The organism is Halobacillus sp. AWH4_228, assembly GCF_056158365.1.
This window is the reverse complement of sequence record NZ_JBSWTE010000001.1, coordinates 337,844-453,186: the sequence shown is the minus strand read 5'-3', so window position 1 is coordinate 453,186 and position 115,343 is coordinate 337,844. Positions and strand designations below refer to the sequence as shown.

The following is a 115,343-nucleotide window of genomic DNA, read 5'->3' as shown; positions in this document are numbered from 1 at the left end:
GTCCAGCCGCTCTTGAAGAAGAAAGCAAGTGCAGCGGTTTCCAGCCGCGTGCAGAATGAAAGTTGATTCAAAGCCCATTCGTTGAGAATGGGCTTTTTCCTTCATGACAGCCGCCCGAATTTCCCATATGCTAGACACAGGAGGTAGCGTTCATGCAGAAGTGGTATCATATTATCCCAAAAAACACAGGACTCAGCATATACGTCTGGATCATCTTTTGTATCCTGCCGTTTTTCTTTATCTTCCGGGCATCTTCCATTTACGAAATTTTGACCGGACTTCTTCTCGTCTTCATTTTCTTTCTGGCCTATCGGTTTTCATTCGTATCGGACAGCCGTCTCGTTTATCTGTGGGTCAGCGTTGAGATGGCGATCAGTCTTGGAATGACCTTGTTGTTCGGCTACATTTACTTTTCCTTGTTCCTGGCTTTTTTCATCGGGAACATCCGTCACTTCGGAGGGTTTCTTTCTTTATATATTGTTCACCTGACTCTTACACTTGCAACGATCGCCTACACTTTCGTGCAGCAGCTGGATTCGATTTTTCCGAACCTTCCATTTATCATCATTACCGTCATCGGGGTGATCCTGCTGCCTTTCACTGTCCGTTACCGCAACCAGCAGCAGGATCTTGAAAATAAGCTGGAGGACGCCAACCAGCGGATTTCCCAGCTTATGGTGATTGAAGAGCGGGAACGAATTGCCCGTGACCTCCACGACACACTCGGGCAGAAACTGTCCATGATCGGATTGAAAAGTGACCTCGCCGCCAAGCTGATGACGGCCAAGCCGGACAAAGCGCAGAAAGAAGTGGAGGATATCCAGCAAACCGCCCGCAACGCTCTCAAGGAGGTCCGGGAGATGGTTTCCAACATGCGGGGAATGAAATTGAAAGATGAACTGATCCGGGTGCAGCAGATCATCGAAGCTGCGGAAATGAAGTTCACCTATGAAGGAAACCTAGGGAATACTTCCATCCCTGCCTTAACGGAAAATGTTCTCAGCATGTGCCTGAAGGAAGCCGCCACCAATATCGTCAAACACAGCCGGGCCACCCATTGTCACGTCCAGATTGCAGCCTCTGCCATGGAGTTGACGGTCACCATCGAAGATGACGGCATCGGCCTTCCGGAAACGATGGACCCGTTCCAGGGACACGGCCTGCAGGGAATGCGGGAACGACTGGAGTTTGTAAATGGACGGCTTGATTTGGAAAGTGACCAGGGAACGAAACTGACCCTGCACATTCCCACAGTCATTCAGCAAGGGAAAAAGGAGGAACTCTTATGATTCAAATTGTCATTGCCGAGGATCAGCGCATGCTGCTCGGTGCACTCGGGGCGCTGCTTGATTTAGAAGAGGACATGGAAGTCGTCGGCCAGGCTTCCAACGGTGAAGAAGCCTGCAGCCTCGTCCGCCGTCTGAAACCGGATATCTGCATCATGGATATTGAGATGCCGGTCAAAGATGGGCTGGATGCCGCGGAAGAGTTGTATGAGGAGCCCTGCAAAGTGATCATCCTGACGACTTTTGCCCGTCCCGGTTATTTTGACCGTGCCAGAAGAGCAGGCGTCAGCGGCTATTTGTTGAAAGACAGTCCAAGTGAAGACCTGGCAACAGCCATACGTAAAATTACAGCCGGACAGCGCATCTTCGACCCTGAGCTCGTCGACCTTGCCTTCGCCGATCAAAACCCGCTCACAGAACGGGAGCGGGAAGTGATGCAGCTGATGGCGGACGGCCGAAATACGAAGGACATATCTAAAGCTTTGTTCATTACCCCCGGAACCGTCCGGAACTATGTATCTGTCATTCTGGAGAAGCTGGAGGTTTCCAACCGGATTGAAGCGATTTCCATATTCAAGGAGAAAGGCTGGTACAAAGGACAGCGCTGACGACGAGAACCGGCGTCACCAGTGTCTGTATACAGATATATGTAAAAAAGAGGGTGGTCTTCTGCATACCGGAGGATTCCCCTTTTTTTAATAGAGAGAACTTCAGTCCAGTTCGCGAAGCTCCCTGAAGCGCACATAGACAAAGAGGACATACAGCGTAACAAGTACAGATCCCCCGGCCATGATTTGATGGATCGGCACTCCTGCCGCCAGTATAAGAGAGGTCACGCCGTAGCTCACTGGAACGAGACCCATCGATGCAAGCGAAACAAGACCCATCACCCTGCCCATCATTTTTTCTTCAATGAAACTTTGAAGCACAGAGATGACCGGGATGTTGCAGATAGAGAGACAACATCCGAAGACGACGAGGCACCCAAGGCTGAACCATACCCCTTCTGTGAAGCTTAAAGCGAAAAAAGCGGCTCCGGCAGCCATGAGGGCGGTGAGACTCGTTTTCCCTCTTCTTCTTTTCAAATTAAGGATACCGATGACTACAGATCCGAGCAGCATTCCCACTGCCAGACCTGCCTCAAGAAAGCTGAAGTCAAGGGCCGTGCCATTCAGACGCTGCTTCACAAAGAGAGGCAGCCCCATCGTCATCGGCCCGACCATGAACAGATTCAATAAAATGCTCATTCCGATAATCAAGGAAAGCACACGCGAGTTTTTGACGTAGCGCACGCCTGCCTTGAAAGAGTCCCAGAACGCTTCCTCCTTCTCTCCGGCTTTCTTCTCTTCCTCCACCTTCATAAGAAAAATAAACAGACTTCCGGTAAACAGCATCCCAGCGGTGACCGTGAATACGAGCGCATAACTGCCAAAGGAAACGAGAATGCCTGCCACCATAGGCGCTAGAATGAACGACGTCTGGTTCGTCATTTGAATCACTGAATTTCCACGGGTCAATTGATCCCTGGAAATGATTGACGGTAGAACCGCCCCCTCTGCTGCCCAGAAGAACGCATCTAAAATACCAAAAGCAAACGCAAAGCCGACGAATGTCCAAAGACTGATGTCCCCGAAGAAATACCAGCAGACGAGTCCTGTTAACAGCACCCCCCGCGTGAAATCGGACAGGAACATCAGTTTCGTCCGGCTGAACCGGTCGGCGATTGTTCCACTGACAATCATAAAGACCAGCCGTGGAATACTTGCTGCCACGTACAGCACACCGAGCGAAGCTTCCAGACGAAGCTCATGGACGACATACCAGCTTTGAGTAAATAAAAAGAACGAAATACCGAAACTGGACAACAAGGCCGCTCCCCATAACAGGAGAAAATTTCTATTTCGAAAAATGGAACGCTGTTCTGCCAACGGTGTATCTTTAGAAACGGTAATGGATGAACCGGACATGACTATCCCCACCTTTTTTGTAAGTTCCTTTAAGTGTAAGGAATATCCATGTCCTTCTCGATGTGCCCGGGATGGATTCTTCCTCCGCCTGCAGACGGATTTTATAAAAGGCTCTGTTATTGCTCGGTGTTGTTATTTAACATATGAGCTCCTATCACCCCTTTCTGTCATGGGATTTGTAGGAGGCGGGCTTGGGAATGACTCCCTTTCCGCGGGGTACCGTGGGGTACCGTGAGCCTCCTCAAACTTCGTTCCCCGCGGAAAGCGGACGGTTTTCCCTGCCATCCCATGCTCTGAGTAAACAACGGACCGGACCCTTAATTCCAGACGGAGACGATTTAGTAATCGTTTAAAATATCAACAACAGACTTTAACAGAGCTTTATAAAAAAGATGAGTCGGACATCGGTGCCTGGCGACCATTTTTGTCGAATAGCATGATTTTAGCACTTCCCTGTTGTAAGCAGGCGTTAATTTTGGTACTATTTTTATTAACTAAATAGTTTCTTATTTCAAATTTCATTTGAAGTAAGGATAGAGGTGCAATGACAAGAGTACGCATGTGGAGGAGAATGAGATCCATGGAGGCATGCGGAAAGGGGAAATTGCCGAAGTGTACGGACTCTCATGGTCCTGAAGCTGGGTCTGATGCTCAACAGGCACAGAACTGTCATATAGGAAACTATATGGAGGGCTATCTTACGCAGGAACGGTATAAAAGTTTCTACGGCAGCATCGAAGCCCTTGATGCTGTCGTTTTTGATTTTACTGCCGTATGGCCCTCACGACCTCGAACGTACAAAATACAAGAAAAGGTGTGAGGTTAATGAACTTCGGGCAAGTACTGACAGCGATGGTGACCCCTTTTGACAACGACGAGAATATGGACCTGGAAGCAACGGGAGCTTTAGTCAACCACTTGATCGAGAACGGCAGTGACGGCCTGGTTGTCGGTGGGACGACCGGTGAATCCCCGACACTGACAACGGATGAAAAACTCCAGCTGTTTGAACACGTGGTAGAAGTTGTAAACGGCCGCGTCCCGGTCATCGCCGGTACAGGATCCAATAACACCCGCGCATCCATTGAATTGACGAAAAAAGCCGAACAGACAGGCGTGGATGCCATCATGCTTGTGGCTCCTTATTACAACAAGCCGACACAGGAAGGACTGTACCAGCACTTCTCAAAAATTGCCGCAGCCACTTCCCTTCCGGTCATGCTGTACAACATTCCGGGACGCAGTGTCGTCAACATGGAACCGGAAACGATTATCCGCCTTTCTGAAATTGACAACATCGTTTCCGTAAAAGAAGCGAGCGGTGACCTGGAAGCCGCGGCGGAAATCATCCGTGAAACAGACCGTGACTTTTCGGTATACAGCGGGGAAGATTCCAACACCCTTCCGTTTGTCGCCATCGGAGGAACCGGCATCGTCTCCGTCTCCTCCCATATCATCGGGAATGAGATGCAGCAGATGATTCAGAGTTTCAGAGAAGGAGACGCCCCATTTGCCGCGCGTCTTCATCAAAAGCTTCTCCCTGTCATGCACGCTGTTTTCTCAGCGCCGAGTCCCTCCCCGGTCAAGGCGGTGTTGAATGAAATGGGCGTTCATACCGGAGGCGTCCGCCTCCCGCTCCTTCCCTTAACGGAAGAAGAGACCGCCCGCGTCATGGAGACCTACAACAGTCTTCAGCCTAAAGAAGCACCAAAAGCCCATATGGTCGGTTGACAGAAAAAAGGCTGCCGGGAACATGTTCCCGGCAGCCTTTTTCTGCTTTCTTATACTTCGATGGTCCAACCGAAGCTGTCTTCTTTTCTTCCACGCTGAATGCCTGTAATCGTATCATACAGCTCCTGGGAGAGCGCACCGATTTCGTGGTCGTTGATCACCATTTTCTTCCCAAGCCAGTTCAACTCACCGACGGGAGAAATGACGGCCGCAGTTCCAGTTCCGAACGCTTCCTCCAGTTTTCCCTGTTCATACGCTTCATACAACTCTTCAATAGAGATGCGGCGTTCGGTCACTGGAATGTCCCATTCTTTCAGTACTTCAATGATTGATGTTCGTGTAATCCCCTGCAGAATGCTTCCGCTCAAAGCAGGGGTCACAATTTCCCCATCGATTTTAAAGAAGATGTTCATGCTGCCGACTTCTTCAATGTAGCGCTTTTCCACACCATCCAGCCAAAGGACGTCAGCATTGCCTTCCTTCGCTGCCTTCGCCTGGGCCTGATAGCCGGACGAATAGTTACCGGCGGTTTTAGCCATTCCGGTTCCGCCTTTGACGGCTCTTGTGAACTGGTCTTCCACATTAATGGTAACCGGCTTGATTCCTCCGGAGAAGTACGGACCGACCGGTGACATGATGATCATGAGCTTATACGATTTGGACGGAGCAACAGCGAGGCTCGGTTCCGTAGCGATGATGAACGGACGGATGTATAGCGAAGTTCCCTCAAATTCCGGTACCCAGTCCTTTTCCAGAGCGACAAGCTCCTTCAAGTAGCCCAGTACCTCGGCTTCATCGACAGGTGGGATGCTGAGACGGTCACCGGATAGGTTCAGGCGCTCAAAGTTCTTTTCCGGACGGAACAGCAGGACACGTCCGTCGTCTGTCCGGTAGGCTTTCAATCCTTCAAATACAGTCTGCCCGTAATGGAAGATCATGGCGGCCGGATCAAGCGTCAGCGGCTCGTAAGGAACGATGCGGGGCTCGTGCCAGCCCTTCCCTTCTTCATAATCCATTACAAACATATGATCCGTGAACGTTCTTCCAAAAGGAATCTGCTCCGTTTCGGGTTTCTCCTTTTTATAGGCGGCTTCGACGATTGGTAGGGACATAGATAAGACTCCTTTTCGATTGGTTTCACCTGCCATCACAGGCGGAAATATTAGTACTCATTGTACGCCCTCCTTCAAACAAATGAAAGAGGAAGATGCTGAAATGTTCAAAAAATTCACCGCGGTCACGCGTTACAAAAGTACAATAGGGAATCCCTCGCTTGTCTGCTATAATAGCAAAAGGTAAATAACGGAAAAACGGAGGGATCGATGTGTTTGATGTACTGTTGATTGAAGATGACCGGACATTGTTTCAGGAAATGCAGGAAAGGCTGTCACAGTGGTCGTATGCGGTTCACGGGGTGCAGGATTTCAGCCGGGTGATGGAAGTATTCACGTCCGTTGAACCGCAGCTTGTGATCATCGATATCCAGCTCCCGAAGTTCGATGGCTTCCACTGGTGCCGGATGATCCGGGAGCATTCCAACGTCCCCATCATCTTTCTTTCCTCCAGGGATCACCCGACGGATATGGTCATGTCGATGAATCTTGGAGCCGATGATTTTGTACAGAAACCGTTCCACTTTGAAGTATTGATCGCTAAAATCCAGGCCATTCTCCGACGTGTCTACAACTACAACACCCACGCCTCTGAACTGCAGACGTGGTTTGGCGCAACGGTGGACTTTGAGCGGGGCCGGGTGACGGCAAACGATACGTCCATTGATTTAACAAAAAATGAAAGCTTCATTTTAAAGCAGCTGCTCGAAAAAAAGAACAAAGTGGTCTCCCGTGAGGAAATCATTCAAAAGCTGTGGGAGGATGAACGATTCGTGAGTGACAATACACTCACAGTCAATGTGAACCGGCTGCGCAGACGGCTGAATGAGATCGGTCTGGAACACGTCATCGAAACAAAAGTCGGGCAAGGGTATACAGCCAGAGACGAGGCAGGCTCATGATTTTCACCTATATGCGGGAAAAGCTGAGCTGGATTCTGCTGTTCATGTCCCTTCAATTGCTTGCCCTCCTTATTGGATACCTCGACTCGTCCCTCCCATTCCGTGCCGTTACGTATTACATATTTTTATCGCTGATCATTTTCAGCGTGTTTCTGCTCCTCCGTTTCCAGAAGGAGACCCGGTTTTACAAGCAGTTGGCGGAGCGGGACAATGACCTTGATCTGACCACGATTCCTGAAGCTGAGAGTCCCTTGGAGTCCGTCATTGAAACGAGCATCCGGGAGCAGCTGGAACGATTGAAAAAGGAAGCTGCCCATCATCAGGATCTTCTGCAGGAGGAAAAAGATGACCTGCTCGGATGGATCCATGAAGTGAAAACGCCGATGACTGCGATGAAGCTGATGATCGAAGGGATTGAAGACTACCCGCTGCGCTCGCGTCTGACCTATGAATGGATGCGGATCCATCTTCTGCTCGACCAGCAGCTGCACCGGAAGCGGATCCCTTTTATTGAAAATGACTTATACATAGAAGAAACCGCGCTCGAGCCTTTATTGTTCAGTGAAATTAAAACCTTGAAATCGTGGTGCATGCAGAAAGGCATCGGCTTTGACCTTGAGCTGGATCAGAAATCTGTTCTGACCGATGCGAAATGGCTCTCCTTTATGATCCGTCAATTGCTATCGAACGCCATTAAATACAGCCCTTCCTCAGACATTACGGTAACAAGCGGCAGAAAGAGTGGCCGATCTTTTCTTACGGTTGCTGATCAAGGGCGGGGCATAGCAGCACAGGACAGTCCACGCATTTTCGAAAAAGGGTTCACGTCAACAACCGCTCACCAAACTGAAGCAGCATCGGGGATGGGCCTTTACCTCGTTGACCGCATCCGCCGCCCGTTGAACATTGAACTGGATGTTCAATCGGAACCCGGCCTGGGATCCACGTTCACGCTTTGGTTCCCGGAACCGAATACGTTCACCAAGATCAGGAACCGCCCGGATCGTCCCCCACAACAGGATAGAAAGTGATACACTCATAGTTATTCTTTACCACTGTTTTTTTGAGGGAGTGTTAACATTGAATCAAACCAGTCCGGCAGCCAACCTGCTTGAAACCATCCAATGGTTCGTCTTTCTGCTTGCTAATGCGGTTGCGCTGCCGATTGTGATCGGATCGATTTATCAATTAGACTACATAGAAACCGCCGGATTGATCCAGCGGACCTTCTTTACCGTTGGGATCGCTTCCATGCTTCAAGGGCTTTTCGGCCACCGTCTGCCGATCATGGAAATTCCCGCAGGCATCTGGGTCAGTATCTTTACCGTTATGGCCATGACCGGTGCAGAAGCAGGCGGCAGTTATACAGGAACACTTCAGGCGCTGGAGATGACGATGATCATGACAGGCGGTTTTTTGTTCCTGTTTGGGGCGTTTAAAGTGTCGCAGAAAATCCTGCCCATCTTCACTCCTCTTGTGACAGGGGCATTCTTCCTGTTCTTGACCGTACAACTGAGTGGAACGCTGCTGAAAGGGATGCTCGGGCTGCAGGGAGACAGTGGAACAATCCAGGGAACGACCGCAGTCCTTGCCTTTCTGACGTTCTTTATTGTGCTCGGATTATCGACGTTTGCCAGAGGATGGCTGAGCAGCTATGCCGTTTTCATCGGCATTGTGATCGGCTGGGTCATTCACCGGCTGATTCTCGGCGGGCAGATGACGGAAGCGGAGATGCCGGTATTTTCAGTTCCCGAGCTATTCGCTTTCGGTCTACCAACGCTGGAGTGGAGCCTGCTGCCGATGGCGTTCATTACGGCTGTCATTTCGATTTCGAATATCGTAGCCTCCATTACAGCAGTGAAACAGACAGTAGGAGAAGGTAAAGAAAATAACGGCGTCCAGGTCGACAGAGGAACGATGTTTTCCGGAATCAATACGATGATTGCCGGCGGCATGGCAACCGTCGCCAACGTCCCGGGAGCTACGTCCGCAGGTTTTATCGCCATTACCGGGCAGAAGCGGAAAAACCCGTTCATCTACGCTGCCATCCTGCTGTTGTTTACAGCCTTTTTTCCGCCGGTGACACGGGTGATTTCAAGCATCCCCTCCTCGGTTGCCAATGCGGCCCTCATGGCAACATTCGTCCAGCTTGTGGGAATCGCGATTAACAACTTCACGCTGGAGCCTCTGGACTCCAGAAAAATCACCATCGTCGGCATTGCCTACCTTTTCGGGATGGGGACGATGTTTCTTCCGGCGGAAGTGTTTTCTGCGATGCCTGCGCTTGTGCAGAACTTAATGAGCAACGGTCTGCTCGTCGGCACCGCCCTTGTCATTGCCATGGAACAGCTGTGGCGTCCTAAGAACTAACCGCTATCCTTCTACCTGATGGTAGAAGGATACTATTTTATGGATCCTCCTCCTCGTGAAACGTATAGAAGAGCCGCATCGTATAGACTAGCAGCCACATGAATAAGGAGCGGATCGTTCATGTTTATTTTCACACTCTTGTCCGGGTTGTGTTTACTCTTTTTCCCTTTACAAGGGATAAGAGATTTCAAATCGGAACAATGGTCATACAAGATCACCCGGATGATTTTCATCACTTTGGCTCTATTACTCATTACAGCAGGTATCATTGGGATTATAGACTTTGTTCATAACCCCAGGGGGTACTTTTTAACGAAACAAAAGGACCATTCATGTAAAACCCTGAGTTATTCTGCACCTCCAAAGTCGACGTACGAACGTGACTTGAACCTTATTTAAGCTTCTAAGGTGAACCCTGGTCTGCGTTTTCAAAACCTATCACGAGAGCTCTTATTAAATGAAAGCCATGTGACAAAAGTGTCACTTCCACCCCCTCTTTTGTTAGCTGAATCGAAGGAAACACGTCCCCGGTAAACGTACAATGAAGTCAGATGAAAAAGGAGGTTGAATGAATGAGTTTATTAGAAGCAAGAAAAATCCATAAGAGCTATGGAAACAAATTTATGAAGCAGCACGTTCTGGAAGGCATCGATGTCACGATTGATAAAGGGGAGTTTGTCACCATCATGGGCGCATCGGGTTCCGGGAAAACGACCTTGTTGAACGTCCTCTCTTCTATTGACCGGGTCAGTCACGGATCGATCGTGATCAACGGGCAGGAAATTACCGGACAAAAGGACAAACAGCTGGCAGAGTTCAGAAAGCATCATCTCGGGTTCATTTTTCAGGAATACAACCTGTTGGACACACTGACGGTGAAGGAAAACATTCTGCTTCCGCTTTCCATTTCGAAAACGGATCGTAAAGAGGCGCAGCGGAAATTCAACGCGCTTGCCGAAGAACTTGGCATCGAGGATGTCCAAAACAAGTACCCGAACGAAATATCAGGTGGACAGAAGCAGCGGACTTCAGCGGCGCGGGCCTTCATCCATGAACCGAGCATCATTTTTGCCGATGAGCCGACAGGGGCATTGGATTCCAAGTCCGCATCCGATCTGCTGGGCAAATTGAGCGGCCTGAATGACACACGGGAAGCCACCATAGCGATGGTCACGCACGACCCGGTAGCTGCGAGCTACAGCAGCCGCGTCATCTTCATCCGCGACGGGCAGATCTACACCCAGTTGAATAAAGGTGGACAGACGCGGGAGGCATTTTTGAAGGACATCATGAAAACCCAGGGTGTATTGGGTGGTGTAAGCTATGAGCATTAATCAGCTGATCCTCCGAAATTTGAAAAAGAATATCAAGAACTATTACTTATACGTTTTCGCCCTCGTCTTTTCCGTCGCCCTTTACTTTTCCTTCGTGACCCTTCAGTACGACCCGGCGATGAGTCAGGACGGATCTGTGAAAGGAAGTGCAGGATTGATGGTCGCTTCGGTTCTATTGATTGCCATCGTGGCCGTTTTCCTCCTTTATGCCAATGCTTTATTCGTGAAAAGGCGCAGTCAGGAAATCGGACTGTTCCAGCTGATCGGCATGACGAAAAACCGGATTTTCCGGCTGTTGGTGGTAGAGAATCTAATTATCTACTTCGGATCGATGGCGGCCGGCATTTTTATCGGGTTTGCGATTTCCAAGCTGATTCTCATGGGCTTTTTTAAGATTGTCAATGTTGATGAAGTGGCCGACCTGCACTTCTCCATGGCGGCCCTTGCCCAGACGGTGATCGTATTTGCGGGCATCTTCCTGCTCATTATGGCGACGATGTACATCTTTATTCGGAAGCAGTCCATCCTCTCCCTTTTCCGTGTTACCTCGAGCACGCAGGGTAAAGTGAAAAAACTCTCCGTGTGGGAACACATCATGGGAGTGCTCGGCATAGGAATGATTGCTTCGGGCTATTATGTGTCCACACAGCTGTTTGAAGGGGATATTACCTCGATCAACGGGCTGTTTATCGCCATGACGTTCATTCTGGCATCCACGATCATCGGCACCTACTTTTTCTACAAGGGTTCTGTGCGCTTTGTCAGCAACCTGCTTAGAAAACGGAAAGCCGGCTATATGAACATCAACGAAGTGCTTTCGCTGTCTTCGATGATGTTCCGGATGAAATCCAATGCCTTCCTGCTCACCGTGATTACGACCGTTTCCGCCCTTGCTATCGGACTGCTGGCACTGAGCTATATTTCACTGTACTCAGCGGAAAGCCTTGCGGAAAATAATGCTCCTGATGATTTTGCCATCACCAACGAAGAAAAAGCGATGGCCTTTTCCGATACATTGGAGGAAGAAGGTTTTGACCATTCCTACAGACAGGTGGAGGTGCTGCAGGCGAAATTCAATGTGGAGGATATTCTGGATGTGGACCTCGAGGATATGAATTTCAACGCAGAAAATACAACCATTCCTGTCATCAGTGAAACCGCCGTGCCTGAGCTCGACTTGGAAAGAGGAAGCATGATCATGACCGGCTACAACGATATTATGCAGTCCTATATTTCCTTAAAGGGCGATGGAAAAGTGGAATGGCTGTCTGAGAATGACGCCGTGGATCTTTCCTATCAAGGACTGCGGGAAGACTATGTGATTTCCTCCTATTATACCGCCGGCGGTCTGCCGATCGGCGTCGTGTCCGAGGAACAGTTTATGAACATGAAAGAGCAGCTGGAACCTTCTATTTATACCGGGATTAATCTGGAGGATGACAGCAGGAATGAAGCAGCTTTTCAATTGTTTGAGGAAGCCGGTTTAACAGAAAGTTTCGAGCACCGGTCCCAATGGTACGTGGAAACCTCCCAGAAACAGAACATGGGGGCCGTCATGTTTATCGTCGCCTTTTTAGGACTCACCTTTCTCATCACCTCCGGCTGCATCCTCTACTTCAAACAGATGGATGAAGGGGAAGACGAAAAGGAAAGCTATACGGTACTGCGGAAGCTCGGCTTTACAAGGGGCGATCTTCTGCGCGGCATTCAAGGCAAACAGCTCTTCAACTTCGGGGTGCCGCTCTTGATCGGTCTGCTGCACAGCTACTTCGCCGTGAAGTCCGGATGGTTCTTTTTCGGTAATGAAATCTGGACACCGATGCTGATGGTGATGGGCGTCTACACAGCTTTATATTCCATCTTCGGTCTCCTTTCTGTCTTATATTACAAAAAGGTGATCAAAGAAGCGCTGTAATTGTCGAGCGGCTCTTTTCCTCCCGGACGGTGCGGTCTGGTATAGTAAAGGCATGAGGTGAAACGATGAATTCGAAACATATACTCGATCAAATGAAACAACACCAGCCTTCTGTGCTCGGTCACGAACAGTTCCGTAAATTCTCTGTCCTTCTGCCGCTCATGGAAAAGGATGGAGACATCCACGTTCTGTTCGAGGTACGGGCCAATACACTAAGGCGCCAGCCCGGAGAGATCTGTTTCCCAGGCGGAAAAATCGATCCAGATGATTCTTCTGCACGTCAGGCCGCCATCCGGGAAACGGAGGAAGAATTAGGCATCCGCCGCGGACAACTGTCCGACGTCCATCCGCTCGACTATCTCGTCTCCCCGTTCGGAATGATCGTCTACGCTTTTGCAGGGTACTTGAATACCGACGAAAGTGCCTTTGAAAAGAATCCGGATGAAGTGAAGGAGCTCTTTACCGTTCCGCTTTCCTTCTTTATGGACCAGGATCCGGAAATCCACTACGTCCATTTCGAGGCCCAGCCGGCGGAAAACTTCCCCTACGAGCTCATCCCGGGTGGTGAAAATTACAATTGGCGCACGCGTCAGATGGAAGAATATTTTTATCAATATGGAGACAAGGTGATCTGGGGAATGACCGCAAGAATCCTCGCCCACTTTGTTGACGTGTTGAAAAAGAAACAGTAAATTCAAAAGAAAAGCCTGTCCTGTGATCAAGGTTTGATCACAGGACAGGCTTTAGATATAGGGTTAAAAGCTGGCTGCACAGGTCTTATGTATTATGGTAAAGCATCAAAAAAGGACCGCCCTTCTTCAACAGCCTCCTGGAACATAAAGAACGTAAACATCAACAGAACGAATAGAAAGGCGATCGATCCCCATTTGATTACATTCTCCCACCTCTTCGGCAATAACCCGGTACTCTGAATACCAAGACGTTTAAGAACAACATCCATCAGCAGGAATAATGGAAAAGCTGCGATAATCGAAATGAGAAGTCCAAACGCCTCTTTCAATTCCATTTCAACAATAAGAGTGCCGTTGTGGGAAACATTCTCAGATGGAAGCGGGGCTGTTTCAACAACCTCCCCCCTCCAATTATATTTTTCAACGGTTTCCCCCTCCATCCCTACACCAAACGGAACGTGATAAGAACTATATTCAAGCGTCAGCTGAATACCAAAGATCATGAGAACAGCTATCGGCGCTGCCAGCCATCGAATTATGTTTTTCAAAAGCTCCTCCTCCTTTTCCATAATCAGGATAACATTTGAATTTCCATTTTTACCATCATAGGGTTAGAAAAACATAGAGTGAAATCTGATGTTACCATAAAGGAACAGGAGGCGATGATGTGACAGAAGAAGAGATGTGGATGCAAATCGAACGCCTGCGGGCTGTTGAAAAAAGACAGAGCGAAACATTGAAGGCATTAACCGGAAAAGGCCTCTACGAAACACGCCTGAAGCCTGACGAGCATGGTACGATCTTCATTGATCCTGACGATCCTGTGCAGCAAAAGTTGTGGAACCTGGAATAAAGCATACAAAAAAACGCTGCGGTCTCACGCAGCGTTTTCTGTTTCTAAAAGATCTTTATACTTTTCCTGGATGAATCCAATGATGGTTCCAAGCGTCTGTCCCTTGAAAGCATCCGGAACCGATTCACCGTTCGGATCAGCGTAATAAAAGGCGCCTTTTTCTTCACTATAGGAGAAGCCCAGCTTGGTCAAACGATTGTTCAATTCCTCTGGATTTTCTTCAAGGCCCGTCTGCTGCTTGAAATACTCTGTCGGATATACCCACACATCCACATCATCACTGCCGGTCTCTACAATGAATAAGTCCGTATCATACTGCGAAATCCACTGATTTTTTGAGAAAAGGGCAACTCCCGTTCCTTCCAATCCTGCAATGCCTACTAAATTCACTCCAAAGATTTCATTGATCATCGTATACCGTTCCTCGGCCGTCAGTCTTTCTTCAAATGACAGCCAGTACAACTGCATCACGCGGACTTTCGAAAGCTTCGCAATCCGCTCATCGCTCAGTTCCCAAGGGGATGCCGTTTTCCTGATGCGGTCCAGGACATCATCTGAATAGGTGGCTGTCTGCTTTCCAACCCCCAGATCAGATATAGCCTGAAGATCTATGCCGTACACAGCATCCACTACTCTCATCAATGTATAAGGCGTGACCCTGCGGTTATTTCGATCCAGATAATGGTCCATAACTTCCGATTTGCTCATCTTATCGATAGAAGCTTTGGTTTCTTTATACGAGAGTGGGCCCCGGGTCTCCTGCTTCAAATCCTTGTAGACTCCGTATACGATGAGATCCGGGTATTTTCCTTCCTCTGTATGAACTTCCTGTTTCCAGCTTTTCGCCTCTACCTGATGAGGAATTGCAGCCGATGCTCCTGCTGTGAACAAAGTGAACGCCGTCAATATTACTGCAGACTTCTGCATCCATTTTTTACGAAAACGCTCCATTTCTTCCTCTCCCCTATCGTGTGTCCGCTACCCTCCCAGGCCGTACACAACAAAATATAGATGATGTACTCTTTCGTTGAATGGTCTATTTTAACTATACCCGATGTTGTCGAATAAAGACACATCCAACCGATGAAAAGTGTGAACAAGCGTCCTCCACAGGGTACACTAGGAGAAAAAGGGAGAGAATGACGATGAGCACCTATTCGATTGTCTGGTTCCGGAATGACCTGCGTGTCCACGACCATAAACCCTTGACTAGAGCTGTCACAGCAGGGCATCCGGTCATCGCACTTTATATTTTCGATCCATATGAATACAGAGACCTTTCCTATGGTTTTAAAAAAACCGGGCGTCACCGGGCACAATTTATCCAGGAGAGTCTGGAGGATCTGCGGACGAATCTCGCTGAACTGAACGTCCCCCTATTGATTAGGTACAAGGACCCAGCAGAAGCTTTCCTCGAGCTTTCCGATGATTTGACTATTAACGGTGTGTACCTTCATGAAGAAATCGCAACGGAAGAGCAGCAGACCGAAAGAGGAGTTCGAAAGGCTCTGCCCGGCGTACCTTTTTACGTCGATCACGGACATAACCTGTTTCCGCCGGAAGACCTGCCGTTTTCCACCCGGGATGTGCCGGATACGTTTTCCCAGTTCAGAAAAAGAATCGAAAAAAATGGGGTGACGCCGCCTAGAGCGATCGCTCCACCTCAAGCAGCTGTGAAAGTGGAGCTTCCAAATAGGATAGAGGAAGGGAAGATTCCGGACGTAGCTGCCTCAGGCCTGGAGAACGAGTGGAAAGAGCCGCGTTACCATGGCGGATCGACAGCGGCTAAACAACGGCTCCGGGACTACATCTTTACTAAGGACCGCCTCCGGGTTTATAAGGAAACGAGAAACGGGATGCTTCTAGAAGACGATTCCTCTAAATTTTCTCCATATCTGGCGAACGGCAATTTGTCCCCGCGGGTCGTGTATGAGCAGATCCAGCACTATGAAAAAAACCATACGAAAAACAAGTCGACCTATATGCTATATTTCGAACTGCTCTGGCGGGACTACTTCCACCTCGTTCACCGCAAATACGGCGATCGTCTCTTCTACAGGACAGGGCTGAATGGTTTGGAGATCCCCTGGAAAACAAACGAGGAGCATTTGCAGGCGTGGATGGACGGCCGCACGGGCTATCCGCTCGTAGATGCGGGCATGCGGGAATTAAAACAGACCGGTTTCATGTCCAACCGGGCACGCCAGAATGTGGCGAGCTTTTTTACAAAGAACCTCGGTCTGGACTGGCGGATCGGGGCCGCCTGGTTTGAATCACAACTCGTCGATTATGACGTAAGCAGCAACTACGGCAACTGGCTGTATATCGCGGGAGTCGGAAATGATGCTGTTTCCTTCCGGGTTTTTAACGTGGAAAAACAGGCGGAGGATTATGATCCTGATGGCGATTACCTGCGCTGGTGGGTCCCTGAGCTTCGTGAACTGCCCGTACCTTGGATTTTCAAGCCGAGGGCAATGGGAATGATTGAACAGGAACAGTACGGGGTTCAGCTCGGAGAAAATTATCCGTTTCCGATCATCGACTTGTACGAATCGATGCGGGAGATGAAGACCGCTTTTGAAGAAGGGACAAAATAGAGAAAAGCCGCGGACATCCTCATGTCCGGCGGCTTTTTTCAGTCCTGCCTCGTTTTCCGTTTTTTCCGTAGATAAAAGAGGAGGGATCCAATAATCAGGAGACCTGCGACAGCGGTAATGATGATGTTCCGAATGTTAGGGACGGCGAGTTCCACCATCATATTCGTTGTACCGGCAGTCTGAATATCCCACTGCAGTTCATTTCCGTCTGTCCGGTCGGCGTTGTGGTCTTTCGGTGCGATCGGAAGGTCGAGTGTGAACGTCAGATCCAGCTGATCCGAAACCATCTGCTGCATCCCGCCCATGATTCCGCTGTTTTCAAGATTTATTTCACCTTCCACCTGATATGTAGTCGTAAACCACCCGGGCTCCTCCGACCATTCTACGGGTAGACCTTCCATCACATCCCCGATTCCAGCGGCTGCCGGTTGTTCCAGCTGATCCGGAACCTGGATTTCCTCGACGTTTTCAAAAGCCTTTCCGGCGGTAAACCCGGTGTAGCCATCTTCTTCGTAAGGTTCCACCTGATAGCCGCGGGATTCGAGGTCCTGTTCCGCTTCATCAATCACACCCTGCATCCGCTCCATGAACAGACCCGCCTCTTCCTCGTTCACACCAATCTGCACCTGTGCCTCACCGCTTTTATCTTTGTTGACGGTCAGCTTCACATCGCCTTGCACACAGCCGCTTATTACAACCAGACTGAACAGAAACAGCACTCCCAGTCTCATTCTCATACTCCTTCTCCCCTTTTCAAAAAACACTCTCGAATATATGCACCGATATCCCTCTGACTTTCCCGTTTTCCATACCGCCCGTGATGTGCCCCACGATCATCCACACGGCTGCCTAGGCCCAGAAACGGCTCGGACGGCTTGAAATCGAGGCCGATGACAGGTACATCAAGGGTGGGGGATGTACCGAAATGAAACCGGGCAGAAGGGAATCCTTCTACGTTCATGGATGAATCGTAGGACACATCATAGACATCTGTAAACCTTCTCCTGTGTTCTCTGCCAAGCAGCAGGATAAGGGAAGGTTGTAAATAATGCAGCGTTTCTTCAAGCATTGCCGTTACTTCAGGAAGACGCAGCAGCTTCTCTTTCTTTTTTATTTTACCCATAAACTGGAGCGTCGGAAAAGGAAAAGCATCGACATGAACAAGAGGGGGCTCGTTTTGATAAAAAGAAGCTCCCATCCCGTTCATAAACCCCTCAAGCTTCGCTCCACCCTTTCTGCCAAACCATCGGGTATACGCCTCTTCCCCCTTAAAATAATCCTCATATTTCCTGATGACGGCTGTCTGCCGGTCATCATCTTCTTGAAAAGATGCGAGTAGATCTGCACTTTCCTTGTCAAATGACTGCGCCGTCGTCTGCCATTCAGCCTGGTCGTTCAAAACATATCGGGACGTCGGGTTTGTCCCAATGGTGACGATCGGATGATCCCGCCTCTCCCCGAGCCATAAGACAGGCACCGACCGGTGGATGAGCTCGTTACGGACATCTGAACGTCCCAGTCTGCTTTGAATATCAACCGCCCTGCTGAGCAGCTGGCGGGCTTCTTTTAAATCATCGGCCATCGATTTCCCTCCTCCCCCTTCCATTCCCCCCGCGACCACTATTTAACAGCGTAGAGCGGGTTTCCTTTGGAGACGATAAAGTCAGGAGGGATCTCATCATGGATGGACAACCATTAACGATTGAACATTTCAACGAACGCTTCCAGCGATGGAGCGGTGCCGATATTGTCATTACGAAACTGGAACTGAACGATAAGGATACAACAGAGATGCATCTGGATTACATCGCTTACGGGACGGATGCTGCACGTCTGGATGAATACCTGCCTATGCATTCCCTGTTTTTATATGGAGATGGCGAAGCGGAAATCGGCCCTCAGCAGATGGAGCCGCTCCCAGCACCCTATTACGAAATTCCTCTGCAGGATACGACGCAGTACCTATACAGTCCGGAGGGCTTTATTGTCACGACGGACCGGGCAACCTATATCATTCAGAAAAAATAACGGCCTCGGCAGCGGGGCCTTTTTACAAAAATAAAAACAGGGAAAATCCCTGCCGTCAAAATTTATATCCGAACACCACAACATCCACGGCATTCAGCCCCGTTCCTCCATCAGCCTCTGTTTTTATCGTCAGTCCCGTCCCAGGTACATTAAAAACCCTTGTAAACTGCTGTCCCGGAATGACCCGGAAAGAATCCAGCAGGAGGAAATTCACACCTTCCACTTTCACAATCAATTTGAACGTGACAGGCCCTTCCGATACCACCCGGTTGCCGCCGGCCACCCGGATGGAGTAGAACGGGCGGACATCAATGCCGCCGGGCAGATCTTTCGTCACATCCACGGTAGCCCCTGATTCAACCGTCTGACCTCCCGGCTCCGTCATGAAAATTAAATTATTCCCGCGTGAAACAGCCTCAGCCACCTCAACCACTCCCCCCCTCCTCTATCCTATGAAACCATGGGGGATTTAGGGAGTAGAAATCACACCTTTTCGTTTTCTTCCGCTCCTGATGCAGACGCTCCTTCCCTTCCCGGACTTTCTGCCTGTTTCCAATGCACCTTGTCAGATTTTCCAGGTTGCGTACGATAGAAATGGTGGACACCCCTGGATCAAACCTCATGACCTCCTCAATTCAATTGTGAAGGAGAATGTACATGGATCTGCTGACCAAAGGTCTCTTTACCTGCGCTTTCCTGCTTTTCTTTTTTCCCATCACCAGCCACGCCGGCTCCATTAAAGATGGAGCCTCCGGGAATCCCGGGGAATGGTACGTGGGAGACACGCCCGCCTCTGTAACAGAAGAGAAACGCCCCATTCTTTTCATTCACGGCCTCAACAGTTCATCAGAGACGTGGTACGAGAGTAATGATATGTATATCACCGCTCTCGATAACGGCTACGAAACAGCCTTTATCGATTTGTACCCAACAAAAGATATGTGGGACAACGGGGAGCTGCTGGCCGGAAAAATCGAAGACATGTATCATCATTTCGGTGAAAAAGTCGTTATCGTCGCTCACAGCAAAGGCGGCATTGATACACAGGCGGCGCTTGTTCATCACAGTGCGTCTCCCTATGTGGATCGTGTCATTACCTTATCCTCCCCGCACCACGGCTCGCAGCTTGCCGATCTCGCTTACAGCAGCTGGGCCGGATGGCTTGCGGGAATCATCGGCAGTAAAAATGAAGCCACCTATTCCCTGCAGACTGGATACATGAGCTATTTCCGCTCCACCACCGACAGCAGACCAGGAATCGATGCCGTCCCGTTTTACACGTTCGGCGGTACGGAATGGGGCAGCTTCGGCAGCTCCCTGTACTGGGGAGGCTTGTACTTAAGCTCTTACGGCAGCAACGATGGGGCGGTCACAGTGAAAAGCTCACGCCTTCCTTACGCCCAGGAATTGAAAGTTGGAAAATGGGATCACACGAGCATTAAAGAAGGCTCCTCCACGTTTCCCCTTTTCCGTCCTTACTTGAATGAGACCGCTCCGCTGGCGGCATTCGGACTCGAAACAGCCGCTGTGTCAGAAGAATCCGAGCCGGCGGCCGGCCAGTACGTCTCAGGCGGCGAATACACAGGACGCACACGGGAGACCGTTATTGTAGAATCCGGAGCAGACGCCGTCACCTTCGACTGGATCAGTTCCAGCCCGGATGTTGACTTGAAGCTTGTCTCCCCTGATAAAAAAACCTACAGCGGCTTTAAAGCCGCGAAGGATGAAACCGAGGTGCTTGAAGGATCCTATCATCACACATTGAGAATCGATGACCCCGCAGCAGGCAGATGGAAACTGGAAGCCCGGAGCCCTGGCGGGGAATCCTATCTGCTCAACACCTCCTTTGACAGTGAGTTGAACGATAAAATCAGCGCCTTCATGAATGTGGACGAGCTGAAAGTGAAAAACAAAGATACCCGCCTGAAATATAAGACAGATATGACCGTCACCCACTATAAAAACGGACGGGAAAAAGAAACAAAACTGAAAGCGAAGAAGCAGTCGGACGGTGTCTACCAGCTTCCGAAGCTCGGAGAAGGTGTGTACAGCCTGACCATCGAAGTACAAGGAACCTACCCAAAAGAAAAGTTCGCCCGGACGATGATTTCCTCGGTCTATATCGACCAGAACGGCAGAGTATACAGCGAGGACTTTTAAAACGGGTGGACAAATAAAAACGGCAGGAGAACATGTGACGTTCTCCTGCCGTTTTATCAGGATTGTTTCTGCAGCGCTTCCTCTAAAGGCTCCTTCAATGCGGGCGCAAGGGTTTTGGAGTAAGCTGTACTCAAGTGGTGCTTGTCGCGGTAGACAATCACATTACCAATGACAGGCTCACACACTTCTTCCCCGCAGAAGTAATCCGACAAATCCACAAATGTGACATTCTCCGGGATCCCATCCGTGTTTTCCCATGGCACGACATCGGATAAAGCTTCATCTCTGGAAACCGAGCAATCCTCGATTGACCCCTTTTCCTCAATGCAGAGCGGCGTATCCTCTTTCATCCGCGGATTATCACGGACAGCCATGATATGGGTCGTCCCTTCAAGTTTCTTCCACTGTTCAAGATAGCCGTCCGGCACCGTCGTTCCACTGTTGACGGTGGATGTTGTAAAGACAAGGTCCGGCGGGTCCTCCTGGAGATCCTGCAGCACTTTTTCATTCCAGTCCATACATGTTTCGTTCAACAATCCGTCAAAATCATCGTTGGAGAACCGGCAGGCATCCTTATTGTAAAGCTCGATTTTCAAATTCAGGTCATCAGACAGTTCACTGAGGGCCGGGAACCAGTGTCCCGAGTGGGATCCGCCGACGAGGGCAACCGTATAGTCGGGATTCTCCGTTTCTCCCATTGAACAAGTTTTCATCCCTTCTTCACTCGTATACATGAAGCATTCTCTGTCCTCATAAAAGGCCGGCAGCTCCTCCTGCACTTCAATAGTCGATGGATAAGGATCCAGTTCTTCCGCATCTACGTTATAGAAGACGGCCTGAGCACCTGGATAGTCCCCCGCCTCATAAGCCTTTCCCTGCATCTGACTCACGTAAAAATTCCATCCGCCATTGACGAGAAGAACAGGGACAATCAAGGCGGTGAGCGCTTTTCCGATTTTCACCTTCGACGTTTTCACGCTCAAGTTACGAACAGGCGCTTCAATGTAGGTTACCGTTACATAAGCAAGCACAAGGGCAGCTGCTATAATGACCGCCCCGGCGAATATCGATGCCTGACCGGTATCAAACCAGGCAAAATAGAAAATCAAAAGCGGCCAGTGCCACAAATAAAACCCGTAGGAAATGCTTCCGAATTTGAGGAAAGGCTTGGAGCCTAACAGACGGTCCACACCGAAGCCACCGCTGTTTTCAGCCGATATAATAACAAAAATCACGCCGGAGGCCGGTAAAAGAGCGACCCACCCGGGAAAAACAGTAGATACCGGAAGCAGAATACCCGTAAGCGAAATAACGGCCAGGCCGGTCCATCCAAGAATCACAGACACATGTCTGTTCAGCTTCACATAAGGCAGCAGCAATGCGACGATGCCTCCGAGACTGAACTCCCACGCACGCGCAAACGTATCAAAGTAGGCCCACGGCTGGTTTACAGCCGTTTTGTAAACAGAGTACGAAATAGATAGCACGAACAATGTGAGCAGCACACCGAGCAGTGTTTTCCGGACCGGCGTTTTCAAAACCTTCCGCGCAAGAAAATACGCGGCCGTGATGACAATCGGCCAGGTTATGTAAAACTGTCCCTGTACAGATAATGCCCAGAAATGCTGAAAAGGGCTTGCCTGGTTGTTCTGAGCCAGGTAATCAACGGAACTGAAGGCCAGCTGCCAGTTCTGGAAATAAAACACCGAAGCGAATCCTTCAGAGATGATCTGCTTCCACTGGGCCTGCGGAAGAATCCAGATGGAGCCGGCAAGGGTGAACAGCACGACGATAAACGCCACCGGGAACAGCCGGCGTCCGAGCCCCAGCAGGTATTCTCCTAAATGGATATTTCCCTGCTTGAGCATTTTGGAAAGCAGGGAGGTCGTTATCAAGTAACCGGAAACGATAAAGAATACATCCACACCGCCGGAAACCGATCCAAGCCATATATGGTACACCGCCACAAGGAAGGCGGCAACCGCACGCACGCCTTCGATTTCCGGACGGAATCTTTTCTCAGGGGTCCTTAAATCATTCACTCATCACCATCTCCATTTCTCTCTTCCTCCTATGTATCCCTTCAGCTTATCGGACCCCACCAGAACTGTGAACCTATCAGGAGAGATTTTTACTGGATTTGCAGAGTTTTTACAAAAGGAATCAGAGGTTAATCGCCTGCTCTATTGGCAGGTTTCATTCAAGGTTCTTTGACATCCACGACAATCCCCCCCGCCAAGAAGGATATAATCGCGGACCGTACGCTTTCGGACCGCTTCCTCAGGGAGCCTTGGGAATCTAATCTTTTCTCACAAGCAGAAGCGGGGCACCTTCCCTGACGGCTCAGTCTTTTCCTACACTCCTCCGGTCTCCCTAATCATCTATAACTCTACCATTTATAAAAATAATTGGAATACTTGTGAGAAAATTTGCCAGCTGATCTTTCACAATTGTACTTTTATAACAAATTCAAAAAACCACCGGCTCTTATGAAGAGCCGGTGGTTCAATCGAAGTTATTTAATTTTTCCCGGATGGCCGTCCTTGATGACTTTGGTTTTGTCATTCTGGATCGCGAGCTTGATGGTCGGCGCCAGTGTACCACCGAAGTGGGACATCTGATACTCCGGAGTCGTTCCTCCAAGATCTGAGATGTTCTTTCCATCAAGATCATGGAAGTTATAGAAGCTGATCACTTTTCCGTTTGGAAGAACCATCCAGGAGTAGGATTGGTACGCGTGTTCTTCCGGATTGGCCAGGACTAACCCACTGTCATTCAGCGGCTCATAGCCGGACGTCAGCTCATCGGATGAAAAGCCGTACAGGCCGTCCGGTGCATCGAGGTCCGGACCAAATTTGTGTTCATGTGTATTCGTGAACAGGTAGTATTGATTACCCTTGGTTACGATATGGGGACGCTCAAGCTCCTGGTTGACGTAATTCGCTTCCAGAATTGGTGGTAGAGCTTCATATTCGGTGTAGGAATCGTTCGTTGCTTCAGCAATTCCGATCGCCCCGTTGAATAATTTTGCAAATCCTTCGTCTGTGAAGCTGAAGTCATCCTGGAAAGAACCGCTTCCGATATAATCGGTATCCAGCGTACGCTCCGCTGGTGTTCCGGCTGAGTTTCCTTCAAACAAGATATAGTCTTTCCCTGTTTTTGGATCTTCAAAGAACCATGGATCACGGAACGTGTAGCCGATGTCACCCTGTTCTGCCTGCTCCTCAGTCTGATAGTGCTCGCCTTCAGGCTCAAGGATGATGGAGTGATCGAAGTTTTCGAAGGAAATGCCTTCAGAAGATGCGTTCACTTCCCCTTTAGCAAGAGCAAGACGCTGTTCATAGGTGACGCCCTCCTCCCCTTTACGACCTGTAGCTGTATAGAACAGGTTCAGTTCACCGTCTTCAATCATCGCAGAGCCTGCCCACTGCCTTGAACCGTAGGCGCCTGTTGGATCAAACGCCTCTCCGCCAAGCTCCCAGCTCTTGCCGTCTTTGGAATAGAAGTAGCGGATCGTCGCTACATCATGTCGTTTACCTGGAAGCAGGTCGGACGGAGCCGTCAGGGAGAAAATCACGTAGTAGCCGTTCACTTTGGCGACCGAGCCGTCTTTGTTACGAAGCGGCCACGTATCCCAAACATGAAGTTCTGGAGCCATTTTTTCAAAATCCGGCTCGATATAAGGGGCGGTTGTATCTTTCGTGCGCTCAATCTGTGAGGCATCTTCAATCGTCCAGTTGGAAGTCTGACTGGTTTCTGCAGAAACAGAACTGCCAAATGCCAACGTGGAAACAAGAGCGGTCGTCACTAAAAAGGAACGTTTCATCCATGTATTTGTTTTCATCGTTCTCCTCCTTATTTATAAACAGGGAGCCGGCAGGTCGTGCCGGCTTTGTTCATCAAAACTTACCCGTGAATTTCACCTTCACCCATCTCACGCTTAATTTCAGAAGTATCACCTTTCAACTTCAGTTTAAGCGTTGGGGCAAAGGATCCACCCTGTTGGAAGTTTCCATTTTCATCATGGTATTCGTTCACAAAGCTGATCACCTGTCCGTGTGGAAGCACAGCCCAGGAGTATGCCTGGAATGGATCTTCAGCCGGGTTGGCTATAACAAGCCCCGTATCGTTCATCGGCTCGTAATCACCGAAAAGGGAGTTGGCGTGGAAGCCGTAAAGACCATCCGGACCTTCAATTCCAGGAGCAAATGTGAACTCATGGGTAATCGTGAACAAGTAATAGTCATCACCCTTCTGGACAACGTGTGGACGTTCCAGCTGCTGGTTCACACCATTCGCTTCAAGAAGAGGCGGCATTAATTCAAATTCTGTCAGATCCTCGTTTTCTGCCTTAGCAATCCCGACATTTCCGTTATAGTCTTCAGCGCCGGCAGGAACGTCTTCGTCTACATCACCAATGTGTTTCTCTTCGAGTGTCTTTTCATCGCCACCGGTATTTCCTTCGAAGATGATGTATTCTTCGCCGGTTTCAGGGTGTTGGAAGAACCAAGGATCACGGAAAGAATAGATAATGCTTCCGGTCTTTTGTTCCTGTGTCTCGTAATACTCGCCATCTGCTTCAGCAAGAATCTGGTGGTCGCCATTGTTTGTTACCTGGAAACCTTCTTTGTTGTCGTAATCCATTTCAAATGTCGTCTTAGCCAGACGCTGTTCGAATGTCGGACCTTCATCCTTACGTCCTGCAGCCGTGTAGAACAAGTGGATCGTGCCGTCTTTCTCCATCATAGCTGATCCGGCCCACTGGCGGTAACCAAGCGCCTTGTCCGTGTCATAAGGGACCGTACCCATTTCCCAATCTTTACCGTTCTTAGAATAGAAGTAGCGGATTTCCGCATGATCGTGGCGGCCGCCCCATGTGTATTCTTTGCTCGCTGTCAGCGCGAACTGTACATAGTACCCGTTGATCTTGGCGAAAGAACCATCACGGTTACGAAGCGGCCATGTGTCCCAGATCCAATAGTCCGGGGCAACATCAGTAAAGGAATCAATGTTTGGGGCTGTGTTTTCGTCTGTTAACGTGAAGTTCTGCGCGTCTTCACGGGACCACACAGGTGTGTCATCTGTGGATGCTGCGTGAGAAGTTGTTGGGAGCTGGGCAAACGTGCCGGTCAGGATAAAAGCAGAAAGCGCCAGTTTAGATAAGATCGAATGATTTCGTTTCATGTTTTCTTTCCCCTCCAGAATTGTTAAGTATATGAAGTGTGCTCCGGAACACGTCTTAACTTTACGTGGTAAAACAGGGGTGGTCAACGCCGGAAATCCTGCCATTCACGCTTATGCCAAAAGTCATGAAAGGGCACCTTTCACAAGGATGACAGCGATTTCCCCACTACTGTGCAAAGGATTGCACAAAATGTAAAATTAGGGGAGAAGAGGGATGTGCGTTGTAATAAACTTCCATTTAAATGATTCTAAAATCCAGTTTCATACGTCCTTTATACCCCTTCTTAATTTTTATGAATTGAATATAAAGAACCAATATTCCAACGAATGTTTGTTCTTTTCCGAGAATGGTAGAATTACGATTAAATCCTTTCATATCAGTGTTTTCAAGCCGTTTATAACCATTACAATGTGAAGCGCTTTATAGGAAATAAGACATAAAAAAAGACAGACGGGTCCCGTCTGTCTTTTGCACATCTATATACCTAGAAAACTTTTGCAAGGTTCCATTTGTGAAGATAGAAGCTTGCAGCTGCTGAACTGCTGAAACGAATGCTCGTGTCCTGAACAGATGGATAGAACCGGGCGGTCATCACGCAGGCACCATCATTAGCGAAAACTTCGATAGAGGACGTATCTACATATATCCTCAGACTATCAAGCTGCGGTACTTCGACCTGGCGCTTTTCGACGGTTCCATCCACATAGCTCTGACGTTCCAGGGTGAGCACCTGTTGATCGCTGGAATATAGAATCCTTGCATCTCCACCGATGGCCACACTCATCCAGCCCTCTGCAACGTCGATATCACTCATCATCAGTTCAACGACCTTCCCATGAACACCGTCCAAGGTACGGCTCTCGTTGTGGAGGCTGACCTGATGTTCAACGGCTTCTCCCTGACGGAGTGCTTCCAATTCCTGAACCGGCTGTTGGTACAGCTGACCGTCCTGCCATGTTAATTCCCGCGGAAGCGTCATGTTGTGCAGCCACTTGTGGGCAATCGTCGGGTGATCCTGCTCATTCTGGTCCGGTACACTCATCCAGCCGAACATCAGCCGGCGGCCGTGCGCATCCAAGGTCGTCTGCGGCGCGTAAAAGTCAAAACCGTGATCAAGCTCTGTAAATGCACCATGCTCGTATATCCCTTCTTCCGGATCGAAGGCCCCTGTCACATAGCCGGCCTGATAAACGTTTTGATAGTTCATGCCGTCCGCTTCCAGTCCCTGTGGAGAGAAGACAAGCACATCCCGTCCATCCAGTTCAAATAAATCCGGGCACTCAAACATATACCCGAACTCCCCGTGAGGTTCCTGACCGGCGCCGGCAAGAATACCGGCATGGGTCCAGTCCATCAGATTGTCTGAGGTGAATAGAGCGACCGCCCCTTTCTCATCTTCCGTCTGAGCGCCGATGACCATAAACCAGCGGCCATCCTGCTTCCATACTTTCGGATCGCGGAAGTGGGCGGTATAGCCGTCAGGCAGATGGGCGACAGGACCTTTTTTATCAAATTGAATGCCGTCTTCGGATACAGCGAGACACTGGTACGATTCCCGGTTTCCATTTTCATCTTTGACGTTTCCTGTGTAAAAGGCATAGAGCTTTCCGTCATGCTCGATGGCACTGCCGGAATAGCAGCCGTTTTTCTCAAACCACTCGGACGGGGTCAGAGCGATCTCTTCATGCGTCCAGTGGACAAGGTCCTCAGACGAATAATGCCCCCACAGTTTAGCACCGTGGTCGGTTTTATACGGCATCCACTGATAGTACAGATGGTACGTGCCCTGGAACTGAATGAAGCCGTTCGGATCGTTCAACAGTCCGACCGGAGGCATGATGTGGTAATGGAGACGATACGGATCACTCTCTACTAGAGACTGATGCTTTTCGATTTCTTCATAAGCGCTCTTTCGCAGTTCTTGATCTTTAGACATCGGTTACTCTCCTGACTGATGAAGGCGTGTTTGAACTTCTTCGATAGTCGGAAGGGCCGTCATCGCTCCCTTTGTCGATGCAGCCAGTGCTCCGGAAACGGATGCAAACTCTGCCATTTTCACAGCTTCCGAAAGCGTCAGCTCCTCCATGTTCCCCTCATAGCGGTTCAGCTGATAAAGCATACCGGAGACAAACGCATCTCCAGCCCCTGTTGTATCGACCGCTTTTACTTTCATAGCCGGAACGTGCTCGACGCCTTCTTTCGTAGAAACATAGCTTCCGTCCCCGCCCATCGTAATGAGAACGAGAGGGATTTCATATTTCTCGAGAGCTTTCAGGCCGGGCGTGATCTCTTTTTCTCCCGTAATGAATGCCAGCTCTTCTTCAGAAAGCTTAAGCATATCCGCTTCCCCGAGCATGGAAATGATCGTTTCGCGGGCCTGTTCTTCAGATGGCCAAAGCATCATGCGCAGGTTGGGGTCATAGGAAATCACCATCCGTTTTTCTTTGGCCAGCTCCACAGCCCGCTTCGTCGTATCTTTTACCGTATCTCCGATCATGGAGATGGAACCGAAGTGAAGCACCTTGTGTGTATCAAAGTCAGCTTCCTGAAGATCGGAGCGCTCTAAAAACTGATCTGCACTGGGATGAATATAAAAATCGAAGCTGCGTTCTCCGTCTTCCGCGTTCGTTACGAACACCACACCTGTACGCACATCACCCGTCAACGGCATGGCGTGGGTCTGCACACCGAAATCTTCGAGGGTGGTCTTCAGGAACCGTCCGAGAACATCATCGCCGACCTTCCCTAAGAACGTGGATGGAACCCCGAGTCTTGCGAGACCGACCGACACGTTGGCCGGAGCACCGCCGGGACTTTTCTGGTAATTCACATTGTTTTTATCCAAGGGAATAAAATCGATTAACGCTTCACCGAGCGAGATGACACCATTTTTCATCACTAATTCCTCCTTTGAACCTTTGTATGAATCATACGAAACAAATCCCTACCAGACAAGCTGGTAAGGACTTGAAAAAAGGGGTTTACTTCGCTTCTTCCTTCCATCCAAGAAGAAGAGTGGCAGTGACCGCACCGCCGACAGCGATCAGACAGCCGATGCCGTAGTTGATCGGGTCCTGCGCAATCGCAAACATCGGTATACCTGTCAGACCGATACCGTTTGCCATCACTTTGGTGAAGACGACGTAAGCTCCGCCGAGCGCACCACCAATGGCTGCACCGATGAACGGGCGGCGGTGCTTCAAGTTCACACCGAAAATCGCCGGCTCTGTAATCCCGAGGAATGCGGAGATGGCAGCAGGAAGAGCGATTTCTTTCGTTTTCTTGTTGCGTGTTTTAAAGAAGACGGCAAGTGTCGCTCCCCCTTGAGCAATGTTGGCCATCGCCCAGATTGGGAGCAGGTAGTTTCCGCCGACGTTATTCAACAGTTCCGCCTCAATGGCGTGGAAGCTGTGGTGCACCCCTGTCAGTACGATCGTAGAGTACAAGCCCCCGAAGATCAGTCCGGCAATCGGACCGGCCGTTTCATAAACGACATCAAGAGCGGTTGTCAATCCATTCCCAAGCGCACGGCCGAGCGGTCCTACAACAAGAAGCGCTACGAAACCGGTGAAAATAACAGTCAGGAACGGGGTAAGCAGAAGATCGACCGCGTTCGGAACGATCTTACGGAAATTCTTTTCAAGCCAGGACATGACGTAAACCGTCAACAGAACAGGGATAACCGTACCCTGATAACCGAGCATTTCAACGCCGAAGCCGAAGAAATCAAGGGTTTCCGGCTGGGCATCAGCAAGCCCCCAAGGGTTTAACAGGGCCGGATGGGTCATAATTCCCCCGATAACCGCACCGAGGTACATGTTTCCTCCGAATTCCCTGGCTGCACTGAAACCGATCAGGATCGGAAGAATGATAAAGGACGCTGAGGAGAACATATCCAGCATGACAAACAATCCACTTGCTGGATCCATCCATTCGTACGTACGCATTAAGCCGAGCAGCCCCATCAGCATACCGGCAGCTACGATCGCCGGGATGATCGGAACGAAGATGTTGGAAAGCGTCCGCGCGAAGCGGGCGAACGGGTTCATTTTACTTTTCGCTGCATCTTTATGGGAAACCGAGGCGTCTTTCTTTTCTTCGTCATCTCCCATGGACGCACCTACAAGCGGGCCGAAATGGGCGAACACTTTGTTGACGGTCCCTGTTCCGAAGATGATTTGATACTGTCCGGAGCTTGAAAACGCTCCTTTGACCCCATCAAGTTCTTCAACGGCAGATTTATCTATTTTGCTCTCATCATCCATTACAAGGCGGAGACGAGTGGCACAGTGAGTGGCGCTGACAATGTTTTCTTTCCCACCAAGCAGAGGGACAAGCTGTTCAGCAACTTCTTTGTGATTCATGAAGATTCCTCCTTTATTTTTCCAATAAAAAAGACCTAAAACGCATAAAGAATGCGGATAGGTATCAAAATGAATACACCTATGCTTCTTTACACATTTTAGGTCTTGCCTGCTTCTGCAGTAACAATCCTGCGTTATTTAACTTTGGATTGATTCCTATTTTATACGATGAAAACGCTGTCGTCAACCATTTTCAATTAAAAACAATCACTTCATTAAACGCTGAATATGGAGGGCGATATAGGCGATTTCAGACTCTGGAAAATCGATATTGTACTCCGCTTTCAAGAAGTCTGCCACTTCTTCAGACGTCCGGAATGCGTCGCTGTATTTCATTTTTATCAATTCGAGCATATCTTCGTCAATCGGTTCGAACTGACTGCCTTCCTCCACACGGCTCAGTGCAAAGCGCAGATGGGTGACCAGGCGCTGATAATTGATACTTGTCTCTTCAATCGTAATCCCTGCAGTCTCTTCCACTTTCTCAACAATATCCCTGAGGACCGTCGCTGTCTGAAGCGATTCCCCCATCGACGGAGATCCCATTTTCGCAGTATGGATATGCAGCGCGATATGCGCGACTTCATCAGGTGGAATATCAACACCCATCACTTTCCTGATTTCTTTTTTTGCCCACATCCCCGCCTCAAATTCCTTCTTATAGAGAAACTTGATTTCGTGTGTAAGCTTATTGTGAATCGGAAACCCCTGCTCCAGACGTTCAAGTGCAAACGAAAGGTGATCGGTGAGTGCAATATGAATGTGGTCATTCAAAGGCGCTTCCAAATGGCCTTCTGCATAGCTGATGATCCGTTCAGCGAGATCTATGTGAGCTTCAGGGAGAGTCGAAAGCAGCTGCTGGAACTTCTCTGATGACTGATCCCGAAGCAGGAAGATCTTTTCGATTTTATTTTTCGGGACGATATCATTGCGCCTCTTTTGAAAGGCAAGCCCCTTCCCCATCACAATCTTTTCCTGTCCTCCGTCGTACACCACAACAGCGTTGTTGTTCAAAATTTTAAAAATGCGCATAAAGCCCCTCCGGTCCATAATATCTCCTACCAGTTTACCACGAATGTATCTCCTTATGACACATTCAGGCCCCATCAGCACAGGACCTGAAGAAAGCGTTTCAAAAAATTTTATTAAAAGCGTTTTCAATTTTTATGATCTATGCCATAATACTTGTATACAAGTTAAACAAGTATACGAAAATCATTAAAGAAGGTGAATCGATGACAGATTCCATCCCTTATTTATATCCTGAAAAATGGCTGAATAAAGCATCGGCCGGCGAACGTGTCGCCTCTGAGCTTCGGATCCGGATTATTGCCGGTTTGATTGAAAGCGGTTCAAAGCTGTCCGAAAACCAGATGGCTTCCGAATTTTCCGTCAGCCGCTCCCCTGTCCGTGAAGCCCTGAAGCTGCTCGCATCAGAAAACCTGATCCGTCTCGAACGGATGGGGGCGGTTGTTCTTGAACTGTCCGAGAAGGAAATCCAGGAAATCTACGATGTCCGTCTTTTAATCGAAACATTCGTATTCGAACGGCTCGTCAAAATGGACACAGCAGGTCTCGTGAAAGAACTGAGCAAGACACTGGAAATGATGAAGATTGCGATCAAGTACAAAGATGCTGATGATTTTTCATTTGAAGATGTCCTGTTTCACGAAACGATCATCCGCGCTATTGATCATTCCCACATTCTCATGATCTGGAAGAACCTGAAGCCGACACTGGAAAGCCTGATCCTCATTTCCATGCGCATGCGCTTCAAGGAAAAGTACGACGATTTCGACCGGATTATCAACAACCATGAATTGTATATCGAAGCGATCCGTCAGAAAGACCGCGATCTTATGGTCAAATCGCTGCACAAAAATTTCGATGACGTCCAAGGAAGTGTCGAGGATTTATGGAGGTCGCAGCAGATCTATTCAAAAGGAGTCGAAAGCGATGACTAACTATATGATGGGTGTCGATATCGGCACCACCAGTACAAAAGCCGTCTTGTTCACCGAACAGGGAGATGTCGTGGAGAAAGCGAATGTCGGCTACCCTCTTCATACGCCGGACATCTCAACAGCTGAGCAGGACCCGGAGGAAATTTTCCAGGCTGTTTTGGAAGCGGTCACACTTGTTAAAAAGAAGCATACGGACAAAGCCGTATCCTTTGTATCCTTCAGCAGTGCGATGCACAGCCTGATTGCTGTCGATAAGGACGGCAGTCCGATCACCCCCTGCATCACATGGGCGGACAACCGCAGTGAGAAGTGGTCGGAAAAAATCAAAACCGAGTGGAACGGGCACAACATTTACCGGAGAACGGGGACACCGATTCATCCGATGAGCCCGCTCAGCAAAATTACATGGCTCGTCCAGGAACAACCTGAAATCGATTCCAAAACCTATAAATATATCGGAATCAAAGAATATGTCTTTTATAAACTATTCGGTACCTATGTGATCGATCATTCCATCGCTTCAGCAACAGGGATGATGAATCTGGAGAAACTCGACTGGGATGAAGAAGCCCTTGAGGTTGCCGGCATCGGCCGTGAAAAACTGTCCGAGCTTGTTTCCACGACTTCTCAGTTTACCGGACTGAAAGAAGAATACGCCAAGGTCACCGGTCTTGATTCCAACACTTCCTTTGTGATCGGAGCCAGTGATGGCGTTCTATCCAACCTTGGGGTCAACGCCATCAAAAAAGGAGAAATCGCCGTTACCATCGGAACAAGCGGAGCGATCCGGACCGTGATCGACAAGCCGCAGACCGATGAAAAGGGCCGGATTTTCTGCTACGCGCTCACCGAAGATCAGTGGGTCATCGGAGGACCGGTCAACAATGGCGGCATGATTCTCCGCTGGATCCGTGATGAATTTGCTTCATCGGAAGCAGAAACAGCGAAACGTCTCGGCATCGACCCGTACGAAGTGCTGACGAAAATCGCAGAAGGCGTCCGACCAGGATCTGACGGACTGCTCTTCCATCCTTACCTGGCTGGTGAGCGGGCCCCGCTTTGGAACCCGGATGTACGCGGATCCTTCTTCGGACTGACGTTATCCCATAAAAAAGAGCACATGATCCGGGCTGCTCTGGAAGGGGTCATCTACAACCTGTACACCGTTTTCCTTGCGTTGACGGAATGTATGGACGGACCGGTGACAAGAATCCAGGCGACCGGCGGGTTTGCCCGCTCGGAAGTGTGGCGCCAGATGATGGCCGATATCTTCGAATCCGAAGTTGTCGTGCCGGAAAGCTATGAAAGCTCCTGTCTTGGAGCCTGTATTCTAGGACTCTACGCTACAGGCCGGGCGGATTCACTAGACATTGTATCCGGGATGATCGGCAGCACCTTCAAGCATACACCGGAGGAAGAAGCGGTCCATGAATACCGCCAGCTGCTTCCGATGTTCATCCAGCTGTCCAGATCTCTGGAAGAAAACTACGCCACCATTGCCAATTACCAACGAAACTTAACCAACTAAACAAACGGAGGGTTTACGATGCCATTATTAATGGTCGCTATAGGAATTGTCGCGTTACTTATCTTGATTATGGGACTCAAACTGAACACGTTTGTTTCCCTGATTATCGTCTCCTTCGGTGTTGCCGTCCTGCTCGGCATGCCGCTTACGGATATTGTACCAACCATCGAGGCCGGTCTCGGCGGAACACTCGGCCACCTCGCCTTGATTTTCGGTCTTGGAGCTATGCTCGGTAAACTGATTACAGACGCCGGTGGTGCCCAGCGCATTGCCATGACCTTCGTCAATAAGTTCGGAGAAAAGAACATCCAATGGGCCGTTGTCGCCGCATCCTTCATTATCGGGATCGCGTTATTCTTTGAAGTCGGCCTCGTGCTGTTGATCCCGATCGTTTTTGCGATTTCAAGAGAACTGCGCGTATCGATTTTGTATCTGGGAATCCCGATGGCAGCCGCCCTGTCCGTCACTCACGGCTTCCTGCCGCCTCACCCGGGCCCGACAGTGATCGCTGGTGAGTATGGGGCAGACCTTGGTGAAGTGCTGCTGTATGGAATTATCATTGCTGTTCCGACGGTCATTCTTGCTGGTCCGATTTTTACAAAAATGGCGAAGAAAATTGTCCCGGACTCTTTCAAAAAGCAGGGGAACATCGCTTCTTTAGGCGAACAGAAATCCTTTAAGCTTGAAGAGACACCAGGCTTCGGTATCAGTGTTTTCACAGCTATGCTGCCCGTCATTCTCATTGCTATTTCTACAATTATTACATTGATTCAGGAAACCATGGGTGTAGAATCCGGCGGTTTTCTCTCTGTTATAAACTTAATTGGAAACGCATCCACAGCGATGATCATCTCCCTGCTTGTGGCGGTTTACACGATGGGGATTGCTCGTAACATTCCGATGAAAGACGTGATGGACTCCTGCTCCACAGCTATCGCCCAAATCGGTATGATGCTGTTGATTATCGGGGGCGGCGGTGCCTTCAAGCAGGTCTTGATTGACGGCGGTGTCGGTGATTATGTGGCGCAGATGTTCGAGGGCTCTTCCATGTCTCCACTGCTGCTTGCGTGGATTATTGCTGCGATTCTAAGAATCTCTCTCGGTTCTGCTACAGTGGCTGCTTTGACGACGGTCGGCCTTGTCACACCGCTTCTCGGGCAGACGGATGTGAACCTGGCACTGATGGTGCTTTCCACAGGAGCCGGAAGCTTGATCGCTTCCCACGTCAACGACGCTGGTTTCTGGATGTTCAAGGAATACTTCGGCTTAACGATGAAGGAAACGTTCGCTACATGGACGCTTCTGGAAACGATCATTTCCGTTGCCGGTCTTGGATTCGTCCTTCTGTTCAGCCTTTTTGTTTAACGAAAAAACCCGTACGAGGATCCTCCTCGTACGGGTTTTCCTTTTATACAGCCGTCATGACAGCCAAATAAAACGATACAATCATTAAACTCCCTGCAGCCGTCACTATCCCAAGTGAAGGCCTCTTCACTGCGGAAGCGATAGTGAGCAGCAGGAACAAAGAGCCGATCAGACCGAGCATCCAGCTGACCGGTCCGAACGACATCGTCACTTCAATGAGTTCCGAGCCGCTTTCCCCTGTAAACGCCCGGTACAAAAAGGAAGCTTCGTCTCCTATCGTTCCCTCCTGATTTGGGGTACCTGCCCGCCCCATGGCAGCCGTCAAAGCAAAAGCGCCGAGAGCAAACCCACTTTCCGCCTTCGTCCACGGAAGCGGATTGAAACGCTGATCACCGGCTTTTTTACGGAACAACACCCCGTTCATCAAGGCGAACAAAAGGATGCCGATGACAAACAGGTGCTTGACGAGAAGGGCCTGACCGTAGTTCGATGGCAGGGCTTGAGAATAGCCTTCCAACGCATTCATATCTGGAGCACCGTAGCTGTACAAATCCACGGACATCGTGAAATACCCGGCGGCAAACACGACAACCAGACTGAAGACAGCCGTCGGTGTGTACCACCGTAGAAAGGAACCCCAGTTCTTCTTAGACACCGCAAACCAGCTGACCATCAGGAGCAGGCCGATCCATACGGATGCCCCGAGAAAATGCAGGGTATGAAACACATGCCCGGACGCTCCTCCGATGGATGCCGCATGAGCAGCCATCGAGTAAGAAGCCGTCATCGCAGCGACAAGCCCTAAAGATAGATAGAGCAGACCCGCTTTTTCCTTTACACCCTTTGTTGTCCAGATAAGAAGAAGGAGCATAGAGAAAAGGGCGGTCAGTAAAAAGGCACGTCCGACGGCAAACTCAAAAATCACCTGAATGAAGGCGCTCCCCCACCCTTTTGATGATGCAAGCAGATCGACGATGGGCAGCACCGGCAGGAAAGATCCGAACGTCACCAGCAGGGCACATGCCTGAATCAGCCTTTGATCGATGCGTACCGGAGGTTTCAGATGGTCCGGCACAAGCAGCAGGATCAAAGATCCCATTAATAAGGAAAACGAAAGGTACAAAAGCAGTTCAGTCAATCCAATCAGAATCCCCATTGGTACCGACTCACTTCTTGCTGCTGAACAGCTTCACGGCAAGTACGATGACAATGACAAGAAGCAGGAGCGCAACAACAATCATGAACACAGGGAGGCTGTTTTCCTCTTCTGTCTCCTGTTCGCTGTCCACATCTGTTTCCGTTTGTTCCGCATCGGTGTCCGTTTCTGTACCGTCCTCCTCTTCAGGAACCACTTCTTCAGTCGTTTCTGTGTTTTCTTCAGGAGCTGGTCCATCCACAGTAAAGCTGAACTGTTTCTCAATCACATGACCATCCGCACCGATGATTTCCCAGTTGACGGTATACTCACCGTTTTCAAGGGCATCGTCAAACACGGCGGTCATCGTCTGATCAGAGATCGTCACCTCGGACGGTGCAGGAGCCTCTCCTTCCGCTTTCGATAATTCAAGCGTGCTTCCTTCTTCAATGACTGTATTGAAGTTCAGTTCGATCGTATCCAGCGGTTCTTCCACCGTCTCCCCTTCAGCGGGCGTCGAGTTTTCCAATGATGTATGAGCATGGACTGCCGGGGTGAACAACCCAAGAGTGACGACCAGTGCCAGTAACGCAGCAGAAATTTTGTGCATAATTTTTCCATCCTTTCTCCATATTAAGACTAAGTAAATGAAAGCCTTATGATTGGCTATTGCAGCCGGAGTATTTTACTATAGAGATAACGGGTATCATCCCTTTACGGATCATCCATCCCGTGATGACAGACTTCCGTAACCAAACTAAGTTTATGTGATAGAATCATTCAAAGTCAAAGTTTCTCATCGTTTGTCACATAATCTCCATGTTCCCCGTTCTATGGGATCCATCCCCTACCTATCCCCTACTCTTCTGAACCGCTCTACACAGCTCTTCAGAAGAAATTCCGACAAAACCTTATAAATGTTGACAAATAAAACAATGTATATAATAATAGTTACTGGATAATAATTATTATAAATAACTGCGCCCATTTTTCTGCAGTTAAATCTCTACCTATATCAGGAGGAATTTTACTATGTCCCTAATCGGAAAAGAAGTACAATCATTCCAGGCGAAAGCATTCAAACAAGGTGAATTCATCGACGTTTCCAACGAAAACTTCAAAGGTCAGTGGAGCGTTGTTTGTTTCTACCCGGCAGACTTCTCTTTCGTATGCCCGACAGAGCTTGAAGACCTGCAGAACAACTATGCAGCTCTTAAAGAACTAGGTGCAGAAGTATACTCTGTTTCTACAGATACACACTTCGTACACAAAGGCTGGCACGACAGCTCTGAAAAAATCGGTAAAATCGAATACGCTATGATCGGTGATCCTTCCCAGCAGCTATCCCGTCAGTTCGACGTTCTTAACGAAGAAGACGGCCTTGCTGACCGCGGAACATTCATCATCGATCCAGACGGCGTTATCCAGACGGTAGAAGTTAACGCAGGCGGAATCGGCCGCGATGCAGATAACCTGATCGGCAAAATCAAAGCCGCTCAATACGTTCGCAACAACCCAGGCGAGGTTTGCCCTGCCAAATGGGAAGAAGGCGAAGAAACACTTACACCAAGCCTTGATCTAGTTGGTAAAATCTAAGGAGTGTCTTAATCCATGGTTCTCGATGCACAAATAAAAGCACAACTGGAACAGTACCTGCAGCTTTTAGAAGGTGACATCGAGCTGAAAGTCAGCGCGGGGGACGACAAAGTCTCCCGTGACATGCTGGCTCTCACCGATGAACTTGCATCCATGTCACCGAAAATTACTGTCCAGAACACAACACTTAATCGCACACCAAGCTTCAGCGTAAACCGCCCTCAGGAAGAAACGGGCATCACGTTTGCCGGCATTCCTCTCGGTCATGAATTCACCTCTCTCGTCCTCGCCCTCCTTCAAGTGAGCGGCCGTGCTCCGAAAGTGGATGACACGATGATTGAGAAAATCCAGAACATCAAGGGCGAGTTTCATTTCGAGACATTTGTCAGCCTGAGCTGCCACAACTGTCCGGACGTCGTACAGGCCTTGAACATCATGAGCGTGCTGAACCCGGGCATCACCCATACGATGGTGGACGGTGCCGCCTTTAAAGAAGAAGCAGAAAGCCGCAACATCATGGCGGTTCCATCCGCTTTCCTTAACGGTGAATTCTTCAATGGCGGCCGCATCAGCCTTGAAGAGATCGTTGCTAAAATCAGTGAAGGCCCATCTGCTGAAGAATTTACAGAGCGTGAACCTTATGACGTTCTTGTCGTCGGTGGTGGACCAGCTGGTGCAAGCTCAGCAATCTACTCCGCTCGTAAGGGAATCCGTACCGGTATCGTAGCGGAACGCTTCGGCGGACAGGTGCTGGATACGATGACGATTGAAAACTTCATCAGTGTGAAAAGCACGGAAGGACCGAAGTTTGCTGCAAGCCTTGAAGAACACGTCAAAGACTATGATATTGATATCATGAACCTTCAGCGTGCCAAGGATCTGCGCAAAAATGAGGAAGGCATGTTTGAACTTGAACTTGATAACGGCGGCGTACTGAAAAGTAAAACCGTCATTCTTTCCACGGGTGCCCGCTGGCGCGAAACCGGCGTTCCGGGAGAAGACGAGTACAAAAACAAAGGTGTCGCATTCTGTCCGCACTGTGACGGTCCTCTATTCGAAGGCAAAGACGTAGCGGTTATCGGCGGCGGAAACTCCGGCGTGGAAGCAGCGATCGACCTTGCCGGTATCGTGCAGAACGTCACCGTCCTTGAATTTGCAGACACGTTGAAAGCTGATGATGTGCTTCAAGATCGTCTCCACAGTCTGCCAAACGTCGAAGTGAAGACAGGCGCCCAGACAACAGAAATTACCGGCGATGAGAATGTGAACGGCATCACGTACATCGACCGTGCTTCCGGCGAAGAACAGCACGTGGACCTTGAGGGCGTCTTCGTCCAGATCGGTCTCGTGCCGAACACGGAATGGCTCACCACAGATGTTGAAACGAATAAGATTGGTGAAATCATTACAGATAAACACGGATCTACAAGCATTCCTGGTTTGTTTGCTGCCGGTGACGTTACCGACAGTCCGCATAACCAGATCATCATCTCCATGGGAGACGGTGCCAACGCAGCGCTTGGCGCATTCGATTATCTGATCCGCAACTGATCTTTCTATAGAAAATCCCGCATCCAATAAAGGATGCGGGATTTTTTTATGCCTGCTTTCGTTGTTTCGATTCTGACTTAGATGTAGAACGTTTCCTGAAGATAACCCAGCCGCCGATGAGGGCAACAATGACTGCTGCACCTGACAACCAGAAAGCACGATATTTCTGCCATGCATTTTCCTCACGAATGGCCGTGTCTACTCCTAAAGTCGTCAGAACTTCTTCCGCTGGTACATAGAGCTCGCCATTTTTCTCATAAGGGGCTTCTGTGAGCACCGGGGCAGCTTCCAGCTGATCTTCATCACCAGGGGCACCGCTTCTGGTCACTTTAGCGTCTTCTTTATAACGCTCCATATTCATGCGGTACGTTTTTTCTCCCGGGGTCAGATTCATCGTTTGGTTGTTCACGATAAGCGTCCAGTAATCTGCCGGCTGCTCCGAATCACTGTCATACAAGTGAATCGGATATACATCCGCGCTCTTCTCATAAAGTTCCTTGACGCTGGATAGTGCGACCATCGTCGTTCCATTTACGACTTCAGTATTCTGATCCAGCTTTACCTGCTCTCCATTCGCTGCGGCACGGGCACTTTCTTTATAAAGGACGGCCGTGTCAGCAGCTTCTGCATTCTCCTCTGCCAGCTGGTCTTCGAAGAAATCAAGAATCGGTTCAAGAACAGCGGCATACGAATAGGAATGATCTCCGTTTTCCACTGTCATGTAACGGGCATTCTCAAGCTTCGGCATGACGGAGGAAACGATGGATCCAGGCGATTCTCCACTTCCAATCTGCACCTTGAAAGAGGTGGTCGTATCTGCGGTCCCCTGGACAATGAGCGCGGGCAGGTCCTTCACAGCACTCAAGTCATAGTCTGTTCCCTCAATGTTCACCATCGTCCCTCCTTCGGGAGCACGATCCGTAATCTTCGGAGCTGTCGCCGCCATCGCCTGGAAACGATCCGGGAAGCGGGCCGCAATTTCCAGCGTGCCGCGTCCCCCCAGGGAGTTCCCGGTTATGAACAGATGATCATCCGGGACAGGGAACTGCTGCTGGGTTTCCGCCAGTGACCGCTCTACGGAATAAAGCGCCTGCTTCTCCCTCCACACCGGGTTCTGCGTCCATCCATTCGGAGACAGAAGGATATAATTGTACTCTTCAGCATAGGTCTCTACAGGAATGCCCTCTTTCATCAGACGGTAGGTCGGGGTATGCTCATTCCCCGTTCCACCATGCAGCATATACGTCAGCCGTGTCTTTTCCGGATCATACGTAGAGGGCACGTAGAGGGAAAATGGCACGATACGGTCAGCTTTCACATGGACAGGATCTCCATCTTCATCCTTGAAGGAAGCATCGGAAGCAACATGAAACGACTGCCACAGCCAGCCGGTTTGACGCTCGCCATCATCGACATCTTTCATATAATCCGCCCATGTGTAGGTCTCATCATCCCCGCCCTGCCATGTATTGGACGGCTTCGGAACGACAATATCACTTACCTCGACATCCGGGCGGTCTACAGAAGTGGTCACGTCTGCCAGTCCCTCAGACTGGACAGTCAGATAACCTTGTTCCTCAAAGGAGGTTTTGCCCATCCATTCCATCAAAGATGCAAGAGGAACATATACACCACCTTCCTTCTGTTCAATCGAACCGGACGAGAGTGTGAAGGATTTTCCAGTAAAGCCAGCCTCCTCATTCAGCTCATCCGGCGTAACAGCGCCTTTGTTCCTGCCACCTTCCACCGGCTGAAACTCACGGTAATCATAAGTGCCCTCTACTTCAGACAGATCAATCGAAAGGTCCCACACCTTTTTCGTATACTGTATCGTCGTAGATCGTTCACCAATGCCGGAGGTTAACAGCTTGTCAAAAGCGGTGTGCCGGATGCGGAGCATATCCTCTTCCATCGTGTAATCGAAATACGGGTCGTACATTTTCTTCATATCCTCGATGTGAACCATGAGAGCGTCATCTTCCCCGAAATAATAGCGATGTTCCAATTCGTACGAAGTTAAAGGATCATAGCCTTCCACTTTTACGGTCGGATCAAACGGTGAGAAAAAATCAAAAAAGGCCGTACTCCTATCTCCCCCATCCGTACGGAAAAACCATGTAGAACGGTCACTGGAAAAATCGACGTACGAATGTTCCGGAAGTTCTTCCGCCTGTGTTTTCGTATGTACAGCCAGATCAGCCAGTCCAAAAAGGACCATCGTCACCAGCATATGCTTCATCAAATGCTTCATTGTTATCCTCCTCATAATGATTATGATAATCATTATCATCTATAAACCGAAGACTTTCAATAGGCTTTAGCCTTTTTGTCCCACAAAAAAGCTCCCCTTTGTAGAGAGGAACTTTTGGATTCCATTATTTCCAGACATCTGCACCCATCTCGAGAACATGGCGGATATTCGCCCACTGCAATAAAAAAGGAAACCGCCGATGCGGTTTCCCAAGGCTGTCGATAAAAATAGCGACCGCTTATTTTAGTTCCGAAAAGATAAGATGAACCCTTTTCGTTTATTTAGGTAGTGGTGCCTGCGGGGAAATGAAGCCGCGCTCCACAAGTTCCTGCCAGAAAGCTTCTGGAATGTCGCGCTGGATCATTTCAAGATCCTCTTTAATGCGTTCCGGACGTGTGGATCCAGGAATGACGGATTTCACAGCCGGATGGGCAGTAGAAAACTGCAGGGCCGCCGCTTTCAAGTGGACACCATGCTTATCACCGATTTCCTTCAACTGGTTCACACGGCCGATGATGTCTGCGCCCGCTTTTTCATAGTTAAAGTGGTCACCGCCGAACAAAGCACCGGAGTTGTAAGGGCCGCCGACAACGATATCAATGCCTTTTTCCTCCGCCGTCTTCATCATACGCTCAAGCGCACGATCGTGCTGAAGCAGGGTATACTGGATGGCTGACAGGTTGATGTCCGGACGGTTTTCCTCCAGCTCCATCGCGATTTCGATTGGCTCGGTCGTATTCACGCCAAGGCCCCAGCCTTTGATGATGCCTTTTTCACGCATCTCGGACAGCACACGGAAAGCTCCTGTCCGTGCTTCCTCAAACTTGGAAATCCATTCGTCGCCGTGAAAGTCCGGCGATAAGTCGTGCACATAGACGATATCGAGGCGGTCCGTCTTCAGACGTTCCAGGCTCTGTTCAATTGATTTTCTCGTTGCCTCTGCGGAATAGTCCGTGATGACCTTGTTATTGCGTCCATGCGCAAACAACCCATCTTTGTCTTCTTCCTCCTGCGTCATGTAGCGGCCGACCTTCGTACTTATCACGTACTCATCACGGTCATATTGGGACAAGACATCCCCAAGACGGCTTTCCGCCAGACCCGCGCCGTAAAAAGGAGCCGTATCAAAATAACGGACGCCCTGATCCCAGGCAGTCTGAATCGTTTCCCGTGCTTCTTCCTCCGGGACATCTCGGAACATGTTGCCAAGCGGTGCGGTTCCAAGACCTACTCTATGTTTTAATGCGTTTTCCAACGTTTTCATAATGAAGATTCCTCCTTTAGAAGACTATATTTCTATATCCGTTCCTATCTTATTTCAAACGAACCTTCAGGAGCAAAGGTTTCCACTTGAGGCGAAAAAGGTATAGATAGAAAAAGAATAGTGAAATGGAGGAGAACACCGTGACGACGTGTATCCAGTGTAAGCAGAGATGGAGCTTTCGGGCAGCGTTCAGCCAGCAGCCACTCTTGCTGCAGGAGAGAAAGGCTGCCTGTCCCCACTGTGCTTTCGAACAATATTTGAGACTGGATGATTCTGTTTTCCTGTTCTTCATTTTTCTTCCTATCGTCCTTGTGATCTTGAAAGTCACATTCGGGCTGCCCGGATCGTTTTACGGGTTGGGAGCCGCAGCGGGATTCATCTCCCTCTCTCTATTGACTCCGTTTCTGACCAAAGCAAGGGCATGGAAAGAACCCTCCCCATGGGAAGGATTCCGAAAAAGGAAAGCCTGAAAAAGCAGCGGACATCAAGCGTCCAGCTGCTTTTTTTGACTTAATGACCAGCCTGCCACGGCCGGGCTGTTGTCTGGCGCCGCGGGCGTGAAGCTGGAAGGTCCTCACGCCTGACGGTCCGGGGCTCCATGCCGTTTTCGATCCGCTGTTTGACGCGGCTGTCCATCCTGGACGTCATCGGCGGCTTGAAAACCCGCTTTGAAACGCCCTGACAATCCGGACAGGAAGCCTCTCTCCTGCTTTCTTTCATGCCGGTCATCCAGATTGTGAATTCTCCGCACGCTTCACATAAAAAAGAAAAATGGGCCAACACGTATCCGCTCCTCTACTTCGGCAGAATATCTTTCGTGAAAATTTCCTTCGGCAGAGCCAGTGTACAGCACGAATTCGGGATATCGACGACGCCGGCCAGATGCCCCTGCACAGGTGCCGTTCCAAGCAGCATGTACGCCTGTTCACCCGTGAATCCGAATGTCTTCAAAAATTCAATGGCATTCAGACAGGCATTGCGGTACGCCGTATTGGCATCCAAATACGTCTGCTTGCCGGAAAACTCGTTGACGGACACGCCCTCAAAGACGAGGAATTCGTTATAGTGTGGCATCACGGGACCGGGGCGGAACGCCGGATTTCTCTTAATCTGGTATTTGTTCATGCCGTCCTTGATGACTTCGACCTTCAAATCGATCCATCCGGGCATCTCTATTCCGCCGCAGAAGGTGATTTCGCCGTCCCCCTGGGAGAAGTGCAGATCACCGACAGACAGCTTGGCCCCGTCCACAAAGACAGGAAAATAGATTTTCGAACCTTTAGAAAGATTCTTAATGTCACAGTTTCCTCCGTTTTCACGCGGGGGTACTGTCCGTGCTCCTTCTCTGGCGACTCGGTCAAAGTCGGCTCCCTTCAGACTGCCTGCAACGGCGTTCTCCTTAGTCGGCAGGTTGGCCAGTGGAGGAACGCGGTCCGGATCCTGGCTGACGAGCTCTTCTTCTCTTCTGTTCCATTCATCCAGCATCTCCTGGGACGGGGCTACACCGATGAGGCCCGGGTGGATGATGCCGGCAAATTTGACGTTCGGTACGTGGCGGGAGGTGGCGTAAATCCCTTCAAAATCCCAGATTGACTTAGCGGCTTCCGGATAGTGATCCGTCAAAAAGCTGCCGCCGTTTTCCTTGGAAAAAATCCCGTTAAAGCCCCACTCATGGGAGGAAAACGTGCCGATATCGAGAATATCGACGACTAATAAATCTCCCGGCTCCACGCCATTGACGTGGACCGGTCCACTAAGTACATGCACCCGGTCGAGATGGACGTCCCTGATATCTGAAGGGTCATCATTGTTCTTAATCTGTCCATCCGTCCAGTCGAGGCATTCCATACGGAACGATTCTCCGGGATTGACAGAAAAGACAGCGGGAATATCCGGGTGCCAGCGATTATGTCCTACAACATCCTGTTCATCCATACGCTTGTTCAAATCGACTTGAAAAATCTGCTTCGTCATCGACTCATCCTCTCTTCATAGATCGGTTCGAGCGCCAGTGACTTCCGGAAATAGGACATACACCTCCCCCATACCACAAATTATTACACTTCTTCCCCCGCTTCTGGAAAGCTAAACGGAAGATTTTGTCACCAATCACCTGGCGATCTGCTTTAAAGCTTGTAATAATCCCTTACAATCGTCTCCAGTTTTATTTTTTTCAGGTAGTGGGCCGGTGCAAGGAACGTCACCGTAACCACACCAGGGTGCCGGCCGATATCGATTGATCCGGTAATGGTGGAACGGTTCATCACTTCAGGAACATCGATTCCAAAAGCCCTGGCTGCCCTTTCCATGCCATTCGCTGTCGCTTCATTCAAACCCGCCCCTGTTCCGATGAAGGAAACGGGATAGGAATCCTCCAGCTGTCCCACCTGCCATTTCTCCGCAAGTTTCAAGGCCTGCTGTTTTTCTTTTTCTGTGAAAGGCTTGGCGAGGTACGGCAGGTCTTCCTCCACCGGAAGCAGCACCGGGCCCTCCAGATTTACGCCTTTCAACACATCGACCTTCAAGCTGACAATACCCGAAACATCTGTCGTGTGGCCGGCGATTTCGCCGTTCCCCTGCATCGCATGCATATCGCCCACATACACACCTCCGCCTTCCACTTTGACAGGGCAGATGAGGACAGCCCCTTCGCGGACACGATTGATGTCCATATGTCCGTCCGTTCTCTCTTCAAGCTCCTCAGCCGTTAAGCCGAAATCGTGCGGGGCATCAATCAAAAATTGTCCGAAGTCACCAGCGTTGTGGGAATCTGGAATCGGACGGGAGGGTGTAGTTCCGAGCTGTCCTAAAAACGGACGCAGACGAGCCACGGCTCCGACGATATCATGGGGAGCGAACGTGACAACCGGGTTTTGGATTGATTCCTCCGGTGTCCGCATGTAAGCCTTGGCATCGCGGGCCACTTTTTCAGCGGCTTCCTGGTGGAGCGTGAGTCCAAGTTCTTTCTGTTCATCGAAAGCCATCGTGTACGCATTCGTAAATACAAAGGGGGTGACGTCTTCTCCACACACTTGACAGCGGACCGCCTGCTGGCCGATTCCTTCGATATACGTATCCGGATTTTTCGTCCCGCAGCTCGGGCATTGGCCATCGACGAAGGGGTCGCCTGTGAACCGGCCTTCCACCGGCTGATCATTGCCGGAGGCTGTGGCCATCGACGTCACTTCTATGGACTGGATATGAATGACGACAGCGTCCCCCACCTCGGCCCCTTCAACATACACAGGCTTCGTCACTTCATGACCGCCCTTCAACGCCGGCGTAATCATCGGCCCCCAGCACCCGGGCGTCGTATTGGCGATAATATGTCCGCCGTCCTTCACTTTATATTCCATAGCTTTACCGGGATCCAGCACTCCGTCCGTAAAGGTATTCACATACACGGTCTGTTTCGCTTCCACATGATCTCCTCCTTTTCTAAAATTGTAAAAGTATTCTGATATTTTTACAATAAAAGTGACTTTTCTACATACAAAGCTTTGTTAAAGTCTGTTGTTGATATTTTAAATGATTACTAAATTGTCTCCGTCTGGAATCAGGGGTCCGGTCCGTTGTTTACTCAGAGCATGGGATGGCAGGGAAAACCGTCCGCTTTCCGCGGGGAACGATGAGCCTCCTCGAACTTCGTTCTCCGGGGGCTCCCCTTGTTCCTTTTTCCCGCAGGAGTCTACCTGTTTTCCCTGCCATCCCTTTCGTAGTGGTGTAACGGACTTCGGTTATGTCCTTTCTAACCACCCTTCTTTGAAGAGGCGGCCTTGGGAATGGCGAGACTCCTGTGGGATGAAGGTACATCGTGAGACCCCGGAAGGCGCTGCCTGAGGAGGCTCACGGTAAGGGAGTCATTCCCAAGGTCGCCTCCTGCAAATCCCATGAGAGAAAGGGGTGATAGGAGCTCACATGTTAAATAACAACACCAAGCAATAACAGAGCCACATACAAAAAAGCCCTTCATCCGACAAAGATGAAGGGCTTTGATTTCTCATTCAGCTGCTGAGGCGGTCACCTCTCCTCAATTCATTACGAGCTTTTTTTCCGTCAGTCCGAGAGCTTCGCCTGTCTCGGCATGGATCTTCTCAACGAGAGACGGGTCGTTCTGAAGGGATGTGCCGTAGCTCGGAATCATTTCCTTCAGCTTCGGCTCCCACTGGGCGAACTGGTCCGGGAAGCAGCGCTGCAGCACGTCAATCATGACATGGACAGCGGTGGATGCTCCCGGGGATGCTCCAAGCAGGCAGGCGACGGTCCCATCGGAGGAACTGACGACTTCAGTACCGAACTGAAGCGTCCCTTTTCCTCCATCCTCGGTATCCTTGATCACCTGCACACGCTGACCGGCAACAACAAGCTCCCAATCTTCACTTTTCGCATCGGGAACGAACTCCCTCAATGCTTCCATCCGCTGCTCCTTGGACTGGAGCACCTGCTGGATCAAATACTTCGTCAGGGCCATTTCCTTCATACCGGCGGCCAGCATCGTCATGACATTGTTGGCATTGACCGATGTCAGGAGGTCCATATTGGATCCGGTCTTCAGGAATTTCGGTGAAAAACCGGCAAACGGTCCGAAAAGAAGGGTCTTCTTATCACCGATGTAGCGGGTGTCGAGGTGCGGCACACTCATCGGTGGTGCGCCGACCGGTGCTTTGCCGTACACTTTAGCGTGGTGCTTTTCTGCGACCTCCGGTTTGTTGCAGACGAGGAATTGTCCACTGACAGGAAAACCTCCGATGCCTCTTCCTTCAGGAATCCCCGATTTTTGAAGCAGATGGAGACTTCCTCCGCCTCCTCCGATGAAGACGAACTTCGTTAAGTAGCGGGTGGTCTCCCCGTTGGCATTTTTCACTTTCACACTCCACGTACCACCGCTCGTCTGCTCGAGGTTTTCGACGCTGTGGTTATAGTTCATCGTCACGTTCTCATGCTCCAGGTGGTCGAACATTTTGCGTGTGAGGGCGCCGAAGTTCACATCCGTACCGGCATCGACTTTCGTTGCGGCTGCAGGCTCTTCCGACGTGCGCTCCTGCATAATCAACGGCATCCATTTTTTCAAGGTTTCCGGATCATCAGAAAACTTCATATCTTTGAAAAGTGGGTTCTGCGCCATCGTTTCATGGCGTTTTTTCAAAAACTTGATGTTCTCGATTCCGTATACGAGACTCATGTGTGGAAGCGGCCGGATGAATTCCTCCGGCTTTTCTATACGGCGGTTGTTCACGAGATAAGACCAGAACTGCTTGGAAACTTGAAACTGTTCATTGATTTTCACGGCTTTCGTCATATCAATCGAGCCGTCCGGCTTTTCGCTTGTGTAATTCAATTCACAAAGGGCTGCGTGTCCAGTGCCTGCGTTATTCCATTCGTTTGAGCTTTCCTCACCTGTGCGGCCGAGCTTTTCAAACACGGTCACCTTCCAGTCCGGGGCAAGCTCGTGGAGCAGCGACCCAAGTGTCGCGCTCATGATTCCAGCGCCAATCAAGATCACGTCTGTTTCGATTGCTCTGTTGCTCATGTCTACCATCCTTATAACTATGATTTTGCAGAAAAACCACCGCCGGATGCAGCCGCTTTTCTGTTAAGATATACTCGTTATCTCTATGATAACGCTTTATAGATGGAAAAGTCACGATAATCTAAAAATTCCCCACACGAATAATGTAAGAAAAAACACCTCGATCCGTGACGATTCGGACGAGCATACCCGGAAAATTTTTCATTTCCTTCTTATTCTTCTTATAACCTGTCCGGTTTATTCCAAAACGAATGGATGCCTTTTCCATAAATGAAGTCCGTGTGAAACGATATCTTTATTGATTCGTATAGAAATGGGAACGTATTCCTGCAGAATATAAGGTTTAGAGAGATGGGAGATGCTGACGACCTACAATTTCCCACTCAAGAAAGGCTGACAAAAACATTTGATAGGTATGGGTGAGATGGTTTGAAGAAATTAATATATGCCATAGTTCTTCTTGCGGTGAGTTTTATCAGTTGTACAGGGTATATAAATACCCAATACACCATCGAGGCTGGTGAAATGGATGTACAACAGAATATAAAGGAATGGCTGAATAGAACATCAGGGAGTGTGGAGCCGGAGATGATCACGATTGTTCAATTGGACGATACAACATCCTACGCAGCTTTATTTGAAACACAGCAGCATGATCTTGGGTATGCCCACTTGATTAAGGGGTGGAATGGGAAATATAAAATCGACCATTCCGGATATGGTTCCAACTCCGTTTCCTACGAAGAAATAAAAACAAATCAAGGCAGTTATGCTATCCTGACAGGGAAAAATCCTGATTTAAAAATAGAACACGTAAAAGCTGTATCAATGAATGAGAACTACACATTCGTATCGGATGTCTCCAGTGATGAAAGATTTTTGAAGTATGAGAAGCTGCCTGCTGATGTGGACCATACTTTTCCGGCAGAAGTGACGCTTTACGATAAAAATGATGATGTCATTAGATAATGAATCTTGGGTTTTAAGTCTTTTTCAATGTTCCTATGAAAAAATCTATCAACGTTATAAATACCCGCGGAATATGACAAAAGAGGCATGCCAAGTAAACTTGGACTGCCTCTTCTTTCTTATCAACACCCTCTTCATAAGGGAGGGTCCTTTTCACATGAACAACAGCGTAAGACCGGGAGCGATGATGGAGACGATGACAGCACTCAGCACCATCGCCACGGTGCTGATCGATCCTTCCAGCGTATCGCGCTCCATCGAAGCGGATGTTCCAATGGCGTGGGAGGCGCTGCCCATGCCGACACCACGGCCGATCCGGTGCGTCAGACCGCTCACTTTCAATACGAACGGGTGTATCAAAAGGCCGCCAATGCCGGCAATCATGACGAATACGGCTGTGAGGGGCATGACCCCGCCCGTCGATTCTGAAATCGACATCGCCACAGGCGTTGTCACCGATTTTGGAACGATTGAATGGATGATCAGGTCACTGAACCCGGCCCATTTGCTGAGCAGCAGTCCGGAAACGATTCCAACCACCGCACCAATCACGGTTCCTGTCACAATCGGAACGAACATCTTTTTCAAAATGTCCCGGAATTGATAAAGCGGGTAAGCGAGCGCAACGACCGCGGGCCCGAGCAGCCGGTCAATCCATTTTCCGCCGGTCATATACGTTTCATATGGCAGGTGAAAGACTAATAGAATGATGACAATCAAAGCAGTAGAAACGATGACGGGGGTTGTGTACAGCCGCCTGTGTCTGCGGTAGACGAACAGGGTCACCAGGTAAATGGCAACTGTCATCACCATCATCAAAAGAGCGGTACTCATGCCTCCTCCCTCCTTTTGACGAGCGTCTGGGTCACCCGTCCGGAGACAGCCATGACCAGCGCTGTACTGAAGAGACCGATGGCAACAAGCAGCAGGCCTTTCCCTTTAAACACGTAGGCGTAGCTGATGATTCCGACGGTTGCCGGTATGAAAAAGAACGGCAGGTGACGGATCATAAACGCCACGCCCTGTTGGAGCAGCCGCTCCGGAATAATTTTCAAAGATAAAAGTACAAACAACAGCAGCATGCCGATCACACTGCCCGGAATGAACAATCCAAGCGCCTGCTGGATCCACGACCCGGCAAGATACAGCGCGTAAAGACCGGCAATCTGCAAGACGACAATGACAACTCTATTCAACGTACATCCTTCTTTCCCATGGTTAGAATCTTTCATTATGATAACACTATTTCAGGAAAAACAGGCGGCCAGCCATGGAAGGAAGCATTCAGGATTTATTTTTATTCATCTCTGTAAACGCACGCTGGACAACGAACCGGACGATGAATCCTGCTGCCAGTCCGGTACCCATCACGACAAAAATGTTTTCCGAGAAAGACATCCCAGCGAGCACCCCAATAAACAGCGCTGTTCCTATCGCCAGCCCTAAAATGATCTGCTGCGTTTTATTCAAACTCCATCCCTCCCTCACACGTGTTACTAACGGTTTCCCTTATTTGGAAAAAACGACACACGTATGCTCTACTAGAGATAACACGGATACATAAAGGAGGCGGAAGCTCCCATGAAAACAATCGCTTCGATCATTATTTTTCTCTTCTACTTTTCTGTTTTATGGAAAATCACAGGGGAGATCTGGGAACGAATGGTGCCATTAACCTGGAAAACGAACCTGATTGCCCTTCTGGTGGTTCCTATACTGGTCATGGCCGCCTATCTATTTTCTTCGTTGACAATAAAATGGGTGAAGTACGGGCGGAATTGAAATCCATTGATTGAATGAAGACCGTTATGGAAGGAAATAAATTTCAATCGATTGAAACGTAAGGTTGAATGTGCGGGATCAACCATAAATAATGAGCAGAGGAGTGGTTTGAACGTGGTTTATATGAAGTATGGCTTATTTCTTTTGATAGGTGCTTTTGCTCATTACACCCTGGTCATGATGTATACCCAATGGATCATGTTACAAAGATTAGACATAGCAGGATCTGCAGGCCCGCTGGAAGCAGAAGTTTTCCCGGGATTCTCCTTGATTTTCAAAGTAGAAATTGGAATCGCAATGGTGTTCATCGCATTAGGCATCTACCAGATCATCAAAGAAAATCGATAGTTACACAGCATAGTGGTGTATAAGTGTAAGGAGCTGTCTATCGCAGGCAGCTCCTTTGGCTGTAGAAAAAGCCTGTGTTAATCAGTTAGAGTTGGCCATTTGTCGTATGAAGGGTCACGTTCCGCTTATCGGTGGATGCTTGCCGCGGGCATCACCACCGAACGCTCCTCGTGCCGACGTTAGTGTATAGGAAAGAGATTGTGCCCTATGCAGATTCAAAAGAACAGGCGCTGATGACAGCCGCCTCCCGTACTATGAAAAAGATTGTCCTCCATCCAGCAAGGGTGAGCGGGGTGAAGGAGACTTTGTCGATGTTAAAGAACTCCCAAAGAGCGGTGCCCCCTTCCACTCCTGCGGAAGAACGAGTGATCCGAGATCGCCGAGCGTGGGTTTTGCGAGGAAGCTCGGGCGCTCGTACGCGGAAAGGGAAGGGGCTTTCGCTCCTGGCGGTAAGAAAGAAAAAAGCTTGTAGAGAAACCTCTGAAGCCAAAAGGCCGTCCCATGCAGGAACGGCCTTTCTATTATTTCTCCGCTAGAAATTCACGCATCAACCGGTTCACTTCGTCCGGTTTTTCAAGGTGCGGCGCATGTCCGACACCCGGGAAGCGGTGGATGGTCAGATCAGACAGGTACTCTTCCATCCCATCGAGGTTGCTGTTTTCAAAGGCGGCGTCCGCATCGCCCCAGAACTGCAGCACCGGCTGATCAAACTGCTCATAAGGCAGCTGTACCGGCTGTTTCACATGCTCTTCAAACGGATAGAACGAAATCGCACGGTAATAGTTCAGCATCGCCTTCATAGCACCGGGCTGCTTCCAAGCCTCTATGTACTTCTCGACCTCCGCCTCGGTCATCGCCCCTTTTGCCACGAGTGGATCAAACAGCATCTGGCGCAGCTTCTCTCCATCGTTGGCTAACAGACGCTCGTGGGAATCCGGGCGCTGGAAATAGCCCATATAGCTCGACGCCTCCCGCTGTGCCGGATTTTCAGCCAGCTCACGGCGGAATGTGTACGGATGCGGCGCATCAAACATGATCAGTCTGCTGATGTATTCCGGACTTGAGTAGGCAAGTGTCCATGCGACCGCTCCGCCCCAGTCATGGCCAACGAGGATGCATTCCTTTTCCCCAAAGGCTTCAATCAGCTTTTTTACATCATCCACGAGAATTGACATGTCATAGGAAGCCACATCCTCCGGTTTGTCCGACAGGTTGTAGCCCCGCATATCGACAGCCACCACTTGATAATCCTTGGAGAATTCTTCGATCTGATGGTGCCAGTTGTACCAGAAGTAAGGAAAACCGTGCAGGAACAGCATCAGCTTCCCCTCTCCGGCTGTAACATAGTGCAGGTCCACGTCATTGATGGTTACGTAATCTTTTTTCCACATCGTCATCCATCCTTTCTGAACATTCTATCATCGAGACACATTACGCCTCTTGGATGAATTTCACAAACGAGAAGGCAGGCGATTTGGAAAAATAGGAATTAAAACCCAAGAAAAAAGGACTGTGTATGACCAGTCCTTCAGGCTCCTCTTTTCCCTTGTTTAGATTCCTGATAAAGCAGAAACAAAAAGTATGGGGCTCCAATCAGGGAGATGACGATGCCGGCTGGGATTTCCAGCGGCTGCAGCACACTGCGGCCGATCGTATCCGCCAACAGGAGAAGAAAGCTTCCGACGAGGGCCGCTCCGGGCAGAACATAGCGGTGCTGCAGGCCGACAAGCTGCCTCGTAATATGGGGGCTGATGAGACCGACGAAGCCGATCATCCCGACAGCCGACACACTCACACCCGTCAGCAGGGTGCTCAATCCGAGCAGGAGCATCTTCATTTTTTCCACGGAGACGCCAAGGCCCATCGCGATCTGTCCGCCGAGCTTCAAGGAGTCCAGCGTTTTCGTAAACAACAGCAGGACTATAACGATGCCGAATGTGATGGGTGCGAGCGTCAGCACTTGATCCCATGTGCGACCGAACAGGCTTCCGTTCAGCCAGAGCAGGGACGTCTGAGCGTTGGCGTCGAGCTTCAATAGACTAAGCTCGACGCCGGAGCCGCAGAGGGCGCTGACCGAGACGCCGACAAGGGCGAGCCGGACTGGATTGGCTCCGTCTTTATAAGCCAGGGCATAGACGATAAATGCGGCAGCTGCTCCCCCGATGAAGGCCGCTAAACTCACAGACGTGATTGACATGGACGGAAGAAGGCTCGCTGTCACAAGCGCTGTCACCGCTGCTCCTCCGGAAACTCCGAGCGTATCGGGGGCCGCCAGTGAGTTATTCAATATCGTCTGCATGATCACACCGGCTACAGCCAATGATCCCCCCACCAGCACAGCAAGAACGATCCGCGGTGCCCGGTAGTTGAACACGATATATCGGAGGTCTGCGTCTCCCTGTCCAACCAGCATCTGCACGATTTCCAAAGGGGGGATAAAAACATCACCGATGCCGACGTTGATGATGGCCAGGATCAAGACAGCTGCAGCCGTAACGGTAAGAATGAAAGATGGATGACGTCTCAGCATACAAGGGTTTCCTTTCTAACGTTGAGTCTTTCGGGCGAGATAAATGAAATAAGGAGCACCAATCAAGGCTGTGACGATTCCGACCGGTGTTTCAGACGGGAAGGAAATAAACCGCGACCCTACATCGGCCAGGACGAGAAGAGCTGCTCCGATCAGGGCACTTGCCGGAAGGACCAGCGCATGCCGGGGCCCGACAAGGTAACGGACGATGTGTGGAACGATCAGTCCGACAAATCCGATCGGTCCGGTAAAAGCGACCGACGCTCCTGCCAGCACGACGACGAGGAGAATCACAGCAGTTTTCTGAAGGCGTACCTGCTGCCCAAGACCGCGGGCGACATCCTCTCCCAGTGACATCACGGACAAGGCTTTTGACATGATGACTGCCGTAATCAGACCAAGGAGCGTCAATGGAAGAAGAATCCGCACATCCTCCCAAGTGGAACCCGCGACGGTCCCTGTGAGCCAGACGAGTATCTGGTGGATCGACTCTTCATTGAACAGCATCAGCGACTGTGTCCCGGAGGCGAACAGCGACTGGATGACGACACCGACGAGGGCGATTTTCACAAGCATCCGCCCACCCTGAAGAACAGCACTCATCAGGAAAATGACACCGGCAGCGAGCGCTCCACCTAAAAAGCCGGCACCGACAAGAGATAGTCCTGTCAGAGACGGCATGAAAAGGATGCCGGCGACCACGAAAAACGATGCACCGGCATTAATCCCGAGGACACTCGGAGAGGTCAGCGGGTTCTGGGTGAGACTCTGGACAAGCGCCCCGGCGACGGCCATGTTGGCTCCTACAAGAACAGCGGTGATCAGTCGCGGAAGACGCACATCGTATAAGACGAGCGCTTCATTCGTTGAGCCGCCTTCCTGCAGGAAGCGAACAAGCTCTTCGGTTGTAAAGGAGAAGGCGCCGATCTTCAAGGAAAAACAGGCCCCCGCCAGCAATAGTAAAAACGATGTTCCATATACAAGCATCAGTTTCCGGGCACGCATATACTCACCTACGGTTTAAAAAATTTCAGTGCGGTCACTTCTGGGACGCAAATATCTCCTTCAGTTGGTCCATCTGCTCGTTGACTGCCGGAATACTGCGGCGGCGGGACCAATCATTGTGGTCCAGCTCAAAGACACGGTCTTCCTTCACGGCTGTCAGCTGGTTCCACAGCTTATCATCCTTCAACTGTTCCTTTACGGAAGGATCATCTTCGTTCTTCGTCAAAAGAAGCGTGTCCGGATCTATTTTCAGAAGCTGTTCAATAGTCAGATCCTCGGAAGTCTCCTCTTCGTTCTGGAGCGCATAATCCAGTCCGGCTTCCTCCATGAAGCTCGGCATAAAGAAGGAGGATGTCGGAGCTCCGAAGATATTGCTTTCCGTATACTGCGCCTGCAGGACCGTTCCTTCCACACCCTCGAGGTTTTCCTTCAGATCATTGAGCATCGTCTGGTGCTCATCGAGAAGCTCTTCTGTTTCATCTTCACGATCGAGCGCTTTTCCAATCGTTTCTGTAGCCGTTAACACATCCTGATAATCCGCGGCATCGTTCACGACGGCCACGGTTGGTGCAATCGCGCTCAGCTCTTCGTAAATGGCCTCATGGCGGTCCACATCCGCAATAATCACATCCGGCTGAAGCGTACGGATCAGTTCCAAGCTGGGCTCAGAACGGGCGCCTACAGATTTGTAGCCTTCAATGACTTCCATTGTTGATGCGGCAATCCGTTCCGGGCGGTCATCATCCGCAACCCCGACAGGTTTTATCCCCAGTGCGGCCACCGTTTCTGTCACTCCAAGCTCCAGAGTGACGACATCTTCAGCGTTTTCCGGTACAGTCGTCGTACCAAGCTCATGCTGAACCTCGATTCCTTCTGTTTCTTCTGATGCAGCAGATTCTTCTTCCTGCTGCGAGCAGGCAGCTGCCACGACAAGGATGAGAACGATCCCAATCCACTTCAACCACGATTTCATATAACTTCCTCCTTATGTAAACTGATAATGATTATCAATGTTACACCAACTGTTCTGGATTATGCAATATAAAAAAAGCAGGAGGGCTCACATAAGGCGCCCTTCCCGCTTATCCTTATACATTTTCTGATCGGCTGATGTATACAGATCTTCCATCGACATGCCCTCTTCGTAACAGGACCATCCATAGCTGAACTGAAGGTTTCGGATGAATGGATCCTGGTACGTCTGCAGACGGGCAGACACTTTTTCCATGGATTCCCTGACCAGATGTTCTCCTTCATGAAAGACGATGACGAACTCATCCCCGCCCAGCCGGGCCGGCAGCCCATGGTTTTTGAACGTTTTCTCCAGCACCCCCGCAAACTCAATAAGCACTTGATCCCCCTGCTGGTGGCCGAAATGGTCATTGATTTCCTTGAAATGATCGAGATCGATGAGAATGATCCCGAAAGGCCGGCGGATTTCGATCATATGATTGAGGTAGATTTCATAGCTCTGCCGGTTATACAGTTTTGTGAGAAAATCCTGCTCTGACGTCGTCGATTCCAAAAACGTATAGGCGACGAGAATTCCAAGCACGATCGACGTCCACGAAAAATACAGCTTGGAATCGAACAGCTGGACAATCATGCCGCCAATCGGCAGTGCAAAGAAAACGGTGAAAATCCAGTACGTCGAGCGGCTGACTCTTGGTTTATTCTTAATCAGTAACCGGAACATCGAAATGTAAATACCGGCAAGGATGAGGTAGTGAAATTCTTTGAGCGGTCCGCTGCTGAAACCGTTGACGACAGGGTCCACGTCAAAGTAAACAGGGTAGAATACATTGATCAGGAGAACAATGAACGTGAAGATGGTCATGTGCTGATAAAACAGCTTCTTATACACACGCGAAGGGGCTTTGAAGAGATGATAATCGACATACGAAAGCATCAGACCACCGAGGACAGGGCCGATGAGAAACAAGCCGAAGTTCGTCCAATACTCCAGCAGATACGCTCCGAAAAAAAGCTTCCGGTCGAAGATCCACGTGAGCGGTTCAAGGATGACAGCCGCTGCAGTGGCTGCCATAATCATCCGGAGCAGACGCTTTCCGAAGCTTTCCACCTTGGATTTCGTTCTCATAATGACATACAGGACAGCCAGACAAAGAAGCGCAAATACGTTCAACTGGAACTGTACAAAATAGTCCATCACCCTGCTCCTCTTTTTCGATGCCTTTCGTGGTGCTTTCCGCCTATTTTTCTATATCATACTTCGAAAATTCAGGCTAGTCAAAATATTATAATGAACAAAAAGGGTAAAAAACACCCTCCTCTATTAGGAAGGTGTCTGCTTTATCTGTACTGTTTACGTCTCACCCACATCGTTGCTGCCCACTTTTCCCCTTCAATGACCGGCGATCCGCCGTGGAGGGTCCGTTCATTGAGCTCCATATCATCGTAGAAGTATTCAAAGTAGACTGCCATCCCTTTCTGCGGGGATACCGATAGATTCATATGCGGAAAGTATGTCTCTCCGCCTTTCTCGACATCGTTCAAATAAATCACGAGCGTAGAAATCCTCGGATTGACCGCCGCTCTTGAATTGGCACGGAAATAATCATAATGGGCCTTATATTCCTGGCCGGGCTTATAGTTCAACATGTGAAGTCCTTCTCCATGTTCGACGGGTACGTTCATGATCTGCGCCATCCGCTTCTCGACTCGTGCCTTCACATCGTCTTCCGGAATAAATGTGCTGCTGCTCGTCCGGATCTCGCTCACATCACGGCTGGAGCCGATTTTGGAACGGTCCATCCGGTCCTTCGACAGCTGGATGAGACTGTCGCATTCTTCATCACTAACCACATTTCCCAGAATGACGATTTTCGGATCCTCCATCTTCGCAATCACAGAAATCTCACGGTCGTCGGTGACAATCCGGTTTCCCTTATGGTCGAAAATAGATACTTCTTTCACTTGCATATTCACGTGTCCTTCACCTTTTCCTCATAATGATGAAACGCTTTCAAAAAAAGCGTTCGCTCCTGAATGGATTTTCAGGATATGAGAAGTATTTTACCATCTTTTTACTTAAATTTCCTTAATTTTTCAAAAGATTTTTGAAATTGGTCACAATGACCCTTCCTTCTTTATTGAAACCACACGCCTTCCCGTGCTCCCCTCATGTTTGATATGTACAGCCTGTGGGAATTCATCTCTCATGCGCAGATGCTTGATAACGAATAAGTATGGTTCCCTATATATTTTGAGGAGTGGTTACGATGACAGATAGAAAATTAGTAATGATTACAGGATCTACATCAGGGCTCGGTTTTGAACTGGCTAAATTATTTGCGAATGATGGCTATGACGTGGCTATGTCCGGGTCCAGTGAAACCATCTATCAATCCGCAGAGGAAATCGAAGAATTAGGAGTAGAAGCTTATCCATTCCAGGCGGATGCATCGACGTATGATGGGGTGGAGGCTTTCTGGCAGTTTGTGAAAAACAAGGGAAGAAACCTGGATGCGGCTGTTCTCAATGTCGGCATCGGCATGGGAGGATCCTTCTTGGAAAATGATCTACAAGAAGAGTTGAAGCTCATCGACATCAATGTCTCAGGAACCGTCCATATGGCTAAGCGCGTCGTTCAGCATATGGTTCCGAATCAGGCAGGCGACATCATGATCGTCTCTTCGGTATCAGCGACATTACCTACGCCTTACGAAACGGTCTACGGTCCATCCAAGGCATTCGGATTCATGTTTGCTGAAGCATTAAGGGAAGAGTTGAAAGGAACCGGCGTCAATGTGACCGCCATGCTTCCTGGTGCCACAAACACAAGCTTCCACCACAATGCCGGTATGGATGATACTTACTTTGGAGACGAGAACAACAAAAACGATAAAGAACTAGTCGCCAGGCAGGGGTATGAAGCTCTGAAGAACAAAGTGGATCAAGTCGTCGGTGGAGATGAAGCGACGAAAAAAGAAGCCGAGGAGAATAAACGCACGGCTGAAGATGTTCTGGCAGCGAAGCATGCGGAAAAAGCCAAGCCTCAGCAGTAATATTTTCTTTTCATAAAAGGGGGGATCTTCTGTTTAACAGAAGATCCCCCCTTTTGTTCAATTCTCATTTTCAAAAGGATATGAAACTACGTTTCTATTATCCTCTCAAAGCCAGCTGAATCATCAGCTCAAGCCCTGTCGGAATGGTATCTTCATCCACATCAAACTTCGGATGATGGTGGGGATACGCACTCTTCTCCCCTGCCATCCCGACATTAATGAAAGCTCCGGTTTTCTCCTTCAAGTAATAGCCGAAGTCTTCCGCTCCCATCGTCGGTTCGACCTCTGTAAACACATCGTCTCCGAACGTCGACTGGATGATGCCGCGGGCCGTGGCACAGGCTTCCGGATGGTTGTACACCGGCGGCGTGCCTTCGATGTAATGGTAGTAGCCGACAGCGCCGAAGCTGTCGCTGATTTTCTCCGTCAGCTCGACTGTGCGTTTGTACATCAGCTCCTGACCTTCAAAGCTGAGTGCACGGATCGTCCCTTTCAGCGTCACCTGGTCGGGAATGACGTTGTAGGAATTGCCCGCTTCCATCTTGCCGAACGAAATGACGCCCGGGTGAAAAGGATTCAGGTTCCGGCTGATGATCGACTGGAAGCTCTGGATCAAATGTGTCGCGACATATATCGGATCGACCGTATCCTGCGGAATGCCGCCGTGGCCGCCGTTTCCTTCGATGACAATGTCAAAATCGTCACTGGACGCCATCGAAAAACCTTCCGCAAAGCCGACTTTCCCCAAAGCTACATTGGACATGTAGTGCAGGCCGTAGATGGCATCCACGCCTTCAAGCACTCCATCTTTGACGAGCTGCTGGGCACCACTTGGCGATTCCTCCTCCGAGCTTTGGAAAATGAGCACGATGTTGTTTTTCACAAGCTCCGGATGCTCACTCATCCACTTCGCTGCTCCAAGCAGTGTCGCCGTGTGGGCATCGTGCCCACAGGCGTGCATCACGCCGGGAACCGTGGAAGAGAACGGCTTTTCCACCTGCTCGTGCACCGGCAGGGCGTCCATGTCGGCTCTCAAGGCAACCGTCCGGCTCCCTTCGGTTCCTTTGAAGAACGCCACGACGTTCGGCGCTGTGAAGCCGTCAAGCAGGGGAATGCCGAACGCCTCAAGGCGCTCCTTCACATAGGCGGCGGTATTATGTTCTTGTCCGGAAAGCTCCGGATGTTTATGGAAATGACGGCGCTGCTGCACCGTCCATTGGGTCAATTCAGCTGTTGTGTGTGTCATGACGTGTTCCTCCTGTTATAAAGACTGATCAGAATGGGCCGTACTGGATGGTGTGGGCGATGAATAAAAATACAAGCGCAAGTCCCACTTCAATAAGGATGAATGGGAAGACCCACTTCGCCCACTTCGTATAAGGGATGCCTGCCATCGCAAGGCCGGCAATCAAGACGCCGGAGGTCGGAAAGATCGTATTGGAAATCCCGTCCCCAAGCTGGAAAGCAAGAACAGCCGTCTGTCTCGTCACTCCAACAAGGTCGGCGAGCGGCGCCATAATCGGCATCGTAAGCGCCGCCTGTCCGCTTCCGGATGGGATCAGGAAATTCAAAAACAGCTGGACGAAAAACATGCCGGCTGCGTTGAACACCGGAGGCAGCTGATTCAGTACGGAAGACGCAAAATACAGGACAGAATCCATCAGCAGTCCTTCTTGGAAGACGACGAGGATCGCCTGGGCGAACCCGATGATCAACGCTCCTGTCATCACTTTTTTCGCCCCGTCCATCAAGCTGTCGGCCATTTCGTTCGGCTTCAATTTCCCGATGGCGCCGACGATGATGCCGAACAACAGGAAGAGAGCGGCGATTTCGGTAATGTACCAGCCAAGCTGAAGCACACCGTAAATCAGCACGACAAAGTTTAATAGAAAAATAGTCAAAATCACTTTGTGACGCGTTTCAAGCTTCGCCGGTCCGGCCATTTTCGGCTTGTTCTCAGAAAACGTGCCCATGTAGCGGAGCTCCGGATTTTTCTTCACTTTTCTTGCATAACGGTAAATGTAAAGCACAGCCGCCACGTAAAAGGTGGCCAGCAGCACGAGACGCAGCCCCATGCCGGAAAACATCGGCAGTTCTGCGACACTCTGGGCCACACCGACGTTGAACGGGTTGGTCAAAGCACTCATAAAGCCGATGTTCGCCCCCAGGGCAACCACCGCATAACCGACGATCGCATCAAACCCGAGCGACATCGCAAGCGGCACGACGATGGCAATGTAAATAATCGTCTCCTCGGCCAGCCCCATCAATGATCCCATTACAGCAAACAACAGCGTCAGTGCTGGAATCAACAGCAGCTCCTTGTCGCCAAGCTTTTTCGTCAGCGTCCGAATCAGCGCATCAAGCGCACCAGTCGCACTTAAGATCCCGAAAGACCCTCCGACGATCAATACGAAAAAGATGATGCCCGCGCTATTGACGAGCCCTGTATGAACACTTGTAAAAATATCAAAAAATCCGACCGGCGACTGTTCGGTGAACTGGAACGAATCGGGTACGACGACGGTACGGCCGTCCTGATCGACTCTTTCATACTCTCCTGCCGGCACGATGTACGTCAAGATGGCAGCCAGGACAATCACAGAGAAGATCAGTACAAAAGCGTTGATGTTGATGCCTTTTTTCTCCTGTTTCTGCTGTGGCTCCCGGGCAGTCTGTTTTTCATTCTGTAACATGTTGTGCTCCCCCTCTTTTTCTATCCAAACAAAAAAGCAGCGAGGACCCGCTGCTGAACCATACTCATTGCCTCTATACATATTGAAGTCACGCTTCACTTGTATCCTACTACTGAGTGTCTGGCTGTCTGTTTGTCCTGATGTAAGAATCTATGAATTTTTATTCATGTTATTGTATTTCATATTCATAGATTTTGCAAGCCCTTTTTCCCAATCGATGGCAGAAAAAATGAAGATTCTTCCAAAAGAAGGCGGAAGCAGATCGGGCGGCTGTGGTACACTACAACTAAAAAACGAAAGCAAGGAGGGCGGCTGATGATCCATATTCTCGTCGTCGACGACGATCCACATATTCAGCAGCTGATCACGATGTACATAAAAAACGAAGGCTACGAAGCGCTGACCGCCGATGATGGCGAGCAGGCGCTTGACGTGCTCGGCTCCACCGCCGTCGACCTCACTGTCATCGACGTGATGATGCCGAACATGGACGGCTATGAGCTGTGCAGAGAAATCCGCCGCTTCTATGAAATTCCGGTTCTTATGGTGACAGCGAAGGGAGAGGTCCAGGATAAAGTGAAAGGATTCGAACTTGGGACCGATGATTACATCGTGAAGCCGTTCGAGCCTGTGGAGCTGATGATGCGCATCAAAGCGCTGCTGCGGCGCTACCAGATCCGTGCCTCCCAAACCATTGAAGCCGGCAGCGCCATCCTTAACGAAACGAACAAAACGATCACCATCAACGGAGAAAGTGAACTGTGGCCGCTGAAGGAATTCGAGCTGCTGTATACCCTCGCTTCCTATCCGGAGCAGATCTTCACCCGCAACCAGCTGATTGAGCGGATCTGGGGATTCGAGTACGAAGGCGACGACCGCACCGTTGACGTTCATATCAAACGGATCCGCGACAAATTGAAGAAAAAAGGCGCCGGCATATCCGTGAAGACGATCCGCGGTGTCGGCTACCGGATGGAGGAGGTCACGTCTTGAAAAGCTTGTATGCTCAAATCGTCGTGACATTCATCGCTGCCATCGTCATCGGGCTCGTCATCACGTTTTCGATTTCCGGACGGCTCCACGCCCTGCAGGTGGCGGAGAAACTGGAAACCCAGATGGTGAATATCGGGAAGGAGTTCATTGAGCTGTATAAAAAAGAGTCGGACACCGATGCCGACCTCTATCTCGACGCCATGAGCTCGGGCAGCTTTGAAGTGCTGCTGTTTAAGGACGATGCGGAGGATAGCCTTTATTACGAGGAAGGACAGGACTGGGATATCGATCAGGCCGACGTCGAGCGCGTGCTGAACGGCGACGTCCATAACGAGTACCTGCTCCCTCCCCGGATCAACATCGGACTCCCTTTTGAGAAGGACGGCAGCTCCTACGCGTTGTTTCTGCGGCCGGATTTTGAATTCTTTTTCGAAGGCTTCCGCCAGATCGTCCTTATCCTTTTTCTGACCGTTCTATTGATTGGAAGCTTCGTGTTCATTCTTTCGACGCGCTGGATTGTCAGACCGATCAAAGCGATGACGGAAACGGCCGGCGAGCTTGCCAAAGGTAACTTCGATGTCCAAGTGGAGACGAAGCGGAAGGACGAGCTCGGCAGCCTGGCCCACAGCTTCAATCAGATGGCCCACGGGCTCGGTGAACTGGACGGCATGCGCCAGCAGTTCGTCTCCAACGTCTCGCATGAAATCCAGTCTCCGCTCACATCCATCCAGGGCTTTGCCCGAGCCTTGAAAGACGGCGTCGTCACAGATGAGGAAAGCAGGCAGGCCTACTACGACATCATCGAAAAGGAAAGCCGCCGTCTGTCAGCCCTCAGCCAGAATTTATTGAAGCTTGCCACTCTCGACAGCGACCACCCGCCGTATGAGCCATCCTCCTACAAGCTGGATGAACAGCTCCGGCGGGTACTCGCCCACATGGAGCCGCAGTGGTCGGATAAAAAAATCACCATCGACGCAAATCTTGAGGATTGCAGCCTTTACGGAGATGCCGACCAGCTCGAGCAGGTGTGGGTGAACATCCTCAGCAACGCCATCCGCCATACAGAGCCGGAAGGAACGATTGCCGTTCGTCTGAAGGCAGATACGGATGGTGCAGAAGTGACCATTATAGATGACGGTGAAGGCATGAGCCCCGAGGATCAGCAGCGGATTTTCGAGCGTTTTTACAAAGCGGACAAATCAAGGACGAGAAAACAAGGCGGAAGCGGCCTCGGCTTATCGATCGCCGAAAGAATCGTCCAGCTTCACGACGGAACCATCGACGTGACGAGCCGTCCCGGAGAGGGCGCAGCTTTCACTGTCCATCTCCCCTGCCGCTGAAAAAATTGTGGTTGTTCATATTCAGTTCATACAACGGTTTTATGATAAGGCTACCATCTTGAAAAAGGAGCCCTGATGTATGAACTGGTTAACTAAATTCAGCTTAAAAAATACGGTCGCCGTCCTGATTCTGACGGTCCTTGTGATCGCCATGGGGATCTTTGCGACGAACAAAATCAAAGTGGAAACCTTCCCGGACGTCAGCTTTCCTGTCCTGACGGTCCAGACGGTCTATCCGAACGCCTCGACGGAGGAAGTGGAGGAAAACGTGACCACGCCTCTCGAGGAAGCCCTTCTGAACATGGAAGACTATGACGCGATGACGAGTACGTCTCAGGAGAACGCGTCTTTTATCACCATCACCTATCCATTCGGTGAAGATATCGAAGAAGCTCAATCAGACATCACCAATGCAATCGCCGATGTAACGACACCGGAGGATGCGGAAACCGAGGTGACCGCCCTGTCGATCAACTCGACACCGATCTACCAGGCCGCACTTTCCTCCGAGGACCTGCAGGCGCTGCAGGCCGATGTAGAAGATACGATCGTTCCGAAGCTTGAGAACCTTGAAGGTGTAGCTGGTGTGCAGGTGACAGGAAGTGAGGAATCGAAGCTGCAGATCGAAGTGGATGAAGAAGAAGCTTCCACGTACGGACTGACCCTGTCTTCCACCCTTGAGGCTGTTGAGCAGTCCGAATACAAGCTTCCCGCCGGATCCCTCCAGCAGGACGGTCTGTCCACGCCGGTGGAAATCACAGGAACACTTGATGATGTGACTGCTCTTGAAGACCTCACCATTCCGGTTACATCGGCCGGTGCTCAACAGCAGCAGCCACCACAAAATGCAGGTGCTGAGGCTGCCGCAGAATCACAAGCAAATGCAGCTGTAGAGGCGGAAGCCCCTCAGGAAGTGACCCTCGGGGAAATCGCCGATATCACTCAAGTGACCGAGCGCAGCGAAGTCTCCCGCTTCAACGGGGAAGACAGTGTATTGATTGAAGTAACAAAAGCCCAGGACGCCAACACCGCCGACGTTGCCGATGCGGTGAAGTCCTATTTGAATGAAGAAGTGGATGACAGCGGCTATGAGCTGTACACCGTCCTCGACCAGGGCGAAGAAGTGAACAAATCCATCTCCGCGCTGTTGAAGGAGGGCGGGTTCGGGGCCTTGTTCACCGTCATCGTCATCCTGCTTTTCCTAAGAAACATCCGGGCGACGATCATCGCAATTCTGTCGCTGCCGATTTCGATTCTCGGATCGATCGCCCTGCTTGAAACATTTGATTACACCTTGAACATTATGACGCTCGGCGGTATGGCCGTCGCCGTCGGACGAATCGTCGATGACAGCATCGTCGTCATCGAGAACATCTACCGCTGGAAACAGCAGTATCCGGATATGAAGCAGCGGGATGTCGTCTTCAAGGCGACGAAGGAAGTGCTCGGCGCTGTCGCCTCTTCCACGATTGCGACACTAATCGTCTTCCTGCCGCTCGCCTTTGTCGGCGGTATTCTCGGTGAGTTTTTCCGACCGTTCAGTCTCGCCGTCGTGTTCTCGATCACCATCTCCCTGCTGGTCGCGCTGATGCTCATCCCTGTGCTCGGCAAGTTCTTCTTCAAGGACGTGAAGCACGAGGAAAAATCGAGCCGGCTGGCCACATGGTATGAAAAATTCTTAAGAGGATCCTTGAAGAAGAAAGGACTCGTCTTCACCCTTTCGTTTGTCCTGTTGTTCGGATCGTTCTCCTTCATTCCGGCACTCGGAGTATCGTTCCTGCCGAGTGAAGGCAGTGAAACGTTCGAAGTCGAACTGACCCTTCCGGATGAGACGACGTTTGAAGAAACGACAGCGCTTGCGCAGTCAATGGAAGCCACCCTTCTGGATGACGATCAGATCGACTACACGCAGGTATCCATCGGCTTTTCCAGCCAGCGGCAGCTTCCAGGCATGAATGCATCTGTTTCTGAAAACATCGCCCGCTTCTACGTCCAGCTTCAGGAGGACGTCCAAGCCGATGCAGTAATGAACGACTATGAGGAAGATCTGCTTGCCCAGGCGCAGGAAGCCTATCCGGATGCTGTTGTAAGTGCTGCGGAAGTCCAGCAGGATGGACCGCCATCCGGCAATACGATTGATGTGAATTTGTACAGTGATGAGAATGAAGATTTGAGAGAGGCCGCCAACCAGGTCGCCCAGCTTTTTGAACAAAACGATCAATTAAAGAATGTATCCAACGATATGGAGGATACGCAGACGAAATACGATATTTCCCTTAATGAAGATGGCAGAGAGCTCGGTGTGAGTCCGTATCAGCTGATGCAGCCGATCCGCGAACGACTTCAGCCCCTTGATGGCGGCACGCTTACCCTGACTGAGGAATGGGAGATGAAGCTTGCCTTCAATGAAACCTTCGCAACGAAGGCGGATATCGAAACGTATACCATCATGACACAGGACGGTGCCAAAGAACTGCAGGAAATTGCTTTGATTGAGGAAGTGGAGGTGCCGAAATCCATCAAGCACCAGGACGGTGAAACGGCAAGCACGGTCTCCGCGACGATCATCGGAGACGACACCGCTGCCGTTTCCCGTGACGTGGAGACCGATGTCGATTCCCTCACCCTGCCGGACAGCGTGGAAGTGGAACTGACCGGAGGACTGGAAATGATTAACGAAGGCTTCGCCGACCTCGGGCTTGCCATGGCCGCTGCTGTCGGACTCGTGTTCCTTGTACTCAGCATTACGTTCGGGGGCATCCTGACACCGATTGTCATCCTATCCTCCCTGATCTTCATCCCGATCGGCTCGCTCGCCGGCTTGTTCCTATCCGGCCAGACGCTGTCAATGAGTGCAATGATCGGAATGCTGATGCTGATCGGAATCGTCGTCACCAATGCCGTCGTGCTGCTTGACCGCGTCGAAAGCAACCGCCGCGAAGGCTACGAGCTCACAGAAGCGATCGTCGAAGCGTCCCGTACGCGTCTGCGTCCGATTCTCATGACCGCCCTGGCCACGATCTTCGCTCTCGTGCCGCTCGCCCTTTCGAACTCGGCTTCCGGGCTGATATCCAAAGGACTTGCGATTACGGTCATCGGTGGCCTGACGACATCGACGCTGCTCACCTTGATTTTTGTACCGGTCTTCTATTATGCGGTTGGGAAGTTCCGGAGAATGGAATAGATGATGGAGCCCGCAGGCCTTTGAGGTCTGCGGGTTCTTTTATCGCGTTTTTTGAAATTTTTTATCGTGATTTCAAGCGACAAAAAGCTGATTATTAATAAGAATATACACAGCGCTGCTTATGTATTTAATTCTCTTTTTCTTGGATTTCAATAGATTTGTTCGTTATTCATTCCTAAACTAACTACCTTTACTGACATTCACTAAAAGTATTTAAAAAGGATATCTAAGTATGAAAAAATAACCAAAGAAACAGATATAAGAGAGAATGAATTATGAACCCGGCAGCCTGTTGCCGGGTTGATCACCATAGGCCAAGAAAATTTACATGGGAGTGGAAATGATGTCATCGATGGAGAGGAAAGCCCGAATATTACAAGTCTTATCTATTATTATATTAATCATTGCCCTATTCTTATATATTAACGGAGCAGGAGAAACGGTTTATTTTGCATCAGCCGTGATCGCGGCACTGGTAGTACTTTTAAAGTGGGCCATGATCGACCACAAGATTAAAAAGCAGGAACGGAGCAAATGTGAGTGATACGGATCCACCTAAGCTGATCACCTCATCATGAATCGACGTATTCAACGATAGCGTCTTTAGTTAAATAAGCCAAAATCATTTAGACTGACCTTTCTTCATGTGAACTCTATATACGAATATCTCTATTAAAATTAATATCAGCACCCCTAAGATAAACACAGGCAGTTGATTCCAGATTAATAAGAAAGATAGCACGAATACTAATAGTAAACTTCTTATCCACTGTTTATATAATAAACTCATATAGAACCCCAATCCTAATGTGAATTTCTCTTATGGCTTATATACGAAGCCTATTCTTTTTCGTTTCATAAAAAAACCGGAAGAGAACCCTCTTCCGGTCACCCATTCACTTTACAGTCTGAAGATTCCTCCACCCGCCAAGCTCTAAATATCTTCTGCGATTTCCCCCGCATAGCCTTCACAAATAAACCCGGACACTTCTGATCCATCTTCCAGTTCAACCTTTCCGATACCCTGCGGCGCAGGAATGGAAGTGGTGAAAGCACCGAGTGAATGGAGAGGCATGTCCCAGATTTCCACCTCCACCGAAGTGCCGCTGTGAAGCTGCTTGATCATGCCCGGCTTTTCCGGTTCACCCGGAAGCTTCACAAGCTGATAGCGTGTGGAAATTATACTTTTTCCTATTCAAAGAGTTTTAATGGAATTTAATTCCATACCAACCAACCTATGATACACTAAGATTATCCAAAACGATGATGGAACTCAGTCTCTGGAGGACCACTTATGAAAGAAAAATACTTGATACCCATCCTGATCTTTTTCGTCCTGGGTTCCGCTGCAATTAGTCGTATCCATTCGCTCAGCCAAACGGTTAAATCGTTCTTTTACGGTACCGCTTTAGTCGTTCTCCTTGTGATAGGGATGATACGCACCTATCACTATTTCAAATCCTGATGGTAAGGAGTTGATCGTAAATGAAGCTGCTTAGAATCGGTGCAGGCGGGCTCAAAACGGCCATTCTTTATATCGTTCTCATCCTCCTGTCCCCTTTCGTCCTTCATCTGACAGGTAATCGAAATGTCCTGTCCGAGCCTGAATGGATGGGCGGAAATCTTTGGTTCATTGAAGTGAGTGAACATCAAATGTATGCAACAGCAACAGCGACGGGAATGGTTGTTTCTTTTCTTCTTGGAGTTCTTTTGTATATCCTGCTTCCCTTTGTCTCTTTCCGCGGAAAAAAGAAAGATCATCCAGCGATGTAAATAACTCATCTTTGTTTACTCCGTGCATGATTGCAGGGAGTCTTTTTTTGGAGACTACTAAAGTTCATAGTTTGTTCAACATTTCACAAACTTTTTTCCGTTTATGGTGCTATGATGAATATGTAAGGAAGATCTTCTCCACACACCATTTCATTATTCATTGAATATAAGGGGGAAACGCATATGAAAGCTGTTGTAGTCAATCCACATGCGAAAGCCAACGTTGAGGTTATCGAAAAGGATGTCCGTCCACTGCAATCCGGGGAAGCCCTCGTCGATGTGGAATACTGCGGGGTCTGCCATACGGACCTGCACGTCGCTGCCGGTGATTTCGGTGATGTCGAAGGTCGTGTTCTTGGGCATGAAGGCATCGGCGTTGTTTCACAAATCGCTGATGATGTCACAAGCTTGAAGGTCGGCGACCGGGTGAGCATCGCCTGGATGTTCCATGCCTGCGGACGCTGTGAATACTGCACGACCGGACGGGAAACGTTCTGCCGGAATGTCCAGAACGCCGGATACAGTGTCGACGGAGGTATGGCCGAGCAGTGCATCGTGACAGCTGATTATGCGGTAAAAGTACCCGACGGACTCGATCCGGCGCAGGCCAGCAGCATCACCTGCGCCGGCGTGACGACGTATAAAGCGATCAAAGTATCTAACGTGAAAGCCGGTCAATGGATCGCCATCTACGGCTGCGGCGGCTTGGGCAACCTTGCCATCCAATATGCCAAGCACGTCTTCAACGCCAAAGTGATTGCGGTCGATATCAATGACGATAAGCTCGCCCTCGCCAAAGAGATCGGCGCCGACATGACGATCAATCCAACAACGGATGGAGATGCAGAGAAAATCATCCAGGAGCAGCTCGGCGGTGCGCACGCCACTGTCGTTACGGCGGTTTCTAAACAAGCGTTCAACTCTGCTGTCGATGCCGTCCGCGCCTGCGGTAAAGTCGTAGCGGTCGGACTGCCGTCTGAAACGATGGATTTGAACATTCCACGACTCGTCCTTGATGGCATTGAAGTGATCGGCTCTCTCGTCGGTACGCGTAAGGATTTAGAAGAGGCCTTCCAATTCGGAGCCGAAGGAAAAGTCGTTCCTGTCGTACAGACACGCCACCTTCACGAAGTTCAGGACGTCTTTGAGGAAATGGAACAGGGTAAAATCCAAGGCCGAATGGTGATCGATTTCCATCAGCACTAAACATAAAAACCGCCCGCGCCTGCTCCGGCACGGGCGGTTTCTTTATGTCGTCTGCTTTCTTTTTTCCATAAAGGTATGAATCACGATATACAAAAAGATCAGCCCTAAAGGAAGGAACGCTTCAACCATCAGGCTCGTATCAGCCTGGACGCCTGCTGCTTCCAGGAGCAAAGGCGGCACATAGTAGACCAGCGCCACGAAAACCAAGAAGAAGCTTTTCCACTTCCAAGAGAGCGCCGCAAGGGTCAGAGCGGATAAAACGAGGATGACCCCCTCCGCTGTCGGTCCAGCCGCCCATACAGCCGGTATCGAAAGCATTTGATCCATGAAAATCAATCCCATGAACAATAACATAAATCCGCTGCTGATGACCGCATAGAAGGTGAATTCCTTTCTCTTCGTCGGACGCTTCGAGGATACGTAGCGGAAGGACAAAATAATGACTCCTAAATAAAGCAGGGCGATGACAGGATAGCCGATCAGTTCGAGAAGCGAATACGACAGCTCCCCTTCCAGAGCATCTCCAAGCAGCAGGAAGGCGACAATACCGAGGATAAACCCCTGGATCCATCCGGCGATCTGTTTCTTATCCAAAGGCATCTCCCCCGCCAGTTCCTTTATATACGTTTCCGGAGACTTTCCAGTGATATGCTCCGTGCTTTTTCCTTCTTGTTCAGCTTCAAGGAGGTGAACCTCAAGCTCTTCTGTAATCTCTTCAACCTCGGCTTCATTCCTCCCACTCGTAAGCAGATACAGCCTTAGATGATCGACGAATTCCCGGCTTTCCTCTGATAAAGTCATATACGCTCTTCCCCTTCCAGTAAATTCTCAACGCCACCAGAAATGCTTTTCCACCGGATTTTGAAAGCTTCCAGTTCGTGCCGGCCTTCTTCGGTAATGGCGTAGTATTTCCGCTGCGGGCCGCCGGACGGATGCTTTTTCTTCGTTGTGGTAACCAGCCCTTCTTTTTTCATTCGCAGAAGCAGCGGGTAAATGCTTCCCTCCTTGACCATGGAAAAGCCATAGCCGTTCAGTTTTTCAATCATTTCATAGCCGTAGGTCTCCCCTTTACCGATAATGGCGAGCAGACAGCCTTCCAGAATCCCTTTCAACATTTGGCTCGACGACATCCAGACGTTCCCCTCTCCATCATTCTTGCATTGCAAGGTAGTCAGGCAAAAAAATAAAAACGTTCTATATTGTTATGCAAGTTAGTTTAAGCTTACAGGTTTAACCCATTTATTTCAAGGATACTTGTAAATATTTCCTATAAATACTTTTGAAGTCTTTACAGGTACTACTCTAATGATGGAAGGAGTTTCAGAAAGGACATGGGTAACGTGATTCTTCGATTACTTAGTGTTGCAATAGTGGAAATACCTTTTATCTTGTATTATGACGACCTGCCTGAGGAAACGATAGCCTTAAACTATTATTTTTTAGGCTTTTGTGGTGTCTATATGTGCTCCGAAGCCTTTGATCCCTTTGGCAAAAGAACGCACTGGATCCACATCTTTCAGATCAGTGCGCTCATCATTCTGACGACCGGAATGCTCCGAAACTTCGATTTTATAACAAACACCATGTGGAGGGACGTATTTTTTATATTGTATGGTGCCTATATCGTATTTAAATTGATCGAGGTTATTATTTTAAGAAAAAAGCAGAAAGAAGATTATTCTTCGGAGTAAAAGCAGAACAGATGCGTCCTCTTCCTGTTCTGCTTTCAAACGTTCTCAATACTCTTCTATAATATTTTCCTTTTCGAAACTTTGATCATCCACTTTCAGCCCGGCATGAGGGATTTCGAGCTCATTTTTCAAGATATCCATTAACTCATCCACTCTTCTTTGATCGCCCTCTTCCGCGTCCCGATCGAGCCAGACGATGATGGACGGAGAAGCTTCCAGTTCACGAATCTCCGGAAGGTCTACTTCACCCTGAAATTTTCTCTGGATCCCTTCATCGTATGAAACCGTGACCATCCCAATAGGACTAAACCTCTGTTCTATATCGTCAATGATCATGTCATACAATTGATCTTCGTAATATCTGACCGCATAGTCGTCGACCATCCTGCCGCTGCTTCCATCTTCATAGACTAAGAAGCTCACGTCGTTATCATTATTCGTTACCTTGGCAGCGTACTCAAATCCAGCGAAGTTTCCCATGTTATCGTACAGCGTATCGTAGATTTCCATTTGACCGGAATACGTCTCTTCCAAGTAAGCGGCTGCTTTTTCCTTCACCTTTTCTTCTTTTGATGAATTTGGTGTCATATCGATGATAAAGATAACGATCAGGAGCCCGATACAAGCTGCCATAGAACCAATCGTGATTAGAATCCATTTCCCCGCTTTATTCATAAGTTTCCTCCTGCCCCTCCGGATTACTCATGCGTAAATTTTACCATAATAAGGAATTCGATGTGCCGGAATTTTGAGTAAGACCTATTCCATAAAAAAGATACCCCTTCACCCATTACGCAGAATATGACTTCATGTGCATTTATACCCAGCCAAACCATCTCGTTCCCTTGCACTTTTCGTAAGATACTATTAAAGTATATACTGGTTGAAATCCATTCAATATGGTAATGGATATAGATAGCGTCGCTTTTTAGCTTTGGGAATCAAACTTCTCATAAAGAAAGGGTTCAGATATATTATGAAAGATAATTTTTGGCATGAGCTGCCCCGGCCGTTTTTCATTCTAGCGCCGATGGAAGCCGTGACAGATGTTGTGTTCCGTCATGTGGTGACGGAAGCGGCACGACCTGATGTGTTTTTCACTGAGTTTACAAATACAGAAAGCTACTGCCATCCGAAAGGGAAGGACAGCGTGCGCGGCCGCCTGACGTTCACAGAGGATGAACAGCCGATCGTCGCCCACATTTGGGGAGACAAACCTGAATACTTCCGCGAGATGAGTATCGGCATGGCGGAGATGGGCTACCGTGGGATTGATATCAACATGGGCTGCCCGGTTCAGAACGTAGCCGGGAACGGAAAAGGCTCCGGCCTGATCCGCCGTCCGGAAGTGGCTGCTGAAGTCATTGATGCAGCGAAAGCCGGCGGACTGCCTGTCAGCGTGAAGACCCGTCTTGGCTACACGAACCTCGACGAATGGCGTCCATGGCTGAAGCACCTCTTGGAACAGGACATCGTCAACCTGTCCATCCACCTTCGTACGAAGAAGGAAATGAGTAACTACGATGCCCACTGGGAGCTGATCCCTGATATTATGGCGCTTCGCGATGAAGTGGCTCCGAACACGCTGATCACGATCAACGGAGACATCCCTGACCGTCAAAAGGGACTGGAGCTCGTTGAAAAATACGGCGTCGACGGCATCATGATCGGACGCGGTGTGTTCCACAATCCGTTCTGCTTCGAAGTGGAAAAGAAGGAACACACAAGTGATGAACTGCTGGACCTTCTACGTCTGCAGCTGGATCTTCACGACAAGTATTCCGAAGAGCTGGAGCCGCGTCTTTTCAAACCGCTCCGCCGCTTCTTCAAAATTTATGTGCGCGGATTCCGTGGAGCCGGTGAGCTGAGAAATCAGCTGATGGGCACCCATTCCACGGATGAAGTGCGTGCGCTGCTTGATGAGTTCGAGGAAAAAGGCGGCATAAAGGAAGAAGAAGGATTCACGATTTCTTAATCAGACGAAAGAGGAGAGCCTTATCGGTTCTCCTCTTTTATTATTTGGGTTATTCAACTAATGCCTCCAATCCTTGAAGACTTAGTCGTGAGATCTCCCACCTTTTGCTATCCTTCATTTTTATAACGTTCCTCATTGAAGAAGTTTGATATGATTAACATCAATATTCCTATTACAATCATTGGGATGGATGCAGACCTTAACAAACTTGGAGTACCTTCAATTCCTATAATTTCACTAAATGCAAATCCCGCAGCAAACATCCATAACCCTAAATAAGCCAGCCATTTTCCCGTTGTGGTTTTCCCCTTTGAAAACATCTGCATTCCCCTCTCTCAGCTATTGTGGTTTCACTTCATTTTTCAAAGTGATTTGATGAATGAATCAATAAGATGCAAATGTATCATACCAAATATGCAGTTTTATGGAAAAATCGCCCATATTAATTATGTGCTTATTCTTCCCGCCACCGAGTCTTGCACAACCCGGGCCTATATTCAGATAAAAAAAGCGATTATATTTTGAATAATCGCCCCGTTTTTATAAAACTCCATTACAAGATACATTTATAAACGACAACAAACATCCCCCACTTAGTTTTACACAGAAAGGAAAAGGATACTGGATATGTAAAAGGAGGTAAATGAATGGAAGTATTAGCTGTCGTTTTAGTTATGATTGGTATAATAGCTGTCCGAGTGATCAGCTTTTTTTATCCAGATTGGAAAGCTGTTCAAGGAGAATACTTGTCAGAACGTAAACATCTTGGATACAGTGTGTTAGGCATTGGTCTATTACTTGTAATGATTATACTGAGTCAATTCATTCTAAGAATATAGAACAATGGCTTTAATTGAACAAACGTCCCTGTTACAGGGAGAATAGAATTCGCGATACTTCCATCGCTGCGGTACTCCATTCTATAGGATAGATACGAGCACATCGACTAACAATGGTGCCAAAAGTAAAAGTCCGGCAATGCCGACTACAATTATAACCGGCGTTGTGAATGGACTAGGTTCATTTAATTTATCAAGCTTTTCATTCATTTTCTTCATTTCATGTAAGATTTCTTTTTCATTCTCTTCAGACATAGGATCACCCGTCAGCTTAAGACTTAAATTATAGGTGAATATTGGATAAATAGTTCTTAACTTTCTATTTTATAACTTTATACATAATGACATGGGGACCAATTGGATGGTAATCAAAAACTTCTCCAAAAGGCTTAAATCCCAGCCTTTCATAATATTTTTGGACAGAAGTTCTTCCTTTACACCAAAGAAAGTCAGCTTTACGTTCTCTCAAATCCCTCTCGGCGAAATTCACTACCTCCCTCCCCGCTCCCATACCTCTAAACTCTTCCACAGTAGCCATAGCCCTTAATCTATATTGATGAGAGCTTCGAAATTCAGGATGGGATTCAAGATAAAAAGAAGCCACACTTATCAAACCTTCATCATTAAACGCCCCGATATGGAAAGCATCATCGTCATGATCTGTATGATATTGACATGCCTCGAACGGTTGATGAGGTCTAAGTATTTTGTGTCGGAGGTTATAAGTTTGTTCTGCTTTTATCCTTTGTACTTTCAACTTGATCTCCCCCGTTAACAGTTGAGTTATACATTCTGGATTTGGTAAAAGAGACGTTTTCCTTTGCTACAGTAAATCCGACGTAACAGGAAGGTTTGGTTTCAAGATGTTCATTACTTAATCCTTGTTCAGAAATAATTTATATAAATGATAAGTTGTGCCCAAAATCGCTAAAACAATGGTAAGGATTAGTAAAGCCGTGTTATCTACAGATATACCGTTATCATTTACTAACACAAAAGTCACTAACCCCCAAAGAGCAAGTAAACTTATGAATCTATTGGCAAACTCAGACTTTAGCAACTTCTTCTACCTCCCCATATGTAGAGAATGAGCAACTTATAAATCAATTCCAATTATTTCAAATAATTATTTTCAACTCAAGTCTATACGAAATACATCTTAAAAGAATATCTGGAATCAGGCTCTTCAAATAACCTGACCCTTAAAGAATCGATTGCTTATATTAAAAAATCGCTTCTTTTAGGGTCAGTTTCAAGACATTATATTTTGGCTTTTAAAAACGGAGGATGTTTGGTAAAGACAAATGAAACGAATAGTCCAACAGCAGAAAAAATAGCTGAGTTGATACCTTCAAACCCACTCAGAGTAAAGGTTTTATAAATAGACCAAGCTGTAATTACACTTATAATAAAGGCAGGTATATAATGTTTGATATGTTTATCATTTTTAACTTTTACCGATAAATATAAGAGTTGGAAAAGAAGAAGCGTTAAGAGTACCACCTTAATGTTCATTTTCTTTCCCCCACTCAATAGGATAACCTTCAATGTTTTGTTTGTTGGCTATAGAATCATTGAACAGTTTATGTTGGCTTCCAGTATTCATAACGGTCCAACACCTCCATTTTAGAAGTACGATAGTTATCCTCGTTCACCTATATTGAAACTCCTCATATTACTCATACGCTACTTCTCCAATTTAGTTTCAAAATACCTAATATAAGGAAGTTGAGTCTTCAAGATTAGCAAAAAACAGTGGTGTTAGAACATTAGACACTTACCAATATTGAACCCCCATCAGCATCGACGGCTTGTAAGCATTCGATGCTGATGGGGGTTCAAAGGTCAATTTCATTAGTTAAAGATGCAAAACATTTAACATATGATTCTAATATCCATAATTCTAAAATTGCGCTCGCTAAAATTTACTCCAGTGTTAGTTTTTCTGTTTGCTGCGGACGGCCCCATTGAATTTCCCCGCTGATAGGTTCACCTGTTTCAGGCGTACAGCCTGAACATTGAGAAGAGATCGTCACTGTTCTTTTATCCAATTCTGCCCATGTTTGAACAGTTTCTCCCTCATTGATCGTAATTTTCAAGTCTTTCAATTCTTCCTCTTTATTGTAATGGAACGTAAATTCCCCGTTTTCTGAATCTGGTGCGTTATCTGCTATGTATTTTCCCTCCCAGCTGCTGGATTCACCTGACAACATGATGGTTTGGTTTGTACACCCAGCCATGACAAACATCACAATAAACAAATAGAAAAATAATTTCTTCAAATTCTGTACCTCCATTGCTTTTACCGTCATTTACTATTGGTGATTATGATTCAACGTAAGCTCTGTCCTGTAATCTCCCCCAATGCCGTTTAAAAGAATCTTCATCCATCATACAAGTGAAGTCACCCTGATAAGTCTTCCTCGTATAGAACGTTTCCCTCTTGATCGAGTGCCCTCACGGGTGAGGTGGTATTCGGGGCATAAAAAACCCTCCCCATCCCCGTGTCATGCAGATGGATTTGTATAAAGCCATCATCCGTTTCCACTTCGACGGAATCGATCTCCCTGCTGGTGACCATCCCATATAGAACATTGAAGGGATCCTCCTCAGGCAGCACGCGCCACCTGCTGTGCCTTGCGTATAATTCGTTCTCCGAGGCAGAAAAACCTGTGGTGCTTCTTAAGTCCCAGCCATGCCACTTCTTAACAAGGGCACTAACCTTGATATTTACTCCTTCCTGATCAGTAAGATACAAAACCATTTTCGCGTCTCCAAAGTCTGTCACATCCACAACTTCCGTGACTTCCATAGACGAGCTGTGTCCAGCTTCAATCACGTCTTCCACAGATTGATGCTGACAACCCGTAAGCAGAATAAAAATAAAAGCTGAACATAGGGCGTGTTTCAAACGTTATTTCCTCCCTGCTTCTTATGTATGAAAACTCCATAAACCGTATCATCAATATTCATAGGCGTGAAGGGCTGGATTCGGATCATCGTATAAGCATTGTTTGTATATTGGGAATTTATTGAAACAAAAGAGATGATTATCCGTATACGTAGTAAGGAGGCTGAAGGATGTTCATTACAGGTGTAGTATTGATTCCGATTTTCATCTATTTTCTCGTCATTTTGTTTACCTTTGCGTGGGGAAAAGCAGGAAGAACCGAACAGGGAAAGAAAGTCCTCAACAAGTCGATGGCCACCGCCGCTCCTATTCTGCCAATCGGCTGGCTGCTGCTCGAGAGTTATCACTCCATCATCCAGAGCCTTACCCTGTCTACATACCGCGACACGATGTGGGTGTTGATCATGCTGACGTTCATCGTCGTTGGAGCAAGCATTTTACGTAGGAAAAAGTCCGCTGTTCCTGCGTAATGAGAAGAATATCTACATGTGGAAGCATTCGCTGAGCCGGATGCTTTTTATTTTTCAGCTTCCTACGAAAATATCAGATCCCCATGTCAAAATAGATTCAAATTGTTGAGAAATTCCTAAAAGACATGCAGGTCATAAACGATCCCCGGCACTTACGTCATGTACATCCTGTTCTACCATATACATAAGATAAAGTCATTATGTAAGTGAAGGGGGACTACGATGTATCCAAATCCTTATGCTTTTTACAGAACCGGGACTGATCCTCAGCTGTTAAAGGATATGGAGAAAGCCGTCAATGCCGAATATAGTGCTGTATCCTGCTATAAGAAAATGGCCAAAATGGCACCTGATCCGGAAGAAAGAAAAAGAATCCTCGAAATACGCAGAGATGAAATGAGGCACCTTGCAGAATTCACAGCCATTTATGCCCGCCTGACAGGAAAGCAGCCGTCGTACCAAATGACCGAGGAATGCCCCGATGAATACAGGGAAGCGGTCGACTATGCCTTCAAGGATGAACAGGGCGCCGTAGATTTTTACCTGGACATCGCCGATAACGCGCAGGATCCCATGACAAAAGACCGATTCCGGAGAGCCGCCGCTGATGAACAAAATCATGCCGTTTGGTTTTTATCCTTTATGAAGCATACAGATGCAAATGCCCGCCCCGCCTATAGACAACTGGAGGACTATGGAGCGAAAGGCGCCTTGAACGCATCGTCCTTAACTTTTCCGCAAATGCTCACCTACGCTATTCAGGATGAGTATTTCGCCCAGGCGAGGTATGATGATGTTCTCGCTAATTTCGGGAATGTACGGACATTTGCTCGGATTAAAGAAGCAGAACTGCGGCACATCAATGCACTCCAACCTCTTTTCCAACGGTATCAGGTGCCTGTGCCGGCGGATGTGTCCGCCTCCTATGTTACAACTCCGGAAAATTTGAAGGCGGCTTATGCTGCGGGAGTGCAGGGGGAAATCGACAACATAGCGATGTATGACAGGTTTCTGAGTTTGACGATCCCCCAGGATGCCCGCCTTGTCTTCACCCAGCTGCGCAATGCGTCTGTGAATCACCTGGCTGCATTTGAACGAGGGCTGGCCGGAGAGTGAGACTCTACTAAAATTCAAAAAGGGAGAAAAGGACCTGTCCTCTTCTCCCTTTTATCATGGATATGGTTATTCTCATAAAAGAAGAGGTGGAGAAAATTCTCCACCTCTTCATTCAAAACATCCCCGGATTAATCATCTCCGGAATATAGAACGCGACACTCGGAATAAATGCGACGACGAGCAGGACAATGACGACGACCGTAATATACGGAACGACAGCCTTAAACGACCGTTCAATCGGCAGTTTTCCGATTTTCGCTGCCAACAGCAGACACAGCCCATACGGTGGCGTCACCAGGCCGACGGCGAGCGTCATGATCGTTATGATCCCTAGCAGGACAGGGCTGATATCAAACGTCAGCGCCACTGGAAGCACAACAGGAATGAACAGGATCATGGCTGGTATCGCATCCATGAACGTACCGACGAACAGGAAGAAAGCGATGATGATCAGCAGGAAGACCCACTTGCTGTCGATGTTATTGGCAAAGAACTGCTCGGCCCACATGGACAACTGGTAGTAGCTCATCAATTCTCCGAGGGCGTTGGCAGCCGCCAGAGCGAAGAGGGACAAGGAACTCAATGTGAGCGTATCGACCAGGATTTTCGGGAAATCCTTCAGCTTCAACGTCTTATAATAGAACATCCCGACGATGACTGTATAGATGGAGGCGAATGCAGCCGCTTCGGTCGCTGTGAAAACCCCTGTGATGATGCCGCCAATCAGGATGACCGGCGTCATCAGTGCAGGAATAGCGTCGAGAAACTGCTTCATGAAATTGGACATCGATGCTTTCTGATACGTCGGATACCCGCGTTTCAGCGCCAGTATGTAGACGATGACCATCATGCTGATCCCGATGAGCACGCCTGGGATGATCCCGACAAGGAACAACGCTCCGACCGACACGTTCGTCAGCCCGGCATAAATGATCATCGGAATACTTGGCGGGATGATGACTCCGATCGTTGAGGAGGCAGCGGTCACACCGACTGCGGTGCCTGTGTCATACCCCTGCTTTTTCATATTCGGAATCAAAATTTTCCCGACCCCCGCGGTATCCGCCTGGGACGCTCCGGATACACCGGCGAACAGCATCGATACTAAGATATTGGCGTGTGCAAGTCCTCCGCGGATGTGGCCGACCATCGACAGTGAAAAGTCGATGAGCTTCTGCGAGATCTGGCCGCTGTTCATCAAGTTCGCGGCGAGAATGAACAATGGTACCGCCAGCAGCACGAAGGAATCGAGTCCGTTCAGCATTTTGACAGGGACGGTGACTTCAGGAATGTAAGGCACGTTGATGATCCCGGTCATGGCCACGATTCCGATGACAAAGGCGATCGGAATGCCGATGATCATCAACAGAACGAACAATAAGACTAAGATAGGACCAATCATTCTGCCACCTCCTGGGTGTTGAAATTTTTCACGTTACGGATGATGTGGGCGAGGGTGTAGATGGCCATCGTACCACCCATGATCGGAACGGAAATCCAGACGTAGCCCATTTTCACCTGTGGCAGGGAGACCCAGTTGTAGTTCCAGAAATTCTGGCACGCTTCGATGCCGTAATAGAAAATCGCAATACTGAATACGAGTAGAATAAGATCATTAAGCAGGTAAAGGCTGTTTTTCCCCTTTCCTTTCAGCTTCTTCAACAGGAAGTCGAATTGGAAATGCTCTCTTCTGTTCAACATGACAGCTGCTCCCATAAAGACGGACCAAATGAATGAATACGTGGCGACTTCTTCTGTCCAGACAGCGGAAACGCCCATGAACCGGGTGGCCACCTGGATGATGATGGTGACGAAAAAGGTGATCAGAAACAGGACGCCGACGGTCAGCTGAATTCTTTCTAACCATTTAATCAATATCAGAACCTCCTTGGTTCAAAGAAGATAAAAGGAAAGGGCACAGCGACCGTGCCCGGGCTTCCCTTCTTTACTTTATTTCTCTGATTTTCTCTAAAAGATCGGTCACGCCGATTTCTTCGGCACGTGTATCCTGGATCGGTTCAGCAATCTCCATGAACGGCTCACGGTCGATTTCGTTCACTTCTGCTCCGTCATCGATCGCCTGCTGTTTGTATGCTTCTTCCTGCTCATTCACCTCGGCACGTTCTTTTTCTACAGACGCCTCAGCAGCATCCATGATCGCCTGCTTCTGCTCGTCACTGTAGTTCTCGAACTTCTTGCCGTTGATCAAAAGAAAGCGTGTCGTATAGTCGTGGCCGGTTTCTGTGATGTATTTGCCGTTATCTGTTTTGTGATGGTTCTGCTGCACGAAGTATGGGTAGGAGTTTTCTGCTGCATCGACAACCCCCTGCTGAAGACCTTGATACAATTCACCCCAGGCGACAGATGTCGGAACAGCACCGGTTTCTTCCCAGTAGTTCGCGACGGCACCGGATGTCTGTGTGCGGTATTTCATGCCTTCCAGATCAGCCATGGATTCGAGCGGCTTTTTGCCGTAGTAGTGACGGACACCCGCGGACCAGTAGCCGAGCAGTTTGAAGTCGTTGTTCGATTTCTCATTGATCGTCTCGGCCATCGTTTCACCGACTTCCCCGTCCACGACACTTTCCCAGTGGTCATAGTTTTCGAAGACGTAAGGAAGGGCGAAAAGATCGATTTCCTCGATGCCCGTCTTGGACATGAAGCCTGGAGATACGAGCACAACATCTGCTGCACCGAGCTTCAATTTTTCCACAAGTTCCGATTCACTCGTTCCAAGAGTTCCGGCGTGAACTTCCACTTCGATGTTGGCGTCCGCGCTTTCAGCCGTTTCCTTAAAGGCTTCCATTCCCACTTGATACGGGTTCTCCGGAGACGTCTGGTTGTGGGCGGCGACGATTTTCAGCTTGTCTCCGTCACCCGTCTCTCCGCTCGCTTCCTCCTCGCCACCACTGCATCCCGCTAAAACGAATACCCCGGCGAACAACATGAACAACAATAGAGATAAGGTCTTTTTCACTTTTTACGTCCTCCTTTATATTTGAATCCGCTTACACATGAAGCGCCAATTGCTCGTAAAACTGCTGGGCACGATCCACATACATTTCCGCTTTTTCCTGGAGTGCCTGATAATCGCTGTCGGTCTTCAGTGCAGAAGCTTTCACAAGCTGGCTTCCGATGCCGACGATTCCGGCTCCATTGGCGAAGTACTCTTCCATATTCTCGAGATGGATGCCGCCGGTCGCCATGATGGACACTTGCGGGAGCGGGCCGAGCACATTTTTGATATAGGAAGGACCGACTGTGCCCGCGGGGAAAATTTTCACCGTTCCGGCTCCTGCTTCCAGCGCGGTCTGGATTTCCGTTGGTGTCAAAACGCCTGGAATACACGGCAGACCATATCGGTGGACGAGCTCGATGGTTTTCACATTCAGTGTTGGAGCAACGACAAAGGCCGCACCGGCTGCAATCATTTCTCTCGCTGTCTCCGGATCAAGCACCGTTCCTGCTCCAACGAGCAGCTTCCCTTCAAAAGCATCGGCCGTTTTACGGATAAGCTTCGCCGCACCCTTCGTTTCTGCGGTGATTTCAATCGCCTGGATACCGCCGTTGACGAGAGCTTCAGCAATCTTCAGGATATTCGTTTCATCTGCCTGGCGGATGACCGGGATGATCCGGGCCTGCTTCAAACGTTCTGCTGTATTCATTGGCTTTCCCTCCTATTCCAAATTCGCGTGGCGTGCCGTCATTTGTTCGTTGGAATCTTCCTGATCCGATACCGCCTGAATGATTACGGCATCCAGCAACAGATGCACCGATTGATCGAACTGGTTGCCGAGTGGCTGAATGGTTGCCGGTTCATCCGGAAGTCGTTTTTTCGTAGCTGCCGGGATGACGAGTGCCGAGTCACTGAGCTCAGCGATGGGGGACGTTGGATTGGTTGTCACAGCGGCAATGGCTGCTCCTGCTTCCTTCGCTTTTTCGGCAAAGGATTTCAAGGATCCGGTCGTTCCAGATCCGGAAATGACGACAAGCAGGTCACCTGCTTCGATGTTCGGTGTAATCGTCTCTCCGGTAACGTAGACGGTATAGCCGGCGTGCATGAGACGCATCGCGAAGGCTTTGCCCATCAAGCCGGACCGCCCTTCGCCGGAAACGAAAATCCGCTTTGCTTTCTGCAGCTGATCCGCCAGATTTCCGGCCTGGGATTCATCTACATTGGCCAGCACTTCCTGGATTTCACCGCTGACTGTACTGATGGTGGTTTTCATAGTCATTCATGGCTCCTTTCAGGGACTCCGCCGCTTTTTTCGTGTTGGCTTGTTTCGTAATCGCACTACCGACAATGATCGTATCCGGCCCTTCCTTCAAAATCCCGGGAAGGGAATCGGCGTTAATCCCACCGGCGACCGCGACTTCCAAATCCGGGTGTTCCTTTACGAGCGAAAACAGATCCTCTTTTTTCATATCACCGGTCTGCTGCATGTCTTTACCGAAATGGAGGCTGACTAGATCGACACCCAGTCCGGTCAGCTCCTCGATCCGTCCCGGGTCGGTGACGCCAAGCAGATCAATCATGATTCTGCCTCCTGTTTCTTCCGCCATCTTCAGCGTATCGACGATCGTCTGATCGGCGGAAAACGCCATGACCGTCGTCATGTCAGCACCGGCGCGGAACGCCTGGGCAGCTTCATGTTTTCCTGCATCACACGTCTTCATATCTGCGACGAGCGTTTTATCCGGGTATCTGTCTTTGATCTCACGAACGACCGCCATCCCGTATTCCTTGATGACCCCTGTTCCAACTTCGATCCAGTCGATAGTTGAAGCGGTTTCATCAAGAATGTGAAAGCATTCTTCCCTAGTCAGGCGGTCGAGGGCCAGCTGCAGGTTCATCTTCTCACATCACCTTTCCACTAATTCTCGTTCACCTAATTGAACAAGGACATCTTCCAGTTCCGGTAGGCCTTCATTATCTCCGTACACACTGACGACCATCGATCCAATCGTGTTGGCGAACTGCAGCGTCCGCTTCAACGACCAGCCGTGCAGGACGCCGTAAATGAAGCCGGCATCAAACCCGTCTCCTGCACCAACCGTATCGACAACCTTTTTCGGAGGGACCGCGGCCAGCCGCAGTGATTCTCCGTCCATCGAAGCGAACGCTCCTTCACTCCCCTGCTTGATCGCAACCGTTGAAATGCCATAGCGCTGGCACGCGGCAACGATCTCTTCCTCACGCTCCACACCAAGCAGCAGTTCCGCTTCCTCTACGCCCGTCAGCATAATATCGACGTAAGGCAGCAGCTGCGTCAGCGCTTTTCTCGCTTCCTCACGGCTCCACAGTTTGAGACGGATATTCGGATCGAAGGAAATGAGAGCACCGTGATCCTTGGCGACGGTCACCGCCCGTTTCAACAGCGGGATGTTTTTCTCCGGCTCAATGGCCGCAAACACCCCGGTAATATGTAACACCTTCGTCCTGCGGAGGGCTTCAATGTCGAGCGTCTGCTCAGTCAGTGTCTTCGTCGGGGAGTTCTGCCTGTAATAAAACGTACTCCCGCTGCCATCCTCCTTGATTTCCTTAAAGTTCAAGGACGTTGGATAGCCGTCCATCAGCTTGACCGCAGAAATATCGATGCCTTCCCCACGGGCCGTGTTGCGGATGTACCGGCCGAACTCGTCATTTCCGAGGCGACTGATCCACCCCGTTTTCAAACCAAGGCGGGCACAGCCGATGGCAACATTGAATTCCGCCCCTCCTGCTTTTCGTTCGAATGTATGCACATGCCGCAGCGGGCCGTTCTTTGTTGGATCGAAGGTGATCATCGCATCCCCGATCGTCATCACGTCGTTCATGTCCATTCCTCCTCCCTGTAGACTCATTAGACGGAATCCCGGACCATCAGCTTCGGCTCGAAGCGGTAGAACGGACTCATCTGTTTATCCTTCTTCTCGATCTTATCCAGCAGAAGCTCTGCACCCATGCGTCCCATTTTGAACGTCGGCTGGGCGACCGTTGTAATCGACGGCGTATAGAAGCTTGCGAACGATACGTCATCGATGCCGATGATGGCGAGATCCTCCGGTACCCGTAGACCTTTGTGCTTCACATATTTCAATACTTCGATCAGTACGAGATCGTTTCCGGCAAGAATCGCATCCGGCGGCTGTTCCGTCTGCAGGAGCTTCTCCAACGCCTCCTGCATCTCATCCTGATCGGCGCTGACGATGTATTCCTCCTCAACGGCCAGACCGTTTTTTCGGAGGGCGCTTCTATACCCTTCAATCCGCTCCATCCTCGGCGTGACATGATTGAAAATCGATGTCGTCACCATGCTGATCCGCTCGTATCCCTTCTCAGCGAAGTGGTCGACCGCAAGCTCTGCCGCCCTTTCGTTATCCAGCATAACGGCGGTCACCGGCATTTCTCCCACCTTCCTATCCAAAAAGACGACCGGATAAGACGCGTCCAGCATCTGCTGGTACAAGTCGCGGTTATCTCCGGTAGGGAAAATGATAAGCCCGTCCACTTGCTTGGCCCGGAGCATTTCGATGTAGTGCTTCTCCTTCACCGGATCATCATCCGCATTACAGATGATCGTGTGAAAATCTGCACCGTGACAGGCGTCTTCAATTGCCCTTGTCACTTCTGTCGTGAAGTTGTGCAGGATATTCGCCACGATGACGCCGATCGTCTTCGTGGACTTCTGCTTCAAGCTCCGTGCCACGAAGTTCGGCTGATAGCCAAGCTCCTCAATGGCCTTCTGGATGCGTTGCTTCGTTTTTTCTCCCATGTAGTCATAGCGTTTATTCAAATACTGCGAAACGGTGCTTTTAGATACTTCTGCTTGTTTCGCAACGTCTGCGATAGTTATCTTTTTCATTGGAATCTCCACATTTCTGTTTTACTAAATCGGTTTAGTAAATCGATTTAGTTGTATTATAAATTTAATGTAAGCGTTTTACAAGAGGTTTTTTGATATTTTCTAAATTGATAGAAAAATCACGGTGCTCCTTTTACAAACAAAAACAGCAGACATGGTCTGCTGTTTCAATGTTCCTTTTATTTACAATCGGACATATCCTTTTCCATTTTCAATCATAATTTCTGTATGAAACTCTCTTGAAAGACGCTGAATCCTCTGCAACACTTCTTCATTGCGGGATAATTCCGGCCAGCCCTTCCGGTACCTCGGTTCATGAAACCCCAAATCGATCGGCTGCAGTTCAATTCCCGTTAAGCGGCCGCCTTCCCAACTCATACCGGCCATCACCGATTCCCATACAAAAGGGTTAACACCAAGCCCCTTCGTGCCGCCTGCGCTGCGTTTATCGAACCCATCAGCGGCCGAAGAATCAGCATCCATCCCGTATTTTTCAAAGAAGTCGCGCGGCAGATGGGTTACGGAATCGTTCTGGAAGATGAAGTTACCAAGACTATAGAAAATAGGCTTCCCTTGATAGATTTCAATTCCGCGGACCACATGAGGACCATGTCCTACGATACAATGAGCCCCGGCATCAATTAAATTTCGGGCGGATTCTTTTATAAAATCGGCCGGCTTGTTTTTGTCCACTCCATCCATTTCATGAGAATGAAGGCTGACAATCACATAATCCGCCTGCCGTTCCGCTTCTTTCACAGTGCGGATGAGCCGCTCCATATCGGCCGGGTGGGGGCTGCGCTCGATGAAGGCCCTGTCCCCCTCCTTAAACGTCCGACCCGCAAATGCAAATCTGCCGGCAGGATCAGGGGGCAGGAACCCCTCTTTTATATCAAGCTCCTTGGCAGCATCCAAATGAGTCCGGTTGGAGATGGAGACCAATGTTTCCATCTCCTCTTTAGAAATATGTATCATTTCTTCATGACGAAGAGGATTGACCCCTGGTCTTCCTGGAATATAAGCATTCCCGTCACCCGCCCTCCAAAAATCCTGAAAGGTGGACGTAGCTCCAATCAGTGCTGCTCTGCCTTTTTCTGTTTCTATGTAACGTGGTTCTGATGCGGAGGCGAGCGATTGGCCTGCTCCCGCATGGACCATCTCCCTTGCGTCCAATTCTTCCTCTGTCCTCTTCAAGCCTCCATATAAATAATCCATCGTATGATTGTTGGCCCAGTTGTATAAATTAAACCCGTAATCTTTCAGATCATCCAAAACGGACGGGGAAGCCATGGCCCACGTCCCTCCACTCACAGGAGATGGGTATCCCTCTTTTTTATGCGTTGTGATTTCCAGATTTGTAAAACGCACGTCAGCATCTGCCATCCACTGTCTCAACTCCGCAGCACGGGCATCCTTATCCGGGATCCGGCGGGCAATGAAACTGTCCCCCGTCATGATCATCCTCATGTCCTTTCCCCCTGTCAGCCATCATTTTAGAGAAAACCCCTGCTTTTTGATGAAATCCGTCAACTCTGCTCTTCTTTTCTCCCCAAAATAATCCACCATACGCCTGCCCCAGCCTCTGGAGTTTTTGCCATTCGTTCTTTCCGCATAATAAGTGGATGTGATTTGTTCATATTCAATTAACAGAGATTCTACTCCATCTGTCTGATAGAATTCCTCATGATAGACGGCTTGTTTCACCATCCTGGGCTTCTGCTTCGGCCACTGATCCGGGTACCCGATGCACATCCCCATCAGCGGTACTGTCCATTTCGGAAGGTTCAAAAGGGAGGATACTTGTTCGGCTTCATTACGAATCCCTCCGATCATTACCCCGCCAAGACCATAAGACCTGGCAGCGAGAAGAAAGTTTTCAGAGGCAAGTGCCGTATCCACAGCACCTACAAGCAGGTTTTCGATTTCATCCACCTCAAAAGGGGCGTCTTGTCGTTCACTAATCAGAGCGTGACGATAGAAATCCATAACAAAAACAAAGAAAATCGGGCATTGGCCGATGTACGACTGATCCCCACACAAGATCTGCAGCTTTTCTTTCATCTCTTGGCTTCGAATGCCGATGATGCTGTAGGCCTGTACGTTATGGGATGTGGGGGCCCAGCGTGCCGACTCAATCAAGTCATCGATAATATTCTGTGGCACCGCCGTATCCTTGAAACGCCTGATGGAGCGGTGGCTTTGCAGAAGAGAGCGGGCCTCCGGGTACTCCATCACGGCTGCACCTGCTTCTGCTTATTTACCACCGGCTTTACCAAACGACCAAAACCCTTATCCCCTGTGATCTCACCGTTTTGCATGACGATCGCCCCTCGTACGATGGTTTCCGTCGGCACGCCCTTTACAGCAAAGCCATCAAAGGCCGTTACCTTGCTTTTACTATGAAGGTTTTCTTTTTGGATGATCATCTCCTGATCGAGATCAACAATGGTGATATCTGCATCGGTCCCCGGCTGCAACGATCCCTTCTGTGGATATATTCCAAACATCCGGGCCGGCTCTTCCGCCATCAACCGTACAAAATCTGTAATAGAAATTTCCCCTTGGTTAACAGCATTCAGCATGAGAGAGGCCATTGATTCCACCCCGCACATGCCGGCCGGGATGGACCAGAGATCTCCCTCCTTTTCTTCTTCGGTGTGAGGGGCATGGTCAGAACAGACGTGCGAAATCGTCCCATCCTTAATCCCGGCCCAGATTCCCTCCTGATCCTGGTTATATTTGACCGGCGGATAAACTTTCATCTGTGGTCCGATTTCAGGATAGTCTTCGTTGGATAGAAATAAATAGTGGGGACAGGTTTCCACTGTAACCGGATACCCTTCCTCCTGAGCTCTTTTTACTGCTTTGACGCCTGCTTCCGAGCTGACATGCAGCACATGGAAACGCACTCCTGACGCTTTAGCGAGCTCGATTCCAGTATTCACCGTAAGCAGCTCTGCCAGATCCGGCCGTCCAGCAATTAAATCCTCATAGGAACGCCCTCCCTTTTTCTCTACGAGTGACGTCAATGTTTGAATCAGGTCGTTATTTTCTGCATGAACCGCAAAAATTTTACCGGTCTGAGCAACTTCCTGCATCATTTCGAATACATCACCATCGTTAAAAGGAGCGATGACGTTCTCCATTCCCGGCTTGTAGTTGTAGATCAACTGGTACGTTTCACTATGAACAGCATAGCCCCAGAAGAATTTAAAGCCGATCACACCCTTTTCGTTCAATGCCTGGATTTGATCGTTGTTCAAAGAACCAAGACAGATGCCCCAAAGGCCGAAGTCGACATAGGCTTTGGACTGAAGGTTTTGATGCTGGAGGTCGAAATGTTCCGGACCGTCAACCGGAGGTGTCGTGTTCGGCATTTCAAAAATAGAGGTGATGCCGCCCGCTGCGGCTGCTCGTGATGAATGAGCAAAATCTTCTTTATAGGTTGGACCCGGGTCACGGGAATGGACATGTGTATCGATAAGTCCCGGCAGGACATATTTTCCGGATGCATCAATAACCCTCGACGCCTCTTCCCCGTTGTCTTCTGAGGTGACCGCTCCTATTTTCCCATCCTTGATATAGAGGGTGTGTTCGTTCACATGACCGCTGCTTACGACTCTGCCGTTTATAATCTTAAGATCCCACATCCTGCATCCTCCTTCATATTTGGATGGATCCAATCAATTCCTTAATATCATCTACATTGTGCTTGTCCATATAATCATCAATCTCTCTTTGTATATCGGTTAACGCAGTTGGCTGAATAAAGCTCGCCGTCCCCACTTGAACAGCTGTTGCTCCGGCTATCATCATCTCGATGGCGTCCTCCCCCGTCATGATCCCCCCACAGCCAATGATCGGCAGGGAGGTCACTTGGGCGACTTGATAAATCATCCGCACAATCATCGGTTTTACAGCCGGCCCCGAAAGCCCTCCCATCACGTTGCCGATTCTCGGTTTCCTTGTCTCTACGTCGATAGACATTGCCAGCAGTGTATTGGCAACATTCAAGCCGTCCACCCCTCCAGCTTCTGCTGCCAACGCAATGTCCTGGATATTCGTTACGTTCGGGGTCAGTTTTGCGATTAACGGCTTGCTGGTCACCTTCCGAACTGCCGCTGTCAACGAACGCGTAACCGCCGCATCCATTCCGAAAGCCGTTCCGTTCCCTTTAAGGTTCGGACAGGAAATATTCAACTCCAGCGCCGCTACGCTTGGATGGTTCCCCAAAATGGAAGCCATTTCTGCAAACTCTTCAATAGATTCCGCAGAAATGCTGGCTATCACGGGAGAATCATATTTTTCAAAAGAAGGGATGGTGTGCTTCAAGTAATAGTCCAGCCCTTTACTCTGAATGCCGATGGAATTGATCATTCCTGATTCTGTTTCACAGACTCTTGGCTTGGCGTTACCCGGCTGCGGATTTTTAGTAATACTTTTCGGTACAATCGCTCCCAGTTGATTAAAATCAATCACCTGCTCCATCTCCCAGCCAAATGCTCCTGAAGCCGGCATGACCGGGCTTTTCAGTGTTAAAGACCCTATGTTTACTTCGGTGCTTTTCATCTGGATCATTCCATCACCACCTTTTCAAGAGGAAAGACCGGCCCTTCCATACAGACACGAACGGATTTCCTTTCCCGGCCCTCCTGTATATCACAGACACAGGCGAAACACGCGCCCATAGCGCAGCCCATATGCTCTTCCAATGCAATCTCACCAGGGATTTGATGGTCAAAAGCAATGGATTGAGCGAGCTTGGATAGTCTTCGTGATCCACACGTATAGAGGCTGTCTATTTTATAGCGGGGAAGGATATCCTCTTGGATGAGCTGCTTCACATGATTGACATCACTTGTTCCGCCTTCATCGGTCACTTTATAAACTGTGGCTCCGAATTCTTCCAAGTATTCGGCGGCCAGAAGATCTTCCTCTGTCCGGGCGGATAATACAGCCACGCAGTGGGCTCTCTGCTGGAAGGCAGCCTGAGCTACCGCTGCAAGGGTGGCTATGCCTACACCTCTGGCGATGAGAAGGACCGTTTCTGCTTGTTTATAAAGTTCAAACCCTTTTCCGACCGGGCCCATCATATCAAGGGTGTCTCCCTTTCGAATCCTTGTCATCGCCGTTGTTCCCTTACCTTTGACGACATAGAGAAACTCCAGTGTGTGTTCATGGATTTGATAGATGCTCAACGGACGTCTGAGGAAAGGACTGTACGTACCAGCACAGCGGATATGGAAAAACTGTCCAGGGTCCGGCTTAAACGGCAGGGCTGACGAATCTACCGTCATGTGCCAGTATCGTTCGCTCACTTGTATATTGGAAAGGACGGGTGCATGGTATTGTTTCATCCGCTCATTTTCACCTCTTTTGCGCCGGCAAGCTTCATGACGGCTTGTTCCAGGACATCCACCCCTGTCACGAAGTCTTCTGCGGCTGTATATTCATCTGGATTATGACTGATCCCTTTGTAGGAAGGGACAAAAAGCAAGCCGGTGGGGCAGATGGAAGCCATGTTCATCGCGTCATGACCCGCTCCACTCGGGAGAAACAGCGGATCGGCACTTACCTCTCTGCACGACGCCGCCAGTAATTGCTGAATGTTTTCATCTAAAAGGATCGGTTGTTCATCCCTAAGCAAATCGAAGGAAACTTCCACGTCTTTCTCTGTCTGCAGCTGGCGGCTTTTCTTCTTCACCGCCTTGATGATCCGCTGCTTTGATGAAACATCGAGCCCCCGGATGTCGACATTGAATTCCACTCGGCCCGGAATGGTGTTCATAGCTCCAGGAAAAACATGAAAGACCCCGACGGTCGCTACCGTTTGGTACTTTTTCTCCTGATCAGCGGCCTCTTCAATATCCAGAACAAGGCGGGAAGCGGAAGTTAACGCATCTCTGCGGATATCCATAGGGGTTGTACCGGAGTGGGCGGCTTCCCCTTCCACTGTCACTTTCAGCCGTGTAGGAGCTGCAATACCTGTAGCAATGGCGACTTTTCTTCCCTTCCGTTCCAGTTCGCGGCCCTGCTCAATGTGAAGTTCAATAAATGCATGGAACGCGCTTTTCTCACGGACGGCCTGACCCAGAGTGGATGAAGGGAATCCTGCGGTGTTCATAGCCGTTTCCAAACTGATGCCGTCCTTATCTTTGAATTGTTTCGTATCCTGTGCCTTCAGTAATCCTGTCATTGCTTTACTGCCGATTGTCGCCAGACCAAAACGGGAAGATTCCTCTCCGGCAAACGCAATAAGCTCGATGGGGTGATCCGTCATCACCTTTTTTTCATTCAAACGGTGAATGAGCTCAATTCCTGCGGCCACCCCGCCGGCACCGTCATATTTTCCACCGGAGTAGACGGTATCCAAGTGTGAACCAACAGCTACAGCAGGGGCTTCTTTCATCCGCCCTTCCCTTCGCGCAATGACATTTCCTGCCTCATCTGTCCTTACCTGTAGATTTTCTTTGACGCAAAATTCTGAAAAAACAGTGTGCACCTGGCTCTCTTCTTCTGTATAAGCCAGGCGCTGCATTCCATCTGTGGTCGCTCCTATCGAATTAAAAGCGTCCAAGGTCGTCTGAATCCTGCTTTTCGAATCCATCTGCCTCATCCTTTTTATATATCTTTCTTTCATTGTCCCAAAAGGTGAGGCTGATATCTTTATCGATAAAGACATAAAGGGATGTGTTTTTTTATCTAAATCGATAATCATTTTTGGTGAAGTTGTGAATTTTCAACCCAATATGCAGATTCAATTTATCTTCTGAGTTCTTCACATTCAAATTAGTGATCATGTTGATCCTCTGAAGGCGATATTTGAGCGTGTTGATATGTATAAATAAAGCCTCTGCCGTTTTCGATAACGATTCATTGTGGTCAAAATAAGTGGTCAGGGAATGCACAAGTTCCAGGTCATGGGTTTTGTCGTATTCTATTAAACCGCCGATAGATTCTTTGTAAAACTTACTGACTTCCGTTACGTTATCAATTTCTGAAAGCAGCCGGTAAAAACCCAGCTCTTCATAGTAAATGATCGGCTTATTCTGATAGAGGTTGCGCCCGAGCATGACAGCCTGCCGGGCTTGTTCATACCCATCCCTGATTTCACCAATATCCGAGGCGGCGCGGCTCACTCCTATATATACCTCCCCAGCTGAGCCATTCTGCATCTCAGCTAGAATATCGTTCATATCCGCCTCAATTCTTTCTGTTTTTTTGCCGGCGGAAGGGTAAAGGAGGTAAAGGCCGTTCTGAACCGCTCCGATAATGATGTCATCATCAATCCGGGCGCACACCCGCTCCAACTGATTCATGATTTCTGAAACATACGTCATGCCTTTTTCCCTTCTGGTGAACTCGATGGTTGTAAAAATATACTGTTTATCCACATCAAATCCGTACATGATGCCTTTCTCGTGCATGGCCGCTTCATATTGAATTTTAGAGAACAATAAGTCTTTGAAGAAATGACTCTTGTATTGCTGTTCCAGTTCATAGGCAGCCTTCTTCCTCATGAATTCCAAGGAAAGAATCGTATTCGCCCGTTCCAAAATAGCTAAGTCCATTTCCAAAAATTCCGAGGCTACGCCGATACTCGTAATCGCGCCGACCACCTGCCCCTCAATGATAATCGGAGCCGTCAGGCATTCCTGCTCCACTTTACGCCTCTCATTCCACCTCAGCATTTTAACCGGGCGCTGCACGATAGCCAGTTCCTCTTTCTGACTGCTTGTCATCCCCTGCAAGCCGTTATCGACAGAAGGAATCTTAAGGTATGGGACGAAGCTGTCGATTCTGATTTCATGCTTCATCAGATTGGCGAGCGTTTCCGCCATCTGGCTGATTCCTCCCTTGCTGTTTTTAATCTCGTCCAGGAGGCGGTAAGCAAGCTCCAGATCTTCACGGATGACCACCTTTTCATCAAAAATGACATTCATGACAGGCGAAAGAATATCAAGATAACTGACATGCTCCGGAATTCTCAACACAGGGAAATCGTACTTCTCCGCCTCATCTAAAATCACCTGGGGAATATCATCAATAAACCGCTGCGGCTTGATCGCCAAAGCGGAGGTCCCTTTCTCATGAAGCTCTCTCACTAAATGGTGCATGGCTTCTTCATCCCCTTTGATAGGGTAAAGGCTTGTCAGCATCAATTCCTTTCCTTTCAGCCACTGGACAATATCAGGAACCTCCATAATAGTCACATAGTCAAGCAGACGGTCGAGCCCTCCTTCCCCGGCCGCGACCGTACACTGTTTCAATCCTCCGATTTTTAATGCCTGTCTTATCGTGATTGCCATAAAAATCCCACCTAATTTTGAATTAAATCAACAAGGAAAAGAGAACTCTGCGGTATATAGGTGATGATCAGAAGCGCTAGGACATTGACCGCGAAGAACCGCATCAATCCAGGCATCATTTCGACCATGTTCAATTTCGTGATTGTCTGCGTGACAAAGATATTGATGCCGAACGGAGGTGTATACATACCGACAGCCAGGTTGGCAATCATGATCACACCCAGATGAACAGGGTCGACGCCCATGGATAGAGCCGCCGGGTAAATAAGCGGAGCTAATATCGTAATCGCCGCCACCCCTTCCATGAACATCCCTAAGATAAGCAGGACAACATTGATCAACAAAAGGAAAACAACGACGGAATCGATATTTTCTGCGATGTAACCAGCAATCTGCTGCGGCACACCTCCGCGTGTCAAAATCCATCCAAGCACTTGAGCCGCTGCCACGAGCACTAACACCTGTGCGGTTGTAATCGCTGAATCCACCAGAGTCTCATAGAAGCTCCTCCAGTTCATCTCTCTGTATATCACGACACTGACAAACAGCGCATAAACCGCGGATACCCCTGCGGCTTCTGTCGGAGTGAAGATTCCGGAGTAAATGCCCCCGAGTATGATGACAGGGATCAATAAAGCCCAGAAGGCCTTAACCGTAGCCGTCCAGAACTCCTTTCCGGACGCCCGTTTATCCTTAGGAAGATTGTTTTTCTTAGCATAATAATAGATATAGAGAATAGAGGAAAGGCCGTAAATCAAGCCTGCCCCGATACCGGCAATGAATAGGCTTCCCACTGAAACCCCGGTTACTGACCCAAAGATGATGAGCGTAATACTGGGCGGGATAATCAGCGATACGGCGCCGGAAGAAGCCAGCAGTCCGGAGGCGAAGGATTTGTCATATTTCTTACGAAGCATTTCCGGATACATGATTTTACCGATCGCAATAACAGTGGCGGGACTGGATCCGGACAAAGCTCCAAAGAACATGCTGGATACCTGTGTGGTCATAGCGACCCCTCCGGTAATATGTCCGACGCAAGCCCGGGACCAGCGGAGAATCCGCTTGGATAAGCCGCCCACGTCCATAATGTTGGCTGCCAGTATAAAGAAGGGAAGAGCCATGAGTGCAAATTGATCCAGGCCGCCAAACAGACGCTGGATTAAAATCATTGGCTGGATATCTGTCAGGAATATCACGGAAAGGAACGACGACAACCCCAAAGCTACGAAAATCGGGGTGCTGGAGAATAAGAAAACCATCAATAATATCAATAATAAGCTAATCATGATCAATGCCCCTATTCATGTATAATGTCGTTTGAAGCTGTCTCTTTGTATGGTCTGTCCTTTATGATGTCCACCACTCTCCCAATCAAATGGAATAAGGAAAGCGCCGCCCCGACCGGGATGGCGAGGTAAACATAGTAGAGCGGAATCTGGAGAGAAGGAGTAATCTGTCCGGTCTGTCTTGTGAATGCCACCAATTCCATACTGAACCAAATCAAAAGCGCCATGAAGACGATAGAAGCGAAAGCGATAAAAAGCTCCAGGATCTTCTTCGCCTTTCCCTTCAGCAGATCCAGAACGAAATCCACACCTACGTGCATCCCCCGCCTGAAACAAACTGCAGCTCCGATAAACGTAATCCAAATCATGACATAACGGATAAATTCCTCCGCCCACGTGGTATTGGCAGAAAAGACGTAGCGAAGAATAATGTTCACAAACAACAGGATCGTCACGGACAACAGTCCAAAGGCAATAGCGGTCTCCTCTATCTTTTTCAATACTTTCATATGTACGGCCCCTTCCCGGTAAAGGTAAGAATATGGCGTTAAGGGGCTGCCCGTGAGGACAGCCCCTTACAACCTCTTACTGATTGTTCACTTCATCAATCTTGTCATAGATTTTCTGCAGCAGTTCCTGCTGTTCAGGGGTGCTGTACTGCTCTTCATGGATCGGAAGAGAAGCTTCCTGGAATTTCTCTATTTCTTCATCCGTAAGCTCATAATAATTGACGTCTGAATCGATGATGTTCTGACGATACTCATCTTCTGTCTCAGCCAGCGTATCTCTTGCAGCTGTCCGCCCTGCTTCCTCAGCCGCTGCAATGGTCTCCTGTACGGAGGACGGCAAATCATTGAACCAAGCCTGGTTGGTCAGAAGTACATAGGTCATCAAACCGTGATGGCTTTCAATAATGGTGTTCTGCACTTCATGGTAGTTGTTTAAGTAAATGGTTTGAAGCGGATTTTCCTGACCATCCACCACTCCCTGCTGAAGCGCGTTGTACAGTTCAGCATATGGAACCGGAATCGGATTTCCACCCCATCCTTCATATTGAGCAAGGAGAATCGGGGATTCCATCGTTCTCATCGCCACCCCGTCAAAGTCGGAAGGCTGGTGGATTTCCACGTCATTCGTTGTGAATAGTTTGTAGCCGCCGGGCCAGAAGCCAAGCCCTTCGAATCCTCCTTGATTCAATGTTCCAAGCAGTTCATCTCCTACTTCACTATCCAGAACCTCATACATTTTCTCTGTTTCTGTAGGGAAAAGGTAAGGAAGGTCAACGGCTTTAATGTCATCCACGAAAGGAGACACGACCGCTGTCGGCTGCATCGTGATATCAATTTCACCGATCTGCGTCCCTTCCACCTGCTCACGCAGGCTTCCAAGCTGCAGCGCAGGATAGAGATCCACGGTCACCCTGCCATCTGTTTCTTCTTCCACCACTTCTTTAAACTTCTCCGCACCCTTATGTTCGGGGCTGTCTACCGGCTGGTTATGACTGAAAGTAATCGTAATCGGATCATAACTATCTTCCTCTGCTCCGCTTGCTTCCTGTGTTTCCCCATCACCACTGCAGGCTGCCATAAACAAGAGTACCAATACAGAAAAAATCAACGCCGCCACATTATTCTTCTTAAACACTCAGCATTCGCCCCTTTTTCTTCAATTCAATTGCTTAATGTCCATTTTATAAAAATATTCAGACATTTTCTTTGTCTGTTTAGACCAAAAGTTTTGGATGAACTTTATTGAAAAAGATAATGCAGCCGATCCAATCTGCCACCAGCAGATAAATGACCTTACTTTTTATGTAAAGAAAATTAACATTTTTCTGATATATTCGCATTTTACCACTTTTCTTAGTGGATAGTAAGACAAATTTAATGGGAATAAATGTCTATAGGGCCTTTTGAGCGGTAAAAAACCATTGTCAAAACTGACAATGGTTTTTTTACTGGTATACAGCTATACTGATATGCATCATTAGAAAAGTTTTTTCATACTTTGAGGCAGAGGAATGATGCATATGGAACCATTAACAAAAGTAGAAGTTTTCCAGGAACTCTATCAACTCATTGATTATTATTCAGAGCATCGCGATCACCCCGCAGATCCCGACTTCGACTTCTTCAAAAATGTGAAATATTACTGTGATCAACTCGACTTGAACTATCAGGAGTTCATTCGTACGTTCGGTTTAAAACAGCTTTAATGTGTTTGATAAGAAGAGCCATGAGGGCTCTTTTTTTGTTTTTCATCTTTGGTGTACCCTTTCATAAAAGGTCAGAGCCGTGTTGCAGTATGGCTGATCATTCTATAATAAACTTAAACTGTCTTTAATTAATAACTTAGTAAGCCTTCCTTTTCACATAAAAAAGCAGCCACATCGGACTGCTTTTCATTATATCTTATCCGCTCCATCCACCAGTGTCTTAAAATGATAGACCGCTCCAACGATATTGGCATGGGCCCCGTACCGGCAGATCCTCAGGTTCGGAATAAGCTGTGCCTCTTCTATCGAATGACGCAGACCACTCAATTTCTCCTCCACATTCGCCACTAGATCATGGCGGGCGCTGATGCCGCCTCCAATTAAAATCACTTCAGGATCATGAGCATACTGAATGTTGTGGATTCCTACAGCAAGCATCGTATAAAATTCATCAATGACTTCCATACAAAAAGCATCACCGTCTTCCGCCATCTGAAAGACCTGTTCTCCGGTGATCGAAGAAGTCTCGACACCTTGATGCGCTGCCACCTTCCGGACCATCGATGAGGTCGAAGCGGCCTCACTGAAGGTGTTCAGGCCATTCCCGAGATTTTCCCCATTTATGATCATATAGCCGAACTCCCCACCGTGGAGATGGGCCCCTTTTTGGATGCGTCCGTGATGAAGAACCGCACCGCCGATGCCTGTCCCGAGTACGACAACCGCAACGTGCCCGATACCAACTGCTGCTCCGGACCAGTATTCAGCAAGTGCCGCACAATTGGCGTCATTTTCAATCGTAACGGGACCTTGAAAAATCTGCGCCATATCTTCCTTCAAGTTTGGACCGTGGATATACGGGACAGCACTGGAACCTTCTATAATCCCCTCTTCCGTGACCGATCCGGGGGAGCTGACGGCTACGCCTTGTAGGTCCCCAGAACATTTTTCGAGAGCCGACTGGATGAGAGCATACAAGCCTTTCAAGGAGGAGGGCGTCCGTTCTTTCCAATGGCTCAGAATTTCTCCGTCCATCGTCACCTCAGCAAATTTCACATACGTTCCGCCGATGTCTACACCCAGCAGCTTAGAAGCCATTGTTCTTGCTCACTCCCTTGAACCAGTGACCGCTTTTTTTCAGGGAACGCTGCTGGGTCTCCACATCCACCCTGTAAAAGCCGTAGCGGTTTTTATAGGCGTTCAGCCAAGACCAGTTATCGATGAATGTCCACATGTGGAAACCATAGCAGTTTGATCCCTCCCCGATCCCTTTATGGAGCCACTTCAAATGCTCTTCGAGAAATTCGATCCGGTAATCATCATGAATCATACCGTCCTCATCCATGAAGCGCTCTTCATCTGAAACCCCCATCCCGTTCTCTGCGACGTACCACGGGATGTTGTTGTAGTGATCTTTGATATTCAACGCAATATTATAGAGTCCCTTTTCATAGATTTCCCAGCCTCTGTATGGATTCATCCGGCGCTCCGGCCATACATACGGATCGAAGAAATGCTCAGGAAGAGCCGGATTGGATACCGGGTGTTCTTTCGCCTGTACACGGCGCGGCTGATAATAGTTCACACCTAAAAAGTCCACCGTATGAGAAGCGATCGTCTCCATATCCCCCTCCACATAGTCGGGAAGCATGTGATGCTGGTTTAACAGAGCGGTCAGCTCCGCTGGGTAACGGCCGAGCACTGAAGGATCCAGAAAGCTTCGGTTGAAGAAAAGATCCGCTGTTTCCGCCGCTTTTTCGTCAGCTTCATTATCGCTGCGCGGATACGAGGGTGTAAGGTTTAAAATGATGCCGATCTTTCCATCGTGGCCCAGCTTTCTATACTGTTCAATAGCTTTGGCACTGGCAAGCATGGAGTGAAAAGCGACTTGGACCGCCCGCTTCATATCAACGACACATGGGTAGTGATAATGGTTCAGGTAGCCCATTTCCACGGGAACGATTGGTTCGTTGAACGTCGTCCAGTCTTTCACCTGGCCGCCAAACAGCCGGAAGGCCTCCTTCGCATAATGAACGTAGGCTTCCACGACTTCCCGACTTTCCCAGCCACCTTTTTCCTGAAGATGCAGAGGCATATCAAAATGATAGAGGTTGATGATCGGCCGGATGCCTTTTTCCAACAGTTCATCAATAAGCGATTGATAAAACTGGACCGCTTCCGGATTAACGTTACGGCCGTCCGGAATGAGGCGCGCCCATGACAGGGAGGTGCGGAAGGAGTTCATGCCAATGTCCGCCATCCGCTGGACATCCGTTTTGAATTGATGATAGAAATCAGAAGCGGTGCCTGGACCGACCTCGTGAAAAAATTTCTCCGGTTCGATAGTATACCAGTAATCCCAGATGTTCTGTGCTTTCCCGCCTTCCTGTGAAGCCCCCTCCGTTTGTGTGGCGGAGGATGCGGCTCCCCATAGAAATCCTTCCGGAAATGAATAGTCCATTTCAGTTCCTCCTCTCATTTTAGATGGCTTTGTTGTCGAGGGCATGAAGGATGGCCCTGGCACACATGCTGTTGGACCAGGCGAACCATTCCCTCGTATACATGGATGGGTCATCCGTGTGGAAGCCTTCATGCATATAGCCGGTGCCCGCATCTGTCCGCTCGAGCATATCAATCAAGCGCTTCAGCTCCTCCCGGTCGTTCGTCGTGAGCGCCTGCATCGAGATTCCGAGATGCCAGACGTATCCTTCCGGGGTATGCGGACTCCCAAGCCCTTCAGCATACGCTCCTGTATAAAAGTAGGGATTATCCTTACTCAAAATAAAGCGGCGCGTATTTTGATAAATGGGATCATCCATCGAGCGGTAGCCTATATATGGAATCGATAACAGGCTCGGTGTGCCCGCATCATCCATGAGTGCGTAGCTTCCGAACCCGTCTGTTTCATACGCATAAATCTTCCCGAATTCGGGGTGCAGGTACGTGCCGTGAATCTGGATTCCTTGATCGATCTCCTTATGCAGCTTGGTCAGGCGTCTTAACAGTCTCTGCTGGTTGCCCTTGTAGCGAAGCATTTCTGCCATTTTTCCAAGGACGACAACAGCGAACATGTTGGCCGGGATGTGATAGCCGTACGCGCACGCATCGTCGCTCGGACGGAAGCCGGACCACGTCATTCCTGTGTAGCGAACCCGCGTCCCCCTTCCATTGTTTTTCAATGTATCAATATCGAGACAGTCGTCTCGTTCAAATGTATAGCTCGATCTCTTTTCATGATCCTGTTCGATTTCCCACACCGTCACAACCATATGAAGCGCGTGCAGAAACGATGTGCCAAGGATCGTATCATCTCTCGTCTGTTTCCAGTATTCATAAATCAGGTTCAGGGAGAAGCATAAGGAATCGAGCTCATACTTACGCTCCCACACCCAGGCGGTCATCTCCGCTTTATCGTCGTCATTCCAGTGCGCATGGTTGGGCGCCTCATTGAAAGCATTCGTGTAAGGGTCGTGCTGAATGTAAAACAAATGCCTGTCGATTAATCCTCGAATCAAACTCCGCAGGTCCCTGTCGATGGACAGATACGGAAGGTATGGGCTGACCTGCTCGGCCGAATCCCTCAGCCACATGGCCGGGATATCTCCGGTAAAAACGAAGGTCGTGCCATCATCGAGCAGTTTTGTCGTCGTTTCCAGCGTGTTCGGAAAGCAGTTTTGAAAAAGCTGCTGCAATTGAGGTCGATGGCTGAGCTGTTCAGAGGTCTGGTCGATTACATCATAAATAACTGGTGGTAATTTCATCTGCTTATCCTTTCACGGCACCTGCCGTCATGCCTTTAATAATTTTCTTATAGAATGCGAGGTAGACGATCAGGACAGGGAGCACAGTGACCGACATGGCCGCCATCATCTGCGGGTAGTTCACGGTATACTGCCCGTTGAAATTCGTCAGCCCGACCGGCAGTGTCCGCAGCTCCGGGCTCTGGATCAGCACGAGAGCGAACGGGAATTCATTCCAAGCGGTTAAAAAGCTTAAAATCGTAGCGGTGGCGATGACCGGACCGGCCATCGGGAATATGACTCTGAAAATAACCTGGAACGTATTACAGCCGTCCATGATTGCCGCCTCTTCGATCTCTTTCGGAATCTGCTTGATGAACGTTTCGAATAAGAAAATTGCAATCGGCAGTCCGAACGCGACATACGGAAGAATGAGCGTATACGGCTGGTTCAGCAGTCCAGTGCTTCGAAACTCAATAAAAATCGGGACGAGAAGGCCGTGAATCGGAATCAGCATCCCGAACAAAAAGAGTACATAAATGATCGTTCTCCCTGGAAAGGCGAAGCGGGCAAGCATGTACCCAATGATGAACGCGAGAAATATGATTAAGAATACCGAAATGAAACTGATGTAGACGCTGTTAAAAAAGTAGTTGTGCAGCTGACCAATTTTGAACGCCTCCACGTAGTTGGAGAAGTTCCATTCCGACGGCAGCGACAAGATGTTCAGCGTAAACTCGGACTGCGTTTTAAAGGATGAATAGATCATCCAGACAATCGGAAAAATGGCCGAAAGGGAGAAAATGAAAAGCAGAGTGTTCAACGTCGATTTTCCAATCCAGGCAAAAGCCCTCATTCTTCTCCCCTCCTTCCTATCCATTGACTGATGCCGATCAGCAGTAGACTGAGGACCAGCATTCCGATGGAAACGGCACTGCCGTACCCTAATTCAAAGCGTTCAAAGGATACATCATAGGCATACTGCGCCATCACCGTCGAACTGTTTCCAGGTCCGCCACCGGTCATGACGAAGATGTGATCGAACACTTTCATGTTGCCGGCAATACAAAGCATGATCGCGACTTTAAAGGTGTTTTTCAGCATTGGCAGCGTAATGTACAACGTCTGCTTCCACGAGGAAGCTCCGTCGATTTCGGCTGCTTCATAGAGCTCATCCGGAATATTCTGCATCGCTGCCATGAAAATGATCATGTAGAAGCCGATAAACTGCCAGATCAGCGGGATCGTGACCGCTCCCATGACGATATCCGGATCATCCAGCCAAGGCAGCACCCAGCCTTCCAGCCCGACCGCCTTTAGGACAAAGTTCAAAAGCCCGTAATTCTGGTTGTAGACCATCGACCATAAAAATCCGATGATGACCGCGGCCAGCACGTTCGGAATGAACAGGACCGTTCGGTGGAACTGCTTGAACTTCACCCAGGACCGTGTCAAAAGGACACTGATGAAAAAGGCGATGCCCACCTGCCCGATGACACTCATGGTAATGATAAATATGTTGTTTCCAAATGACGTCCAAAACACCTGATCCCTCAGCAGCTCCCTGAAGTTATCCAGCCCCACGAAGGTCAGGTTCGGTCCACCCGACCAGTCGTAGAAGCTGTACCGTACAGCCATTAGCAGCGGTATGAGGACAACGAAGGCATAAATCGCAAGCCCCGGGAGCAGGTAAAAATAAATTTTGTGGTTACTCGGTTTGATTGCGCTTTTACCTACCATCCAATCACCTTCAACCCAATGTTATTGGCTTCCCTTCTCATACTCCGCCTGAATATTGGCAGCCGCTTCCTCCGGTGATACCTGACCGATCGTCATGTTCTGAAGGTTGGTATTCATCACTTCGATCAACGCCGGATCAAGCATCGTGTCATAAATCGGTACGTACTGATTGTTTTCAACAACACTCAAAATCTTCTTCGTCATATCCGGAATGTCCATCTCTTCTTTTCCAGGAACCGTCACAGCCGGAATCTGTCCTTTTTCGAGAATCAGCTTCCCTGCTTCCTGATTCGTTAAATGCTCGACAAGCTTCTTAATGTCCGCCAGCTTCTCATCGGAGACATTGGCGTTGACCGCATAAGCCCAGCCCCCACCACCGGAAAGGGTATCCGGCTCAGCCGCACCCGGAAGCTCTGGGAAGATCGCCACTTCGGTTGCTGCAAGAACATCCTCAGGGGCACTGCTTGTGATCGTACCCGCAGCCCAGTCTCCTTCGATAAACATCGCCGCTTCCTTGTTCATGTACATTGCCTGTTGTTCACTGTTATCAATGCTGTTCATGTTGTCGTTAAAGGCATCGTTTTTCGCAAGCTCATCAATCGCTCCCAGCGCCTGGACGAACGAATCATCCGTAAAGGCCGCACCTTCATGATTCAAGATGCTCTGGAACCAGTCTGTCCCGGTGTAGCGGCTGCCGAGCGTACTGAGGTAGCTGGAATTCAACACCCATTTCCCTTTGTTTCCGAGAGCAATCGGCGTAATGCCTTCTGCCTTCAGCTTGTCGACCGCTTCCATGAAGCCTGCCCAGTCCTGTGGAAATTCTTCGATACCGGCCTGCTCAAACAGATCTTTGTTGTAGTAAATCAAGTGTGTCGCCCCGCCTGATACCGGAATGCCGTACGTGCTGTCCTCCACTTGGAACGGTGTCAGCGTACCATCGACAAAAGTATCTTCACGCCCTTCCAGAAAATCGTCGAGCGCGATGATCTGCCCGTTTTCTGAGAAGGTCTTCGTCATCGAACCCTTAATGAGGAACAGATCAGGAAGTTCGTTCCCTGCCGCCAGCGTCTTGATTTTCGTTTCGTAGTTATCGTGGGACTGGATTTCCTCTTCAATTGTGATGTCCCCGTTCCCTTCCTTGAATTCCTCCAGCTTCTCCAGCTGTGCAGTTGGCGCCGGTTCATTCAGCTCTTTATTGTAATAGTGCATCATGGAAACAGCGCTGCTTCCCCCGCCCTCCCCGTCGGCTTCCCCCTGTGAACACGCAGCCAGCAATAAGACCAACATCATGAGAAGAACACCTTTAACAGATAACGACTTCATGATTCCATCCCCCTTAGGAAAATAAGATTATAGACAAATTATAGCGCTTACATTTTGATCTGAATGCCTCCTATTTTGCGCATTCATCTTCATTTTTGTTCAAAAAAAGACATTCATATCGAATGCCTTTCCAAATTCGCCTTGTATTCTTTTGGCGTCAGGCCGACGTTTGCTTTAAAGACCTTCACAAAATATTTATAATCCGGATAGCCCGTTTCCTCGGCCACCTTGTAAATCGGCAGCGCCGGAGAGGCCTTGAACATCTGCTTTGCCTTCTCCACCCGGTATTCATTCAGCCACTTCACAAACGTCGTCCCCGTCTCCTTTTTAAACATCCGGCTCAGATGCGAAGGCGAAACGAAGGAGTACTTCGCTAGTTCATCGAGTGTGAGCGGCTCATCATAATGCGCCTCCAAATAGTGAATCGTCCGCAAGACGAGCGCATTGCCGTGATTCTCCCGCCACCCTTCCGCCTCTTTCAACAGCTCAGCGAAGTTGGTCACCATCAGCTCTGCCATATCCTTCAAGTTGTCAAAACGGTTCAACGCTGTAAAAAGATCCTCTGCTTTCACCGGGAGCTGGGTGTCCTCCCTAGTGTAGAGGAGAAGCTTCAAGCACCACGTCCGGACTTCGGGAAGCGGATTGCGCGAAAGTTTAAAAGCATGGAACTGTTGCTGGAGCGCTTTTTTCACGTGCCCCGTATTTCCTTGGTTGATGGCTTTCATAAACGAAGGACCATCAAAAGAAGCGCCGTCGCCGGCATGCGTGAGCTCCTCCCTCTGACCCGCCGCCATATAGATGGTATCTTTTCCTTCATAGCGTTTCCGCAAGAGCGCCGCTTTCGCTTCCTGCATCGGAAAAGGAAGCACCCGGGCATCCTGGAACTCGCGGCTCATGCCAATGGTAATACTGACCTGATAAGCTTCCTTCACTTTGTGGCGGAGCGCATGAAGGAGCGGCTTCAAGTTCAAGCTCTGATGACTACTGACGATGGCCCCGCACCGGAATGCATGAACAGGCCAGAACTGAACGGTATACTCTGACGGCATCTCCTCGTCCAGAAAAAGCTGAACATCACGATAAAGCCTTTGGAAATCCTCCACCTTCCACGTTTCTTTTAGGATCGGGTAATCATCCACCTCTACAAAAAAGAGGCGGTGCTTTCCTTCCATGAAGGAGATGCCTAGCTCACCCGCCCGATGCCAGAGAGTGTCGGAAACAAAGCCGTCCTCCTTCATCAGGCTGTTGAACCACTCCGTCCGCTCCTGATTCTGCGCTTTCGCCAGCGTCTCGGACTTCGACTCGCGGTCCTTCTTCTGCATGGCAATCCTCGCCATCACAGCGGCAATTTCCTTTTTATCAATCGGTTTGATCAAATATTCCGTCACACCGAGACGGATTGCTTTTTGGGCATAGTCGAATTCCTGATAGCCGCTCAGTAAAATTGTAAAAAGGCCGGGGGAGTCTTCCTTCAGCTTCTGCAGAAGGGTTAAGCCATCCATCTTCGGCATGCGGATGTCCGTCATGACCACATCCGGTTGAAAGTGAGGCATCCTGTCCAACGCTTCCTGCCCGTTTTTTGCGGCTTCCACTTCGGTCACTCCAAGCTCGTCCCAGTTCATGGATGTGACCAGCCCTCTCCGGATGACCGCTTCATCTTCAACAATCAACAGCTTCATTCCGCCACCTCCCCTTTTTGTTTCACTACGACCGTCAGGCCACCTTCGCTATTTCTATGAAAAGAAAGCCCGCGGTCCCCGCCACTATGAATGAGCACCCGTTCGTGGATATTCTTTAAGGCAAAGCCGCGTTTTCCTTTGATCTCCCGTTCCAGCAGCTCCTTCAATTCCTCCAGATCGGCTCCGACGCCGTTATCCTCCACAGTCATCTCCAGTTCATCCGCCACCCTCTGGATACGGATGCGGATGATGCCCTCGCCCTGCGGCTCGATGCCGTGGGTGATCGCATTTTCAATTAAAGGCTGAAGCACCATTTTGACCGTCGGCAGCTTCGAAGCATCCGGATCGACGTCAATTTCAAACTGGATCGTATCCTCGAATCTAACCTTCTGGATGTCCAGGTAGTGCCTTGCATAATTCACTTCCTCTTCGACCGTCCACACCTCTTTTTGATCCTTCAGAAGAAGACGGAACAGACGCGACAAGGCATGGACCATTTCCGAGGATTTCACCGCGTTCTCCATCTGGCCCATCCAGTAGATCGTATCGAGCGTATTATAGAGAAAATGAGGATTGATCTGCGCATATAATGCCTTCAGCTCCGCTTCCTTGCTCTTGATTTGAGCGAGGTACACCATATCGATGAGAAAAGTAATGCGCTCGAGCATCGAATTGAAGCCGGCACCGAGGTTATCTATCTCTCTCAACCCCTTCGGTGCATAACGGACGTTGAACTCCCGCTGCTCCACCTGCTTCATCAAGGACTGCAGTTCCTTCATCGGTCTCACGATGTATCTCGAAAACTGATACGCGACAAACGCACATATGAAAAGGCTTACAATTAATGCCATAACGACGACCGCCGGAATGATCGTGCTGTCCTGCATCAACGCATCGAGGGATACAAGGTGAACCACCGCAAGCGACGTCCCTTCAATAGCACGGGTAGACTGGATGTACCGGTCCTTTTCGATCGTCCGCACCTCTGTCCCGCTGGACTGCACCGTCTCCTCTACATTCTCCAATATTTCAAGCGTGTCCCGGTCGTTGTAGAGCGTTCCCTTGGAAACGACGGTTTTGCCGCCATGTAAAAGGAAATACCGGTCATAATCACCGGTCACCTTGCTTTGGAACAGCTGATCCAGATAGTTGCTGTGAATCGTGATCGTCAAATACCCCAGAGGTTCCGTCACGTTGTTCACATTCTTCACGAGTCTTGAGTATGACAAACTGGAGGCGTCTTCATGGACCGTAAGCAGCCCTGCCCCGTTCAACTCATCCAGGCGCGCACGCTGCTTTTCCGACATCGCCGCTGTACGCGGGCCGGTATGCACAAGTACGTCTTCCTCTTTTTCAATCTGCACGGAAAAAATGTAGTCCTTCGACCCGATCAAATGAAGCAGAAGCTGTTCGACGCTGCGCTTGTTTTCATTCAATTCCGCGGTTGTCACCGTCTCATTCGACAGTAAATCCTGCCCCTGATCACTCTGGATGAAGAACAGCGATAAATCGTGAACATCCTCCAGGACGAAGGACAGGTTAGAGCCGATCTGCTCGACGACGTTTTCATCCGCTGCTTTCAGCTTATCGATCGTCAGATTCATCGATTGATAGTAAAAAAACACCCCTAAGGCGGTTAACGGCACAAAGATGATGAGTAAAGTGAATACGAAGATTTTCCCCTGCAGGCTGTCCTTGAATAGTCGTCTCACGTCTATCAAACCCTACTTTTTTATCTTATTCTAGAGGAATTGTCGAAAAAAGCAATGCTTCTACGAGACTATAGTAATGGTTATATTTCCCTTATGGAGATTTGTTGTCGGTGCACTAAAAAGCCATACATGTATGGCTGGTGAATCCTTTAAGTTTTCATTGAGGAAATCACAATTCCTCTCAGACTTCTTTATTCATATACTCAGCACGCAACTGCGATAATGACTTACCTGTCCTTTGATGAATCGCAAACACATAAGTCTGGACGCTGGACCAGCCAAATATATTTTGAAGCCACTTCTGCATTGTGTGCTCTTCCCCGTATACTTCTACTTTCCCATTTGATTTCAAAGTGGCACGATTTCCGCGTCCCTTGGCAATGAGCGTATCGCCTGGTTTCACGACTCCCCATTCCAACAGCGCATCAATTTTGGGTAAGTTCCTTCGATGACCTTTGAGTTTCTTAGAAAACTCCTTTGGAGCCTGCGCTGAAATCTCTATATAATAATCTTCATTTTTTAATAAGGGGAGAACCTTCTCAACCGCTATGTATAATTCCTCCGAAATCATATAAGGTACGAGTTTATAACAGGATATACCTACACTATTATCGCTGAGCCAGGAAACCGCAGATAGCGTTTGTTCATCATAATCAGAAGCGACCAAAATAATCCTCTGAGCTTCATTAAATGTGTGTTCAGCATTGTTGTCGCTTAGAAATTGGTATAATTCTCGATTTGCAAGCTCTGTACTTGTCAATGAACTGTTTGATCTTTCAGCTTCATACTTCTCTAAATATGGGGCATATACTCTATTTATTAAGTCTTCGGGGTTCTTAATGGTCGCATAACTGGCTGCATATCGAATGGCTTGAAATTCGAAAGATTCTCTCCTTGATTCAATATCTTTCCGGTCCCTCTTGATTTCAATAAGCACTAGATTCCCCTGACTATCCACCGCTGTTAGATCACTGATACCTGAGCTCTGGTTCCGCACCTGTTTTCCTACTATAAGCATAGATTCTTCATCGTCGCAGATCATATCAATGTTTTGCCTAAGAAGTTCCTCTATATCTTCTTCCTTAAGACCTAATGAAGCAAAGGTACTTGATTCTACTTTTTCTGATTGGGTATTTGAGGTCCTATACATACTACTTCCCCCCAAAATTTATAAGTATGGTCAGGTCAGTTACCTAGATGAAAATCATTCACCCTTAATTGTCTATAATCTCTTTAGGGATCTACTGCCTTACTGCCTACCTTCCATTCAATTATTGTAATAAAAAAGCGTTTCTCTTTTCTCATCAAATACTTTCCCAAGATCATCTATGTAATTATTATCCTCTGATTAAAACGTATTTAGATATAGGCATAACCTGCAAAGTCCTTCTGAGTACCACTACATATAACCCCTCCCTTTTTGGTTAACTTTAACATAAAAAACCATCATAACCGGATGAAAATACGTTGTTATCTAGGAAGCCAAATATTATCCTAATAACCGCGGTATATCACTAAAGTCCATCCATATTTGTTCTTTTTTCAAATATTATCCCCTATATCAACGGAACAATTTATAACTCATCATAAGCTCCTTTTTGAAGGTATGTTATTCTAACAGTAAAAGATTTGAATAGTCACTATGCTACGATAATCGTAGATCAAGTTGGAAAGGACGTTCTTCAATGAAAAAAACCGTTAAAGTCGTGGCTGCTGTTATTGAAAATGAAGAAAATGAAATACTTTGCGCACTCCGCTCACCAGAAATGTCGATTCCAAACATGTGGGAGTTCCCTGGTGGAAAAGTAGAAGAAGGCGAAGACCTACAAGAAGCATTGGAGCGTGAAATTCAAGAGGAGTTGTCCTGTGAAATCGAAGCTCTGGATGTAATTAAAGATCACACACACGAGTATGACTCCTTTATCATCCAATTGATTGCTTTACGAGCTAAACTGATTGAAGGCAATCCTACAGCTCAAGAGCATTCCAAGCTCCTATGGCTACATAGAGAGAACTTACCTTCGTTAAAGTGGGCTCCTGCCGACATACCGGCCGTTGAACTATTAATGGAGAATAAGTAAAAAAATCCCCTTCATACGGAAGGGGATTTCTTATTACTCATGAAGATAATCATAAATTTTTTGATTCACTTGATGTTCAAGTTTCATATTCATGCGAACTACAGGAATTTCCTTATCCCCATCATTCATTGTGGTTTGTTCCACCGTGTTTTGGTCCGGGATCGCTTGCCCAAGGTAATAAAAATCACTACCTTCCCCGTTATCCTTCTTCACAAAAATGTGAAGATCATTCTCTCTTTGCTCCGCTTCAACGATTTGGACGACTTCATTGGATTGTAAGGTCCGTTTACTTCTGGAATACCACGTGAGAACTTCAGGATTTAAGAATTCATCTTCATAGTTCACACTAGACTCCACTTCTTCAGGCTTATGATAAGTCACAAAGATCGGACATGTTCCATACTTAGACTTGTATCCATAGACCGTTGAGCTTTCATCATTCTCCCAATTTAGAAGCTTACACGCATCCTTACGAGAGTATTTTTCAAAAAGAGTAAAGGGTTGTGCTGGAGAATAGCCTCTACTCTTCGTCATGGCAACATTCACAATATCCTGAACAAAGGCACGGAAAGTGGGATTTACATCCAAGGATGTTGAAACCTCTTCTTCCCAAATAATTTGATCCCCATCAAAGGTAACAATAGCCTTGTTTCCATATTTCTTTTGATCGGTAATCTTGAAGAATTCCAGACTAAACAAACGCTCCACAGAGTGTAGCGTTTGTTCATCCACTCGTCCCCCGCACTCTAATACTTTGTCTTTGTACTCTGAATAGGAGATAGACGAGTGATCTAATAGCAAACGCAACAATAAGGGCTCGTGGATTCTTTTTCCATTTAACACTTCCTGAGAGAGCATGGTTAGGATTTGTCTTTCCCTATGGGTTAGGTGGCTCACTTCCTCTTTAACTCCCTCCAAAAACTCTACATAGTTCCCTTTTTTATCTACCAAAACGAGAGGATCAATAGAGTGGTGCTTCTGAAAGTCTACTAGCATTGGAATACGACCGATCCTATTCTTCAGTTCTTTATAAGCATCACGCAACACTTTCATTTGCGTTAAGTTAGCTGTTCGAATGGACTCGTAAATTCTCTCTTTAGCTACTTCTTCAAAATTGATTGTGGATTTTCCTTGAATATAACTCGTATCAATGACTCTTCTTCGGATATTATCTTTGTTTTGCGAATGATCCCCAGACAAGGCAATGGGGATCAGGTAGTTGTTTTCGTAGTTCCCAATAAAATCGATGACAGTAACAAAGTCTTTTGTATCATGCTTCCTAAGGCCTCGTCCAAGTTGTTGAATGAATACAATACTGGACTGTGTTTGTCTTAACATAACAATTTGATTGATGCAGGGGATGTCGATCCCTTCATTGAAAATATCTACTGTTAAAATGTAGTCCAAAGCACCGTTTTCTAGCTTTTGAACCGCTGCTTGCCTTGTTTCTTGAGAGTGATCGCCTGTGAGAAAGTCGGTGTTATAGCCACGCTGGTTCATAAGATGTGAAAGCTGTTCAGCCTCTTTCTTCGTACTACAAAAAATCAATCCAGCTACCCTTTCACCTGAATAGCCATAGTATTCTACCTTCTCCAAAACATGATCAACCCGCTCATCTGCTGTTAGGTAGGTAAACATCTCATTTTCTGTAAACCCATGGCCCTCGATAGAAAGATCGGTTACCCCAAAATAGTGAAAGTGTGTTAGCATATCAGCTTCTAGCGCTTCCTGGAGGCGAATTTCATAAGCCACGTTATAATCAAACAGCTCAAAAAGGTTGAAGCCATCTGTACGCTCAGGTGTAGCTGTCATGCCAAGCAGAAATTGGGGCTTAAAGTAGTCGATCAATTTCAAGTAAGACTGTGCGCCCGCTTTATGAACCTCATCAATTAATATGTAATCAAAGGCTTCTTGATCAAAAGATCGCATGACATTGGATTTTGATATCGTTTGGACTGTCGCAAATAAATAACGAGCATCTGTTTCACGCTTGGTACCTGAAAGGATTCCAAAGTCTTTATCCTCACCGCCCAGTACTTTCTGAAAGTCACTTTTCGCTTTATGTAGAATTTGTTCTCTATGCACAATGAACAACATCCGTTTGGGCCTAGCTCTACGGACGTCAAAAGCGGATAAATACGTCTTCCCTGTACCCGTAGCAGATACGATCAGAGCCTTTTCTTCATTCTCCGTCCTTACCTGCTGAATGCCTTCCAATGCAGCTTCCTGCATTTGATTAGGCTGAATGGATAGAGAGTCCCCTAGCTTATTTTGTTCATATGGCGCTGCTTTTTCAGCAACCTTGAAGAACTGAGGAGGCTGATAGCTTTCTTCATACGCCATGATCCAGGCCATTGAAAGATGATCGGCTTGATCCCACATGACTTGGAATTGGTCATTAAAGTGATGAATAATCTCCCCATTTTCATGAGAAGTTAACTTAATGTTCCATTCATAATTAACTTTAAGAGCATTGGTTGTGAGATTGGAGCTCCCTACAATAAGAGAGACATGAGTGTCATGTTGGAAGATGTATCCCTTTGAATGGAAACCTTCCACATCAGCAATTCGCACTTCCACATTGTCGAGCTTTAGTAGCTCTTTAAACACCTTAGGTTTATTAAACATTTGATACGTAGAGGTTAGTATTTTGCCTCTCACACCTTTTGATTTTAGATCCAATAAGTGTGATTTCAGAGTCGCTAATCCACTTTCCGTAATAAAAGCTACAGAAAACATAAACGAGCGACAATTTTTAAGTTCATCCACTAATGACGTAAGAACGTCCTTACGTTGCTGTTTATTGTTCACTAAAAGTTCGGGCCGAAAACGAGTCGAAGTTGAGAATTCACGGTCAATGAATCCCTTATGAAAGGAATTCTGTAACTGCTCAATAATTGATTCCATCATAACCCTCCATCCTATTGATCTACTTTTATCTCTATCTTCTAAAATGTAATGGGTGTTACCCATCCACACATGGATATATATAACAATATAGGATATAAGCAATAGAATAAAGAAAAAGAATGAGGTCTCCCTCATCCTTTTTAACTAGCTTTGTATTAACTCTGGTACATTCCCTGTAAACTTCCCATACTCCTTCTCAAAATGAAGATCGACTTTCCCAACTGGACCATTCCGCTGCTTTCCGATAATCAACTCAATTTTATTACTGTTCTGGTGCCACTTGTAGTAGTCTTCCCTGTATAGAAAAGCAATCATATCTGCATCCTGTTCGATGTTTCCTGATTCACGAAGGTCAGATAGAAGCGGGCGCTTGTCCTGACGCTGCTCCACATTACGGGATAGCTGAGACAATAGAATAATCGGAATATCCAGTTCAAGAGCAAGCAGCACTCTCGGTCCAATTTACTCTCTATTTGAGACAGTCGCTGCTCTCCACGATCCGTCAATGGTTGTTCTTTTAACTCTTGGAGAGATTCTTTCTTAAGTTGGTACACCTCTTCCTTACTGTGAGACTCCTGAAAAGCTCGCATCAGATTTAAGCGATCTTGGCGGTCGTTGTTTTCTTCTTCACCCAATTCTTTTCCGACTGTGGGTTCAATAAAGTTCATGAGTTCCTTCTTAAAAGCATCTTTAAATCCTTCATGAGAATATTCCTCATCGGCTCTTTCCTCTATACCAAATGGCCAGTTATCCTTCTCAACCTTGCTAACCTGGCTTCGGTACATACCTCGAAGCTTTTCTGAAGGTAACATCTTCACTCCTTGTTTCTCTTCTTCCATTTCATGTTTTTGTCCTTTAACACTCATTATTTTCTCTCTTTCCTTTTCTTGGCCCAATGATTCTTCAATGGTTGTAATAAATTCTTTAGCTGCTGACTGAACCTCTTGTAATAAGCATTCATGGTCTTTAAATTAATGATCTTTGGTCTATTGAGTAGCCACTGGTATCAATATTGAAATAAGAGGACACAGTATATGCTGTCATTTCCGTCTGAAATTCTTTCTCGGATTTGGTGTAGTCGTTGTTGTCTGATAAACATCAAACACACTCCCCGTAGAATAAAAAAGACAGCCATCCCGTTTATCGAGTTGACCGTCTTTGATTTGCTAATTCATTAGTTTTAATTTGTGCATTGACCTAACTTACTGCATCATTACTTATGATACGGCTCATTCCGATTAATCTTAAACGCCCTGTACACCTGCTCCACCAACATCAACCGCATCAACTGGTGCGGGAACGTCATATTCGAAAACGACAGCCAAAAATCACTTCTCTCCAGTACCTCATCACTCAGACCCAGCGATCCTCCGATCACGAACGCTACCTTGCTCTTTCCGTACGTCGCAAGCTCGTCCATCTTTTTCGCAAGCTTCTCAGACGTCAACTGCTTCCCTTCGATTTCAAGCGTAATAACGTACGTATCCTGGGAAATCTTGCTCAGGATGCGCTCGCCTTCCTTCTGCTTCACCTCCAGCATCTGCGCTTCACTCAGATTTTCCGGTGCTTTTTCGTCGGGCACTTCGACGACTTCAACTTTAGCGTAAGGGCCGAGTCGCTTTACGTATTCAGCGATCCCCTGCTTCAAGTATTTCTCTTTCAGTTTTCCTACCGTGAGAATCGTTAATTTCATGGTGGTTCCTCCCGTACGTTCTGTTTCCTCTAGTTTACCATGACGATTCCAGGAATAGAAAAACACCACAGGTATCCTGTGGTGTTCATGCAAGCTGTAGAGAGTGTTTACTCCCTGTTAAGTTGAGGTCACGAGCAGCGTTCGGTGGCGACAGCCTGCGGGAACAGCACGGACCGAAGATCCACTTGGGCAGATGGTTTTTTTGCCCAAGTCAGCTGAGATCGTGCCCGCGGCAAGCAGCCACCGATAAGCGGAACGTGACCATCACCAT

At 48.7% G+C, this 115,343-nt stretch carries 108 protein-coding genes, 1 pseudogene and 1 riboswitch (1 of these 110 cut by a window edge); of the genes and pseudogenes, 37 read left to right on the top strand and 72 right to left on the bottom strand.

The features are described 5' to 3' along the window. The 3 genes from desA to ACXADP_RS02350 form a co-directional block, all read left to right on the top strand. Nucleotides 1–66, top strand: the final stretch of a protein-coding gene (gene desA / locus ACXADP_RS02360; protein WP_474970732.1) for a Delta(5) desaturase DesA. 978 nt of this gene lie to the left of the window's left edge; only the last 66 of its 1,044 coding nucleotides appear in the window; its start codon lies beyond the left edge, outside the window; it ends in the stop codon at nucleotides 64–66. An 86-nt stretch (nucleotides 67–152) separates the two neighbouring features. Beyond that, on the top strand, nucleotides 153–1,289 hold the full coding sequence (locus tag ACXADP_RS02355) for an ATP-binding protein (protein WP_474970731.1): 1,137 nt from the start codon (nucleotides 153–155) through the stop codon (nucleotides 1,287–1,289). Further along, the gene (locus ACXADP_RS02350) at nucleotides 1,286–1,894 is read left to right on the top strand and encodes a response regulator transcription factor (protein WP_474970005.1); all 609 of its coding nucleotides are present in this window, start codon (nucleotides 1,286–1,288) and stop codon (nucleotides 1,892–1,894) included. The genes ACXADP_RS02355 and ACXADP_RS02350 overlap by 4 nt, the downstream gene beginning before the upstream one ends. Before the next feature lie 102 nt (nucleotides 1,895–1,996). Here the strand turns inward: ACXADP_RS02350 and ACXADP_RS02345 are convergent, their stop codons facing one another. Continuing rightward, nucleotides 1,997–3,253 carry an MFS transporter gene (locus ACXADP_RS02345; RefSeq protein WP_474970730.1) on the bottom strand — a complete coding sequence of 419 codons (1,257 nt, stop codon included), beginning with the start codon at nucleotides 3,251–3,253 and terminating at the stop codon, nucleotides 1,997–1,999. A 526-nt stretch (nucleotides 3,254–3,779) separates the two neighbouring features. Further along, nucleotides 3,780–3,957: riboswitch (Lysine riboswitch) on the top strand. A 121-nt stretch (nucleotides 3,958–4,078) separates the two neighbouring features. Between ACXADP_RS02345 and dapA the strand changes: the two genes are divergently transcribed. After that, on the top strand, nucleotides 4,079–4,984 hold the full coding sequence (dapA, locus tag ACXADP_RS02340; protein ID WP_474970729.1) for a 4-hydroxy-tetrahydrodipicolinate synthase: 906 nt from the start codon (nucleotides 4,079–4,081) through the stop codon (nucleotides 4,982–4,984). 50 nt (nucleotides 4,985–5,034) lie between these two features. Here the strand turns inward: dapA and ACXADP_RS02335 are convergent, their stop codons facing one another. Continuing rightward, nucleotides 5,035–6,096, bottom strand: coding sequence for a branched-chain amino acid aminotransferase (locus tag ACXADP_RS02335; RefSeq protein ID WP_474970728.1), 1,062 nt, complete (start codon nucleotides 6,094–6,096; stop codon nucleotides 5,035–5,037). 212 nt (nucleotides 6,097–6,308) lie between these two features. Between ACXADP_RS02335 and ACXADP_RS02330 the strand changes: the two genes are divergently transcribed. From ACXADP_RS02330 to ACXADP_RS02305, 6 genes are all read left to right on the top strand, one after another. After that, nucleotides 6,309–6,998 carry a response regulator gene (locus ACXADP_RS02330; RefSeq protein WP_474970727.1) on the top strand — a complete coding sequence of 230 codons (690 nt, stop codon included), beginning with the start codon at nucleotides 6,309–6,311 and terminating at the stop codon, nucleotides 6,996–6,998. Continuing rightward, a complete protein-coding gene (locus ACXADP_RS02325; RefSeq protein WP_474970726.1) occupies nucleotides 6,995–8,029 on the top strand; it encodes a sensor histidine kinase in 1,035 nt (344 codons plus the stop codon). Before ACXADP_RS02330 ends, ACXADP_RS02325 begins: the two co-directional genes overlap by 4 nt. A gap of 40 nt (nucleotides 8,030–8,069) precedes the next feature. Then, complete coding sequence (locus ACXADP_RS02320) at nucleotides 8,070–9,368, top strand: purine/pyrimidine permease (RefSeq protein WP_474970725.1); 1,299 nt, start codon at nucleotides 8,070–8,072, stop codon at nucleotides 9,366–9,368. A 572-nt stretch (nucleotides 9,369–9,940) separates the two neighbouring features. After that, a complete protein-coding gene (locus ACXADP_RS02315) occupies nucleotides 9,941–10,702 on the top strand; it encodes an ABC transporter ATP-binding protein (protein WP_474970724.1) in 762 nt (253 codons plus the stop codon). After that, nucleotides 10,692–12,617 carry an ABC transporter permease gene (locus tag ACXADP_RS02310; RefSeq protein WP_474970013.1) on the top strand — a complete coding sequence of 642 codons (1,926 nt, stop codon included), beginning with the start codon at nucleotides 10,692–10,694 and terminating at the stop codon, nucleotides 12,615–12,617. Before ACXADP_RS02315 ends, ACXADP_RS02310 begins: the two co-directional genes overlap by 11 nt. A 65-nt stretch (nucleotides 12,618–12,682) precedes the next feature. Beyond that, on the top strand, nucleotides 12,683–13,309 hold the full coding sequence (locus ACXADP_RS02305; RefSeq protein ID WP_474970014.1) for an NUDIX hydrolase: 627 nt from the start codon (nucleotides 12,683–12,685) through the stop codon (nucleotides 13,307–13,309). Nucleotides 13,310–13,401: 92 nt separating this feature from the next. Here the strand turns inward: ACXADP_RS02305 and ACXADP_RS02300 are convergent, their stop codons facing one another. Next, nucleotides 13,402–13,857 carry a hypothetical protein gene (locus tag ACXADP_RS02300; protein WP_474970015.1) on the bottom strand — a complete coding sequence of 152 codons (456 nt, stop codon included), beginning with the start codon at nucleotides 13,855–13,857 and terminating at the stop codon, nucleotides 13,402–13,404. A 119-nt stretch (nucleotides 13,858–13,976) separates the two neighbouring features. Between ACXADP_RS02300 and ACXADP_RS02295 the strand changes: the two genes are divergently transcribed. After that, the gene (locus ACXADP_RS02295) at nucleotides 13,977–14,162 is read left to right on the top strand and encodes a hypothetical protein (RefSeq protein WP_474970016.1); all 186 of its coding nucleotides are present in this window, start codon (nucleotides 13,977–13,979) and stop codon (nucleotides 14,160–14,162) included. A gap of 24 nt (nucleotides 14,163–14,186) precedes the next feature. On the opposite strand, the gene ACXADP_RS02290 is transcribed toward ACXADP_RS02295, so the two are convergent. Further along, nucleotides 14,187–15,113, bottom strand: coding sequence for a hypothetical protein (locus ACXADP_RS02290; protein WP_474970723.1), 927 nt, complete (start codon nucleotides 15,111–15,113; stop codon nucleotides 14,187–14,189). A gap of 194 nt (nucleotides 15,114–15,307) precedes the next feature. On the opposite strand from ACXADP_RS02290, the gene ACXADP_RS02285 reads away from it, so the two are divergent. Next, nucleotides 15,308–16,759: a DASH family cryptochrome gene (locus tag ACXADP_RS02285; protein WP_474970722.1), complete on the top strand. Its 1,452-nt coding sequence runs from the start codon at nucleotides 15,308–15,310 to the stop codon at nucleotides 16,757–16,759. A 38-nt stretch (nucleotides 16,760–16,797) separates the two neighbouring features. Here ACXADP_RS02285 and ACXADP_RS02280 read toward each other — a convergent pair whose 3' ends face one another. Further along, the gene (locus tag ACXADP_RS02280) at nucleotides 16,798–17,496 is read right to left on the bottom strand and encodes an LPXTG cell wall anchor domain-containing protein (protein ID WP_474970019.1); all 699 of its coding nucleotides are present in this window, start codon (nucleotides 17,494–17,496) and stop codon (nucleotides 16,798–16,800) included. Continuing rightward, nucleotides 17,493–18,341 carry a hypothetical protein gene (locus tag ACXADP_RS02275; protein WP_474970721.1) on the bottom strand — a complete coding sequence of 283 codons (849 nt, stop codon included), beginning with the start codon at nucleotides 18,339–18,341 and terminating at the stop codon, nucleotides 17,493–17,495. The genes ACXADP_RS02280 and ACXADP_RS02275 overlap by 4 nt, the downstream gene beginning before the upstream one ends. Nucleotides 18,342–18,439: 98 nt before the next feature. On the opposite strand from ACXADP_RS02275, the gene ymzB reads away from it, so the two are divergent. Continuing rightward, on the top strand, nucleotides 18,440–18,787 hold the full coding sequence (gene ymzB / locus ACXADP_RS02270) for a protein YmzB (protein ID WP_474970720.1): 348 nt from the start codon (nucleotides 18,440–18,442) through the stop codon (nucleotides 18,785–18,787). Between the two features lie 55 nt (nucleotides 18,788–18,842). Here ymzB and ACXADP_RS02265 read toward each other — a convergent pair whose 3' ends face one another. Next, on the bottom strand, nucleotides 18,843–19,220 hold the full coding sequence (locus ACXADP_RS02265) for a hypothetical protein (RefSeq protein WP_474970022.1): 378 nt from the start codon (nucleotides 19,218–19,220) through the stop codon (nucleotides 18,843–18,845). 224 nt (nucleotides 19,221–19,444) lie between these two features. Between ACXADP_RS02265 and ACXADP_RS02260 the strand changes: the two genes are divergently transcribed. Further along, nucleotides 19,445–20,947 (top strand): esterase/lipase family protein, encoded by a 1,503-nt coding sequence (locus ACXADP_RS02260; protein WP_474970719.1) that lies wholly within the window; start codon nucleotides 19,445–19,447, stop codon nucleotides 20,945–20,947. Between the two features lie 56 nt (nucleotides 20,948–21,003). Here the strand turns inward: ACXADP_RS02260 and ACXADP_RS02255 are convergent, their stop codons facing one another. The 7 genes from ACXADP_RS02255 to ACXADP_RS02225 form a co-directional block, all read right to left on the bottom strand. Next, nucleotides 21,004–22,989 carry an acyltransferase family protein gene (locus ACXADP_RS02255; protein ID WP_474970024.1) on the bottom strand — a complete coding sequence of 662 codons (1,986 nt, stop codon included), beginning with the start codon at nucleotides 22,987–22,989 and terminating at the stop codon, nucleotides 21,004–21,006. A 473-nt stretch (nucleotides 22,990–23,462) separates the two neighbouring features. Then, entirely contained in the window at nucleotides 23,463–24,791 is a 1,329-nt protein-coding gene (locus ACXADP_RS02250) for a glycoside hydrolase family 68 protein (protein WP_474970025.1), read from the bottom strand. A 62-nt stretch (nucleotides 24,792–24,853) separates the two neighbouring features. Continuing rightward, the gene (locus ACXADP_RS02245) at nucleotides 24,854–26,131 is read right to left on the bottom strand and encodes a glycoside hydrolase family 68 protein (RefSeq protein ID WP_474970026.1); all 1,278 of its coding nucleotides are present in this window, start codon (nucleotides 26,129–26,131) and stop codon (nucleotides 24,854–24,856) included. A gap of 485 nt (nucleotides 26,132–26,616) precedes the next feature. Next, complete coding sequence (locus ACXADP_RS02240) at nucleotides 26,617–28,068, bottom strand: glycoside hydrolase family 32 protein (protein ID WP_474970718.1); 1,452 nt, start codon at nucleotides 28,066–28,068, stop codon at nucleotides 26,617–26,619. Nucleotides 28,069–28,071: 3 nt separating this feature from the next. After that, on the bottom strand, nucleotides 28,072–29,028 hold the full coding sequence (locus ACXADP_RS02235) for an aminoimidazole riboside kinase (RefSeq protein ID WP_474970717.1): 957 nt from the start codon (nucleotides 29,026–29,028) through the stop codon (nucleotides 28,072–28,074). 85 nt (nucleotides 29,029–29,113) lie between these two features. Continuing rightward, complete coding sequence (locus ACXADP_RS02230; RefSeq protein ID WP_474970716.1) at nucleotides 29,114–30,496, bottom strand: sucrose-specific PTS transporter subunit IIBC; 1,383 nt, start codon at nucleotides 30,494–30,496, stop codon at nucleotides 29,114–29,116. 207 nt (nucleotides 30,497–30,703) lie between these two features. Further along, nucleotides 30,704–31,528 (bottom strand): PRD domain-containing protein, encoded by an 825-nt coding sequence (locus ACXADP_RS02225; protein WP_474970715.1) that lies wholly within the window; start codon nucleotides 31,526–31,528, stop codon nucleotides 30,704–30,706. A gap of 203 nt (nucleotides 31,529–31,731) precedes the next feature. Between ACXADP_RS02225 and ACXADP_RS02220 the strand changes: the two genes are divergently transcribed. The 3 genes from ACXADP_RS02220 to ACXADP_RS02210 are packed head-to-tail and all read left to right on the top strand — an operon-like array spanning nucleotide 31,732 to nucleotide 35,353. After that, nucleotides 31,732–32,460, top strand: coding sequence for a GntR family transcriptional regulator (locus ACXADP_RS02220; protein ID WP_474970031.1), 729 nt, complete (start codon nucleotides 31,732–31,734; stop codon nucleotides 32,458–32,460). Continuing rightward, the gene (gene gntK / locus ACXADP_RS02215) at nucleotides 32,453–33,988 is read left to right on the top strand and encodes a gluconokinase (RefSeq protein ID WP_474970714.1); all 1,536 of its coding nucleotides are present in this window, start codon (nucleotides 32,453–32,455) and stop codon (nucleotides 33,986–33,988) included. Before ACXADP_RS02220 ends, gntK begins: the two co-directional genes overlap by 8 nt. 18 nt (nucleotides 33,989–34,006) lie before the next feature. Then, entirely contained in the window at nucleotides 34,007–35,353 is a 1,347-nt protein-coding gene (locus ACXADP_RS02210) for a GntP family permease (RefSeq protein WP_027956007.1), read from the top strand. 43 nt (nucleotides 35,354–35,396) lie between these two features. Here ACXADP_RS02210 and ACXADP_RS02205 read toward each other — a convergent pair whose 3' ends face one another. Then, complete coding sequence (locus ACXADP_RS02205) at nucleotides 35,397–36,509, bottom strand: copper resistance D family protein (protein ID WP_474970713.1); 1,113 nt, start codon at nucleotides 36,507–36,509, stop codon at nucleotides 35,397–35,399. A 10-nt stretch (nucleotides 36,510–36,519) separates the two neighbouring features. Next, nucleotides 36,520–37,098, bottom strand: a complete 579-nt coding sequence (locus tag ACXADP_RS02200; protein ID WP_474970712.1) for a copper resistance CopC family protein — start codon at nucleotides 37,096–37,098, stop codon at nucleotides 36,520–36,522. Nucleotides 37,099–37,520: 422 nt separating this feature from the next. Between ACXADP_RS02200 and ahpC the strand changes: the two genes are divergently transcribed. Together ahpC and ahpF are read left to right on the top strand one after the other, a co-directional pair. Beyond that, the gene (ahpC, locus tag ACXADP_RS02195; protein ID WP_027956005.1) at nucleotides 37,521–38,084 is read left to right on the top strand and encodes an alkyl hydroperoxide reductase subunit C; all 564 of its coding nucleotides are present in this window, start codon (nucleotides 37,521–37,523) and stop codon (nucleotides 38,082–38,084) included. A gap of 15 nt (nucleotides 38,085–38,099) precedes the next feature. Continuing rightward, a complete protein-coding gene (ahpF, locus tag ACXADP_RS02190; protein ID WP_474970035.1) occupies nucleotides 38,100–39,635 on the top strand; it encodes an alkyl hydroperoxide reductase subunit F in 1,536 nt (511 codons plus the stop codon). Nucleotides 39,636–39,681: 46 nt separating this feature from the next. Here ahpF and ACXADP_RS02185 read toward each other — a convergent pair whose 3' ends face one another. Together ACXADP_RS02185 and ACXADP_RS02180 are read right to left on the bottom strand one after the other, a co-directional pair. Then, nucleotides 39,682–41,886 carry a hypothetical protein gene (locus ACXADP_RS02185; RefSeq protein WP_474970711.1) on the bottom strand — a complete coding sequence of 735 codons (2,205 nt, stop codon included), beginning with the start codon at nucleotides 41,884–41,886 and terminating at the stop codon, nucleotides 39,682–39,684. Nucleotides 41,887–42,163: 277 nt separating this feature from the next. Next, a complete protein-coding gene (locus tag ACXADP_RS02180; RefSeq protein WP_474970037.1) occupies nucleotides 42,164–43,150 on the bottom strand; it encodes an aldo/keto reductase in 987 nt (328 codons plus the stop codon). Between the two features lie 140 nt (nucleotides 43,151–43,290). Here ACXADP_RS02180 and ACXADP_RS02175 point away from each other — a divergent pair, with 140 nt between their 5' ends. Then, nucleotides 43,291–43,620: a hypothetical protein gene (locus ACXADP_RS02175; protein WP_474970038.1), complete on the top strand. Its 330-nt coding sequence runs from the start codon at nucleotides 43,291–43,293 to the stop codon at nucleotides 43,618–43,620. Nucleotides 43,621–43,660: 40 nt separating this feature from the next. Here ACXADP_RS02175 and ACXADP_RS02170 read toward each other — a convergent pair whose 3' ends face one another. From ACXADP_RS02170 to ACXADP_RS02155, 4 genes are all read right to left on the bottom strand, one after another. Beyond that, nucleotides 43,661–43,933, bottom strand: a complete 273-nt coding sequence (locus ACXADP_RS02170) for a zinc ribbon domain-containing protein (protein WP_337192730.1) — start codon at nucleotides 43,931–43,933, stop codon at nucleotides 43,661–43,663. Nucleotides 43,934–43,945: 12 nt separating this feature from the next. After that, nucleotides 43,946–45,124: a formamidase gene (gene fmdA, locus ACXADP_RS02165; protein WP_474970040.1), complete on the bottom strand. Its 1,179-nt coding sequence runs from the start codon at nucleotides 45,122–45,124 to the stop codon at nucleotides 43,946–43,948. A 152-nt stretch (nucleotides 45,125–45,276) separates the two neighbouring features. Beyond that, nucleotides 45,277–46,572: an acetamidase/formamidase family protein gene (locus ACXADP_RS02160; RefSeq protein ID WP_474970710.1), complete on the bottom strand. Its 1,296-nt coding sequence runs from the start codon at nucleotides 46,570–46,572 to the stop codon at nucleotides 45,277–45,279. Nucleotides 46,573–47,180: 608 nt separating this feature from the next. Continuing rightward, nucleotides 47,181–48,701, bottom strand: coding sequence for a malate:quinone oxidoreductase (locus ACXADP_RS02155; RefSeq protein WP_474970456.1), 1,521 nt, complete (start codon nucleotides 48,699–48,701; stop codon nucleotides 47,181–47,183). 408 nt (nucleotides 48,702–49,109) lie between these two features. Here ACXADP_RS02155 and ACXADP_RS02150 point away from each other — a divergent pair, with 408 nt between their 5' ends. Further along, on the top strand, nucleotides 49,110–49,649 hold the full coding sequence (locus ACXADP_RS02150) for a hypothetical protein (RefSeq protein ID WP_474970042.1): 540 nt from the start codon (nucleotides 49,110–49,112) through the stop codon (nucleotides 49,647–49,649). Nucleotides 49,650–49,802: 153 nt separating this feature from the next. Here the strand turns inward: ACXADP_RS02150 and ACXADP_RS02145 are convergent, their stop codons facing one another. The 3 genes from ACXADP_RS02145 to ACXADP_RS02135 form a co-directional block, all read right to left on the bottom strand. Further along, complete coding sequence (locus ACXADP_RS02145; RefSeq protein ID WP_474970709.1) at nucleotides 49,803–50,483, bottom strand: LrgB family protein; 681 nt, start codon at nucleotides 50,481–50,483, stop codon at nucleotides 49,803–49,805. Beyond that, the gene (locus ACXADP_RS02140) at nucleotides 50,480–50,845 is read right to left on the bottom strand and encodes a CidA/LrgA family protein (RefSeq protein WP_474970044.1); all 366 of its coding nucleotides are present in this window, start codon (nucleotides 50,843–50,845) and stop codon (nucleotides 50,480–50,482) included. The genes ACXADP_RS02145 and ACXADP_RS02140 overlap by 4 nt, the downstream gene beginning before the upstream one ends. Nucleotides 50,846–50,933: 88 nt before the next feature. Then, nucleotides 50,934–51,119: a hypothetical protein gene (locus tag ACXADP_RS02135; protein WP_474970045.1), complete on the bottom strand. Its 186-nt coding sequence runs from the start codon at nucleotides 51,117–51,119 to the stop codon at nucleotides 50,934–50,936. A 111-nt stretch (nucleotides 51,120–51,230) separates the two neighbouring features. Between ACXADP_RS02135 and ACXADP_RS02130 the strand changes: the two genes are divergently transcribed. Both ACXADP_RS02130 and ACXADP_RS02125 read left to right on the top strand, forming a co-directional pair. Continuing rightward, nucleotides 51,231–51,431, top strand: coding sequence for a hypothetical protein (locus ACXADP_RS02130; protein ID WP_474970046.1), 201 nt, complete (start codon nucleotides 51,231–51,233; stop codon nucleotides 51,429–51,431). Nucleotides 51,432–51,545: 114 nt separating this feature from the next. Beyond that, nucleotides 51,546–51,779: a hypothetical protein gene (locus ACXADP_RS02125; protein WP_474970708.1), complete on the top strand. Its 234-nt coding sequence runs from the start codon at nucleotides 51,546–51,548 to the stop codon at nucleotides 51,777–51,779. A gap of 521 nt (nucleotides 51,780–52,300) precedes the next feature. On the opposite strand, the gene ACXADP_RS02120 is transcribed toward ACXADP_RS02125, so the two are convergent. From ACXADP_RS02120 to ACXADP_RS02095, 6 genes are all read right to left on the bottom strand, one after another. After that, nucleotides 52,301–53,170, bottom strand: coding sequence for an alpha/beta fold hydrolase (locus tag ACXADP_RS02120; RefSeq protein ID WP_474970707.1), 870 nt, complete (start codon nucleotides 53,168–53,170; stop codon nucleotides 52,301–52,303). A 137-nt stretch (nucleotides 53,171–53,307) separates the two neighbouring features. After that, nucleotides 53,308–54,309, bottom strand: a complete 1,002-nt coding sequence (locus ACXADP_RS02115; protein WP_474970049.1) for a FecCD family ABC transporter permease — start codon at nucleotides 54,307–54,309, stop codon at nucleotides 53,308–53,310. A 15-nt stretch (nucleotides 54,310–54,324) separates the two neighbouring features. Beyond that, nucleotides 54,325–55,314, bottom strand: coding sequence for a FecCD family ABC transporter permease (locus ACXADP_RS02110; RefSeq protein ID WP_474970706.1), 990 nt, complete (start codon nucleotides 55,312–55,314; stop codon nucleotides 54,325–54,327). Between the two features lie 34 nt (nucleotides 55,315–55,348). Continuing rightward, entirely contained in the window at nucleotides 55,349–56,287 is a 939-nt protein-coding gene (locus ACXADP_RS02105; protein ID WP_474970051.1) for an ABC transporter substrate-binding protein, read from the bottom strand. A gap of 87 nt (nucleotides 56,288–56,374) precedes the next feature. Further along, complete coding sequence (locus ACXADP_RS02100; protein WP_474970705.1) at nucleotides 56,375–57,484, bottom strand: GGDEF domain-containing protein; 1,110 nt, start codon at nucleotides 57,482–57,484, stop codon at nucleotides 56,375–56,377. Between the two features lie 143 nt (nucleotides 57,485–57,627). Continuing rightward, a complete protein-coding gene (locus tag ACXADP_RS02095; protein ID WP_474972284.1) occupies nucleotides 57,628–58,257 on the bottom strand; it encodes a 2OG-Fe(II) oxygenase in 630 nt (209 codons plus the stop codon). A 299-nt stretch (nucleotides 58,258–58,556) separates the two neighbouring features. On the opposite strand from ACXADP_RS02095, the gene ACXADP_RS02090 reads away from it, so the two are divergent. Further along, a complete protein-coding gene (locus ACXADP_RS02090) occupies nucleotides 58,557–59,342 on the top strand; it encodes an SDR family NAD(P)-dependent oxidoreductase (protein ID WP_474970703.1) in 786 nt (261 codons plus the stop codon). 97 nt (nucleotides 59,343–59,439) lie between these two features. Here the strand turns inward: ACXADP_RS02090 and ACXADP_RS02085 are convergent, their stop codons facing one another. Beyond that, complete coding sequence (locus tag ACXADP_RS02085) at nucleotides 59,440–60,588, bottom strand: M20 metallopeptidase family protein (protein WP_474970702.1); 1,149 nt, start codon at nucleotides 60,586–60,588, stop codon at nucleotides 59,440–59,442. A 28-nt stretch (nucleotides 60,589–60,616) separates the two neighbouring features. After that, a complete protein-coding gene (locus tag ACXADP_RS02080) occupies nucleotides 60,617–62,038 on the bottom strand; it encodes a YfcC family protein (RefSeq protein WP_474970055.1) in 1,422 nt (473 codons plus the stop codon). A gap of 315 nt (nucleotides 62,039–62,353) precedes the next feature. Between ACXADP_RS02080 and ACXADP_RS02075 the strand changes: the two genes are divergently transcribed. The 3 genes from ACXADP_RS02075 to ACXADP_RS02065 all read left to right on the top strand — a co-directional run bounded on the left by ACXADP_RS02075 (nucleotide 62,354) and on the right by ACXADP_RS02065 (nucleotide 67,555). Beyond that, the gene (locus ACXADP_RS02075) at nucleotides 62,354–63,031 is read left to right on the top strand and encodes a response regulator transcription factor (RefSeq protein WP_474970700.1); all 678 of its coding nucleotides are present in this window, start codon (nucleotides 62,354–62,356) and stop codon (nucleotides 63,029–63,031) included. Beyond that, entirely contained in the window at nucleotides 63,028–64,371 is a 1,344-nt protein-coding gene (locus tag ACXADP_RS02070; protein WP_474970698.1) for a sensor histidine kinase, read from the top strand. Before ACXADP_RS02075 ends, ACXADP_RS02070 begins: the two co-directional genes overlap by 4 nt. A 79-nt stretch (nucleotides 64,372–64,450) precedes the next feature. Next, a complete protein-coding gene (locus ACXADP_RS02065) occupies nucleotides 64,451–67,555 on the top strand; it encodes an efflux RND transporter permease subunit (protein ID WP_474970697.1) in 3,105 nt (1,034 codons plus the stop codon). A 934-nt stretch (nucleotides 67,556–68,489) separates the two neighbouring features. Here the strand turns inward: ACXADP_RS02065 and ACXADP_RS02060 are convergent. Continuing rightward, nucleotides 68,490–68,681, bottom strand: coding sequence for an allophanate hydrolase-related protein (locus tag ACXADP_RS02060; protein ID WP_474970696.1), 192 nt, complete (start codon nucleotides 68,679–68,681; stop codon nucleotides 68,490–68,492). 168 nt (nucleotides 68,682–68,849) lie between these two features. On the opposite strand from ACXADP_RS02060, the gene ACXADP_RS02055 reads away from it, so the two are divergent. From ACXADP_RS02055 to adhP, 3 genes are all read left to right on the top strand, one after another. Further along, the gene (locus ACXADP_RS02055) at nucleotides 68,850–69,020 is read left to right on the top strand and encodes a hypothetical protein (RefSeq protein ID WP_474970059.1); all 171 of its coding nucleotides are present in this window, start codon (nucleotides 68,850–68,852) and stop codon (nucleotides 69,018–69,020) included. Between the two features lie 20 nt (nucleotides 69,021–69,040). After that, a complete protein-coding gene (locus ACXADP_RS02050) occupies nucleotides 69,041–69,328 on the top strand; it encodes a hypothetical protein (protein WP_474970695.1) in 288 nt (95 codons plus the stop codon). Between the two features lie 183 nt (nucleotides 69,329–69,511). After that, a complete protein-coding gene (adhP, locus tag ACXADP_RS02045) occupies nucleotides 69,512–70,534 on the top strand; it encodes an alcohol dehydrogenase AdhP (protein WP_474970694.1) in 1,023 nt (340 codons plus the stop codon). Nucleotides 70,535–70,576: 42 nt separating this feature from the next. Here adhP and ACXADP_RS02040 read toward each other — a convergent pair whose 3' ends face one another. Together ACXADP_RS02040 and ACXADP_RS02035 are read right to left on the bottom strand one after the other, a co-directional pair. Then, the gene (locus tag ACXADP_RS02040) at nucleotides 70,577–71,335 is read right to left on the bottom strand and encodes an HAAS domain-containing protein (RefSeq protein WP_474970693.1); all 759 of its coding nucleotides are present in this window, start codon (nucleotides 71,333–71,335) and stop codon (nucleotides 70,577–70,579) included. Beyond that, a complete protein-coding gene (locus ACXADP_RS02035) occupies nucleotides 71,332–71,664 on the bottom strand; it encodes a PadR family transcriptional regulator (protein ID WP_027955969.1) in 333 nt (110 codons plus the stop codon). Before ACXADP_RS02035 ends, ACXADP_RS02040 begins: the two co-directional genes overlap by 4 nt. Before the next feature lie 201 nt (nucleotides 71,665–71,865). On the opposite strand from ACXADP_RS02035, the gene ACXADP_RS02030 reads away from it, so the two are divergent. Continuing rightward, nucleotides 71,866–72,225, top strand: coding sequence for a hypothetical protein (locus ACXADP_RS02030; RefSeq protein WP_474970064.1), 360 nt, complete (start codon nucleotides 71,866–71,868; stop codon nucleotides 72,223–72,225). Between the two features lie 45 nt (nucleotides 72,226–72,270). On the opposite strand, the gene ACXADP_RS02025 is transcribed toward ACXADP_RS02030, so the two are convergent. Further along, complete coding sequence (locus ACXADP_RS02025) at nucleotides 72,271–72,900, bottom strand: hypothetical protein (protein ID WP_474970691.1); 630 nt, start codon at nucleotides 72,898–72,900, stop codon at nucleotides 72,271–72,273. Between the two features lie 301 nt (nucleotides 72,901–73,201). Here ACXADP_RS02025 and ACXADP_RS02020 point away from each other — a divergent pair, with 301 nt between their 5' ends. Continuing rightward, complete coding sequence (locus tag ACXADP_RS02020; protein WP_474970066.1) at nucleotides 73,202–74,200, top strand: tRNA dihydrouridine synthase; 999 nt, start codon at nucleotides 73,202–73,204, stop codon at nucleotides 74,198–74,200. Nucleotides 74,201–74,307: 107 nt separating this feature from the next. Here ACXADP_RS02020 and ACXADP_RS02015 read toward each other — a convergent pair whose 3' ends face one another. Next, nucleotides 74,308–74,520 carry a hypothetical protein gene (locus ACXADP_RS02015; RefSeq protein ID WP_474970067.1) on the bottom strand — a complete coding sequence of 71 codons (213 nt, stop codon included), beginning with the start codon at nucleotides 74,518–74,520 and terminating at the stop codon, nucleotides 74,308–74,310. Between the two features lie 327 nt (nucleotides 74,521–74,847). Here ACXADP_RS02015 and ACXADP_RS02010 point away from each other — a divergent pair, with 327 nt between their 5' ends. Continuing rightward, entirely contained in the window at nucleotides 74,848–75,039 is a 192-nt protein-coding gene (locus ACXADP_RS02010) for a hypothetical protein (RefSeq protein WP_474970690.1), read from the top strand. A 319-nt stretch (nucleotides 75,040–75,358) separates the two neighbouring features. On the opposite strand, the gene ACXADP_RS02005 is transcribed toward ACXADP_RS02010, so the two are convergent. The 4 genes from ACXADP_RS02005 to ACXADP_RS01990 all read right to left on the bottom strand — a co-directional run bounded on the left by ACXADP_RS02005 (nucleotide 75,359) and on the right by ACXADP_RS01990 (nucleotide 77,950). Next, the gene (locus ACXADP_RS02005; RefSeq protein WP_474970070.1) at nucleotides 75,359–75,796 is read right to left on the bottom strand and encodes a GNAT family N-acetyltransferase; all 438 of its coding nucleotides are present in this window, start codon (nucleotides 75,794–75,796) and stop codon (nucleotides 75,359–75,361) included. A gap of 503 nt (nucleotides 75,797–76,299) precedes the next feature. Continuing rightward, nucleotides 76,300–76,554, bottom strand: coding sequence for a hypothetical protein (locus tag ACXADP_RS02000; RefSeq protein WP_474970071.1), 255 nt, complete (start codon nucleotides 76,552–76,554; stop codon nucleotides 76,300–76,302). A 410-nt stretch (nucleotides 76,555–76,964) separates the two neighbouring features. Next, the gene (locus ACXADP_RS01995) at nucleotides 76,965–77,321 is read right to left on the bottom strand and encodes a hypothetical protein (RefSeq protein ID WP_474970689.1); all 357 of its coding nucleotides are present in this window, start codon (nucleotides 77,319–77,321) and stop codon (nucleotides 76,965–76,967) included. 122 nt (nucleotides 77,322–77,443) lie between these two features. Continuing rightward, nucleotides 77,444–77,950 (bottom strand): hypothetical protein, encoded by a 507-nt coding sequence (locus ACXADP_RS01990; protein ID WP_474970688.1) that lies wholly within the window; start codon nucleotides 77,948–77,950, stop codon nucleotides 77,444–77,446. A gap of 170 nt (nucleotides 77,951–78,120) precedes the next feature. Between ACXADP_RS01990 and ACXADP_RS01985 the strand changes: the two genes are divergently transcribed. Then, on the top strand, nucleotides 78,121–78,420 hold the full coding sequence (locus tag ACXADP_RS01985) for a hypothetical protein (RefSeq protein ID WP_281658755.1): 300 nt from the start codon (nucleotides 78,121–78,123) through the stop codon (nucleotides 78,418–78,420). Between the two features lie 222 nt (nucleotides 78,421–78,642). After that, a complete protein-coding gene (locus ACXADP_RS01980) occupies nucleotides 78,643–79,536 on the top strand; it encodes a ferritin family protein (protein WP_474970687.1) in 894 nt (297 codons plus the stop codon). A gap of 112 nt (nucleotides 79,537–79,648) precedes the next feature. Here the strand turns inward: ACXADP_RS01980 and ACXADP_RS01975 are convergent, their stop codons facing one another. From ACXADP_RS01975 to ACXADP_RS01890, 18 genes are all read right to left on the bottom strand, one after another. Beyond that, nucleotides 79,649–80,938 carry a TRAP transporter large permease gene (locus tag ACXADP_RS01975; protein WP_474970686.1) on the bottom strand — a complete coding sequence of 430 codons (1,290 nt, stop codon included), beginning with the start codon at nucleotides 80,936–80,938 and terminating at the stop codon, nucleotides 79,649–79,651. Beyond that, nucleotides 80,935–81,411: a TRAP transporter small permease gene (locus tag ACXADP_RS01970; protein ID WP_474970685.1), complete on the bottom strand. Its 477-nt coding sequence runs from the start codon at nucleotides 81,409–81,411 to the stop codon at nucleotides 80,935–80,937. The genes ACXADP_RS01975 and ACXADP_RS01970 overlap by 4 nt, the downstream gene beginning before the upstream one ends. A 70-nt stretch (nucleotides 81,412–81,481) precedes the next feature. After that, nucleotides 81,482–82,513 (bottom strand): TRAP transporter substrate-binding protein, encoded by a 1,032-nt coding sequence (locus tag ACXADP_RS01965; protein WP_474970079.1) that lies wholly within the window; start codon nucleotides 82,511–82,513, stop codon nucleotides 81,482–81,484. Between the two features lie 31 nt (nucleotides 82,514–82,544). Further along, a complete protein-coding gene (locus ACXADP_RS01960) occupies nucleotides 82,545–83,201 on the bottom strand; it encodes a bifunctional 4-hydroxy-2-oxoglutarate aldolase/2-dehydro-3-deoxy-phosphogluconate aldolase (RefSeq protein ID WP_474970080.1) in 657 nt (218 codons plus the stop codon). A 12-nt stretch (nucleotides 83,202–83,213) separates the two neighbouring features. Continuing rightward, nucleotides 83,214–83,771, bottom strand: a complete 558-nt coding sequence (hxlB, locus tag ACXADP_RS01955) for a 6-phospho-3-hexuloisomerase (RefSeq protein ID WP_474970081.1) — start codon at nucleotides 83,769–83,771, stop codon at nucleotides 83,214–83,216. Then, on the bottom strand, nucleotides 83,734–84,390 hold the full coding sequence (gene hxlA, locus ACXADP_RS01950) for a 3-hexulose-6-phosphate synthase (RefSeq protein ID WP_474970684.1): 657 nt from the start codon (nucleotides 84,388–84,390) through the stop codon (nucleotides 83,734–83,736). The genes hxlB and hxlA overlap by 38 nt, the downstream gene beginning before the upstream one ends. A 9-nt stretch (nucleotides 84,391–84,399) precedes the next feature. Then, nucleotides 84,400–85,353, bottom strand: coding sequence for a sugar kinase (locus ACXADP_RS01945; RefSeq protein WP_474970683.1), 954 nt, complete (start codon nucleotides 85,351–85,353; stop codon nucleotides 84,400–84,402). A 26-nt stretch (nucleotides 85,354–85,379) separates the two neighbouring features. Further along, nucleotides 85,380–86,381 (bottom strand): LacI family DNA-binding transcriptional regulator, encoded by a 1,002-nt coding sequence (locus ACXADP_RS01940; RefSeq protein ID WP_474970084.1) that lies wholly within the window; start codon nucleotides 86,379–86,381, stop codon nucleotides 85,380–85,382. Nucleotides 86,382–86,564: 183 nt separating this feature from the next. Next, a complete protein-coding gene (locus tag ACXADP_RS01935; protein ID WP_474970682.1) occupies nucleotides 86,565–87,848 on the bottom strand; it encodes a CapA family protein in 1,284 nt (427 codons plus the stop codon). A gap of 21 nt (nucleotides 87,849–87,869) precedes the next feature. Next, a complete protein-coding gene (gene nfsA, locus ACXADP_RS01930; RefSeq protein ID WP_474970681.1) occupies nucleotides 87,870–88,613 on the bottom strand; it encodes an oxygen-insensitive NADPH nitroreductase in 744 nt (247 codons plus the stop codon). Continuing rightward, nucleotides 88,613–90,031, bottom strand: a complete 1,419-nt coding sequence (gene allB, locus ACXADP_RS01925; protein WP_474970680.1) for an allantoinase AllB — start codon at nucleotides 90,029–90,031, stop codon at nucleotides 88,613–88,615. The genes nfsA and allB overlap by 1 nt, the downstream gene beginning before the upstream one ends. A 13-nt stretch (nucleotides 90,032–90,044) precedes the next feature. Then, nucleotides 90,045–90,959, bottom strand: coding sequence for a dihydroorotate dehydrogenase (locus ACXADP_RS01920; RefSeq protein WP_474970679.1), 915 nt, complete (start codon nucleotides 90,957–90,959; stop codon nucleotides 90,045–90,047). Beyond that, entirely contained in the window at nucleotides 90,956–91,738 is a 783-nt protein-coding gene (locus tag ACXADP_RS01915) for a dihydroorotate dehydrogenase electron transfer subunit (RefSeq protein WP_474970678.1), read from the bottom strand. Before ACXADP_RS01915 ends, ACXADP_RS01920 begins: the two co-directional genes overlap by 4 nt. Then, on the bottom strand, nucleotides 91,735–92,988 hold the full coding sequence (locus tag ACXADP_RS01910) for an allantoate amidohydrolase (protein WP_474970677.1): 1,254 nt from the start codon (nucleotides 92,986–92,988) through the stop codon (nucleotides 91,735–91,737). Before ACXADP_RS01910 ends, ACXADP_RS01915 begins: the two co-directional genes overlap by 4 nt. A 91-nt stretch (nucleotides 92,989–93,079) precedes the next feature. Continuing rightward, a complete protein-coding gene (locus tag ACXADP_RS01905; RefSeq protein WP_474970676.1) occupies nucleotides 93,080–94,690 on the bottom strand; it encodes a PucR family transcriptional regulator in 1,611 nt (536 codons plus the stop codon). Nucleotides 94,691–94,701: 11 nt separating this feature from the next. Next, nucleotides 94,702–95,979: a TRAP transporter large permease gene (locus tag ACXADP_RS01900; RefSeq protein WP_474970675.1), complete on the bottom strand. Its 1,278-nt coding sequence runs from the start codon at nucleotides 95,977–95,979 to the stop codon at nucleotides 94,702–94,704. A gap of 11 nt (nucleotides 95,980–95,990) precedes the next feature. Next, nucleotides 95,991–96,488 carry a TRAP transporter small permease gene (locus ACXADP_RS01895; RefSeq protein WP_160837472.1) on the bottom strand — a complete coding sequence of 166 codons (498 nt, stop codon included), beginning with the start codon at nucleotides 96,486–96,488 and terminating at the stop codon, nucleotides 95,991–95,993. 76 nt (nucleotides 96,489–96,564) lie between these two features. Further along, on the bottom strand, nucleotides 96,565–97,623 hold the full coding sequence (locus ACXADP_RS01890) for a TRAP transporter substrate-binding protein (protein WP_474970674.1): 1,059 nt from the start codon (nucleotides 97,621–97,623) through the stop codon (nucleotides 96,565–96,567). Nucleotides 97,624–98,008: 385 nt separating this feature from the next. On the opposite strand from ACXADP_RS01890, the gene ACXADP_RS01885 reads away from it, so the two are divergent. After that, nucleotides 98,009–98,194 (top strand): hypothetical protein, encoded by a 186-nt coding sequence (locus tag ACXADP_RS01885; protein WP_160889037.1) that lies wholly within the window; start codon nucleotides 98,009–98,011, stop codon nucleotides 98,192–98,194. 189 nt (nucleotides 98,195–98,383) lie between these two features. Here ACXADP_RS01885 and ACXADP_RS01880 read toward each other — a convergent pair whose 3' ends face one another. From ACXADP_RS01880 to ACXADP_RS01840, 9 genes are all read right to left on the bottom strand, one after another. Beyond that, nucleotides 98,384–99,292, bottom strand: coding sequence for an ROK family protein (locus tag ACXADP_RS01880; RefSeq protein WP_474970673.1), 909 nt, complete (start codon nucleotides 99,290–99,292; stop codon nucleotides 98,384–98,386). Then, a complete protein-coding gene (locus ACXADP_RS01875) occupies nucleotides 99,282–100,655 on the bottom strand; it encodes a glycoside hydrolase family 1 protein (protein WP_474970087.1) in 1,374 nt (457 codons plus the stop codon). Before ACXADP_RS01875 ends, ACXADP_RS01880 begins: the two co-directional genes overlap by 11 nt. Nucleotides 100,656–100,674: 19 nt before the next feature. Next, nucleotides 100,675–101,955, bottom strand: coding sequence for a glycoside hydrolase family 125 protein (locus ACXADP_RS01870; RefSeq protein WP_474970672.1), 1,281 nt, complete (start codon nucleotides 101,953–101,955; stop codon nucleotides 100,675–100,677). A 4-nt stretch (nucleotides 101,956–101,959) separates the two neighbouring features. Then, complete coding sequence (locus ACXADP_RS01865; protein WP_474970089.1) at nucleotides 101,960–102,790, bottom strand: carbohydrate ABC transporter permease; 831 nt, start codon at nucleotides 102,788–102,790, stop codon at nucleotides 101,960–101,962. After that, on the bottom strand, nucleotides 102,787–103,674 hold the full coding sequence (locus ACXADP_RS01860) for a carbohydrate ABC transporter permease (protein ID WP_474970670.1): 888 nt from the start codon (nucleotides 103,672–103,674) through the stop codon (nucleotides 102,787–102,789). The genes ACXADP_RS01865 and ACXADP_RS01860 overlap by 4 nt, the downstream gene beginning before the upstream one ends. A gap of 21 nt (nucleotides 103,675–103,695) precedes the next feature. After that, the gene (locus ACXADP_RS01855; protein WP_474970091.1) at nucleotides 103,696–104,997 is read right to left on the bottom strand and encodes an extracellular solute-binding protein; all 1,302 of its coding nucleotides are present in this window, start codon (nucleotides 104,995–104,997) and stop codon (nucleotides 103,696–103,698) included. Nucleotides 104,998–105,110: 113 nt separating this feature from the next. Next, nucleotides 105,111–106,676 carry a response regulator gene (locus ACXADP_RS01850; protein ID WP_474970669.1) on the bottom strand — a complete coding sequence of 522 codons (1,566 nt, stop codon included), beginning with the start codon at nucleotides 106,674–106,676 and terminating at the stop codon, nucleotides 105,111–105,113. Further along, the gene (locus ACXADP_RS01845) at nucleotides 106,673–108,388 is read right to left on the bottom strand and encodes a sensor histidine kinase (RefSeq protein ID WP_474970668.1); all 1,716 of its coding nucleotides are present in this window, start codon (nucleotides 108,386–108,388) and stop codon (nucleotides 106,673–106,675) included. Before ACXADP_RS01845 ends, ACXADP_RS01850 begins: the two co-directional genes overlap by 4 nt. 181 nt (nucleotides 108,389–108,569) lie before the next feature. Next, entirely contained in the window at nucleotides 108,570–109,538 is a 969-nt protein-coding gene (locus ACXADP_RS01840) for a hypothetical protein (RefSeq protein WP_474970667.1), read from the bottom strand. 535 nt (nucleotides 109,539–110,073) lie between these two features. Here ACXADP_RS01840 and ACXADP_RS01835 point away from each other — a divergent pair. Further along, nucleotides 110,074–110,469, top strand: coding sequence for a (deoxy)nucleoside triphosphate pyrophosphohydrolase (locus ACXADP_RS01835; protein WP_474970666.1), 396 nt, complete (start codon nucleotides 110,074–110,076; stop codon nucleotides 110,467–110,469). A 33-nt stretch (nucleotides 110,470–110,502) separates the two neighbouring features. On the opposite strand, the gene ACXADP_RS01830 is transcribed toward ACXADP_RS01835, so the two are convergent. From ACXADP_RS01830 to rlmH, 3 genes and pseudogenes are all read right to left on the bottom strand, one after another. Next, nucleotides 110,503–113,376 (bottom strand): DEAD/DEAH box helicase, encoded by a 2,874-nt coding sequence (locus ACXADP_RS01830; RefSeq protein WP_474970665.1) that lies wholly within the window; start codon nucleotides 113,374–113,376, stop codon nucleotides 110,503–110,505. Nucleotides 113,377–113,523: 147 nt separating this feature from the next. Continuing rightward, a pseudogene (locus tag ACXADP_RS01825) lies at nucleotides 113,524–113,823 on the bottom strand (DnaB-like helicase C-terminal domain-containing protein); the annotation flags it as partial. Nucleotides 113,824–114,592: 769 nt separating this feature from the next. Continuing rightward, a complete protein-coding gene (gene rlmH, locus ACXADP_RS01820; RefSeq protein WP_474970664.1) occupies nucleotides 114,593–115,072 on the bottom strand; it encodes a 23S rRNA (pseudouridine(1915)-N(3))-methyltransferase RlmH in 480 nt (159 codons plus the stop codon). Between the last annotated feature and the right edge of the window lie 271 nt (nucleotides 115,073–115,343).

What these genes read in the sequence shown, in the direction of transcription:
- ACXADP_RS02355 (WP_474970731.1), top strand. Translation starts at nt 153, where the DNA reads ATGCAGAAGTGGTATCATATTATCCCAAAAAACACAGGACTCAGCATA.
- ACXADP_RS02350 (WP_474970005.1), top strand. Translation starts at nt 1,286, where the DNA reads ATGATTCAAATTGTCATTGCCGAGGATCAGCGCATGCTGCTCGGTGCA.
- ACXADP_RS02345 (WP_474970730.1), bottom strand. Translation starts at nt 3,253, where the DNA reads ATGTCCGGTTCATCCATTACCGTTTCTAAAGATACACCGTTGGCAGAA.
- dapA (WP_474970729.1), top strand. Translation starts at nt 4,079, where the DNA reads ATGAACTTCGGGCAAGTACTGACAGCGATGGTGACCCCTTTTGACAAC.
- ACXADP_RS02335 (WP_474970728.1), bottom strand. Translation starts at nt 6,096, where the DNA reads ATGTCCCTACCAATCGTCGAAGCCGCCTATAAAAAGGAGAAACCCGAA.
- ACXADP_RS02325 (WP_474970726.1), top strand. Translation starts at nt 6,995, where the DNA reads ATGATTTTCACCTATATGCGGGAAAAGCTGAGCTGGATTCTGCTGTTC.
- ACXADP_RS02315 (WP_474970724.1), top strand. Translation starts at nt 9,941, where the DNA reads ATGAGTTTATTAGAAGCAAGAAAAATCCATAAGAGCTATGGAAACAAA.
- ACXADP_RS02310 (WP_474970013.1), top strand. Translation starts at nt 10,692, where the DNA reads ATGAGCATTAATCAGCTGATCCTCCGAAATTTGAAAAAGAATATCAAG.
- ACXADP_RS02305 (WP_474970014.1), top strand. Translation starts at nt 12,683, where the DNA reads ATGAATTCGAAACATATACTCGATCAAATGAAACAACACCAGCCTTCT.
- ACXADP_RS02290 (WP_474970723.1), bottom strand. Translation starts at nt 15,113, where the DNA reads ATGGAGCGTTTTCGTAAAAAATGGATGCAGAAGTCTGCAGTAATATTG.
- ACXADP_RS02285 (WP_474970722.1), top strand. Translation starts at nt 15,308, where the DNA reads ATGAGCACCTATTCGATTGTCTGGTTCCGGAATGACCTGCGTGTCCAC.
- ACXADP_RS02280 (WP_474970019.1), bottom strand. Translation starts at nt 17,496, where the DNA reads ATGAGAATGAGACTGGGAGTGCTGTTTCTGTTCAGTCTGGTTGTAATA.
- ACXADP_RS02275 (WP_474970721.1), bottom strand. Translation starts at nt 18,341, where the DNA reads ATGGCCGATGATTTAAAAGAAGCCCGCCAGCTGCTCAGCAGGGCGGTT.
- ymzB (WP_474970720.1), top strand. Translation starts at nt 18,440, where the DNA reads ATGGATGGACAACCATTAACGATTGAACATTTCAACGAACGCTTCCAG.
- ACXADP_RS02260 (WP_474970719.1), top strand. Translation starts at nt 19,445, where the DNA reads ATGGATCTGCTGACCAAAGGTCTCTTTACCTGCGCTTTCCTGCTTTTC.
- ACXADP_RS02250 (WP_474970025.1), bottom strand. Translation starts at nt 24,791, where the DNA reads ATGAAAACAAATACATGGATGAAACGTTCCTTTTTAGTGACGACCGCT.
- ACXADP_RS02245 (WP_474970026.1), bottom strand. Translation starts at nt 26,131, where the DNA reads ATGAAACGAAATCATTCGATCTTATCTAAACTGGCGCTTTCTGCTTTT.
- ACXADP_RS02240 (WP_474970718.1), bottom strand. Translation starts at nt 28,068, where the DNA reads ATGTCTAAAGATCAAGAACTGCGAAAGAGCGCTTATGAAGAAATCGAA.
- ACXADP_RS02235 (WP_474970717.1), bottom strand. Translation starts at nt 29,028, where the DNA reads ATGAAAAATGGTGTCATCTCGCTCGGTGAAGCGTTAATCGATTTTATT.
- ACXADP_RS02230 (WP_474970716.1), bottom strand. Translation starts at nt 30,496, where the DNA reads ATGAATCACAAAGAAGTTGCTGAACAGCTTGTCCCTCTGCTTGGTGGG.
- ACXADP_RS02225 (WP_474970715.1), bottom strand. Translation starts at nt 31,528, where the DNA reads ATGCGCATTTTTAAAATTTTGAACAACAACGCTGTTGTGGTGTACGAC.
- ACXADP_RS02220 (WP_474970031.1), top strand. Translation starts at nt 31,732, where the DNA reads ATGACAGATTCCATCCCTTATTTATATCCTGAAAAATGGCTGAATAAA.
- gntK (WP_474970714.1), top strand. Translation starts at nt 32,453, where the DNA reads ATGACTAACTATATGATGGGTGTCGATATCGGCACCACCAGTACAAAA.
- ACXADP_RS02210 (WP_027956007.1), top strand. Translation starts at nt 34,007, where the DNA reads ATGCCATTATTAATGGTCGCTATAGGAATTGTCGCGTTACTTATCTTG.
- ACXADP_RS02205 (WP_474970713.1), bottom strand. Translation starts at nt 36,509, where the DNA reads ATGGGGATTCTGATTGGATTGACTGAACTGCTTTTGTACCTTTCGTTT.
- ACXADP_RS02200 (WP_474970712.1), bottom strand. Translation starts at nt 37,098, where the DNA reads ATGCACAAAATTTCTGCTGCGTTACTGGCACTGGTCGTCACTCTTGGG.
- ahpC (WP_027956005.1), top strand. Translation starts at nt 37,521, where the DNA reads ATGTCCCTAATCGGAAAAGAAGTACAATCATTCCAGGCGAAAGCATTC.
- ahpF (WP_474970035.1), top strand. Translation starts at nt 38,100, where the DNA reads ATGGTTCTCGATGCACAAATAAAAGCACAACTGGAACAGTACCTGCAG.
- ACXADP_RS02185 (WP_474970711.1), bottom strand. Translation starts at nt 41,886, where the DNA reads ATGAAGCATTTGATGAAGCATATGCTGGTGACGATGGTCCTTTTTGGA.
- ACXADP_RS02180 (WP_474970037.1), bottom strand. Translation starts at nt 43,150, where the DNA reads ATGAAAACGTTGGAAAACGCATTAAAACATAGAGTAGGTCTTGGAACC.
- fmdA (WP_474970040.1), bottom strand. Translation starts at nt 45,124, where the DNA reads ATGACGAAGCAGATTTTTCAAGTCGATTTGAACAAGCGTATGGATGAA.
- ACXADP_RS02145 (WP_474970709.1), bottom strand. Translation starts at nt 50,483, where the DNA reads ATGAGTACCGCTCTTTTGATGATGGTGATGACAGTTGCCATTTACCTG.
- ACXADP_RS02130 (WP_474970046.1), top strand. Translation starts at nt 51,231, where the DNA reads ATGAAAACAATCGCTTCGATCATTATTTTTCTCTTCTACTTTTCTGTT.
- ACXADP_RS02120 (WP_474970707.1), bottom strand. Translation starts at nt 53,170, where the DNA reads ATGTGGAAAAAAGATTACGTAACCATCAATGACGTGGACCTGCACTAT.
- ACXADP_RS02115 (WP_474970049.1), bottom strand. Translation starts at nt 54,309, where the DNA reads ATGCTGAGACGTCATCCATCTTTCATTCTTACCGTTACGGCTGCAGCT.
- ACXADP_RS02110 (WP_474970706.1), bottom strand. Translation starts at nt 55,314, where the DNA reads ATGCGTGCCCGGAAACTGATGCTTGTATATGGAACATCGTTTTTACTA.
- ACXADP_RS02105 (WP_474970051.1), bottom strand. Translation starts at nt 56,287, where the DNA reads ATGAAATCGTGGTTGAAGTGGATTGGGATCGTTCTCATCCTTGTCGTG.
- ACXADP_RS02100 (WP_474970705.1), bottom strand. Translation starts at nt 57,484, where the DNA reads ATGGACTATTTTGTACAGTTCCAGTTGAACGTATTTGCGCTTCTTTGT.
- ACXADP_RS02095 (WP_474972284.1), bottom strand. Translation starts at nt 58,257, where the DNA reads ATGCAAGTGAAAGAAGTATCTATTTTCGACCATAAGGGAAACCGGATT.
- ACXADP_RS02090 (WP_474970703.1), top strand. Translation starts at nt 58,557, where the DNA reads ATGACAGATAGAAAATTAGTAATGATTACAGGATCTACATCAGGGCTC.
- ACXADP_RS02085 (WP_474970702.1), bottom strand. Translation starts at nt 60,588, where the DNA reads ATGACACACACAACAGCTGAATTGACCCAATGGACGGTGCAGCAGCGC.
- ACXADP_RS02080 (WP_474970055.1), bottom strand. Translation starts at nt 62,038, where the DNA reads ATGTTACAGAATGAAAAACAGACTGCCCGGGAGCCACAGCAGAAACAG.
- ACXADP_RS02075 (WP_474970700.1), top strand. Translation starts at nt 62,354, where the DNA reads ATGATCCATATTCTCGTCGTCGACGACGATCCACATATTCAGCAGCTG.
- ACXADP_RS02065 (WP_474970697.1), top strand. Translation starts at nt 64,451, where the DNA reads ATGAACTGGTTAACTAAATTCAGCTTAAAAAATACGGTCGCCGTCCTG.
- ACXADP_RS02060 (WP_474970696.1), bottom strand. Translation starts at nt 68,681, where the DNA reads ATGATCAAGCAGCTTCACAGCGGCACTTCGGTGGAGGTGGAAATCTGG.
- ACXADP_RS02055 (WP_474970059.1), top strand. Translation starts at nt 68,850, where the DNA reads ATGAAAGAAAAATACTTGATACCCATCCTGATCTTTTTCGTCCTGGGT.
- ACXADP_RS02050 (WP_474970695.1), top strand. Translation starts at nt 69,041, where the DNA reads ATGAAGCTGCTTAGAATCGGTGCAGGCGGGCTCAAAACGGCCATTCTT.
- adhP (WP_474970694.1), top strand. Translation starts at nt 69,512, where the DNA reads ATGAAAGCTGTTGTAGTCAATCCACATGCGAAAGCCAACGTTGAGGTT.
- ACXADP_RS02040 (WP_474970693.1), bottom strand. Translation starts at nt 71,335, where the DNA reads ATGACTTTATCAGAGGAAAGCCGGGAATTCGTCGATCATCTAAGGCTG.
- ACXADP_RS02035 (WP_027955969.1), bottom strand. Translation starts at nt 71,664, where the DNA reads ATGTCGTCGAGCCAAATGTTGAAAGGGATTCTGGAAGGCTGTCTGCTC.
- ACXADP_RS02030 (WP_474970064.1), top strand. Translation starts at nt 71,866, where the DNA reads ATGGGTAACGTGATTCTTCGATTACTTAGTGTTGCAATAGTGGAAATA.
- ACXADP_RS02025 (WP_474970691.1), bottom strand. Translation starts at nt 72,900, where the DNA reads ATGAATAAAGCGGGGAAATGGATTCTAATCACGATTGGTTCTATGGCA.
- ACXADP_RS02020 (WP_474970066.1), top strand. Translation starts at nt 73,202, where the DNA reads ATGAAAGATAATTTTTGGCATGAGCTGCCCCGGCCGTTTTTCATTCTA.
- ACXADP_RS02015 (WP_474970067.1), bottom strand. Translation starts at nt 74,520, where the DNA reads ATGTTTTCAAAGGGGAAAACCACAACGGGAAAATGGCTGGCTTATTTA.
- ACXADP_RS02010 (WP_474970690.1), top strand. Translation starts at nt 74,848, where the DNA reads ATGGAAGTATTAGCTGTCGTTTTAGTTATGATTGGTATAATAGCTGTC.
- ACXADP_RS02000 (WP_474970071.1), bottom strand. Translation starts at nt 76,554, where the DNA reads ATGAACATTAAGGTGGTACTCTTAACGCTTCTTCTTTTCCAACTCTTA.
- ACXADP_RS01985 (WP_281658755.1), top strand. Translation starts at nt 78,121, where the DNA reads ATGTTCATTACAGGTGTAGTATTGATTCCGATTTTCATCTATTTTCTC.
- ACXADP_RS01980 (WP_474970687.1), top strand. Translation starts at nt 78,643, where the DNA reads ATGTATCCAAATCCTTATGCTTTTTACAGAACCGGGACTGATCCTCAG.
- ACXADP_RS01975 (WP_474970686.1), bottom strand. Translation starts at nt 80,938, where the DNA reads ATGATTGGTCCTATCTTAGTCTTATTGTTCGTTCTGTTGATGATCATC.
- ACXADP_RS01960 (WP_474970080.1), bottom strand. Translation starts at nt 83,201, where the DNA reads ATGAATACAGCAGAACGTTTGAAGCAGGCCCGGATCATCCCGGTCATC.
- hxlB (WP_474970081.1), bottom strand. Translation starts at nt 83,771, where the DNA reads ATGACTATGAAAACCACCATCAGTACAGTCAGCGGTGAAATCCAGGAA.
- hxlA (WP_474970684.1), bottom strand. Translation starts at nt 84,390, where the DNA reads ATGAACCTGCAGCTGGCCCTCGACCGCCTGACTAGGGAAGAATGCTTT.
- ACXADP_RS01945 (WP_474970683.1), bottom strand. Translation starts at nt 85,353, where the DNA reads ATGAACGACGTGATGACGATCGGGGATGCGATGATCACCTTCGATCCA.
- ACXADP_RS01940 (WP_474970084.1), bottom strand. Translation starts at nt 86,381, where the DNA reads ATGAAAAAGATAACTATCGCAGACGTTGCGAAACAAGCAGAAGTATCT.
- ACXADP_RS01935 (WP_474970682.1), bottom strand. Translation starts at nt 87,848, where the DNA reads ATGAGGATGATCATGACGGGGGACAGTTTCATTGCCCGCCGGATCCCG.
- nfsA (WP_474970681.1), bottom strand. Translation starts at nt 88,613, where the DNA reads ATGGAGTACCCGGAGGCCCGCTCTCTTCTGCAAAGCCACCGCTCCATC.
- allB (WP_474970680.1), bottom strand. Translation starts at nt 90,031, where the DNA reads ATGTGGGATCTTAAGATTATAAACGGCAGAGTCGTAAGCAGCGGTCAT.
- ACXADP_RS01920 (WP_474970679.1), bottom strand. Translation starts at nt 90,959, where the DNA reads ATGATCCAGATGAAAAGCACCGAAGTAAACATAGGGTCTTTAACACTG.
- ACXADP_RS01915 (WP_474970678.1), bottom strand. Translation starts at nt 91,738, where the DNA reads ATGAAACAATACCATGCACCCGTCCTTTCCAATATACAAGTGAGCGAA.
- ACXADP_RS01910 (WP_474970677.1), bottom strand. Translation starts at nt 92,988, where the DNA reads ATGGATTCGAAAAGCAGGATTCAGACGACCTTGGACGCTTTTAATTCG.
- ACXADP_RS01905 (WP_474970676.1), bottom strand. Translation starts at nt 94,690, where the DNA reads ATGGCAATCACGATAAGACAGGCATTAAAAATCGGAGGATTGAAACAG.
- ACXADP_RS01900 (WP_474970675.1), bottom strand. Translation starts at nt 95,979, where the DNA reads ATGATTAGCTTATTATTGATATTATTGATGGTTTTCTTATTCTCCAGC.
- ACXADP_RS01895 (WP_160837472.1), bottom strand. Translation starts at nt 96,488, where the DNA reads ATGAAAGTATTGAAAAAGATAGAGGAGACCGCTATTGCCTTTGGACTG.
- ACXADP_RS01885 (WP_160889037.1), top strand. Translation starts at nt 98,009, where the DNA reads ATGGAACCATTAACAAAAGTAGAAGTTTTCCAGGAACTCTATCAACTC.
- ACXADP_RS01880 (WP_474970673.1), bottom strand. Translation starts at nt 99,292, where the DNA reads ATGGCTTCTAAGCTGCTGGGTGTAGACATCGGCGGAACGTATGTGAAA.
- ACXADP_RS01875 (WP_474970087.1), bottom strand. Translation starts at nt 100,655, where the DNA reads ATGGACTATTCATTTCCGGAAGGATTTCTATGGGGAGCCGCATCCTCC.
- ACXADP_RS01870 (WP_474970672.1), bottom strand. Translation starts at nt 101,955, where the DNA reads ATGAAATTACCACCAGTTATTTATGATGTAATCGACCAGACCTCTGAA.
- ACXADP_RS01865 (WP_474970089.1), bottom strand. Translation starts at nt 102,790, where the DNA reads ATGAGGGCTTTTGCCTGGATTGGAAAATCGACGTTGAACACTCTGCTT.
- ACXADP_RS01860 (WP_474970670.1), bottom strand. Translation starts at nt 103,674, where the DNA reads ATGGTAGGTAAAAGCGCAATCAAACCGAGTAACCACAAAATTTATTTT.
- ACXADP_RS01855 (WP_474970091.1), bottom strand. Translation starts at nt 104,997, where the DNA reads ATGAAGTCGTTATCTGTTAAAGGTGTTCTTCTCATGATGTTGGTCTTA.
- ACXADP_RS01850 (WP_474970669.1), bottom strand. Translation starts at nt 106,676, where the DNA reads ATGAAGCTGTTGATTGTTGAAGATGAAGCGGTCATCCGGAGAGGGCTG.
- ACXADP_RS01840 (WP_474970667.1), bottom strand. Translation starts at nt 109,538, where the DNA reads ATGTATAGGACCTCAAATACCCAATCAGAAAAAGTAGAATCAAGTACC.
- ACXADP_RS01835 (WP_474970666.1), top strand. Translation starts at nt 110,074, where the DNA reads ATGAAAAAAACCGTTAAAGTCGTGGCTGCTGTTATTGAAAATGAAGAA.
- ACXADP_RS01830 (WP_474970665.1), bottom strand. Translation starts at nt 113,376, where the DNA reads ATGGAATCAATTATTGAGCAGTTACAGAATTCCTTTCATAAGGGATTC.
- rlmH (WP_474970664.1), bottom strand. Translation starts at nt 115,072, where the DNA reads ATGAAATTAACGATTCTCACGGTAGGAAAACTGAAAGAGAAATACTTG.